Source organism: Variovorax glacialis (genome assembly GCF_051216375.1).
Taxonomy (GTDB): Bacteria; Pseudomonadota; Gammaproteobacteria; order Burkholderiales; family Burkholderiaceae_C; genus Variovorax.
In genome coordinates this window covers 1-113,195 of record NZ_JBPJZT010000006.1, presented here as the reverse complement: position 1 = coordinate 113,195, position 113,195 = coordinate 1, and the positions used below count along the sequence as shown (strand labels likewise).

At 67.6% G+C, this 113,195-nt stretch carries 100 protein-coding genes and 1 pseudogene (1 of these 101 running past the window's edge); 53 read left to right on the top strand and 48 right to left on the bottom strand.

Annotation, left to right across the window (positions count from 1 at the left end; genetic code table 11):
- Both ACSFBL_RS17435 and ACSFBL_RS17430 read left to right on the top strand, forming a co-directional pair.
- A protein-coding gene (locus ACSFBL_RS17435) for a TonB-dependent receptor (protein WP_435517052.1) crosses the window boundary here: on the top strand, positions 1 to 1,995 show its 3' portion. 297 nt of this gene lie to the left of the window's left edge; 1,995 of the gene's 2,292 nt are visible here — the last part of the coding sequence; the start codon falls outside the window, past its left edge; its stop codon occupies positions 1,993 to 1,995.
- 11 nt (positions 1,996 to 2,006) lie between these two features.
- Positions 2,007 to 2,693, top strand: a complete 687-nt coding sequence (locus ACSFBL_RS17430; RefSeq protein WP_435517051.1) for a Fe2+-dependent dioxygenase — start codon at positions 2,007 to 2,009, stop codon at positions 2,691 to 2,693.
- Positions 2,694 to 2,708: 15 nt separating this feature from the next.
- On the opposite strand, the gene ACSFBL_RS17425 is transcribed toward ACSFBL_RS17430, so the two are convergent.
- The 4 genes from ACSFBL_RS17425 to ACSFBL_RS17410 all read right to left on the bottom strand — a co-directional run bounded on the left by ACSFBL_RS17425 (position 2,709) and on the right by ACSFBL_RS17410 (position 6,831).
- A complete protein-coding gene (locus tag ACSFBL_RS17425) occupies positions 2,709 to 3,455 on the bottom strand; it encodes a GNAT family N-acetyltransferase (protein ID WP_435517050.1) in 747 nt (248 codons plus the stop codon).
- A 10-nt stretch (positions 3,456 to 3,465) separates the two neighbouring features.
- Positions 3,466 to 5,022, bottom strand: a complete 1,557-nt coding sequence (locus ACSFBL_RS17420; RefSeq protein WP_435517049.1) for a serine hydrolase domain-containing protein — start codon at positions 5,020 to 5,022, stop codon at positions 3,466 to 3,468.
- A gap of 58 nt (positions 5,023 to 5,080) precedes the next feature.
- Entirely contained in the window at positions 5,081 to 5,350 is a 270-nt protein-coding gene (locus ACSFBL_RS17415; protein WP_435517048.1) for a hypothetical protein, read from the bottom strand.
- Between the two features lie 62 nt (positions 5,351 to 5,412).
- Positions 5,413 to 6,831, bottom strand: coding sequence for an 8-oxoguanine deaminase (locus tag ACSFBL_RS17410; RefSeq protein WP_435517047.1), 1,419 nt, complete (start codon positions 6,829 to 6,831; stop codon positions 5,413 to 5,415).
- Positions 6,832 to 6,986: 155 nt separating this feature from the next.
- On the opposite strand from ACSFBL_RS17410, the gene ACSFBL_RS17405 reads away from it, so the two are divergent.
- On the top strand, positions 6,987 to 7,550 hold the full coding sequence (locus ACSFBL_RS17405; RefSeq protein ID WP_435517046.1) for a hypothetical protein: 564 nt from the start codon (positions 6,987 to 6,989) through the stop codon (positions 7,548 to 7,550).
- 3 nt (positions 7,551 to 7,553) lie between these two features.
- On the opposite strand, the gene ACSFBL_RS17400 is transcribed toward ACSFBL_RS17405, so the two are convergent.
- Positions 7,554 to 8,156, bottom strand: a complete 603-nt coding sequence (locus tag ACSFBL_RS17400) for a hypothetical protein (protein WP_435517045.1) — start codon at positions 8,154 to 8,156, stop codon at positions 7,554 to 7,556.
- 247 nt (positions 8,157 to 8,403) lie between these two features.
- Here ACSFBL_RS17400 and ACSFBL_RS17395 point away from each other — a divergent pair, with 247 nt between their 5' ends.
- Positions 8,404 to 9,657: a CynX/NimT family MFS transporter gene (locus tag ACSFBL_RS17395; protein ID WP_435517044.1), complete on the top strand. Its 1,254-nt coding sequence runs from the start codon at positions 8,404 to 8,406 to the stop codon at positions 9,655 to 9,657.
- Positions 9,658 to 9,669: 12 nt separating this feature from the next.
- On the opposite strand, the gene ACSFBL_RS17390 is transcribed toward ACSFBL_RS17395, so the two are convergent.
- From ACSFBL_RS17390 to ACSFBL_RS17355, 8 genes are all read right to left on the bottom strand, one after another.
- On the bottom strand, positions 9,670 to 10,635 hold the full coding sequence (locus tag ACSFBL_RS17390; protein ID WP_435517043.1) for a tripartite tricarboxylate transporter substrate binding protein: 966 nt from the start codon (positions 10,633 to 10,635) through the stop codon (positions 9,670 to 9,672).
- 28 nt (positions 10,636 to 10,663) lie between these two features.
- Positions 10,664 to 11,401, bottom strand: a complete 738-nt coding sequence (locus ACSFBL_RS17385; RefSeq protein ID WP_435517042.1) for a ribonuclease activity regulator RraA — start codon at positions 11,399 to 11,401, stop codon at positions 10,664 to 10,666.
- A gap of 107 nt (positions 11,402 to 11,508) precedes the next feature.
- Positions 11,509 to 12,504, bottom strand: coding sequence for a Bug family tripartite tricarboxylate transporter substrate binding protein (locus ACSFBL_RS17380; RefSeq protein WP_435517041.1), 996 nt, complete (start codon positions 12,502 to 12,504; stop codon positions 11,509 to 11,511).
- Between the two features lie 35 nt (positions 12,505 to 12,539).
- A complete protein-coding gene (araD, locus tag ACSFBL_RS17375) occupies positions 12,540 to 14,327 on the bottom strand; it encodes an L-arabinonate dehydratase (protein ID WP_435517040.1) in 1,788 nt (595 codons plus the stop codon).
- A gap of 119 nt (positions 14,328 to 14,446) precedes the next feature.
- The gene (locus tag ACSFBL_RS17370; protein ID WP_435517039.1) at positions 14,447 to 15,478 is read right to left on the bottom strand and encodes a LacI family DNA-binding transcriptional regulator; all 1,032 of its coding nucleotides are present in this window, start codon (positions 15,476 to 15,478) and stop codon (positions 14,447 to 14,449) included.
- A gap of 67 nt (positions 15,479 to 15,545) precedes the next feature.
- The gene (locus ACSFBL_RS17365; RefSeq protein WP_435517038.1) at positions 15,546 to 16,013 is read right to left on the bottom strand and encodes a nuclear transport factor 2 family protein; all 468 of its coding nucleotides are present in this window, start codon (positions 16,011 to 16,013) and stop codon (positions 15,546 to 15,548) included.
- Between the two features lie 38 nt (positions 16,014 to 16,051).
- Complete coding sequence (locus ACSFBL_RS17360; protein WP_435517037.1) at positions 16,052 to 16,420, bottom strand: hypothetical protein; 369 nt, start codon at positions 16,418 to 16,420, stop codon at positions 16,052 to 16,054.
- A gap of 32 nt (positions 16,421 to 16,452) precedes the next feature.
- On the bottom strand, positions 16,453 to 17,385 hold the full coding sequence (locus ACSFBL_RS17355; protein ID WP_435517036.1) for a LysR family transcriptional regulator: 933 nt from the start codon (positions 17,383 to 17,385) through the stop codon (positions 16,453 to 16,455).
- A gap of 92 nt (positions 17,386 to 17,477) precedes the next feature.
- Here ACSFBL_RS17355 and ACSFBL_RS17350 point away from each other — a divergent pair, with 92 nt between their 5' ends.
- Genes ACSFBL_RS17350 through ACSFBL_RS17335 form a run of 4 tightly spaced genes read left to right on the top strand, consistent with a single transcriptional unit; the run spans position 17,478 to position 21,431 of the window.
- Positions 17,478 to 18,464, top strand: coding sequence for a Bug family tripartite tricarboxylate transporter substrate binding protein (locus tag ACSFBL_RS17350; protein ID WP_435517035.1), 987 nt, complete (start codon positions 17,478 to 17,480; stop codon positions 18,462 to 18,464).
- Between the two features lie 24 nt (positions 18,465 to 18,488).
- Positions 18,489 to 19,463: a hydroxyacid dehydrogenase gene (locus tag ACSFBL_RS17345; RefSeq protein ID WP_435517034.1), complete on the top strand. Its 975-nt coding sequence runs from the start codon at positions 18,489 to 18,491 to the stop codon at positions 19,461 to 19,463.
- A 31-nt stretch (positions 19,464 to 19,494) separates the two neighbouring features.
- On the top strand, positions 19,495 to 20,193 hold the full coding sequence (locus ACSFBL_RS17340; RefSeq protein WP_435517033.1) for an RraA family protein: 699 nt from the start codon (positions 19,495 to 19,497) through the stop codon (positions 20,191 to 20,193).
- Between the two features lie 8 nt (positions 20,194 to 20,201).
- Entirely contained in the window at positions 20,202 to 21,431 is a 1,230-nt protein-coding gene (locus ACSFBL_RS17335; RefSeq protein WP_435517032.1) for an alpha-hydroxy acid oxidase, read from the top strand.
- Positions 21,432 to 21,491: 60 nt separating this feature from the next.
- Here the strand turns inward: ACSFBL_RS17335 and ACSFBL_RS17330 are convergent, their stop codons facing one another.
- Positions 21,492 to 21,800, bottom strand: coding sequence for a hypothetical protein (locus ACSFBL_RS17330; RefSeq protein ID WP_435517031.1), 309 nt, complete (start codon positions 21,798 to 21,800; stop codon positions 21,492 to 21,494).
- Between the two features lie 498 nt (positions 21,801 to 22,298).
- On the opposite strand from ACSFBL_RS17330, the gene ACSFBL_RS17325 reads away from it, so the two are divergent.
- A complete protein-coding gene (locus tag ACSFBL_RS17325) occupies positions 22,299 to 23,273 on the top strand; it encodes a hypothetical protein (protein WP_435517030.1) in 975 nt (324 codons plus the stop codon).
- A 79-nt stretch (positions 23,274 to 23,352) separates the two neighbouring features.
- Here ACSFBL_RS17325 and ACSFBL_RS17320 read toward each other — a convergent pair whose 3' ends face one another.
- The 5 genes from ACSFBL_RS17320 to ACSFBL_RS17300 form a co-directional block, all read right to left on the bottom strand.
- Entirely contained in the window at positions 23,353 to 24,861 is a 1,509-nt protein-coding gene (locus ACSFBL_RS17320) for an efflux transporter outer membrane subunit (protein ID WP_435517029.1), read from the bottom strand.
- Positions 24,862 to 24,998: 137 nt separating this feature from the next.
- Positions 24,999 to 26,129 (bottom strand): ABC transporter permease, encoded by a 1,131-nt coding sequence (locus tag ACSFBL_RS17315; protein WP_435517028.1) that lies wholly within the window; start codon positions 26,127 to 26,129, stop codon positions 24,999 to 25,001.
- Between the two features lie 3 nt (positions 26,130 to 26,132).
- Positions 26,133 to 27,290 (bottom strand): ABC transporter permease, encoded by a 1,158-nt coding sequence (locus tag ACSFBL_RS17310; protein ID WP_435517027.1) that lies wholly within the window; start codon positions 27,288 to 27,290, stop codon positions 26,133 to 26,135.
- On the bottom strand, positions 27,287 to 29,068 hold the full coding sequence (locus tag ACSFBL_RS17305; RefSeq protein ID WP_435517026.1) for an ATP-binding cassette domain-containing protein: 1,782 nt from the start codon (positions 29,066 to 29,068) through the stop codon (positions 27,287 to 27,289). Before ACSFBL_RS17305 ends, ACSFBL_RS17310 begins: the two co-directional genes overlap by 4 nt.
- Positions 29,068 to 30,093, bottom strand: a complete 1,026-nt coding sequence (locus ACSFBL_RS17300) for an HlyD family secretion protein (protein WP_435517025.1) — start codon at positions 30,091 to 30,093, stop codon at positions 29,068 to 29,070. The genes ACSFBL_RS17305 and ACSFBL_RS17300 overlap by 1 nt, the downstream gene beginning before the upstream one ends.
- 107 nt (positions 30,094 to 30,200) lie before the next feature.
- Between ACSFBL_RS17300 and ACSFBL_RS17295 the strand changes: the two are divergent.
- A pseudogene (locus ACSFBL_RS17295) lies at positions 30,201 to 30,410 on the top strand (TetR/AcrR family transcriptional regulator); the annotation flags it as partial.
- Between the two features lie 412 nt (positions 30,411 to 30,822).
- Here the strand turns inward: ACSFBL_RS17295 and ACSFBL_RS17290 are convergent.
- Positions 30,823 to 31,821 (bottom strand): LysR substrate-binding domain-containing protein, encoded by a 999-nt coding sequence (locus tag ACSFBL_RS17290; protein ID WP_435517024.1) that lies wholly within the window; start codon positions 31,819 to 31,821, stop codon positions 30,823 to 30,825.
- 182 nt (positions 31,822 to 32,003) lie between these two features.
- On the opposite strand from ACSFBL_RS17290, the gene ACSFBL_RS17285 reads away from it, so the two are divergent.
- Genes ACSFBL_RS17285 through treF form a run of 3 tightly spaced genes read left to right on the top strand, consistent with a single transcriptional unit; the run spans position 32,004 to position 36,113 of the window.
- On the top strand, positions 32,004 to 33,203 hold the full coding sequence (locus ACSFBL_RS17285) for an acyl-CoA dehydrogenase (protein ID WP_435517023.1): 1,200 nt from the start codon (positions 32,004 to 32,006) through the stop codon (positions 33,201 to 33,203).
- A gap of 1 nt (position 33,204) precedes the next feature.
- Positions 33,205 to 34,446 carry a CaiB/BaiF CoA transferase family protein gene (locus tag ACSFBL_RS17280; protein WP_435517022.1) on the top strand — a complete coding sequence of 414 codons (1,242 nt, stop codon included), beginning with the start codon at positions 33,205 to 33,207 and terminating at the stop codon, positions 34,444 to 34,446.
- Positions 34,443 to 36,113, top strand: a complete 1,671-nt coding sequence (gene treF, locus ACSFBL_RS17275) for an alpha,alpha-trehalase TreF (protein ID WP_435517021.1) — start codon at positions 34,443 to 34,445, stop codon at positions 36,111 to 36,113. Before ACSFBL_RS17280 ends, treF begins: the two co-directional genes overlap by 4 nt.
- Here the strand turns inward: treF and ACSFBL_RS17270 are convergent.
- Entirely contained in the window at positions 36,031 to 36,297 is a 267-nt protein-coding gene (locus tag ACSFBL_RS17270; protein WP_435517020.1) for a DUF1127 domain-containing protein, read from the bottom strand. The genes treF and ACSFBL_RS17270 overlap by 83 nt on opposite strands.
- An 88-nt stretch (positions 36,298 to 36,385) precedes the next feature.
- On the opposite strand from ACSFBL_RS17270, the gene ACSFBL_RS17265 reads away from it, so the two are divergent.
- On the top strand, positions 36,386 to 37,276 hold the full coding sequence (locus ACSFBL_RS17265) for a LysR family transcriptional regulator (protein ID WP_435517019.1): 891 nt from the start codon (positions 36,386 to 36,388) through the stop codon (positions 37,274 to 37,276).
- Between the two features lie 12 nt (positions 37,277 to 37,288).
- On the opposite strand, the gene ACSFBL_RS17260 is transcribed toward ACSFBL_RS17265, so the two are convergent.
- From ACSFBL_RS17260 to ACSFBL_RS17230, 7 genes are all read right to left on the bottom strand, one after another.
- On the bottom strand, positions 37,289 to 37,753 hold the full coding sequence (locus tag ACSFBL_RS17260; protein ID WP_435517018.1) for a CopD family protein: 465 nt from the start codon (positions 37,751 to 37,753) through the stop codon (positions 37,289 to 37,291).
- A 45-nt stretch (positions 37,754 to 37,798) separates the two neighbouring features.
- Positions 37,799 to 38,779 carry a Bug family tripartite tricarboxylate transporter substrate binding protein gene (locus ACSFBL_RS17255; RefSeq protein ID WP_435517017.1) on the bottom strand — a complete coding sequence of 327 codons (981 nt, stop codon included), beginning with the start codon at positions 38,777 to 38,779 and terminating at the stop codon, positions 37,799 to 37,801.
- Between the two features lie 58 nt (positions 38,780 to 38,837).
- Complete coding sequence (locus tag ACSFBL_RS17250; RefSeq protein WP_435517016.1) at positions 38,838 to 39,194, bottom strand: cupin domain-containing protein; 357 nt, start codon at positions 39,192 to 39,194, stop codon at positions 38,838 to 38,840.
- Positions 39,195 to 39,207: 13 nt separating this feature from the next.
- Complete coding sequence (locus tag ACSFBL_RS17245; RefSeq protein WP_435517015.1) at positions 39,208 to 40,203, bottom strand: quinone oxidoreductase family protein; 996 nt, start codon at positions 40,201 to 40,203, stop codon at positions 39,208 to 39,210.
- Positions 40,200 to 41,087 carry a beta-keto acid cleavage family enzyme gene (locus tag ACSFBL_RS17240; RefSeq protein ID WP_435517014.1) on the bottom strand — a complete coding sequence of 296 codons (888 nt, stop codon included), beginning with the start codon at positions 41,085 to 41,087 and terminating at the stop codon, positions 40,200 to 40,202. The genes ACSFBL_RS17245 and ACSFBL_RS17240 overlap by 4 nt, the downstream gene beginning before the upstream one ends.
- On the bottom strand, positions 41,084 to 41,848 hold the full coding sequence (locus tag ACSFBL_RS17235) for an SDR family NAD(P)-dependent oxidoreductase (protein WP_435517013.1): 765 nt from the start codon (positions 41,846 to 41,848) through the stop codon (positions 41,084 to 41,086). Before ACSFBL_RS17235 ends, ACSFBL_RS17240 begins: the two co-directional genes overlap by 4 nt.
- A 133-nt stretch (positions 41,849 to 41,981) precedes the next feature.
- Complete coding sequence (locus ACSFBL_RS17230) at positions 41,982 to 42,851, bottom strand: dioxygenase family protein (RefSeq protein WP_435517012.1); 870 nt, start codon at positions 42,849 to 42,851, stop codon at positions 41,982 to 41,984.
- A 134-nt stretch (positions 42,852 to 42,985) separates the two neighbouring features.
- Here ACSFBL_RS17230 and ACSFBL_RS17225 point away from each other — a divergent pair, with 134 nt between their 5' ends.
- Positions 42,986 to 44,017 carry a LacI family DNA-binding transcriptional regulator gene (locus tag ACSFBL_RS17225; protein ID WP_435517011.1) on the top strand — a complete coding sequence of 344 codons (1,032 nt, stop codon included), beginning with the start codon at positions 42,986 to 42,988 and terminating at the stop codon, positions 44,015 to 44,017.
- On the opposite strand, the gene ACSFBL_RS17220 is transcribed toward ACSFBL_RS17225, so the two are convergent.
- From ACSFBL_RS17220 to ACSFBL_RS17195, 6 genes are all read right to left on the bottom strand, one after another.
- Entirely contained in the window at positions 44,018 to 44,500 is a 483-nt protein-coding gene (locus tag ACSFBL_RS17220; RefSeq protein WP_435517010.1) for a hypothetical protein, read from the bottom strand.
- 20 nt (positions 44,501 to 44,520) lie between these two features.
- Positions 44,521 to 45,435, bottom strand: a complete 915-nt coding sequence (locus ACSFBL_RS17215) for a glutaminase (RefSeq protein ID WP_435517009.1) — start codon at positions 45,433 to 45,435, stop codon at positions 44,521 to 44,523.
- Positions 45,432 to 46,334, bottom strand: coding sequence for a DMT family transporter (locus tag ACSFBL_RS17210; RefSeq protein WP_435517008.1), 903 nt, complete (start codon positions 46,332 to 46,334; stop codon positions 45,432 to 45,434). The genes ACSFBL_RS17215 and ACSFBL_RS17210 overlap by 4 nt, the downstream gene beginning before the upstream one ends.
- A gap of 36 nt (positions 46,335 to 46,370) precedes the next feature.
- Positions 46,371 to 46,880, bottom strand: coding sequence for a BON domain-containing protein (locus ACSFBL_RS17205; RefSeq protein ID WP_435517007.1), 510 nt, complete (start codon positions 46,878 to 46,880; stop codon positions 46,371 to 46,373).
- An 8-nt stretch (positions 46,881 to 46,888) separates the two neighbouring features.
- Positions 46,889 to 47,332 (bottom strand): flavin reductase family protein, encoded by a 444-nt coding sequence (locus tag ACSFBL_RS17200; RefSeq protein WP_435517374.1) that lies wholly within the window; start codon positions 47,330 to 47,332, stop codon positions 46,889 to 46,891.
- A gap of 253 nt (positions 47,333 to 47,585) precedes the next feature.
- On the bottom strand, positions 47,586 to 48,815 hold the full coding sequence (locus tag ACSFBL_RS17195) for a nucleoside recognition domain-containing protein (protein ID WP_435517373.1): 1,230 nt from the start codon (positions 48,813 to 48,815) through the stop codon (positions 47,586 to 47,588).
- Positions 48,816 to 48,891: 76 nt separating this feature from the next.
- Here ACSFBL_RS17195 and ACSFBL_RS17190 point away from each other — a divergent pair, with 76 nt between their 5' ends.
- Entirely contained in the window at positions 48,892 to 50,439 is a 1,548-nt protein-coding gene (locus ACSFBL_RS17190) for an alkaline phosphatase D family protein (RefSeq protein ID WP_435517006.1), read from the top strand.
- A 78-nt stretch (positions 50,440 to 50,517) separates the two neighbouring features.
- Complete coding sequence (locus ACSFBL_RS17185; protein ID WP_435517005.1) at positions 50,518 to 51,309, top strand: fumarylacetoacetate hydrolase family protein; 792 nt, start codon at positions 50,518 to 50,520, stop codon at positions 51,307 to 51,309.
- Position 51,310: 1 nt separating this feature from the next.
- Here the strand turns inward: ACSFBL_RS17185 and ACSFBL_RS17180 are convergent, their stop codons facing one another.
- The 3 genes from ACSFBL_RS17180 to ACSFBL_RS17170 are packed head-to-tail and all read right to left on the bottom strand — an operon-like array spanning position 51,311 to position 54,318.
- The gene (locus ACSFBL_RS17180; protein ID WP_435517004.1) at positions 51,311 to 52,066 is read right to left on the bottom strand and encodes a fumarylacetoacetate hydrolase family protein; all 756 of its coding nucleotides are present in this window, start codon (positions 52,064 to 52,066) and stop codon (positions 51,311 to 51,313) included.
- The gene (locus tag ACSFBL_RS17175) at positions 52,063 to 53,040 is read right to left on the bottom strand and encodes a Bug family tripartite tricarboxylate transporter substrate binding protein (RefSeq protein ID WP_435517003.1); all 978 of its coding nucleotides are present in this window, start codon (positions 53,038 to 53,040) and stop codon (positions 52,063 to 52,065) included. Before ACSFBL_RS17175 ends, ACSFBL_RS17180 begins: the two co-directional genes overlap by 4 nt.
- 36 nt (positions 53,041 to 53,076) lie before the next feature.
- Positions 53,077 to 54,318 carry a pyridoxal-phosphate-dependent aminotransferase family protein gene (locus ACSFBL_RS17170; RefSeq protein ID WP_435517002.1) on the bottom strand — a complete coding sequence of 414 codons (1,242 nt, stop codon included), beginning with the start codon at positions 54,316 to 54,318 and terminating at the stop codon, positions 53,077 to 53,079.
- A gap of 124 nt (positions 54,319 to 54,442) precedes the next feature.
- Between ACSFBL_RS17170 and ACSFBL_RS17165 the strand changes: the two genes are divergently transcribed.
- Entirely contained in the window at positions 54,443 to 55,138 is a 696-nt protein-coding gene (locus tag ACSFBL_RS17165; RefSeq protein ID WP_435517372.1) for a GntR family transcriptional regulator, read from the top strand.
- Positions 55,139 to 55,148: 10 nt separating this feature from the next.
- Positions 55,149 to 58,193 (top strand): FAD-binding and (Fe-S)-binding domain-containing protein, encoded by a 3,045-nt coding sequence (locus ACSFBL_RS17160; protein WP_435517001.1) that lies wholly within the window; start codon positions 55,149 to 55,151, stop codon positions 58,191 to 58,193.
- A gap of 14 nt (positions 58,194 to 58,207) precedes the next feature.
- On the opposite strand, the gene ACSFBL_RS17155 is transcribed toward ACSFBL_RS17160, so the two are convergent.
- Positions 58,208 to 59,014, bottom strand: coding sequence for a metallophosphoesterase (locus tag ACSFBL_RS17155; RefSeq protein ID WP_435517000.1), 807 nt, complete (start codon positions 59,012 to 59,014; stop codon positions 58,208 to 58,210).
- Between the two features lie 122 nt (positions 59,015 to 59,136).
- Here ACSFBL_RS17155 and ACSFBL_RS17150 point away from each other — a divergent pair, with 122 nt between their 5' ends.
- Positions 59,137 to 59,310 carry a hypothetical protein gene (locus tag ACSFBL_RS17150; RefSeq protein WP_435516999.1) on the top strand — a complete coding sequence of 58 codons (174 nt, stop codon included), beginning with the start codon at positions 59,137 to 59,139 and terminating at the stop codon, positions 59,308 to 59,310.
- A gap of 15 nt (positions 59,311 to 59,325) precedes the next feature.
- On the opposite strand, the gene ACSFBL_RS17145 is transcribed toward ACSFBL_RS17150, so the two are convergent.
- Positions 59,326 to 60,309: a LysR family transcriptional regulator gene (locus tag ACSFBL_RS17145; protein WP_435516998.1), complete on the bottom strand. Its 984-nt coding sequence runs from the start codon at positions 60,307 to 60,309 to the stop codon at positions 59,326 to 59,328.
- Between the two features lie 108 nt (positions 60,310 to 60,417).
- Here ACSFBL_RS17145 and ACSFBL_RS17140 point away from each other — a divergent pair, with 108 nt between their 5' ends.
- A complete protein-coding gene (locus ACSFBL_RS17140) occupies positions 60,418 to 60,966 on the top strand; it encodes a hypothetical protein (protein ID WP_435516997.1) in 549 nt (182 codons plus the stop codon).
- 155 nt (positions 60,967 to 61,121) lie between these two features.
- Here ACSFBL_RS17140 and ACSFBL_RS17135 read toward each other — a convergent pair whose 3' ends face one another.
- The 3 genes from ACSFBL_RS17135 to ACSFBL_RS17125 all read right to left on the bottom strand — a co-directional run bounded on the left by ACSFBL_RS17135 (position 61,122) and on the right by ACSFBL_RS17125 (position 64,628).
- On the bottom strand, positions 61,122 to 62,969 hold the full coding sequence (locus ACSFBL_RS17135; protein WP_435516996.1) for a phosphoenolpyruvate carboxykinase (GTP): 1,848 nt from the start codon (positions 62,967 to 62,969) through the stop codon (positions 61,122 to 61,124).
- 215 nt (positions 62,970 to 63,184) lie between these two features.
- Positions 63,185 to 63,337 carry a hypothetical protein gene (locus ACSFBL_RS17130; protein WP_435516995.1) on the bottom strand — a complete coding sequence of 51 codons (153 nt, stop codon included), beginning with the start codon at positions 63,335 to 63,337 and terminating at the stop codon, positions 63,185 to 63,187.
- 91 nt (positions 63,338 to 63,428) lie between these two features.
- The gene (locus tag ACSFBL_RS17125) at positions 63,429 to 64,628 is read right to left on the bottom strand and encodes a threonine ammonia-lyase (RefSeq protein ID WP_435516994.1); all 1,200 of its coding nucleotides are present in this window, start codon (positions 64,626 to 64,628) and stop codon (positions 63,429 to 63,431) included.
- Between the two features lie 123 nt (positions 64,629 to 64,751).
- On the opposite strand from ACSFBL_RS17125, the gene ACSFBL_RS17120 reads away from it, so the two are divergent.
- Both ACSFBL_RS17120 and ACSFBL_RS17115 read left to right on the top strand, forming a co-directional pair.
- Positions 64,752 to 67,073, top strand: a complete 2,322-nt coding sequence (locus tag ACSFBL_RS17120) for an ATP-binding protein (protein WP_435516993.1) — start codon at positions 64,752 to 64,754, stop codon at positions 67,071 to 67,073.
- 50 nt (positions 67,074 to 67,123) lie between these two features.
- The gene (locus ACSFBL_RS17115; protein WP_435516992.1) at positions 67,124 to 68,674 is read left to right on the top strand and encodes a S41 family peptidase; all 1,551 of its coding nucleotides are present in this window, start codon (positions 67,124 to 67,126) and stop codon (positions 68,672 to 68,674) included.
- A 135-nt stretch (positions 68,675 to 68,809) separates the two neighbouring features.
- Here the strand turns inward: ACSFBL_RS17115 and recQ are convergent, their stop codons facing one another.
- The gene (gene recQ, locus ACSFBL_RS17110; RefSeq protein WP_435517371.1) at positions 68,810 to 70,708 is read right to left on the bottom strand and encodes a DNA helicase RecQ; all 1,899 of its coding nucleotides are present in this window, start codon (positions 70,706 to 70,708) and stop codon (positions 68,810 to 68,812) included.
- A gap of 529 nt (positions 70,709 to 71,237) precedes the next feature.
- Between recQ and ACSFBL_RS17105 the strand changes: the two genes are divergently transcribed.
- The 13 genes from ACSFBL_RS17105 (at position 71,238) to ACSFBL_RS17045 (ending at position 85,447) form a co-directional block, all read left to right on the top strand.
- Positions 71,238 to 72,203, top strand: coding sequence for an ABC transporter substrate-binding protein (locus ACSFBL_RS17105; protein ID WP_435516991.1), 966 nt, complete (start codon positions 71,238 to 71,240; stop codon positions 72,201 to 72,203).
- Between the two features lie 27 nt (positions 72,204 to 72,230).
- On the top strand, positions 72,231 to 73,073 hold the full coding sequence (locus ACSFBL_RS17100) for an ABC transporter permease (protein WP_435516990.1): 843 nt from the start codon (positions 72,231 to 72,233) through the stop codon (positions 73,071 to 73,073).
- Complete coding sequence (locus tag ACSFBL_RS17095; RefSeq protein WP_435516989.1) at positions 73,073 to 73,852, top strand: ABC transporter ATP-binding protein; 780 nt, start codon at positions 73,073 to 73,075, stop codon at positions 73,850 to 73,852. Before ACSFBL_RS17100 ends, ACSFBL_RS17095 begins: the two co-directional genes overlap by 1 nt.
- 124 nt (positions 73,853 to 73,976) lie before the next feature.
- Positions 73,977 to 74,693: a histidine utilization repressor gene (hutC, locus tag ACSFBL_RS17090; protein WP_435517370.1), complete on the top strand. Its 717-nt coding sequence runs from the start codon at positions 73,977 to 73,979 to the stop codon at positions 74,691 to 74,693.
- Positions 74,694 to 74,754: 61 nt separating this feature from the next.
- Positions 74,755 to 76,308: a histidine ammonia-lyase gene (gene hutH / locus ACSFBL_RS17085; protein WP_435516988.1), complete on the top strand. Its 1,554-nt coding sequence runs from the start codon at positions 74,755 to 74,757 to the stop codon at positions 76,306 to 76,308.
- 39 nt (positions 76,309 to 76,347) lie between these two features.
- A complete protein-coding gene (gene hutU, locus ACSFBL_RS17080; protein ID WP_435516987.1) occupies positions 76,348 to 78,066 on the top strand; it encodes a urocanate hydratase in 1,719 nt (572 codons plus the stop codon).
- Between the two features lie 20 nt (positions 78,067 to 78,086).
- On the top strand, positions 78,087 to 78,680 hold the full coding sequence (locus ACSFBL_RS17075; RefSeq protein ID WP_435516986.1) for a HutD/Ves family protein: 594 nt from the start codon (positions 78,087 to 78,089) through the stop codon (positions 78,678 to 78,680).
- A complete protein-coding gene (hutI, locus tag ACSFBL_RS17070) occupies positions 78,677 to 79,921 on the top strand; it encodes an imidazolonepropionase (protein WP_435516985.1) in 1,245 nt (414 codons plus the stop codon). The genes ACSFBL_RS17075 and hutI overlap by 4 nt, the downstream gene beginning before the upstream one ends.
- Positions 79,922 to 79,933: 12 nt before the next feature.
- The gene (locus tag ACSFBL_RS17065; RefSeq protein ID WP_435516984.1) at positions 79,934 to 81,322 is read left to right on the top strand and encodes a formimidoylglutamate deiminase; all 1,389 of its coding nucleotides are present in this window, start codon (positions 79,934 to 79,936) and stop codon (positions 81,320 to 81,322) included.
- A gap of 5 nt (positions 81,323 to 81,327) precedes the next feature.
- On the top strand, positions 81,328 to 82,146 hold the full coding sequence (hutG, locus tag ACSFBL_RS17060) for an N-formylglutamate deformylase (RefSeq protein WP_435516983.1): 819 nt from the start codon (positions 81,328 to 81,330) through the stop codon (positions 82,144 to 82,146).
- 86 nt (positions 82,147 to 82,232) lie between these two features.
- Positions 82,233 to 83,369 (top strand): histidinol-phosphate transaminase, encoded by a 1,137-nt coding sequence (locus ACSFBL_RS17055; protein ID WP_435516982.1) that lies wholly within the window; start codon positions 82,233 to 82,235, stop codon positions 83,367 to 83,369.
- A gap of 59 nt (positions 83,370 to 83,428) precedes the next feature.
- The gene (locus tag ACSFBL_RS17050; RefSeq protein ID WP_435516981.1) at positions 83,429 to 84,475 is read left to right on the top strand and encodes a homocysteine S-methyltransferase family protein; all 1,047 of its coding nucleotides are present in this window, start codon (positions 83,429 to 83,431) and stop codon (positions 84,473 to 84,475) included.
- 171 nt (positions 84,476 to 84,646) lie between these two features.
- Complete coding sequence (locus tag ACSFBL_RS17045) at positions 84,647 to 85,447, top strand: SH3 domain-containing protein (protein ID WP_435516980.1); 801 nt, start codon at positions 84,647 to 84,649, stop codon at positions 85,445 to 85,447.
- A 13-nt stretch (positions 85,448 to 85,460) separates the two neighbouring features.
- On the opposite strand, the gene ACSFBL_RS17040 is transcribed toward ACSFBL_RS17045, so the two are convergent.
- Complete coding sequence (locus tag ACSFBL_RS17040; RefSeq protein WP_435516979.1) at positions 85,461 to 86,348, bottom strand: LysR family transcriptional regulator; 888 nt, start codon at positions 86,346 to 86,348, stop codon at positions 85,461 to 85,463.
- Between the two features lie 99 nt (positions 86,349 to 86,447).
- Between ACSFBL_RS17040 and ACSFBL_RS17035 the strand changes: the two genes are divergently transcribed.
- The 5 genes from ACSFBL_RS17035 (at position 86,448) to ACSFBL_RS17015 (ending at position 93,050) form a co-directional block, all read left to right on the top strand.
- Positions 86,448 to 86,885, top strand: a complete 438-nt coding sequence (locus tag ACSFBL_RS17035; protein ID WP_435516978.1) for a PACE efflux transporter — start codon at positions 86,448 to 86,450, stop codon at positions 86,883 to 86,885.
- Positions 86,886 to 87,136: 251 nt separating this feature from the next.
- The gene (gene metH / locus ACSFBL_RS17030) at positions 87,137 to 89,887 is read left to right on the top strand and encodes a methionine synthase (RefSeq protein ID WP_435516977.1); all 2,751 of its coding nucleotides are present in this window, start codon (positions 87,137 to 87,139) and stop codon (positions 89,885 to 89,887) included.
- A 52-nt stretch (positions 89,888 to 89,939) separates the two neighbouring features.
- On the top strand, positions 89,940 to 91,712 hold the full coding sequence (locus ACSFBL_RS17025) for an ArnT family glycosyltransferase (protein ID WP_435516976.1): 1,773 nt from the start codon (positions 89,940 to 89,942) through the stop codon (positions 91,710 to 91,712).
- Entirely contained in the window at positions 91,696 to 92,658 is a 963-nt protein-coding gene (locus tag ACSFBL_RS17020; protein WP_435516975.1) for a glycosyltransferase family 2 protein, read from the top strand. Before ACSFBL_RS17025 ends, ACSFBL_RS17020 begins: the two co-directional genes overlap by 17 nt.
- A complete protein-coding gene (locus tag ACSFBL_RS17015) occupies positions 92,655 to 93,050 on the top strand; it encodes a GtrA family protein (protein ID WP_435516974.1) in 396 nt (131 codons plus the stop codon). Before ACSFBL_RS17020 ends, ACSFBL_RS17015 begins: the two co-directional genes overlap by 4 nt.
- Before the next feature lie 29 nt (positions 93,051 to 93,079).
- On the opposite strand, the gene ACSFBL_RS17010 is transcribed toward ACSFBL_RS17015, so the two are convergent.
- The 3 genes from ACSFBL_RS17010 to ACSFBL_RS17000 all read right to left on the bottom strand — a co-directional run bounded on the left by ACSFBL_RS17010 (position 93,080) and on the right by ACSFBL_RS17000 (position 95,880).
- Positions 93,080 to 94,279, bottom strand: coding sequence for an amidohydrolase family protein (locus ACSFBL_RS17010; protein WP_435516973.1), 1,200 nt, complete (start codon positions 94,277 to 94,279; stop codon positions 93,080 to 93,082).
- The gene (locus ACSFBL_RS17005) at positions 94,225 to 94,989 is read right to left on the bottom strand and encodes a TetR/AcrR family transcriptional regulator (protein WP_435516972.1); all 765 of its coding nucleotides are present in this window, start codon (positions 94,987 to 94,989) and stop codon (positions 94,225 to 94,227) included. Before ACSFBL_RS17005 ends, ACSFBL_RS17010 begins: the two co-directional genes overlap by 55 nt.
- Positions 94,990 to 95,106: 117 nt before the next feature.
- Positions 95,107 to 95,880: a ferredoxin--NADP reductase gene (locus ACSFBL_RS17000; protein ID WP_286372135.1), complete on the bottom strand. Its 774-nt coding sequence runs from the start codon at positions 95,878 to 95,880 to the stop codon at positions 95,107 to 95,109.
- A 244-nt stretch (positions 95,881 to 96,124) separates the two neighbouring features.
- Between ACSFBL_RS17000 and ACSFBL_RS16995 the strand changes: the two genes are divergently transcribed.
- The 12 genes from ACSFBL_RS16995 (at position 96,125) to ACSFBL_RS16940 (ending at position 111,274) form a co-directional block, all read left to right on the top strand.
- Positions 96,125 to 97,750, top strand: coding sequence for a 6-hydroxynicotinate reductase (locus ACSFBL_RS16995; protein WP_435516971.1), 1,626 nt, complete (start codon positions 96,125 to 96,127; stop codon positions 97,748 to 97,750).
- Positions 97,751 to 97,752: 2 nt separating this feature from the next.
- Entirely contained in the window at positions 97,753 to 98,676 is a 924-nt protein-coding gene (locus ACSFBL_RS16990) for a UPF0280 family protein (RefSeq protein ID WP_435516970.1), read from the top strand.
- A 21-nt stretch (positions 98,677 to 98,697) separates the two neighbouring features.
- Positions 98,698 to 99,339, top strand: a complete 642-nt coding sequence (locus tag ACSFBL_RS16985) for an amino acid synthesis family protein (protein ID WP_435516969.1) — start codon at positions 98,698 to 98,700, stop codon at positions 99,337 to 99,339.
- A 138-nt stretch (positions 99,340 to 99,477) separates the two neighbouring features.
- Positions 99,478 to 100,062, top strand: a complete 585-nt coding sequence (locus ACSFBL_RS16980) for an amino acid synthesis family protein (protein WP_435516968.1) — start codon at positions 99,478 to 99,480, stop codon at positions 100,060 to 100,062.
- A gap of 48 nt (positions 100,063 to 100,110) precedes the next feature.
- The gene (locus ACSFBL_RS16975) at positions 100,111 to 101,319 is read left to right on the top strand and encodes an ABC transporter substrate-binding protein (protein ID WP_435516967.1); all 1,209 of its coding nucleotides are present in this window, start codon (positions 100,111 to 100,113) and stop codon (positions 101,317 to 101,319) included.
- Positions 101,320 to 101,471: 152 nt separating this feature from the next.
- Positions 101,472 to 103,388 carry an ABC transporter permease gene (locus tag ACSFBL_RS16970; RefSeq protein ID WP_435516966.1) on the top strand — a complete coding sequence of 639 codons (1,917 nt, stop codon included), beginning with the start codon at positions 101,472 to 101,474 and terminating at the stop codon, positions 103,386 to 103,388.
- A complete protein-coding gene (locus tag ACSFBL_RS16965) occupies positions 103,385 to 104,188 on the top strand; it encodes an ABC transporter ATP-binding protein (RefSeq protein ID WP_435516965.1) in 804 nt (267 codons plus the stop codon). Before ACSFBL_RS16970 ends, ACSFBL_RS16965 begins: the two co-directional genes overlap by 4 nt.
- Positions 104,185 to 104,919 (top strand): ABC transporter ATP-binding protein, encoded by a 735-nt coding sequence (locus tag ACSFBL_RS16960; RefSeq protein WP_435516964.1) that lies wholly within the window; start codon positions 104,185 to 104,187, stop codon positions 104,917 to 104,919. Before ACSFBL_RS16965 ends, ACSFBL_RS16960 begins: the two co-directional genes overlap by 4 nt.
- A gap of 126 nt (positions 104,920 to 105,045) precedes the next feature.
- Complete coding sequence (pncA, locus tag ACSFBL_RS16955) at positions 105,046 to 105,777, top strand: bifunctional nicotinamidase/pyrazinamidase (protein WP_435516963.1); 732 nt, start codon at positions 105,046 to 105,048, stop codon at positions 105,775 to 105,777.
- A gap of 14 nt (positions 105,778 to 105,791) precedes the next feature.
- Positions 105,792 to 106,271: a (2Fe-2S)-binding protein gene (locus ACSFBL_RS16950; RefSeq protein ID WP_435516962.1), complete on the top strand. Its 480-nt coding sequence runs from the start codon at positions 105,792 to 105,794 to the stop codon at positions 106,269 to 106,271.
- Positions 106,268 to 110,026 (top strand): molybdopterin cofactor-binding domain-containing protein, encoded by a 3,759-nt coding sequence (locus ACSFBL_RS16945; RefSeq protein ID WP_435516961.1) that lies wholly within the window; start codon positions 106,268 to 106,270, stop codon positions 110,024 to 110,026. Before ACSFBL_RS16950 ends, ACSFBL_RS16945 begins: the two co-directional genes overlap by 4 nt.
- Before the next feature lie 63 nt (positions 110,027 to 110,089).
- Positions 110,090 to 111,274 carry a fumarylacetoacetate hydrolase family protein gene (locus tag ACSFBL_RS16940; protein WP_435516960.1) on the top strand — a complete coding sequence of 395 codons (1,185 nt, stop codon included), beginning with the start codon at positions 110,090 to 110,092 and terminating at the stop codon, positions 111,272 to 111,274.
- A 95-nt stretch (positions 111,275 to 111,369) separates the two neighbouring features.
- Here the strand turns inward: ACSFBL_RS16940 and ACSFBL_RS16935 are convergent, their stop codons facing one another.
- Positions 111,370 to 112,596, bottom strand: a complete 1,227-nt coding sequence (locus ACSFBL_RS16935) for an MFS transporter (protein WP_435516959.1) — start codon at positions 112,594 to 112,596, stop codon at positions 111,370 to 111,372.
- Between the last annotated feature and the right edge of the window lie 599 nt (positions 112,597 to 113,195).

Here is a 113,195-nt window from a genome sequence, read left to right as displayed (position 1 = left end):
TCGCAGGGCTCGACCTCCCTGGCGAGTGCACTGCGCAACGTGCCCGGCCTCACCATCGGCGGCGCGGAAGGCGGCCAGATCGGCACCAACATCAACCTGAACGGCTTCTCCGCGCGCACCGACATCTATCTCGACGGCGCTCGCGATCGGGGCCAGTACTACCGCGACGTCTTCGCGCTGGATTCGGTCGAAGTGCTGATGGGGCCGTCCTCGATGCTGTTCGGCCGCGGTTCCACCGGCGGCGTGATCAACCAGGTCAGCAAGCGCGCGACGCTGACACCGGCCAACGAGGCCACCGTCTCCGCCACCACCAACGGCCTGGTGCGGACCACGGTCGACGTCAACCAGCCGCTGTCGGACACCTCGGCCTTCCGCATCTCGGCGATGGCGCAGGAAGGCGACGCCACGACCCGGGACCAGACCCGGCTGAAGGACGCCGGCATCGCGCCCGTGCTGAAGTTCGGCATCGGCACGCCGACGCAAGTGACTTTCTCTGCGCTGCTCCAGCACAACAACGACCAGCCCGACTACGGCTTCGTGCCGCTCAACGGCCGCCCGCCGCCGGTCGATCGCAACAACGCCTACGGCTTCAACGACGACCGCACCATCTCGGACATCGGCGCCTTCGGTGCGCTGGTGCAGCACAAGATCACCCCGACCACGTCGATCCGCAACCAGACGATGTACAACAACGTCAGCACCGATGCCCGCGAGACCTCGCCGCAGAACATCGGGCGGCTGGCGGCCAACGGATCCTTCATCGCGAGTTCGACCGGCACGGCGGCGGTGCCGCTGCCGGTGATCAGCACCCTGCCGCTGCAGAACCTGTGGGTGCGCCAGCAAAGCCACGACCGCGACATCCACGACACCTCGCTGTTCAACCTGACCGAACTCAACACGAAGTTCGAGACCGGCAGCGTCAAGCACACGCTGCTTGCCGGCCTCGAACTGGACCACGACACCTATCGCAACCAGGCCTACTACCGCAACGGCACCTGCAACGGCTTCCCGTTGAACCCGCCGGGCACCACCAGCGGCTATGTGTCGTGCACGCCGCTCCTGTTCCCGATCTCGAGGGACTCGCCGCTGAACGCGCCGAGCCTGCCGGGCAATCTTGCGACGGCCAGCGGCGACACGATCGCCGCCTATGTCAACGACACCATCGAGCTGACCCCGCAGTGGAAACTGGTCGCCGGCGTGCGGCAGGACCATTTCAAGGCCGACATCGAGAACACGATCCCGAGCGCCACCGTGGCGGCGCGCCAGGACCAGACCGTCGACTTCACGAGCGTGCGCGCCGGCGTCCTCTGGCAGCCCACGACCGAGCAGACCTACTACGCGTCCTACAGCACCTCCTTCAATCCGTCGCTCGAGCAACTGACTTCGACGACGGGCTCGACGCTGCCGCTGCCGCCGGAGGAAAACAAGTCGTACGAGGCCGGCGGCAAGTGGGACCTGAACGACGGCAACCTCTCGCTCAGCGCGGCGGTCTTCCAGATCACGCAGACCAATTCGCGCTCGCAGAACGCCGACGGCACCTACAACGCCACCGGCACGATCCGGGTCAATGGCGCGCGCGCGGGCGCGGCCGGGCGCATCAACGACCAATGGCAGGTCTTCGGCGCGTACACCTACCTCGACGCGACCATCGTCGACGGCGTGGCGCCGGGCACGCAGGGCAAGACGCCGGCGAACACGCCGGAGAATTCCGCCAGCCTCTGGGCCGTCTACAGCTTCACGCAAAACTGGCAGGTCGGCGCGGGCGCCACCTACGTCGGGCCGCGCTATGCGAACAACACTGACCTGGTCTCGGTGCCCGGATACACGCGGTTCGATGCGATGGTGGCTTACCATCAGCCCCAGTACGACGTGCGACTGAACCTGTTCAACCTGGCAAACAAGATGTACTGGGACGCGCTCATTCCGTCCGACGGCGGCCGCGCGATACCGGGCTCGGGTTTCACCGCGATGCTGTCTCTCAACTACCGATTCTGATCCGGGCCGCCGTGCTGATCTGCATTCCGAAGATCCTCGATGCCGAAGCACTTGCCGCGGTTCGCGCTCGGCTCGATGCCGCGGGCGACGCCTGGTTGGACGGCCGCGTGACCGCCGGCCACCAGGGAGCGCCGGTCAAGTTCAACCAGCAGATCGACGAGCGTTCCGAGGTCGCGCATGCCTGCCAGGACATCGTGGCCTCGGCGCTCGAACGCCATCCGACCTTCATCAGCGCGGCACTGCCCAATCTCCTCTATCCGCCCATGTTCAACCGCTACGCCGCGGGCATGAGCTTCGGGCTGCACGTGGATGGCGGCGTGCGCATTCATCCGCACACCGGGCGCAAGCTGCGCACGGACCTCTCGGGCACGCTGTTCCTGTCCGACCCGTCGAGCTACGACGGCGGCGAGCTGCAGATGGAGGACACCCACGGCATGCAGACCGTCAAGCTGGAAGCCGGCGACCTCGTCCTGTATCCGGCCACCAGCGTGCATCGCGTGACACCGATCACGCGCGGTACGCGGGTGGCCTGCTTCTTCTGGGTTCAGAGCCTGGTGCGCGATGCCGGCGACCGCGCCCTGCTGTTCGACATGGACAACGCCATCCAGCGCCTCAACCAGAGCGGTGCCGACGAAGCGGCCCGGCGCACGCTGACGGGTGCCTATCACAACCTGCTTCGCAAGTGGAGCGACACCTAGGCGGTGACGCTGGATTCAGGAGGCCGGCACCCGGTAGTGATAGCGGTAGACGTCCTCGAAGCCCAGTTCGGCATACAGGCGTCGTGCAGCTTCGTTCTGCTCGCGCACCTGGAGGTAGGCGGAGGTCGCGCCTGCTTCTCGGCCCCAGTGCATCAGCGCGCGAGTCAGCGCACGGCCGTGACCCTGTCTGCGAAGGGATGGGTCGACGACGATGTCGAACAGGCCCACCGCACCGCGTTCGAGCACGGCCAGTCCGAAGCCGATCGCCTTGCCGTTGTCGTGCAGCGTGGCGAATGCGCCTGGCAACGCAATGGCGCGCACCATGGCATGGTGCAGTTGATCTCGTGGCGGTGCCACGTCGTTCGCAACGGCGATCCCGTCGAGCCATGACGGCGACGGCGTGGTCGAGATGCTGATCGAGGGGTGCATCGACGCAGCGGCCAACGTCGCTCGTGCCACCTGGGTCGGATCGAAGAACACGTAACCCGCATCCGCCAGTTCCCTGTCGGCCTCGGGCGGCGCCAGCGGAGATAGGCGGAACACCGTCGGAAGGCCATGCCGCTTGTAGAACGCCTCGGCCGCCGCGCGAACCCCTGCGAACGATGCGCCCGGCTCCGCGGCATTGACCGAGTTCGCGCGCTTGGTATAGCCGCCGGCCATGCGAAACAACCAGCCGTTGAACAGCACGGTCTGTCGCGCAGGCCACGCATTGAAGCTGCGCTCTTCGAGGGCTCGGACGGTCGTCAGGTCGGGCAGGGTCATCAGCCGAGTTTTACTCGGTGCGCTGCGGGGCTTCGCTGCCGCGCACCTGTGTCTTGAAGCCGCGGTTGTTCTCGAAGGTCACGTTCAACGACGTGCCCTCGAAGCGCAGGTCATACACCGCCACATTCCCTTCGCTCAATGCGCGCGAAATGATCCTCAGGCTTTGCGGATCGGTCCAGGTGCCCTTGACCGCGACGGGCATGCCGCCGACCTGCTCGGTGATGCGGTAGCGGCCGTCGAGCCCGATCGGGCCGGTGACCGGCGTGCGGGGTGCGTCGGCGCGCCCGCGTTCGTAGACGATCTCGTAGCTCGGGTTGGCGGACGTCAGGTCGAGCGTCAGGCGCGACACGCCCAGCAGGTTCCGGTCGAACTGCCAGGTCTTCCTGGAGATCGTCGTTGCAAGCGCCGGCGCAGGCATGACTGCGCTCGGCTTTTCCACCGACGCGTCGGCGATGCGGTCGGCCAGGAGCCGCTGCGCGGCGCTGTCCGCGGGCAAGGGCTCGTTCGAACGGGCCGATGCCGCGATCAGGTCGACCAGGGAAGCGATCGGATAGTGGCGTCGTCCGGTGACCACCGCCACGACATCGATCGCGGGCAGGACGATGACGAGCTGCCGGTTGTAGCCGACCGTCATGTAGGCCTGCTTCTCCGGAATGGTCCACCAGCCCTTGGCGTAGCGGAAGGCCGGCGTGCTGCCGAAGCGCATGTCGACGGATGCGTGGAACACCTGCTCGACCCAGGCGGCCGGCAGCAACTGGCGTCCGTTCCACTGGCCCTTGCGCAGGTAGAGATAGCCGACCTTCGCCATGTCGCGAGGCTGCAGGTAGAGACCCCAGCCGCCGATCTCGATGCCCTGGGGGTCCTTCAGCCAGCGGACGTCGCGGATGCCCAGCGGCTGAAACAGCCGGTCCTGTGCATAAGCGAGGGTGCTGCCGCCGGTCTTCATGGCGAGGATGGCGGACATCAGGTGCGAGTTGCCGCTGTCGTAGTTGAAGCCGGCACCGGGCGCCTGCGCCATCGGGCGATCGAGGACGAAGCCTTGCCAGTCGCGGCTGCGGCTCATCTGGATCATGGTTTCAGGCACCGAGTCGTCCAGCTTCTCCTTCCAGTCGATGCCGGACGTCATGTCGAGGAGATGGCCGAGGGTCATCGCCTTCTTCGAAGCGTCGAGGTTCTCGATGTTGCGCTCGGGGAAGAATTTCAGCACCGGCTCGTCCACGGAAGCAATCAGGCCATCCTGTATAGCCATCCCCGTGAGCGTGCCGATGACGCCCTTGGTGGTCGAGTTCACCGCGTGCCTGAGCCCGGCGCGGAACGGCGCGTAGTAGGCCTCCGCGACCAGTCTTCCGTGGCGCGTGACGAGCAGGCTGTCCATGGCGTTCGCCGCGCCGAAGTCCACCAGCCTTGCAAGAGCTGCCGATTCCATGCCTTGCGCTTCGGGCGTGCTCTCCGCCCAGCCGGCGGTCGGCCAGACCTCGGGTTCGGCCGCCAGCGCATGGCCGAGCAGCAGGATCGCAAACTGGAAGGCGCACGCCAGCCGCAACATCGAACTTGTCCTGGATCGCATGCGCATCGCTCCGCTCCGGGGTTGTTTGCGCAGGATCATAGGGGCGAAGCCCCGCCCCTCAGAGGTCGACGAAGCCCGTGGTGCCGGAGTGGTCCCGCGCCTGCCACTCGGCGAGCCAGCGTTCGACGCGCGTGGCCACCCGGTCGAGGGCGACCTTCCTGTCCCGGTCGAGGTTGGAAAGAAGCATGCGGCAACGGAGCACGCCGCCCTCGCGCAGCTCCGCCACGCCGCCGTGGGTCTGCTCTTCGCCCCGCGTGAGTTGCAGGTCGAAGGTCCACCCTGCCGGCAGGTTGAGCGAAGGTTCGAGGTTGGCGTCGGTGTCGTTCATCAAGCCCACTCCAAGGGCCAAAAAGGACTTGGCAGCATACGCGTTGTATCTGACGGGAATCTTCAATTCACATGAGGATGGCGTGCTCTTTCGTAAAGCGTGCGCGCCAGCTCGCGATGCCGGGCGAGCAGGGGCTCGAGCGCCAGGTCGGTGAAGCGGCCGTCGCGAATCCGCACGCGGCCGTTGATCACGCTCAGGGCCGCGGCGCCCGGCTGGCAGAACACCAGTGCGGCCACCGGATCGTGACCCGCACCGGCATGGCCCACGCCGCGCAGGTCGAAGGCCACGAGGTCGGCCGACATGCCCGGGGCGAGCGCGCCGACGTCGTCGCGCCCGAGCACCCGGGCGCCGCCGAGCGTGGCGATCTCCAGCGCTTCGCGGGCCGTCATCGCCGCCGGCCCGAAGCCCACGCGTTGCAGCAGCATCGCCTGGCGCGCTTCGCCGAGCATGTGGGCGCCGTCGTTCGACGCGCTGCCGTCGACGCCGAGCCCGACCGGCACGCCCGCGCGGCGCATCGCGCCGATCGGGGCGATGCCCGACGCCAAGCGCATGTTCGAGCAGGGGCAGTGCGCCACGCCGGTGCCCGTGCGGCCGAAGAGCGCGATGCCGGCCTCGTCGAGCTTGACGCAGTGGGCGTGCCACACGTCGCGGCCGACCCAACCCAGGTCTTCCGCGTATTCGGCCGGCGTCATGCCGAACTTCTCGCGCGAATACGCGATGTCGTTGTCGTTCTCGGCCAGGTGCGTGTGCAGCGACACGCCACGTTCGCGCGCCAGTTCGGCCGACAGGCGCATCAGGTCGCGGGAGACCGAGAAGGGCGAGCAGGGCGCCAGCACGATGCGACGCATCGCGTGGCGCGACGGGTCGTGCCAGCGGCCGATGAGGCGCTCGCTGTCGCGCAGGATGGCTTCCTCGCTCTCCACCACTTCGTCGGGCGGCAAGCCGCCGAGGCTGCGGCCCACGCTCATGCTGCCGCGCGAGGCGTGGAAGCGCATGCCCATCGCGTCCGCCGCCTCGATCGAATCGTCGAGCCGCGCGCCATTCGGAAAGAGATACAGATGGTCGCTGGTGGTCGTGCAGCCCGACAGCATCAGCTCGGCCATCGCCGTCTGCGTCGACACGCGGATCATCTCGGGCGTGATGCGCGCCCACAGCAGGTAGAGGTTCGTGAGCCAGCCGAAGAGTTCGGCGTCCTGCGCCTCGGGCACGGCGCGGGTGAGGCTCTGGTACATGTGGTGGTGGGTGTTGACCAGGCCCGGCATCACCACGTGGCCGCGCATGTCGATCGAATCGGCCTGCCCGTTGCGGAGCGCGTCGGCGTAGTTCGCGGGCAGCTCGCCGGTCGGGCCCACCCATACGACAGCGGGGCCTTCGGCGACGACCGCGCCGTCGGGTATCTCGCGCCGCGCCGCGTCCATGGTCACGAGCACGTCGGCATGCTGGACGACCAGCGGGCGGTGGGGCGGGGTCGAGGTGGTCATGGGCGGAATTCTGCATCGGGGTCGCGAAAATTTTGCGTCCGCGCCCTGTTCTCCGGCGCTCTCCCTGCCGATAGAACGGAGTGACCACCACCACGCGGGGCGATGCCACCTACCGAATCCTGATGCGCGAAGGGTGCAGGATCGTCTATGGGCAAATGCCGCTGCCCGAATTCCTGAACCTCATGCGACAGGCGCGTGACAGCGAGGTGCTGCATGCCGGCGTGGCGCGGATGCTGGGGGCGACCGCCATCATCGGCGCGCCCGAGGCCCTGGCCCGCATCCGACGACAGGAAACGCCCGCGGCGATCGAACGCTTGCGCTTGCAACTCGGCCGGGCGGCGCTGCGGCTGGATCTGCAGGCGCTGCGCTGGCTTGCGGCCGGCGAGCAGGGGCCGGCCAGTCTCGCGCTGTTCGTCCTGCTGACCGGCGTTCGCCCGCCCCACTGTCACGGGAGGATCCGGGATCTTCCGCGCGATGCGAATGCCTTCCGGCGCTGCCGCCTGCTGATCGAGCAGGTGCCTTCGCTGCGGCGCGCCTTGCCGGTGCTGGCCCAGCGCACCGCCGATCCAGGTGTTGCGGAGTGGGCGGCCATTGCCGAGGCCTGGGGTGATCTTTGCGCGCAGATGGACCACGAGGCGCCGGACTGGCGCAACGGGCCCGTCAAGGCGAAAGGGGTGACGGCGATGCTCGCGTGCTTTCGCGAGCTGGAGTTCGCCTGACCCTCAGCCCCGCAGGCTGCGTGCGCTGCCGCCGCGCGATCGACGCGCCAGGAAGCGGCGCAGCCACGAGTTCGCGCGCGGCCCCTGCCCGAGCAGGGCGACCGCCTCGCGTTCGCGGAAGCCGCTCCATTCGGCCCGGATGGCCTCGTTCAGCGCCGCCAGGTTGGACGCGTTGTATTGCCAGAACGCGGCCACCACGAAATGCCCGGCGCGCTCCCCCTTGGGCTTGGGCGTGATCACGATGTGTTCAGCGCCGATGCTCTGCAGCAGCGCCGACCGCGATCCCGCGAGCCGGATGCCGTCGCCATAGCCCTCGATGTCGCGGTTCAGGATGAAGCTCACCACCGACACGGTGGAGAAATGCGTGGCGATGAAGGCCACCAGTTCCAGCAGCACCACGCGGCCGAGTCGCAGTTTCTGCAAGGCGCGGCTGCTCTCCGCGGTCGCAGGGGTGTAGTACTGGATGCGGACCTCGGTGCCGCCGCGGCTGATGGGCACGGGATCGATCGTGCCGACGAGGGTGTCGCCGTAGTACGCGAAGATGGGTGCGCCCAGCACGCAAGGGCCGAAGTCGGCCCCCGTGAAGCGCAATGCATCGTTGCTCATGTGTCCGTCGGCCCGCCTCGTTCTTGTGGTTCTTTCGCAGGGGCTCGCCTTCCGCAAGGCGCCTGTGCTGCTCTGCCGGGGATTTTCCGCGAAATGGCCGGATTGAATTGGTCGAACAGCGAGGTGTTTCCCCGTGGTGGCCGCGCGGCTTCTCTGCCAGGGCCGGCGCCCGCGAGGGGATCTCGGTACAGTTCCCGGCGGCTCGCGCCTGCGCCCGTATCCGATTTCCAAGAACAAAGACAAGTCCATGCCTTCTCCAGCCCGAGCATCCGGCTCACTCGCGGCTCCCGCACTTTCTCCCGAATTCGCCACAGCTTCGACGCCGACGCGCGCGCGCCAGGTGCTGCTCGGCCTCAGCCTGATCCTGATTGCCTTCAACCTGCGTCCGGTGTTCGGCAGTCTCTCCGTGCTGCTGCCCGAGGTCATGAAGGACACCGGCCTGACGCCATCGGGCGCGAGCCTGCTCACGACACTGCCCTTGCTCTGCCTCGGCCTGTTTGCCGCGCCGGCACCGGCACTGGCCCGGCGCTTCGGCCCTGAACGCACGCTGCTCGGCGCGCTGCTCCTGATCTGTGTGGGCACGCTGCTGCGCGGTACCGGTAGCCTGCCGATGCTTTTCTTTTCCTCGGCCATGGCCGGCGCCGGCATCGCGGTCGCCAACGTGCTGTTGCCCGGCCTGGTCAAGCGCGACTTCAGCAGCCACGCCGCGATGATGACCGGCTTCTACACGCTCGCCGTTTGCGCGGGCGCGTCGAGCTCCGCGGCCTTCACCGTGCCGCTGGAGCATGTCTTCGACGGCTCCTGGACGGCGGCACTGGCCGTCTGGGCCGTACCGGCCGGCCTGGTCCTGCTGTTGTGGGCGCCGCAGGCGCTGGCGGCGCGCCCGCGCCAGGCCCATGCCGGCGCGCACGCCGGCAGCCTGTGGCGCGATCCGCTGGCCTGGCAGGTGACGTGCTTCATGGGGCTGCAATCCGCGCTGGCGTACATCGTGATGGGATGGCTCGCGCCGATGCTGCGCGAGCGCGGCCTGGACAGCGCGACCGCCGGCTACGTGCTGGGCGTTTCGATCCTCGTGCAGCTCGCGACCTGCCTCGTCACGCCTTCCATCGCGGCCCGCTGTCGCAACCAGCGCGGGCTGGCGTTGGGGCTCACGCTCGTCATCCTGCTGTCGATGCTCGCGTTTCTCTTCGCACCGCTGGAGGGCAAGTGGTTCTGGGCGGTGATGCTGGGTTGCGGGCAGGGCGGCTCGTTCGCGCTGGCCCTGAGTCTGATCGTGATGCGCTCGCCCGACGCCAACGTGACCGCGCGACTGTCCGCGATGGCGCAAGGCTGGGGCTATGTGCTGGCTTCCACCGGCCCGCTCGTCGCGGGCTTGCTGCGCGGCTGGACGGGAGGCTTCGAGTCCTCCGCCGCGCTGATGGTGCTGCTCGCGGCCGGCATGGCATGGAGCGGCTGGGGGGCGGGCCGCCGCATGCACGTGCGGCCGGGCGGTGCCCGCTGAGCCGGAGCGCGCCTATTCGGGATGGATGCCGGCGTCCTTCGCGACCTTGGCCCACTTGACCATCTCGGTGCCGATGAAGTCGCCGAACTGCTGCGGCGAGCCACCGCCGGGTTCGATGCCGTTGTCCAGGAGGGTCTTTCGCACATCGGGCAGCGCGAGGATCCGGTTGACCTCGGCGTTGAGCTTCGCGACGGTGCCCTTCGGCGTGCCGGCGGGTGCGAGGATGCCGCCCCAGGTGCTGGTCTCGTAGCCGGCGAGGCCCGCTTCCTGCATTGTGGGCACGTCCGGAAGGACCGACGAGCGCTTCGTCGTCGTCACCGCCAGCGGCTTCAGCCGGTTGGCCTTGACCTGGACGTTCACGGCGGCAACGGTGTCGAACATCAGCGAGGTGCGTCCGCTGATCAGGTCGGGATGCGCCAGGGTGCTGCCCTTGTAGGGGATGTGCGTCATCTCGATCCCGGTCATGCTCTTGAACAGTTCGCCCGAGAAATGCGGCGCGCCGCCGCTGCCGCTCGAGGCAAAGCTTAGCTTGCCCGGGTTGGCCTTGCCGTAGGCGATCAGTTCCTTCAGCGACTGGACCGGCAGCGTCGGCGACACCACCAGCACGAGCGGCACGACGTGCGTCAGCACCACCGGCTCGAAGCCCTTGACGGTGTCGAAAGGCAGCTTCCTCACCATGCTCGGATTGATCGCGTGGCTGCTCGCCACCAGCGCCAGCGTATGGCCGTCGGGCGGGCTCTTCGCGACGAAGTCGGTGCCGATGATGCCGGTGGCTCCGGCGCGGTTGTCGATCATCACCGACTGGCCCCAGGCCTCTGTCAGCTTCTGTCCGATGAGGCGCGCCGTCAGGTCGATGGCGCCGCCCGGCGATGCGGGAACGACGATGGTGATGGGCTTGCTCGGAAAGGTCTGCGCCGCCGCGGGCAGCGCGCACGCGATGGAAAGAAGCGCCGCGGCGGCCAGGGTTCTGCGTTGCATGGATGACTTTCGTGATCGGCGCGCCGGCTCAGCCCGCGTCGCCCTTGCGGGAGGCTTCGTAGGCAGCGCGCGTCTCCGCGTTCGGCGGATAGGTGCCCGCGAGCTTCGCGCCGCCTTCGATGCGCGCGAGGATGAAGGCCTCCATCTTTTCTTGCTCCGTCGCGTCGCGCGCGACTTCCTCGGCGAGGTGCTGCGGAATCACGACCACGCCTTCGTCATCGCCGACCACCACGTCGCCCGGATACACCGCCACGCCGCCGCAGCCGATAGGCACGTTCAGGTCGATCGCGTGGTGGTGGATCAGGTTCAGCGGCGCGCTGCCACCGGCGCAGAACACGGGGAAATCCATCTGCGAGATCGGGCCGCTGTCGCGCACCGGTCCGTCGGACACGAGGCCCGCCGCGCCGCGAACCTTGAGGCGCGTCGTGAGGATCTGCCCGCCCGAGGCCACGCGCGTCTCGCCCCGGCAATCGATGACCAGCACATGGCCCGGCGGCACGCTCTCGATGCCCTTGCGCTGCGGATGGTTCGGGTCATCGAACGCGCTGATCTGGTCGAGGTCCTCGCGCGCCGGGATGTTGCGCATCGTGTAGGCCGGCCCGACGAGATTGCCGCCCGACGGCTTCGTCAGCCGGCCGACGCCCTGCAGGTACACGTTGCGGAACCCGCGCTTGAAGAGTTGGGTGCAGAGCGTGGCGACGCTGACATGGCGCAGTAGCTTGCGCGAAGCATCGGAGAGGGAAGTGGGTAAAGCGGCTTCGGTCATGGTGTGTATGAAGTCAGGAGACGGTGATATCGATACGTTGTTTCTCAGAAACACCACGGAACCGGCTTCGCCGGGCCGAAGGTGTTGTCCCGAGCCTGGGGGTGTGCTCAATCCACCCCGATGTTTTTGTCGCGAATCACGCGCCCGTAGCGTGCCCGGTCGGTGTCGATCAGCGCCTTGAGTTCCGCCGGCCCCGTGCCGCGCGGGACCGCGCCTTGCTCGACCAGCGTCTGCCGTGTCTCGGGCACCGCCAGCACGGTCTTCACGTCGGCGGCCAGCTTGTCGACGAGCGCCTGCGGCGTGCCTGCCGGTGCGAGCAGGCCGATCCACGAGCCCGACTCGGCGTTGGGCACGCCGGCTTCGGCGAGCGTCGGAAGATCGGGCAGCGTCGGGGAACGGGCGCTGCCTGTCACGGCCAGGCCGCGCAGCTTGCCGGCCTTGATGTAGCTCGCGGATTCGAGGATGGACGCAAAAAGCACGTCGACATGCCTGCCCATGAGATCGGTCATCGCCGGCGTGCCGCCTTTGTAGGGCACGTGGGTCATCCGCACACCCGCCGCCGCCGCGAAGATTTCGCCCGTGAGATGCGGCGAGCCGCCGCTGCCGGAGCTGGCGAACATGAGCTTGTCGGGCGAGGCCTTCGCGAGCGCGACGAACTCCTTCACGTTCTTCGCGGGCAGCGTCGGGCTGACCATCATCACGAAAGGCAGTTCCGCCACCAGCGACACCGGCGCGAACGCGCGGTCCGGGTCGTAGGGCATCTTCTTGTAGAGCGAGGGATTGATGGACTGCGTGCCGACGTTGCCGATCAGCAGCGTGTAGCCGTCGGGCTTGGCCTTGGCGACCATCTCGGCGCCGACCAGGCCGGCCGCGCCGCCGCGGTTGTCGACGACCACGCCCTGGCCCCACTTCTGCGCGAGCTTCTGCGCCAGCAGCCGCGCGCCGAGATCGGTGCCGCCGCCCGCCGGGAAGGGCACGACGATGGTGACCGTGCGGTTCGGATACGCATCCGTGGCCGGCGCTGCGGGCGTCTGCGCGTGGACCGCTGCGGCGCATGCCAACAGCAGGGGGAGGGCGCCAAGGCGCCGCAGGGATTGGCTCATGTCTGTCTCGCTCCAGGTTCGGGGGATGCGCGGGGTCAGTGGATCTCGGGCTCGCCCTCTGTGGGGGCGCTGTCTGCGTTCTCGCGGTAGTCCGGCGCGAGGAAATCGAAGTCGCAGCCGGTGTCGGCCTGCTGCACGTGCTTGAGGTACATCACGCCGTAGCCCCGGCTGAACTTGGGGATCGGCTTCCTCCACTCGGCGCGGCGGCGCGCGATCTCCTCGTCGCTCACCGCCATGTCGATGCGGCGCCCGTCGATGTCGAGCGTGACGAGATCGCCGTCGCGCACGAGCGCCAGCGGACCGCCCACATGCGATTCAGGCGTCACGTGCAGCACGCAGGCGCCGTAGCTGGTGCCGCTCATGCGCGCATCGCTGATGCGGACCATGTCACGCACGCCTTCCTTCAGCAGCTTCTGCGGGATCGGGAGCTGGCCCCATTCGGGCATGCCCGGCGCGCCCTGGGGACCGGCACTCTGCAGCACGATGACGCTGTCCTTCGTCACCGGCAAGGCGGGGTCGTCGATGCGGGCGGCGAGGTCGTCGTAGTTTTTGAAGACGACGGCCGGGCCGGTGTGGCGGCGCAGGTGCGACTCCATCGCGGCGGGCTTGATCACCGCGCCGTCCGGCGCGAGGTTGCCGTGCAGCACGGCCAGCCCGCCGCTTTCGAGCAGGGCTTCGGTGCGCGGGCGGATCACGTCGGCGTTGTACGTGCGCGCGTCCTCGATGTTCTCGGCCAGCGTCCGGCCGTTGCAGGTGCGCTGGCTGCCGTCGATCAGGTTGCCCATCTCGCGCAGGAAGGCGCGCAGGCCACCGGCGTAGAAGAAGTCTTCCATCAGGTACTTGCCGCCCGGGCGCAGGTTGGCGATCACCGGCGTGCTGCGGGCGAGCGCATCGAAGCGCGCGAGGTCGAGCGCCACGCCGGCGCGGCGGGCCATTGCGATCAGGTGGACGATGGCGTTGGTCGATCCGCCCAGGCCCAGCACTGCCGTCACCGCGTTGTCGAAGGATGCCGGCGTCAGGAAGTCGAGCGGCTTCAGGTCTTCCCACACCATGTCGACGATGCGGCGGCCGGTGTGCGTGGCCATCATCGCGTGGCGCGAATCCGCCGCGGGGATCGACGATGCGCCCGGCAGCGTGAGGCCCAGCACCTCGGCCGCGCTGGTCATGGTGCTCGCTGTGCCCATGGTCATGCAGGTGCCGGGCGAGCGGGCGATGCCGTCCTCGACGTCCTGCCAGTCCTGCTCGGTGATGTTGCCGGCGCGCAGTTCGGCCCAGTACTTCCAGGTGTCGGAGCCCGAGCCCAGGAACTGGCCCTTGTAGTCGCCGCGCAGCATCGGGCCGGCGGGCACGAAGATCGTCGGCAGGTTCATCGCCAGGGCACCCATCACGAGGCCCGGCGTGGTCTTGTCGCAACCGCCCATCAGCACGCAGCCGTCGGCGGGGTAAGAGCGCAGCAGTTCCTCGGCCTCCATCGCCAGCAGGTTGCGGTAGAGCATCGTCGTCGGCTTCTGGAAGGCCTCGCCCAGGCTCATCGCCGGGATCTCCACCGGAAAGCCGCCCGCCTGCCACACCCCGCGCTTCACCTCTTCCGCCCGCTGGCGGAAGTGCGTGTGGCAGGAGTTCATGTCGCTCCAGGTGTTGAGGATCGCGATCACCGGCTTGCCCAGGTAGTCGTCGCGCGAGAACCCCATCTGCGCCGTGCGCGAGCGGTGGCCGAAGCTGCGCAGGTCCTTCACGCCGTACCAGCGGTGCGAGCGGAGTTCCTCGGGCTTCTTGCGTGCGGCAGCGGGCGAGGGCGATGCGGGGGATTGCGGATCGGTCATGGGCTTGTCTCTTGGCGCGTTCCGGCTGGATGCCGGTTGGAAATGTTAGCGCTGTCATTTCATCATAGGGCCGGTTCCGGCATGCGGTCAACAGGGTATTCGCGCCGGGGTGGCGCGCGTCAGGCGCTCGCGCGTTCGACCAGCGAGAAGCCGATGTCGATGACCTTCGCGTCGACCGGCCGACCTTCGGCCCGGTCCATGATGAAGCGCGCGGCCTGCCGCCCGATGGCGGTGCCGTCGATGCGCACGGTCGAGATCGCCGGGTGTGCATGCCGCGCGAATCCCATGTCGCCGAAGCCCATCACCGCGATGTCCTCCGGGATGCGCAGGCCGCGCGCCTGCGCCTCGGTGATCACGCCATGGGCGAGGGCGTCCGAGCTGCACACGACCACGTCGAGATCCGGGACCTCGGCCAGCACGTCTCCCAACGCAGCGCGCCCGCTGCCCAGCGTGGTCGGGGCCGCGACATTGCAAACCACCGGCTGGCGGCCGCCGAGCGCCTTCCAGGCCTGCTCGAAGCTGGTTCGCCGCAGGGTCGCGCGCTGGTCGTCTCCGGTGATCACCACTGGGCGACGGTAGCCCTTGTCATGGAGAAATTTCGCTATGTCAGCGCCTACTTTCTCATGGGAAAAGCCCACGAGCATGTCGACCGGGGTAGGGGTCAGGTCCCAGGTTTCGACGACCGGAATGCCCGACGCGAGCAGCCGCCTGCGCCCCTCCGCCGATCGCATGATCCCGGTCAGGACGATGCCGTCCGGGCGACGCCCGACGATGGCGTCGATCAGCGCATCCTCCCGCGAGTTGTGATAGCCGGCCTGGCCAAGCATGAGCTGGTAGCCGCCCTCGGCGAGTGCCTCGGTCAGCGCCTGGATCGTTTCGAGGAACACCGTCCCGGCGATGGTCGGCACCAGCGCCGCCACCAGCCGGCTGCGGTTCGATGCCAGTCCGCCGGCCAGGAGGTTTGGGACGTACCCGGTGCGCTCCACGGCAAGCCGCACCTTCTCCCGCGTCTTGGCCGAGACGAGTTCGGGCGTGTTGAGCGCCCGCGACACCGTGATGGGCGACACGCCCGCGAGCTTGGAAACGTCGTCGAGGGTGATGCCGCCGCTGCTGCGGCGTGCGGGGCGGGGCGGCGGATTGGATGCGGTCACGTGTGCGAAATGTCGGCGCTAACATTTCGCCGACATTGCCGCATTATGGGCAATCCCGCGCGCCGGTCTAAAGATCGAGGTCGCTCAGCCCCGGATGGTCGTCCGGCCGACGGCCCAGCGGCCACAGGAACTTGCGCTCGCTCTCCTTGATGGGCAGGTCATTGATGCTCGCGTGCCGACGCACCATCAGCCCCGCCTCGTTGAATTCCCAGTTCTCGTTGCCGTAGCTGCGGAACCAGTGGCCGGAATCGTCATGCCACTCGTACGCAAAGCGGACCGCGATGCGCGGCCCGCCGAAGGTCCAGAGTTCCTTGATCAGCCGGTAGTCAAGTTCACGCGCCCATTTGCGTTCGAGAAACGCCTGCGCCGCAGCCCGGCCAACGCAAAACTCCGCGCGGTTGCGCCAGCGCGTGTCCTCGCTGTAGGCCAGCGCCACGCGTGCCGGGTCGCGTGAATTCCAGCCGTCCTCGGCCAGGCGCACCTTCTGCACGGCGGTCTCGTGGGTGAAAGGGGGAAGCGGCGGGCGGGTTTCCATGGCAAGTCCTTGTTGGGTTGGCAGACGCGGTCGCGCGATCAGCCCGGATCGAACTGCGCGCGGAAGGCGTCGCAGAACTCCGGCGTGCCGCTGATCGACACCGTCACCGTGTGCCGGGGCGTCGCCGGCTCGCCGGCACGCACGCGCACACGATGCGCGTCCTTGTCGAATTCGATCGTCTCCGCGATGGTGACTTCCTGCATCCCCTGCAAGTCGTAGTCCCAGTCCCCTCCATCGCCCACCGGACCCCGGCGCCCGGGAAAAGTGGCGTGCGCCCAGTCCAGCACCTGCACGATCTCCGCATGCACCGCCGCGACCTGCTGCGGACTTGTGGTCGCCATGGCGTCGAACACGCCGACGCCCTCGGTGTCTTCGCTGTAGTCGAAATCCAGGTAGTCCAGTGTCATCGGGTAAAGCTACATCAAATCCGACCTTGGAGTCACGATCCGGGCACGCCGCCGAGCGCCGAGGTGAAGAGCCGCTTGCCGCGCGAGCGCAGCAGCGTCACCAGTCGCTGCGCCGCGGGCGACAGGTAGCCCTCCTTGCGATAAGTCACCCCGAGATGGCGCCGCAGCGTCGTCTCCTTCAACGGCACCTCGCGCAGCGCACTTGCCGCGCCGCTGGCGTTCAGCGTGTGGCGCGACAGAAAGCTCAGCAGGTGCGTGCGCGCGATCAACCGCGGCAGCAGCGGAATCGAGTTCGCATCGATCTGCGACGTCGGGGTCGGCAGGCCGCGCGAGCGGAAGGCCGCGTCGAGCCACTGCCGGCTCACGATGGAGTTGACCGGCAGCACCCAGCGCCAGGCGAGCAGCGACTCCATCGTGATGCGCGGGAGTGCGAACACCGGGTGATCCGGACTGGTCGCGACCACCACCACGTCCTCCACGATCGAGTGCGTCACGAAGGCCTCGTCCTCCTCGGGCATCAGTCCGATGAGCAGATCGATCGCGCCTTCCCGCAAGCGCTCGCGCAGCGCGATGCTCGGCGCGACGGTGATGTCGATGGTGGTCTCGCTCGCTTCGGCCAGCAGCAGGCTGCAGATCTCGGGCAGCACGTGGTCCGCCGCGATCGGCCCGCTGCCGATGCGCACGTGGCCCGCGTTGCCCTTGGCGAAGTCGCCCACCTCGCGCAGCGCCTCTTCCGTCGCGCCGCGCAGCACGCGCGCACGCGCGAGCAGCACCTCGCCGACGGGCGTCAGCCGGATGCCGCGCCCCTGGCGTTCGAACAGCGCGGCGCCGAAGGCCTCCTCCAGCCGCTGCACCGCCTTCGTCAGCGCGGGCTGCGTGCGGCCCAGCCTGTCGGCAGCCTGCCCCACGTGGCCCAGTTCGGCCACGACCTCGAAGTACTTCAGGTCCCGAAGGTGGATGTCCATTCATAGCTCCGAGGAATCGATGGATGAACATTATCGAATGGACGGAATGATTCGATGTTTCCAGAATCCGCCTCACCAACAGGAGACTTTCAATGACCCGTCGATACCGATTGCTCGCAGGCGCCGCCCTCGCCTTGCTGGCCTGCAGCAGCTTCGCCCAATCCCCCGCCTGGCCCACCAAGCCGATCAAGCTGGTCGTGCCTTTCCCGCCCGGCGGCGGCACCGACTTCGTCGCGCGCCTCGTGGCCGAGAAGCTGAGCACCCAGGCGGGCTGGGTCATCGTGATCGACAACAAGCCCGGCGCGGGCGGCAACATCGGGCTCGACGCCGTGGCCAAGGCCGCCCCGGACGGCTACACCCTCGGCCTCGGCCAGACCGCCAACCTCGCGATCAATCCCGCGCTCTACGCGAAGATGCCCTTCGATCCGCTCAAGGACTTCGCGCCGATCGCCTCGGTCGCTTCGCAGCCGGTCGTGCTGCTGGTGAATGCGTCGTCGCCGTACAAGACGCTCGCGGACGTGGTGGCCGCCTCCAAGGCCAAGCCGGAATCGCTGCGCATCGGGCTGGCCGGCAACGGCACCGTGGGTCACCTAGCCGGCGAGATGCTCGAGCGCCGCGCCGGCATCAAGATCCTGAACGTGCCGTACAAGGGGGCCGGCCCGGCGATGACCGACCTGCTCGGCAACCAGGTCGAGCTGAACTTCGCCAATACGCCGGTCGCGATTCCGCAGCTCTCGGGCGGCAAGGTGCGCGCACTGGCCATCAGCTCGGCGCAGCGCCTGAAGACCGTGCCGCAACTGGCCGCGGTGCCGACGGTCGCCGAGTCGGGCTACCCCGGATTCGACGCGATCACCTGGACCGGCCTCGTCGCGCCGGCCGGCACGCCGCCGGCGGTGGTCGAGCGCATCAACACCGAGGTGCAGAAGATCCTCAAGCGGCCGGATGTCATCGAGAAGCTGGCGCTGGAAGGCAGCACCGCCGCAGCCGAAAGTACGCCCAAGCAGTTCGCCGACTACATCCGCAGCGAGCACCAGAAATGGGGCGCGCTCATCCGCGAAGCCAACATCAAGCTCGACTGAGCGCCGACAGAGAGCACCCCCCCAGTGAACCCCACCATCCTGGTCACCGCGCCGAAGCTGGCGAAAGCCGGTGCCGATCTCCTCGCGCAGGCCGGCGCACGCGTCATCTATCTGTCCGACCCCGACAGCGTGGAAGAGGTCGAGCGGATCATGGCGACCGAGCCTGTCGATGCGGTCATCTCGCGCACCGTCCAGCTCTCCGCCCGCGCCATCGCGGCATGCCCGACGCTCAAGGTCATCTCCAAGCATGGCGTCGGCGTCAGCAACATCGATGTCGACGCGGCCACGTCGCGCGGCATTCCGGTGTACGTGACGCCGGGAGCCAATGCGCAGTCGGTGGCCGAGATGACGCTGGGGCTGATGTTCGCCGCCGCACGACGCATCGGATGGATGGACGCCGAGCTGCACGCCGGCCGCTGGTCGCGCGCGCAGGACGGCGTCGAACTGCACGGCAAGACACTGGGGCTGGTCGGCTTCGGGCAGATCGGCCAGCGCGTCGCTACGGTGTGCCTGGCGCTGGGCATGGAGGTTGTCGCCTTCGACCCGGCGCTGGCCCACGGCGAGAGCCCGGTCGACGGCGTGCGCCTGCTGCCGTCGCTGGACGCGATGCTCCCGCTTGTCGACGTGCTCAGCCTGCACGTGCCGCTGAACAAGCACACGCGCAACATGCTGGGCGAGCTGCAGTTCGCAGCCATGCGGCGCGGCGCCATCCTCGTCAACACGGCGCGCGGCGAAGTGATCGACGAGCCGGCACTCGTCGCCGCGCTGAAGAGCGGCCAGTTGCACGCGGCCGGCCTCGACACCATGGCGACCGAGCCGCTGCCCGCCGACAGCCCGCTGGCCGCGCTGCTCAACGTCGTGCTGACGCCGCATGTCGGCGGCTCCACGCCGGCCGCCCTCGCGGGCATGGCCAGCGGCGCCGCGCGCAACGTGCTCGGCTGGCTGCAGGGCACGCCGGCCGACCCTTCCGCCTGCGTCAACCCCCAGGCGCTTTCCTGATCCCTTTGCCTTCCGTCCCCGGAGATTGCACATGAGCACCGAATCCGCCGTCCAGTGGCCTGCCGGCTATCGCATCAACCCACGCGCCGAAGGTCCCGCGGCAGATGTGGTGGCCGCCTTCCATGACATCCCCGTCGCAGCCATCGGCGACGCGATGAGCCGCAACATCGGCACCATCGGCCTGCGCCAGTACCACGCGCGACTCGACACCGTGCTATGCGGCCCGGCCGTCACCGTGCGCGTTCGCCCGGGCGACAACCTGATGATCCACAAGGCGCTGATGATGGTCCGGCCCGGCGACGTGCTGGTCATCGACGGCGGCGGCGACGTCTCGCAGGCGCTGGTCGGCGGGCTGATCCGCACCACCTGCGTCTTCAAGAAGCTCGGCGGTCTCGTCATCGACGGCGCGATCCGTGACCTGTGCGAGTGGGCGGAAGAGGGCATGCCTATCTTCGCGCGCGGCCACACGCATCGCGGCCCGAGCAAGGACGGCCCCGGCGAGATCAACATCCCGGTCTCCTGTGCCGGCCTCGCCGTGATGCCGGGCGACCTGATCGTCGGCGACGCCGACGGCGTCATTGCCATCCCCGCGGCCGAGTGCGCCGACATCCTTGCGCGAAGCCGCGCGCACCTGGTCAAGGAAGCGAAGATCCGCGCCGACAACCAGGCCGGCAAGTCCGACCCGGAGCGCTTCGACGCGACGCTGCGCGCCAAGGGATTGCCGGTGTGAGTGCGGCCGTGACATCGACCTCGCAGGGCCTCGAGAAATTCGCGGCACCGAGTTCGTCCGCTCCAGCCGGCGCGGGCGCGAACAAGCTGCCGCGCAAGCTGCGCCGCATGCTGTCGCTCGACGATTTCGAAGAGGCTGCGCGACGCTTCCTGCCTGCGCCCATCTTTGCGTACGTCTCCGGCGGCTGTGAAACGAATCGCTCGTTGCGCGCCAATCGCAGCGCCTTCGAAGGCTTTTCCTGGGTGCCCCGCGTGCTGACGGACACGTCGGCACGCACGCTCGCGACTTCGCTGCTCGGCAGGCAGTACGCCGCGCCGTTCGGCATCGCGCCCATGGGCATCAGCGCGTTGTCGGCCTACCGCGGCGACCTCGTGCAGGCCAAGGCTGCGGCGGCCGCCAATGTGCCGATGATCCTGAGCGGCACTTCGCTGATCCCGATGGAGGAGGTCGCGCGCGCCAATCCTGCGGCCTGGTTCCAGGCGTACGTGCCAGGCGAGCCGGAACGCATCCTCAAGCTGCTCGACCGCGTCGAGCGCGCAGGTTTCGGCACGCTCGTCGTCACAGTGGACACGCCCGTCTCGGGCAACCGCGAAAACAACGTCCGCGCCGGCTTCTCAACGCCGCTGCGGCCGAGCCTGCGCCTGGCGCTGGACGGCATCACGCACCCGGGATGGCTTTGCAAGACGGCGCTGCGCACGCTGATCGCGCACGGCATGCCGCATTTCGAGAACTCGCAGTCCACACGTGGCGCGCCCATCCTCTCGTCCAGCGTGCTGCGCGACTTCGGCGCCCGCGATCACCTGAACTGGGAGCACTTCGCGCTGATACGCAATCGCTGGAAGGGTCGACTGGTCGTCAAGGGCATCCTCGATCCGCGCGATGCGCTGCAGGCCCGCGACCATGGCGCCGACGGGATCATCCTGTCGAACCATGGCGGTCGTCAGCTGGACGGTGCCGTCTCGCCGATGCAGATGCTGCCCGCGGTCATCGAGGCCCTCGCCAACAACTACCCGGTGATGATCGACAGCGGCTTTCGTCGCGGCAACGACGTGCTTCTGGCGATGGCGTTGGGCGCGAAGTTCGTCTTCGTCGGTCGGCCCTTCAACTACGCAGGGGCCGTCGCCGGACAGGCCGGGGTGGAACATGCCATCGGCATCCTGGCGTCGGAGGTCATGCGCAACATGGCGCTGATCGGCGTGCAAAGCCCTGCGGGTGTTTCGCGCCAGAACCTGTTCTGAGTTGGCGGACTGAGGCTCAAGGCGGGCAAGGGCGCCGCGCGACGCAGCGCCCGGGCGCGATCAGCTTTTTGCGCCTTGGAGCGCTTGCATCGATTCGATGGTGGCCTTTGCGCGTTGCACGCGGCGCTCGAACTCCGCGCCAACCAGTTCCACCAGGCCACGGAGTTCGGCTGTGGTGACGAACTTGTGGTCGGGCGCCGACCGTGCGGAGGCGACGAGGTTGCTGATGCATGCGACGGCGTGATAGGCCTCTCTCGATGCATTGATCTCCGCGACCGCTTTCGCGCTCGGCGTGGCGAGGTTGCCGGCGTCGACGCCGGCGGGGGATCCGTCTGGGTGGCGCGCGGGCGCGCAAGTAGGGTGGACCATCGTTGGCCTCCAAGAGGTGCGGTTTGCAAAAACCGCCGCCACCGAGACCAATCGGAGGCGGCGACTCGAACAGGTTGGTCTACCGGGCACCTCTTGCGAGAACCGGCGAGCCTTGCGGCTCCCCGCCCGAGCCGCCAAAACTGGGCACGGACGACAAAGCCGCAGCCCGCGCTGCGGTAGGTACTGCGGCTTGCGTCGCAGAGGTGCAAACGGGAGACCAATCCCGATCACGCCTTTGTGTGACGTGACGCGGCGGAGTATAGCCACGGGGGTCTACGCAAGCCGCGGCACGTTCGCCGCCGCATCACCCCAGCCGTCGCTCATGACGCTGGCGTTGCATCTTCAAAACGACTCGCACCAAGTCGAGGCGAAATTTCCCAATTTAGTCACGTCTTCGTCTATTTCTGATGCAAGAAATGTATTACTTTTCATTATATTCAGGAGGTTAGTAACCACTATTTGATCCTTGAGATGAGACAACAGTTGCCCCAGCGCACGATGAAATTCCCCCTTGCGTGCTCCCTCGCCGCAACCGCCGCAGCCCTGACCCTCGCCGGATGTGGCGGCGGCGGCGGTGGTGGCGGGTTCCTGCCGGTCGCCCAAAGCGCCGCGCCCGCCCCGGCACCCGCAGCCGCGCCTGCACCCGCCCCCGCTCCCGCCGTCTCCGGCGACAAGGTCCCGGATCCCGCACCGGCCCCGGCCCCGGATCCGGACCCGGTGCCTGCACCTGCCCCCCCTCCGGCGCCTGCGCCGAAGACCTGGAAAGATGCGGACTGCGCCCACAGCGCAACCACTCTGCCGGCCTGCTCGACGAACTTCTCCGACCACACCGGATTGGCAGACGTCACGACCGAAAGCGGCGAGGACGTCATACAGTTGCAGACCGTTGCAGCCCAGCTCTCCAGCACCCGCAGCCCCAACAACGACGTGTTCGGCAACAAGGCCGTCTACGGCCTGGACTTCCTGCATCAGGTCAAGCTGTCGGAGTTCCCGGGCATCAGTTTCTCGATGAAGCTGAACACCGGCGATACGACCTCCATCGTCGATACGTACGTCAACTACGTCATCAGCCTGACCTGCGACGGCACGGCCGGCAGTTGGCTGAACCTGGTGACCGTGGCGAGCAAGATGGCGTCTGCAAGTGCCCCCGATGCCAAGGGCTACGTGACCTACACGGCAGCGCCTGCGGACGTCAAATGGGCGAAGACCGGCACCGCGTCGTTTCCCGCGACCGGCACGGCGCTCTTGAACGGCGTCAATGGCACTGCGGGTGGTGCCCTCGCGCTGGATGCGTTGATCGCCGCCTACCCGAACGCCTGCATCTACAACTTCGCCAATCCGAAGGCCAATGCGTCCAACGGCGGCGTTACGCCGACGCCGGCGGTGATGTTCAACCTGGGTGACTCGGGCACCACGACCGACAAGAAGGCCTGGATCAAGGACATCAAGATCGGCGACAAGGTCGTGTTCTAAGGCGCATCCACGTCTCCATGAAAAAAGCGCCCACCGGGCGCTTTTTTTCATGCCTCGGCGCGGAAGCAGTGCGGAGCGCTCACGACTTCTCTCCAGGCTCGCCCGGCCCACCCAGCGCCTTCGATACAGCGACCAGCCCCAGCGCCAACCGGCTCGTGCTCTCCGTGTACTCCCGCTGCGCCTGAAGCCAGGTCCGCTGCGCATCGAGCTGGGTCAGGAAGTCCGTCAACCCATGGTCATAGCGGACCTGCGCCAGTTGCAGCGACTCGCGGCTGCTGCGCTCCCGCGCGGCGAGTTGCACGTTGCGTTGCCGCTCCGCGGTGTAGACGCTCAGCGCATCGTCGATCTCCTGCCAGGCCTTCAGCACAGTCTGGTGGTAGGTCACGGCGGCTTCCTGCTGCTGCAGTTCGCGCAGGGTCACGGTCGCGCGGCGACGGCCGCCGTCGAAGATGGGCATCTGCAGGCTCGGGCCGATCGACCATTGCCGGGCGCCCCAGTCGCCGAAGTTGCTGCTGGTCACCGAGTCGAAGCCGAAGCCCGCGCCCAGCGTGACACGCGGGTAGAGGTCAGCAACGGCGACGCCGATGTTCGCTGTGGCTGCGTGCAGTTGCGCCTGGGCGAGCTGGATGTCGGGGCGGCGCAGCGCCACTTCCGACGGAAGGCCCAGCGAGAGATCCGGCAGTGCGCTGGCCGGTGTATCGGGCCGGGCGGCCAGTTCCGCGCGCAAGGCGCCGGGCCGCTCGCCGACGAGCAGCGTGATCTGGTTGAGTGCCTGCACCTCTTGCGCAAGCAGTTGCGGCACGCGTGCGCGCAAGTCGGCTGTCTGCGCGTTCTGGCGCGTCACGTCGAGGTCGGTCGTCAGCCCGCCGTCGGCGCGCGCCTTGACGAGCGACAGCGTCTCCTCCGCGGCCTTGACGTCGTCGCGCGCCAGCCGGATCTGTTCCTGCACCGAACGCAGCTCGAAGTAGTGGCGCGCCAGTTCGGCCTGCACGCTGAGCTGCACCTGCGCGAGCAGCGCGCGCGATGCCGTGACGTTGGCATCGGCGGATTCCACAGAGCGCCGCACGCGGCCCCACAGGTCGATCTCCCAGGAAGCATCGAAGCCTGCCTGATAGAGGTTGTGCGGCTCACTCAGGGTCTTGATGAGGTCGTCGCGATTGGCAGGGTTGATGGCACCCACGAGCCGGGTCGGCTCACCGAACTCGCTCTGCCTTTGCCGCAGCACGCTGGCATTGAGTCCGACCTGCGGCCCCTTCTGCGACTCGACGATGCTGAGCTGCGCGCGGCTCTGCGCGAACCGCAACGCGGCGGTCTGCAAGTCCTGGTTGGCCTCGAGCGCGCGCACCTCCAGTGCATCGAGCACCGGATCGCCGAAGGTCGACCAGCCGATCGGCGCCGCCGCAGTCGTTGCAGCGCCGAGTTGGGGATTGACGAGATCGTCCGAGCCGCCGTGCCAGGTAGAAAAGGTGGCCGGTGCCTGCGGCGTTTCCGGCTTGAAGTCCGGTCCGACCGCGCAGCCGCCGAGCGATGCGGCGGCGAGCGCGGTGGCAAGCAACGAAGCGCAAAGGAAAAAGGGCGAAGTCTTCATGATTTCCTTTCAGAGCAAGCTTGGTGCGGGCGCGCGACACCGGGAATCCCGCGGACCGGCTCTGCCCGGCCGCTGGGGATTGCCCCCGGAAGGGGGTGTCCGAGCCACACGAAGTGGGCGAGGCTGGGGGGCGAGCGTCATACCAATCGATGCCGGAAAAGCCATGCCGCAAGTGGCAGCGTGAGCGCCGCGATGATGAAGAGGGGAATGAGGTTGTGCCAGACGGTCATCAGCCCGACCCCTTCGAGGTACACGCGCTGCACCAGGTCGATCGCGAATCGCAGCGGATTGGCCAGCGTCGCGATCTGCAGCACGCGCGGCATGTTGCTCACCGGCGTGGTCAGCCCCGACAGCAACATCATCGGCATGATCAGCACGAAGGTGTAGAGCATGGCCTGCTGCATGTTGGCCGACACCGCCGAGATCGAGAGCCCGATGCCCACGCTCGCGATGGTGAACATCGACAGGCCGATGTAGAGCGTGACGAAGGAGCCCGCCATCGGCACCCTGAACCACAGCAGCGTGATGAGCAGCACGAGCGTGGACTGCACCAGCCCGATCGCCACCGGCGGGAGGGCCTTGCCGATCATGATCTCGGTGGGCGACAGCGGCGTCACGAGCAGCTGGTCGAAGGTGCCCTGCTCGCGTTCCCGCGCCACGGAGAGTGCGGTTAGCAGCAGGGTCTGGATCATGCTGAGCGCGGCGATCATGCCGGGCATGAAGTTCCAGCGCGTCTCCAGGTTCGGGTTGAACCATGCGCGCGATTCGATGGTGACGGCTGCCTGCACGCCGCCATGCCGTTGCCGCCATTCGTCGTTGAAGTTGGTCACGACGGCATTGACGTAGCCCGCTGCAGAGCCGGCGGTGTTGGAGTTGCGCGCGTCGACGATGACCTGGATCGATGCGGTCTCGCCTGCGTTCAGCTGGTTCTCGAACTGCGGCCCGATCTGGATCACGACCAGCGCGTCCTGCGAGTTGACGATCGGCGCAATCTCCTTGGGCGACGTGAGTGTCGCGGCGCGACGGAAGACGCCGGTGCCGTCGAGCTTGGCGACGAGGGCGGTCGATGCGCCGCTGTGGCTCTGGTCGAGCAGCGCGTAGTCGATGTGGCTGAGGTCGTAGGTGGCCGCGTAGCCGAAGAGCAGGCTCTGCATCAGCGCCGGCACGATGAGGATGACGCGGCTGGAAGGGTCCTTGAGGATCGCCAGCATCTCCTTGCGGCAGAGGTTGGCGACGCGCCGCACGAAATCGAGGAATGCGTTGTTCATCGGTCAGTCCAGGCTCTTGCGCGTCACGAAGCGTGCGACGCCGAGGAGCACGATCGCGTACAGCATCAGGATCGCGCAGTTCCTGAAGATGAGTGGCCATACGTTGCCGGCGAGGAACAGCGTCCGTACCAGTTCCATGAAGTAGGTCGCCGGCAGTGCCTGCCCCACGATGCGCACCACGGTCGGCACGTTGCGCAGGTCGAACAGAAAGCCCGACAGCATCAGCGAGGGCAGGAAGCTCGAGATCAGCGCGACCTGGCTCGCGAGGAACTGGTTGCGCGTGACGGAGGAGATGAGGAGGCCTACGCCCACCGCGACCAGCAGGTACAGCATCGCGCTGACAACGATGACCACGAGCGATCCGTACATCGGCACCTCGAAGAGGAAGCGCGCCGCGACGAGGCACAGCATGAGGCCGACCATGCCGATGCCGAAGTACGGAATGATCTTCGCGAGCAGGATCTCCACGGGCCGCACCGGCGTGACGAACAGCGCCTCCAGCGTGCCGCGCTCCCATTCGCGCGCCATCACGAGCGCCGTGAGGAAGGCGCCGACCAGCGTCATGATGAGCACGATCAAGCCCGGCACGAGATACCACGTGCTGGTGTTGGCGCTGTTGAACCACAGCCGCTGTTCGATGGTGACCGACCCGACACCGGGTGCCGTGCTGCCCGCGCCCTGGTCGGCCCGGCGCAGCCCGTTCTGCGCGAGGGCGCCGCTCGCGTAGCGCAGCATGATGTTGGCCTTGTTCGCATCCGCGCCATGCACGATGACCTGGATGCGCGCGTCGCCGGACGCGAGCTGGCGCGAGAAGTCGCCGGGCACGCGCACGATGCCGTCGACCTTGCGCGCGTGCATCAGCGCTTCGGCTTCGCGCATCGAAGTCAGCATGACGGGCGAGATGTAGGGCGTGAGCTGCAGGCCCGAGACCGCCTGCACCGCGGTAGGCGAGGTGTCTTCGAGCACGACGGCCATCGGCGCGTTCTTCACGTCGAGCGAGAGCCCGTAGCCGAAGATCAGGATCAGGATGATCGGCAGCAGGATGCCGATCGCCAGGCTGCTCGGGTCGCGCAGAAGTTGCCGCGTCTCCTTGCGCGTGAGCGCGATCAACCTGGGCCAGAAGCGGCTGTGCGTCGCGCCGGCCTGCGTGGGCGTGTTCATGCGCTGGCTCCGGCCGTGGGCGCGCGGGCGGTGTCGCGCGCCTGCGTGACGATGTCGATGAAGGCATCTTCCATGCTGAGGCGGCTGTCCGGCGCGCTGCCGGCCTGCACGCGCACCTGCTGGGGCGTGCCGATGGCGAGCAGCTTGCCGGCGTCCTGGATCACGATGCGGTCGCAGTACTCCGCCTCTTCCATGAAGTGCGTGGTGATGATCACCGTCACGCCGGCTTCGGCCAGCGCCGTGATGCGGCGCCAGAACTCGCGCCGGGCCAGCGGATCGGTGCCGCTGGTGGGTTCGTCGAGGAAGAGGATCTCCGGCTCGTGCAGCAGGCCGGTCGCCATCGCGAGCCGCTGCTTGAAACCGCCGGGCAACTGGCCGCTGGTCGCGTTCTCCTGGCCGAGCAGGTCGAACTGCTGAAGCACTGTCTGCATGCGGTCGCGAAGATGCTGCCCGCGCAGGCCGTAGGCGCCGCCGAAAAACTGCAGGTTCTCGGTGACGGACAGATTGCCGTAGAGCGCGAACTTCTGCGAGACGTAGCCGATGCGGGCGCGGGCCTGCGCGCGTGCGGTGCGAAGGTTGACGCCGGCGACCTGCAGGAAGCCGCTGCTGGCAGGTAGCAGTCCGCAGAGCATGCGGAAGGTGGTGGTCTTGCCTGCGCCGTTGGGGCCGAGCAGGCCGAAGATCTCGCCGCGCCGCACATCGAAGCTGGTGCTCGCGACGGCAGTGAAGTCTCCGAACCTGCGCACGAGGTCCTTCACCTGGATGACGACCTCCTTGTCGGCGGCGGCGGGCGCGGGAGTTTCGGAAACTGGGTGCGCGGCGGAGGCGGAGGCCTGCTGGGCCCGCAGCAGCACCATGAAGCCGTCTTCGAGGCGCGCCGGCACCGGCTCGACAGGTGCGCCGTCGAGCAGCGCGTCGACCGCCCCGGCGTCCGCATCGGGCCGCCTGATGAAGCGAACCTCGCCACCTTGCGGCACCGCATCGATGATGGTCGCGGGCGTATCGAGCAGGTGCGCCTGCAAGGTGCGCGGCGCGACGCCCTGCGGCGGCGTGGTGACGAAGCAGAGATCCTTCGCGTTGTCGCGGATCTCGGCGGGCGCGCCCTGCGCGATCAACTTGCCGCCATGCAGCACGAAGACCTGCGCGCAGCGCTCGGCCTCGTCCAGGTAGGCGGTGCTGACGATGACGGAGAGATGCTCGTCGTCGACGAGTTGCTGCACGATCTCCCACAGTTCGCGCCGCGACAGCGGATCGACACCGACGGTCGGCTCGTCGAGCAGGAGCAGCGCGGGCGAGCGCACCAGCGTGCAGGCCAGTCCGAGCTTCTGCTTCATGCCGCCGGAGAGCTTGCCGGCAGGGCGCGCGGTGAAGCGGCCGAGGTCGGTCATCTCCATCAGGCGCGCATAGCGTTCGCGCCGCTCGGCCTTGCTCACGCCATGCAGGTCGGCGTAGAGGTCGAGGTTTTCCTGCACGCTCAGGTCCTCGTAGAGGCCGAAGCGCTGCGGCATGTAGCTGATGCGGTCCTGCACGGCCTGCGGATCCCTGGCGACGTCGATGCCGAGCACTTGCAGCGATCCCTCGTCGGCGCGCATCAGGCCGGCGGCCAGGCGCAGCAGCGTGGTCTTGCCGGCGCCGTCGGGGCCGACCAGCGCGGTGAGCTTGCCGGAAGGCACTTCGAGCGATACGTCGTCGAGCGCGCGGACCGGCTCGACCACGCCCTTGACCTGGAAGCGCTTGTGCAGGCCCTGCCCGGACAGTGCTGGCGCGGGGGTGTCCATCAGGGCTTGCTCCCCGCGGGCGTGCCGTTGCCGTCGAGCGCGAGGCGCACCGTCACGGGCATGCCCAGGCGCAACCTGTCTTCCGGATCGTCGGCCAGCACGCGGATCTCGTAGACGAGGCTGCTGCGCAGTTCCTCCGTCTGCACGGTCTTCGGCGTGAACTCGGCGACGGAGGAGATGTAGCCGACCTTGCCCTGCAGCGGCTGGTTGGGATGGCTGTCGGTGCTCAGCGTCGCGCCCATGCCGGGCTTGACGCGGCCGAGGTCGGCTTCCGTCACATAGGCACGCACCCACTTGGGATCGGTGATCGCCAGCGTGAAGACCGGCCGCTGCGGCGATGCCATGTCGCCCGGCTCCATCAGCCGCGCGCGGACCACCGCATCGATGGGCGCCTTGAGTTGCGCCTCCTGCAACTGATGCCTGAGCACGCCGAGCGCCGCGACCGCGACATCGAGTTGCGCCTGGGCCTGCGCGATGTCTTCCTTGCGCGGGCCCGTCACGACGAGCTGTTGGGCCTTGCGCGCGTTTTCGAGCTGCGCGAGTGCGACCTTCTGGCGTGCCTGCGCGGCATCGAGGTCCTGCTGGCTCACGGCACGGCCCACGGTCGTCTGGCGGATGGATTGCAAGCGCTCCAGTTGCTGGCGGGCCAGTTCGGCGTCCGCCGCGGCAGCGGCGACCTGCGCGCGCGACTGGGCGATTTCTTCGGGGCGGCTACCGCTCTTCAGGCGTTGCAGTGCCTGCGTCTGCACGGCGATCTGCGCCTCGGACTGCGCCGCCTGCAGTTGCAGCGTGCGAGTGTCGAGTTCGCCGAGCACCTGGCCGGCCTTGACGTGATCGCCTTCCTGCACGTTGAGCTTGTCGATGCGCTCGCTGCCGTTGAAGGCGAGCGACACCTGTCGCAGATCGACATTGCCATAGAGCACGAGGCTGTGCGGATCGGCGGCGGGCCGGCTGAAGTACCACGCGGCAAAGGCGGCACCCGCGAGGAGAACGATGGCACCCACGATGAACGGCTTCTTGGTCATGGTCTCTCTTGCAACCGGGATGACGGTGCGTTGTCGATGAAGTAGACTGGATCATATCGAATTTGAATTCAAATTCAAACTACCAGGTTGTATCCAGGGTTAACCCAATGCCAGCAACTGACAAGAGGAAATCACCAGGGCCCGCGAAACGCGGGCAGCGTCCGGACGGCGATGCGACGCGCCTGCTCCTGATCGAAACGGCAGGGCAGGTGTTCGCGGAGCGCGGCTTTGCCGAGACCACCAGCAAGGAGATCTGCGAGCGTGCCGGCGTGCCGCTCGCGTCGGTCAACTACCACTTCGGCAGCAAGGACGGTCTTTACGAAGCCGTGCTGATCGCGGCGCATCGGCAACTGATGGGCCTCGAAGACCTGACGGCGATCGCGGCGGGCATCGACGATCCGGCGCTGCGGCTGCGCACGGTTCTGTCGCACCTCGTCAATCTGGCCTTGCGCGCGGCGGGGCCATGGGGTTTCCGGATCGTGCTGCGCGAAATCATGACGCCTTCGGCCGCGATGCCGGTGCTGATCGAGAAGGCGATCCGGCCCAAGTCCCAGTTCATGCGCGAGATGGTCAGCGGGTACATGGGGCTACCGCCCGAACATCCGACCGTCCAGCGCGGATTGGTGTTCGCCTTGCTTCCTTGCCTGGCGATCATGGTGGTGCCAAGGGAAGTGCCCGCGAGGCTGCTGCCGGCCATTGCGAGGGACAGCGACGGCCTGGGGGACGAACTCATGTGCTACGTGATGGCGGGGCTTGACGCGATGGCGCGCGCGCAGCGGCCGGAGGCGAAGGCGGGGAAGCAGACGGAGAAGAAGGCGGAGAAGAAGCCGGCGCGCGCGCCTGCGCGAGAAGCCAGGCGCGAAAAAGCGTGAGGGCCGGGCGCTCGTCGTGCGTCGCGGGCGTCACCAGGAAGTAGCTCCGCTCGCCACGCAACGGCCGATCGCAGGCGATGACGAGTTCGCCCCGCGCGAGCTCTGCCTCGATCAGCATGCCGGGCATCAAGGCCACGCCGAGCCCGTGCGCCGCGGCGATCGCCAGCATCGAGAACAGTTCGTAGCGCGGTCCACTGTGCGCGCGCGATGAATCCACGCGTTGTGCATCGAACCACTGGCGCCAGCCATCGGGGCGCGTGCTCTGTTGCAGCAAGGGCATGCGCGCCACCGCAGCCGGGGACAAGGGCTTGCGGCCCGTGAGCAGGGCGGGGCTGCACACCGGCACCACGTCCTCGTTGAGCAGCACGGTCGACTCCGTGCCCGCCCAGTTGGCTGTCTGCGCCGCGGTGCCGGCATAGATCGCGGCGTCGAAGGGCGTGTCGTTGAAGAGGAAGGGGCGCGTGCGCGTCTCGATGTGCACCGTGATGTCCGGATGCTTCGCCGCGAAATCGGGCAGGCGCGGAATCAGCCAGCGCGTCGCGAAGGTCGGCACCGCGGCAAGCTGCAGCGAGCCGCCCTGGCCCTGCCGCGCCATCGCATCGAGCGTGTCGCGCTCCATGGTGTCGAGCTGCCGCGCGATCTGCCGGGCGTAGTCGGCGCCGGCCGGCGTCAGCGCGACGCCGTGTCGTGTGCGCCGGAACAGCGCCATGCCGAGGAAGCCTTCCAGCGCGGTTATCTGGCGCGACACCGCGCTCTGCGTCAGTGCCAGTTCCTGCGCGGCGCGCGTGTAGCTTTCATGGCGGGCGGCGGCCTCGAAACAGATCAGGGCCTGCGTGGAAGGGATCTTTCGGCGCATGGTATGCGGAGCCTACATAGTTGCGGCGCGAAGTTCATCTATGGAACGACACCGCCGCATTGTGCTTTGAAGTGAGAAATACGCATAACTGGGTGTCGAATCGTCGTTTGCGCTCGTCACCCCGCCCGCTTACGATCACGGCCAACCTCAGCACTTCAGCACTTCCACCCCGGAGACACCACATGGCCAAGCACGCCGCATTTCATTGGGACGATCCTCTTCTCCTCGACCAGCAGCTCAACGACGACGAGCGCATGGTGCGCGACGCGGCCAACGCCTACTGCCAGGAGCGCCTGGCCCCGCGCGTGATCGAGGGCTTCCGCAACGGCGAAACCGATCCGGCCATCTTCCGCGAAATGGGCGCCCTCGGCCTGCTCGGCCCGACCATCCCCGAGCAGTACGGCGGCCCCGGCCTCAACTACGTCTGCTATGGCCTGATCGCCCGCGAAGTCGAGCGCGTGGATTCGGGCTACCGCTCGATGGCCAGCGTGCAGAGCTCGCTCGTGATGGTGCCGATCTACGAATTCGGCAGCGAAGCACAGAAGCAGAAGTACCTGCCCAAGCTCGCCACCGGCGAATGGATCGGCTGTTTCGGCCTCACCGAGCCCGACCACGGCTCCGACCCGGGGAGCATGGTCACGCGCGCCAAGAAGGTGCCCGGCGGCTACTCGCTCACCGGCGCGAAGATGTGGATCAGCAACAGCCCGATCGCCGACGTGTTCGTCGTGTGGGCCAAGGAAGTCAGCGAGAGCGGCGCCGTCGGCCCGATCCGCGGCTTCGTGCTCGAGAAGGGTGCCAAGGGCCTGAGCGCGCCAGCGATCCACGGCAAGGTCGGCCTGCGTGCGTCGATCACCGGCGAGATCGTGATGGACAACGTGTTCTGCCCCGAAGAGAACGCCTTCCCCGAAGTGCAGGGCCTCAAGGGCCCGTTCACCTGCCTCAACAGCGCCCGCTACGGCATCTCCTGGGGGGCGCTCGGCGCCGCCGAGGACTGCTGGCACCGCGCTCGCCAGTACACGCTGGACCGCAAGCAGTTCGGCCGCCCGCTCGCGGCCAACCAGCTCATCCAGAAGAAGCTGGCCGACATGCAGACCGAGATCACGCTGGGCCTGCAGGGTTGCCTGCGCCTCGGCCGCATGAAGGACGAGGGAACGGCATCGGTCGAAGTGACGTCGCTGCTCAAACGCAACTCCTGCGGCAAGGCGCTGGACATCGCCCGCCTGGCCCGCGACATGATGGGTGGCAACGGCATCAGCGACGAGTTCGGCGTGGCGCGCCACCTGGTCAACCTGGAAGTCGTGAACACCTACGAGGGCACCCACGACATTCACGCGTTGATCCTGGGTCGCGCCCAGACAGGCATCGCGGCGTTTGCCAACTGACATGAGTTCGCCGAAGGAAGGCGCCCTCGCGGGCCTCAAGGTCCTCGACCTCTCGCGCGTGCTCGCGGGCCCGTGGTGCACGCAGATCCTCGCGGACCTGGGGGCGGACGTCGTGAAGATCGAGCGTCCCGGCGTCGGCGACGACACCCGCACCTGGGGGCCGCCTTTCCTGAAGGATGCGGAAGGCAGGGACACCAACCAGGCGACCTACTTCACCGCCTGCAACCGCAATAAGCGCTCGGTCACCATCGACATGGCGACCCCTGACGGGCAGGCCTTGCTCAAGCAGATGGCGGCACAGAGCGACATCCTGGTCGAGAACTTCAAGACCGGCGGGCTCCGGCAGTACGGGCTGGACTACGAGAGCCTCCGCGCGCTGAACCCGCGCCTCGTCTACTGCAGCGTGACGGGCTTCGGCCATGACGGCCCGCATGCGTCGCGCGCTGGCTACGACCTGATGATCCAGGCGACGAGCGGCATGATGAGCATTACTGGCCGTCCCGATGACGCGCCGGGCGGCGGTCCGCTGCGCGTAGGCGTGGCGCTCACCGACCTGTTCACCGGCGTCTATGCGAGCACGGCGATCCTCGCCGCGCTCGAAGTCCGGCATCGCACGGGCGAGGGCCAGCACATCGACATGGCGCTGCTCGACGTCGGCATGGCGATCCTCGCGAACCAGGCCAGTGCCTTCCTCAATACCGGCGTGGCGCCGCAGCGCCAGGGCAACAGCCATCCGAGCCTCGCGCCCTACCAGGACTTCCGCACGAAGGACGGCGCGATGCTGCTGGCCATCGGCAACAACGGCCAGTTCGCACGTTTCTGCGAAGCCGCCGGCCATGCGGATTGGGCGAGCGACCCGCGCTTTGCCACCAACACCTTGCGCGTGAAGCACCGCGAAGTGCTCATCCCGCAGATGGAGGCCGTGACGCGCACCCGCACGACCGCCGAATGGATCGCGCTGCTCGAAGACAAGGCCGTGCCCTGCGGCCCGATCAACGACATCGCGCAGGCTTTCGACGACGACCAGGTGAAGGCGCGCGGCCTTGCCGTGAGCCTGCCGCGCGATGCAGGCGACGGCATCGCGCAGATCGTCGGGGTCGCGAGTCCCCTGCGCCTGAAGGACAACCCGCCGGTGCTGCGGCACGCGCCGCCCGCACTGGGGCAGCACACCGACGAGGTGCTGTCCGAACTGGGCATCGACGAGCAACGCCGCGCCGCGTTGCGCGAGGCAGGCGTGGTGTGAGCCACCCGGGCACGGCCGGCACGCAGCGCTCCACGCGCGCCGCCGCCGCGCCTGCGCCCGATACGCTGACGCCGGCCGACCGCTACGAAGAGCTCTTCATCGCGGTCCAGTCCAACCACGTCTTCGCCGACAGCAAGAGCTTCGTCGACTGCGCGCCGCGCTTCGATCCGGCCGACATCCTCGCGGCCTACCGCGCTCAATCGCCGCAGCCCGGCTTCGATCTCGCGGCCTTCGTGCATGCGCATTTCGATGTGATTGACCAGGCGCCTTCCGACTATGTGTCGGTGCCCGGACAGCCCATCGCTGCGCACATCGACGATCTGTGGGAAGTGCTCACGCGTTATCCGCAGGACCATCCGCAGCAGTCGTCGCTGCTTCAACTGCCCCATCCGTACATCGTGCCTGGCGGGCGCTTTCGCGAGCTCTACTACTGGGACTCGTACTTCACCCTTCTGGGCCTGCGCGGCGGAGACCACGCGCAACTCATGCGCGACATGCTGGAGAACTTCGCCTACCTCATCGACACCTACGGGCACGTGCCGAACGGGACGCGCATCTACTACCTGAGCCGCTCGCAGCCCCCGGTGTTCGCGCTGATGGTCGAACTGGCGCAGCAGCAAGGTGTCGCGAATGCCGTGGACTTCCTGCCGCAGTTGCGCAAGGAGCATGCGTTCTGGATGAAGGGCAGCGATGGCCTTGCAGAAGGCCAGGCCGCCCGTCGCGTCGTACGCCTGCCGGGCGGCGCGCTGCTCAATCGCTACTGGGACGAACGCGACACGCCACGCGAGGAGTCGTGGATCGAAGACGTGACGACGGCGCAGTCGTGTGAGCGCGAGCCCGGGGAGCTTTACCGCGATATCCGTGCGGCCTGCGAGTCGGGCTGGGACTTCAGCACCCGCTGGCTGCGATCGCCGCCCCCGCACAGCGGGAAGCGAAGGCAGGTCCACGTGCGTGCGGGCACGGCGCCGTCGCTGTCGAGCATCTGCACCACGGACATCCTGCCCGTGGATCTCAACGCCTTCCTGCACAAGCTGGAATCGACGATTGCCGCGCTCGCGGAAAAGGCCGGCGATGCCACCGCCGCGCGGGAGTTCGCGCAGCGCGCCGACGATCGCAAGGCCGCCATCGCCGACTGCTTCTGGGATCCGAGGCACAACGCCTACTTCGACTACGACTGGCGCCGGGGCGAGCTCCGCGATTGCCTGACCGCCGCCTGCGTCACGCCGCTCTTCGTCGGTGCGGCCGACCACGCGCACGCTCAGGCCTTGGCGGAGACCGTGTCGCGTCGCTTGCTGGCGCACGGCGGCCTGTCGACCACCGAATGCGGAAGCGACCAGCAATGGGACCAGCCCAACGGCTGGGCGGCGCTGCAATGGATGGCGGTTCGCGGACTGGCCGACTACGGTCACGAGTCCCTGGCGGCCACGATTGCGAAGCGCTGGCTTGCGACGGTGGCGGCCGTCTACGAACGCGAGGGCAAGCTCGTCGAGAAGTACGCGCTGCGGCACATGGCGCACGAGGGTACCGAAGGCGGCAGCGGCGGCGAATATCCGCTGCAGGACGGGTTCGGCTGGACCAACGGCGTCACGGCCGCGCTCCTTGCCCAGCAGCCGCGGCACACCGCGCATGACTGCGTGGCGCACTCTGCGGCGCCCCAGCACCGCTGAACACATCGCGGCGAGTCGGCACGCACGGCTGCAGCAATGCCGGTATCTCGCTGCGGCCCACACCCAGGTCGCTCAGTTCGCGCTCGTTCATGGCGCGCAGGAGGCGTTGGTCCTGGTGGACGCGGCGCGCATTGCGAAGGCTCTCCAGGATGGCGGCGAAGAGTGCGGGCTTGGGCGAATGCATGATTGGCTCCTTGGACAGGACGCCATGGTGCAAGTTCGCATGCTATTGTGGAAGTTGAGATTTCTGTGGCCATCGATCAGCCTTCCTGATGAGACAACTCAACCTCGACCAACTCCGCACGCTGGTGTCCATCGCCGACCTCGGCACCTTCTCGGCAGCGGCCCAGGCGCTGCACCTGGCGCAGCCGACCGTCAGCCTTCACATCAGCGAACTGGAATCACGGCTCGGCGCCAGGCTGGTCGTGCGCGGCAGCCGGCGCGTGACGCCGACGGCGGCAGGCACTGCGCTGGTGGAGCGGGCGAGGCGCCTGCTGCGCGATGCGGACGATGCTGTCGATGCCGTGCGGCGACAGGCGGAAGGACGTGTCGGTCGCGTGCGGCTGGGCACCTCCACCGGCGTGGTGGTCGAGTTGCTGCCGCAGGTGCTGGAGGCGCTGGAGCGCGAGCATCCCGGCATCGAGGTCGAGATCAACATCCTCGGCTCGTCAGAGGCCGTGTCGCGCCTCGCGGCAGGCACGCTGGACATCGGCCTGGTGGCGATCCCTCAGCCGCCGACACGCAGCCTGGTGATCACGCGCTGGCGCAGCCAGCCGATGATGGCCTTCGTGCCGAAGAAGTGGCCGGCGCCGAAGCGCGTCACGCCGGGATGGTTGGCCGAGCGGCCCCTGATCCTCCCCGACGCGACCGCGCACATGTACCGGATCACGATGGAATGGTTCGCGGCGGCCGGCGAGTCGCCCCGGCCGCGCATCGAACTCAACTTCGACGCGGCGATGCTCGCCCTGGTGGCGGCCGGCTATGGCGCGGCGGTGCTGCCGGTGCATCAGCCGGTGGGCTCGGATTTCAACGAGCGGCTGCAAGTCCTGTCGCTCAGCCCGAAGCTCACCCGGCACGTAGGCATGGCGCACCGGCCGCGTCCGTCACTGGACGGCGCCACCGAAAGCGTGCTGCAGGTCCTGGAGCGATTCAGCCAGCGTTAGGACCGGCCGGTTTCAGAGGGCTCGTCCGACGACCGCGAAGGCGAACACCAGAACGCCCAGCGCCAGGTTCACCGCGACCAGCTTGCGGATGAGGTTGAGACTGGCCGCCGCGACAGGCCATTCGCGCGCAGCGACAGCGCGCTGCAGCCGCGGATAGGGCGCAAAGCGGATGTGCAGGAACAGCGCCATCATGACCACGCCGACGGCGAGCATCGCGTGCACGCTCCAGTGAACGCGAGCGAAGCCACCCGACATCCACACCATCAGCAGTCCGCTCGCCAGCAACACGACGATGGCGATCGAGACGCCGACGAAGAAGCGCGAGAGCGTCGCCGCCAGGAAGGGCAAGCGCATCGGCGGTTCGAGCATCGCCACGGCGGCCGGTCGAACGGCGAAGTGCATCAGCGCCATGCCGCCGACCCAGAAGGCGGCGGCGAGCAGGTGCAGGAAGAGCAGGGTGGCGATGGAAAGGGACATGCCCGAGCGTAGACCAGAACGCGAGGACGCGCGCCGTCGCGCAACTCAGTCGACCTTGATCCCCGCCGCCTTCACCACCTGTTGCGCCTTGGCGGTCTCGTCCGCGAGGAACTTGTCGAACTGCGCCGGCGGCATGGTGAAGGGCTCCGCGCCGAGCTTGTCGAGGCGGTCCTTGAGGTCCGGCGCGGCCATGATCTTCGCCACCTCGGCCTGCAGGCGGTCGACGACGGGCTTCGGCGTCTTGGCGGGCGCGAAGAGTCCGACCCAGAAGAGGTACTCGGAACCGGGCACGCCGGCCTCGACCGTGGTCGGCACCTGCGGCAGCACCGTCGAGCGCTTGTCCGTGCCCACCGCCAGGGCCTTGAGACGGCCGTCCTTGATGAGCGGCAGCGCGGACACCATGGGCGCGAAGAACCAGTCGATGCGTCCGCCCATCACCTCCGTCATCGCTTCCGGCGTCCCCTTGAAAGGCACGTGCTGCGCCTGCAGGCCGGCGGCGAGGCGGAATACCTCCGCGTTCATGTGCGTGGCCGAACCGTTTCCTGCCGAGCCATAGTTGAACGCGCCGGGCTTGGCCTTGACCTGTGCGACGAGATCTTTCTCGTCGACGAAGCGGTTGGGCGGCGTGACGAGCACGTTGGGCAGGCTCGCGAGCGGCGTGACGCCCGCGAAGTCCTTCAGCGTGTCGTAGGAGAGGTTCGGATAAATCGACGGGTTGACCAGATGCCCTGCGGAATGGATGAGCAGCGTGTAGCCGTCCGCAGGCGCCTTGGCCACTTGGGCCGCGCCCAGTGTGCCGCCGGCCCCGGGCTTGTTGTCGATGATGACGCTGGTCCCCAGCGCGGGCCCGAGCTTCTCGGCCATCAGGCGCGCCACGATGTCGGTGCCGCTGCCGGCCGAGAAGGGCACCACGAGGCGGATCGTCTGTCCGCGCGGCCATTCGCCCTGCGCGTGGGCGGTCGCGAATGCGCAGAGCGCCAGGGAGGCGGTGAGAAGCTGGCGTCGGCCGGGGAGGAATGTCTTCATGGGCTGTCTCCGTTGGAATCGTTGGGGAATGAAGTACGACGTGGTAAGGCGGCGTGGCTCAGGGCGGCGGCGCGTTCGCCATCACCAGCGCCACCAGCACGGGGCGGTTGGTGCGGTTGACGAGCTGCCGCTTTTCGCCGGGCGCGAAGCGGCAGCTGTCGTAGGGGCCAAGTTCCTGCTCGTCCTGCCGGCCGTCGAGCTCCGCGACCACGGTGAGCCGGCCTTCGAGCACGAGGTAGAGCTTCTCCATCGGCGAGCCGTCGAGGGTGGTGTGGCCGCCGGGCAGGATCTGGCTCATGCCCATCCACATCTGCGTCGAAGGGCCGGCGTCCTTGCCTTGCAGGCGCAGGCAGCGCATGTCGAAGTGGTTGGGCGCCTCGTAGGCCGGCGCGGCGTCGAAACGGGTGACGTGCATGGCGGGAATCTCCTCAGGGGCGCAGCACGACGCGGTCGGTGCTGCCGGACAGCACGAGCCGGTACGCGTCGAGCGCCTCATCCAGCGCGAAGGCGCGTGCCACCGGGAAGGGCTTCAGCGTGCCGCGCTCGAAGCCTTCGCGCATCGCGTCGAGCTGCGAGGTCGATGCGATGCAGTCCATCGCGAGCGAGTCGATGCCGACATAGGTGTGCATGCCGCGGTAGAACGCGAAGATGTCGAAGGGCACCGCGCGGTCCTGGGTCGAGATCAGGATCTGCGTCGCGCCCTTGGCCATCGACTTGTTCGCGGCCTCGAAGTAGGCGCTGCCGACCGTGTTGTAGGCGATGTCGACGCCGCGTCCGTTCGTCAGTTCGCGCACGCGGGCGGCGATGTCGGGCTGCGTGGCGTCGACCACGTCGACGGGCGAGTTCGCGAAGCCCTCGAAAGGGCCGGCGTTGCGCTGCACGGCGATGACCCGGGCGCCGCCCTGGGTCGCGAGCTGCACCGCCGCCTGCCCGACCTTGCCGTTGGCGCCGAGCACCAGCACGGTCTGGCCCGCCTGCGGCATGCCGCTGCGGCGAAAGCCTTCGTAGGCCGTCACGAAGGGCACGCCGACGGCGCCGGCTTCGTCCATCGAAATGCTGCGCGGCCGGTCGCGCAGGGCCGCCACTGGAAGCACGAGGTAGCGCGCATGCGAGCCGTCGCGCGTGATGCCGACATCGCCGCCCGATCCATAGACCTCGCGCCCGACCCACTCGCTGGGGCCATCGACTACGACACCCGCGAAATCGCGGCCCGGCGTGCGCGGAAACACCGCTTGCGGCATCAGGCCGAGCGCTGCCTTCACATCACTCGGGTTCACGGCGGCGGCACCGACTCTCACGACGGCAAAGCCGGGCTTCGCGACGGGCTGGGGTTGGGGCGCTGCTTCGAGCCGGAGCGCATCGAGGTTCGCCGCCTTCTGGCTCACGCGGAGTGCTCGCGCGCTGTCATTGATCACGGCGCTCATTTCGCGACCTCCCGCAGGCCCAGCATCGCGCGGGCCTCGCGCGCATTCGCGACTTCGCCGCCCAGGCTCTCGATGATGTCGCGCGCCTTCGCCACGAGCTGCGCATTGCTCTGCGCGAGCACGCCCTTCTCCAGGTAGATGTTGTCCTCCATCCCGATACGCACATGGCCGCCGAGCAGCCAGGCCTGCGCCACGATCGGGAATTCCATGCGGCCGATGCCGAAGGCGCTCCAGAAGGCGCCGCGCGGCAGCATGTCGCGGGCGTACAGCACCGTCTGCGGCGTGGGCATGAAGCCGTACTTCACACCCAGCACCAGCGTCCACATCGCCGGCCCTTCGAGCGTGCCGTCGGCGATGAGGTCGAGCGCCATGTGGATGTCGCCGGAGTCGAAGATCTCCAGCTCGGGCTTCACGCCGGCGTCGCGAATCACCTTCGCCATGCGGCGCACGTTCTTCGGCGTGTTGATGACGACGTCGGGCCCCGAGTTCATCGTGTTCAGGTCGAGTGAGCAGACATCCGGCTTGATCAGCGCGATGTGCTCGACGCGCTTCTCCGGCGGCAGCAGCGTACTGCCCGGCGCGGCGACCTTGGGATCGTCCTCGCTCGGAATGAACCGGCCGCCCGGGCCGGTCGTGAGGTTGATGATGAGTTCGCGGTTGGCGCGGCGGATGCGGTCCACCACGTCGCGGTACAGCTCAACCTGCATCGAGGGGCGCCCCGTCTCGGGGTCGCGCACGTGGATGTGGACCTGCCCGGCGCCGGCTTCCGCAGCCGCGAGGCATTCGTCGGCGATCTGCGTGGGGGTGATGGGCAGGTGCGGTGTCTGCTCCGGCTTCACGAGGTTGCCGGTCACTGCACAGGTGATGAGGGTCTTGGCGTTCACAGGTGCCTCCCGCCATCGACGACGATGCGCGTGCCGGTGACGAAGCGCAACGTGGTGGCGAGCGCTTCGACTGTGGCCGCGACATCCTCGGGCTGGCCGATGCGGCCGAGCGGCGTCGTGTTCGCCATCTTGGCCTTGAAATCCTCGCCGCGCCCCGGCACGAACGCGGATTCGACTGCGCCCGGTGATACCGACACCACGCGCACCGCAGGCGCCAGCGCCTTGGCGAGCGCATCGCCCACGACGTCGAGCCCTGCCTTTGCGGCGACGTAGGCGAGATTGCTGCCCACGCCAGTGAATCCGGCGATCGAGGAGATGTTGACGATCAACCCATCGCCGCTCGCCTTGAGGAGCGGCGCGAACGCACGGATGGTGGCGAACACGCCGCGGAAGTTGGCGCGCAGCAACTCGTCGATGAGTTCGTCCGTCAGCGCGTCGAGGTCGGCCGCAGGCACCGGCCGCGTGTGGCCCGCGCTGTTGACGAGGATGTCGCAGCGGCCATGCGCGGCTTTCACGTCCGAAGCGGCGCGCTGCAGGCTGGGTGTGTCGACGATGTCGGCGCGAATCGCGGAATGGCGCTGGCCCGCATCGCTGGGCAGCGCGGCGGCGCGGGCGTCGGCATCCTCGCCCTTACGATGCAGCAACACGCACGTCGCGCCGAGCGCAGCGAGGCGCCGAGCTATCGCGTACCCGATCGCGCCGAGGCCGCCGGTGATGACGGCGACCTTGCCGTCCAGTCGGGAAGTCGGATCAAAGCTCATAGATTTCCAGAAGTGAGTTCGTCGTCGAAGGAGGATGTTCGGAGGCTGCAGCGGAACCGGCTCCGCCGGTCCGCCCGCAGCGCCCCCTGCAAGGGGGTAGGCGGCCACACGAAGTGGGCAAGCCTGGGGGTGTTCAAGGTATCGGCGGGCGAGGAAACTTCATCTCGCCCGGTTCGAGCACGAAGTCGTGCTGGAGGGTGGCACGCTGGCCGCCTCGTTCAAGTTCGTAGCGTCCGATCAGCTTCCGCGTCACGCCGAACACCGGATCGCTTTCGAGGTTCTCGTCATCGTCCGCGAACACCTGCGTGATGAGCACCTTGTGGCCCGGCTTGCTGACCATGAAGTGCAGGTGCGCAGGCCGGTTCGGATGCCGAAGCTGCGCCCGCAGCAGGTCACCGCAGGGCCCGTCGGTCGGCACCGGATACCCGGCCGGACGCACGCTGCGGAAGTGAAAGCGCCCTTCCGCATCGGTCTTGAAACGGCCGCGCAGGTTCATGTCTTCCTGCGCGGCGTCCTGGTTCTCGTAGAGGCCGACAGGCGAGGCCTGCCACACGTCCACGGTGGCATCGGCCACGGCCTTGCCGTCGGCGGTGCGGACGGTGCCCGACACCTCCAGCGGCACGCCGCCCGGCGTCTCGGAGCGCGCGATGTCCTCGCCCGATTCGCAGAAGGGCGCGTTCGCGCGCCAGAAGGGCCCAAGCAGCGCGGCAGGCGATTCGCCCTGCGGATCCTGGTTGTTGAGCAGCGCGACCAGCGTCGAGACGCCGAGCAGGTCGGCGGCGAGCACGACCTCGTTCTTGGTCTCGCCGCTGGCCTGCCCGATCCCGACGAGGAAGCCGAGCGCGTGCTCGAATTCCTCCTCGGTCAGCTTCACTTCCTGCACGAAGGCATGGAGATGGCGGGTCAGCGAGGCGATCACGGTCCGCAGGCGCGGATCGGGGGTGCGCTCCATCGCATGGAGCGTCATCTGCAGTACGGAATCGGGGGTGGTGACGATGTTCATGGGGGCTTGGCGGGTTATGCAAACGTTTGCAAATTAAACTCCAGTTCGGCCGGAACATAAAATTCGGGTATCCCCTTGTCCATTGTGGAAACCGGGTTGAAACACGAACTTCGGCCGTTCAATCGTTTGCACTCATGAACCCTCCGGCAACTTCCACCGTCACGATCCGCGACGTCGCGCAGGCCGCGGGCGTGCATGTGTCGACGGTGTCGCGTGCACTCAATCCCGCCAAGCGAGGGCTCATCAGCGCCGAGGTGCTGCGCGTGGTCGAGGAGGCGGCGCTGAAGCTCGGCTACCGGCCCAACCGTGCGGCGTCGGCATTGCGCACGGGCCGGACGCACACCATCGGCGTGCTCGTGCCGGACATCACCAACCCGGTCTTCCCGCCAATCCTGCAGGGCATCGAGGCGAGCGCCGCGGCGCGCGGCTACTTCGTCTTCGTGACCAACGTGGTGGATCATGCGCTCGCCCGCCCGATCGTCGAGCGCATGCTGGCGCAGCGTGTCGACGGCCTCGTGATGGCGACGGCGACCCGCGACGATCCGCTCGTCGACTACATCGCCAAGGCCGGCATGCATGCCGTGCTCGTGAACCGTGCCGACGAGACGGGCCGCCTGCCCGCCGTGGTGAGCGACGACCGCCTCGCGATGAAGCTCGCGGTCGACCATCTCGTGTCGACCGGCCATCGCCGCATCGGCCACCTGGCCGGTCCGCAGAACATCCCGACCGGCGTCGGCCGTCGCCAAGGGGTGGAACAGGCCCTGCGCGACCGCGGGCTCGAGATGGCGTGCGTCGTCGAATGCGAAAGCTACAGCCGCGAAGCGGGCCGCGCGGCCATGAAGCAGATGCTCGCCGCGCCTTCGCTGCCCGACGCCGTGGTGTGCTGCAACGACCTCGTGGCGCTGGGCGCATACGACGCGCTGCGCGAGCAGGGCATCCGCGTGCCGAGGGACATCTCCATCACCGGCCACAACGACATGCCGCTCGTCGACATGGTGAATCCGCCGCTCACCACGATCCGCCTGCCGCACCGCGAGCTGGGCTGGCGTGCGGCGGAAATGCTCTTCGATGAAATCGAGGGCAAGGCACTGTCGGCCTCGACCGTGGTGCTGCGGCCCGAACTCATCGTGCGCGAATCGACGCGCGACCTCGCGGGCGGCGCCTGATCAGCGCGGCTTCTCGAAGCCGCTTTCGATCCATGCCTCCGCGCTCGCGGCGCTGAGCCTGAAGTCCGGCCGCACGCGCGCCTCGCCGAGGGCATCGCCGGACTCGTCGTGGGCGCGGAGCATCGCGTGCGGGTTGTCCTCGTCGGGCACGATCTGCAGCGACACGCGAATGCGTTCCGAGCCGGCGCCGACACTCACGCTCTTGTTGAGCTGCGCGTGCAGCTGTTGCTCGTGCCGGCGCAGGACTTCGGAAGCGGTCTTCACCAGCGTGTGGAACGCGGGGGCGTCCAGCGGCTTGGGATTCTTCTTGTCGCGACCCATGGTCCAGGGCCCGACCAATGCGGGCTCGGGATCGCCGTGGCGCGTCATCGACACGGCCCAGCCGTCGTCGTCCTCGTTCTTGATGACCCGTGCGGTCCAGAGCTCGTCGCTCCAGAGGGTGGCTTCCTGTATCGGGGTGGCAGTGTCTGCGGTGTCTGTCATGGTGGGCGCGTTCGCGCGGTTCAGAAGATGGAAAGGCCGGTGCGGGCGACGAACAGTTCTAGGGCCTTCATGCCGAGCAGGGAATTGCCCGTCGCGTCGAGGGCCGGCGACCAGACGCACAGGGTGAGCTGGTCCGGCACCACCGCGACGATGCCGCCGCCCACGCCGCTCTTGCAGGGCAGGCCGATCGAGAAAGCCACGTCGCCGGCGGCGTCGTAGGTGCCGCAGGTCAGCATCAGCGCGTTGATGCGGTGCGTGTGGCGCTCGGTCGTGATCTCTGGCTCGCCGTCGAAGGGATGGGCACCGTCGCGGCACAGGAAGGTCGCCGCCCGCGCCAGCTGCACGCAGTTCATGCGAATCGCGCACTGGTGGAAGTACATGTCGAGGACTTCGCCGACCGCGTTGTCGATCTTGCCGAAGCTCTTCATGAAGTTGGCCAGCGCCACGTTGCGGAAACCGGTGGCGGCTTCGGACGCGGCGACTTCGTCGTCGAAGCCGATCGGCTCACCGCACAGACTGCTCATGAACGCGAGGAGGTCGGGCTTGGCATGTCCCCGGCTCACGAGCCGGTCGGCCACCGCGATCGCTCCGGCATTGATGAAGGGGTTGCGCGGCTTGCCCTGTTCGTGCTCCAACTGCACCAGCGAGTTGAAAGGATTGCCCGAAGGCTCGCGGCCGATGCGTTCCCACAGCGCATCGCCCATGCACCGCATCGCGAGCGTGAGCGTGAAGAGCTTGGAGACGCTCTGGATCGAGAAGGGCGTTGCCGCATCGCCCGCGGAGGCTTCCACCCCATCGCGGGTACGCAGCGCGATGCCGAACTGCTCGACCGGCACGCGCGCCAGCGCCGGGATGTAGCAGGCCACCGCGCCGCCTGCGCCCAGCAGCGGGCGCATTTCGGCATTGATCTCGTCGAGGACGGGTTGAAAGTTCATGACCTCAGGGCGGGCCGCCGGTTCACCAGCACGATCCCGAGCGCCACACCGGTGAGTGCCAGGACGAGCTGCAGCGTCAGCGATTCGGACAGTAGCACCACGCCGAACACCAGCGCAAACAGCGGCGTCAGAAAGGTGAACGACGAAATGCGCGTGGCCGGGTAGTGCCGCAGCAGCCACATCCAGGCCAGGTAGCTCGCGAAGGCGCCGATGGCGGTCTGGAGCGCGATCGAGAACCACGCGTAGGCCGAGTACGAAAAGCCCCAGCGCTCGCCGAGCAGCAGCGACAGCACGGGCGACACCGCCGCCGTGACCGCGATCTGATAGAAAAGCGTCTTCTCGGCGCTGGCGGTCGCGAGCCTGGTGGTCCGGATCGCCATCGTCGTGAGTCCCCACAGCACGCCCGCGGCGAGCGCGAGCGCATCGCCGTGCAACTGGCTCGACGTGCTGTGCCCGAAGCTTTCGCTGAAAGCCAGCACCACGCCCGCGAAGGCGATCGCAAGCCCGACCCACTGCATGCCGTGCAGCCGCTCCGCCGGCACGATGCGCGGCAGCAGCAAGGCCACCACGAAGGGTGCGGTGTAGAGAAACACCGTGAGCCGCGAGGCCGAGGTGTTCTGAAGGCCGATGTAGATGCAGACGAACTCGCCGGCGAACAGCGCGCCGGCCAGCAATCCGCCCGGCAGCGTGCCGTCGCGCTCGAACAGCGGCACGCCCCGCCATCGGCACCACAGCCACAGCAGCACGACCGCGCCGGCCATGCGGATCGATGCCTGCCACAGCGGCGGCACTTCGGTGACGGTGGTCTTGATGAGGATCTGCTGCAGCCCCCAGAACGCGCAGCAGGCGATCAGGAGGGTGGTGGCGCGGCTGTCGAGATGTTCCTTGCGATCGATCATTCTTCGTCTTGTTCTTGGATAGGGTGCCGGAAAGCCTCAGGGCGATGCCAGCGGATACGGCGGCTTGCCGCGCGTGCCGATCATGAGGTCGGGCACCACGGTCTCGACGTCGGGCACGGCCTTGGCGGCGCTTTCGAGCCGCCGTGCGAGTTCAGGTGTCGGCACGCAGCCCTGCAGGTAGATCCAGCGCCGCTGCACCGTCACCCACACGCTGCCGCGCTTCAGTCCCGGTACGCCTTCGAGCGCCTTGCGCACTTCGGGCGCAATCGCCTTGTCGTAGCGGTAGGCGTTGCTGTCCTTGCAGCGGCCCGCGAGCCAGCAACTCGTGCCACGTTCGAGTCGGCCGTGCATCTGCGAGCGAACTTCGGCGGGCGTATAGAACGGGCCCAGGGGCACGGGACAGGCTTTCAGGCCCGACGACACCTGGAAGAAGGGATCCTCGAAGAAGTTCGTCCGAGCTTCGCCTTCGGCGGCATGGACAGCCGAAGCGCCGGTCGCGCCGGCGAGCACCAGCATCGCCAGCGACGGCATTCGACGAGAACGCACCGCGCCCGTCAAAGCGGATGCTCGGTATAGAAGCGTCCGCCGTGAAAGAGCAGTGGCGAGGCCCCGGCGCTGTGCGAGCACCGCTCCACCTCGCCGACGAAGATCACGTGATCGCCTTCGTCGTAACGGCTGCGGTTGAAGCACTCGAAGCTCGCGGCCGAGCCCACCAGCACCGGCGCGCCGCCGACGCCCTCGGTGTAGGCCACATCGGCCCAGCGATCGACGTCCTTGGTCGCAAAGCGTTCGGCCAGGTTCTTCTGGCTGGCGGCGAGGATGTTGATCGCATAGTGCGACCCGGTGCTGAGCGCCGCCATCGACGCAGCGCTGCGCGCGAGGCTCCACAGCACCAGCGGCGGATCGAGCGAGACCGAGTTGAACGAATTCGCCGTGAGCCCGACCAGCGCGCCGCCGGCAGAGCGGGCCGTGACGATCGTCACGCCGGTCGCGAACATGCCGAGGGCTGCGCGGAACTCGTCAGTCGAGAAGGAAGGCGGTTGCGCCTGGGCGGGTGCGGTCACGGGGGGAAAACAGGGCGAGTGAGGGCCTATTCTGTCCGATCCCGCCTAGACACGTCCTCGTACATCGGTGACGCACCGCAGCTAAAGCCAGGAATGCCGTGGAACCGGCTCCGCCGGGCCGCCGGTATTGCCCCCGGTAGGGGGTAGGCGGCCACACGAAGTGGGCAAGCCTGGGGGCGAGCCTGACCTACCCGAAGAACCAGTAGCCGACGGCAATAGCCGCGAGGACGCCGGCCAATTCGGCCAGCAGCGCGCAGCCCACGGCATGTCGCGCGCGCTGGATGCCGACGGCGCCGAAGTACACGGCCAGCACATAGAACGTGGTCTCCGTGCTTCCCTGGATGACGGCGGCGACCAGCGCCGGAAAGCTGTCGACACCGTGGGTCTTCATCGTCTCGATCAGCATCGCGCGGGCCGCGCTGCCCGAGAAAGGCTTGACCAGCGCCGTCGGCAAGGCGTCGACGAAGCGCGTGTCCCAGCCGGTCTGCGCCACCAGCCAGCGGATGCCTTCGAGCGCAAGATCGAGCGCGCCCGAAGCACGCAGCACGCCCACGGCGCAGAGCATGGCGACGAGGTAGGGCAAGAGGTTCTTCGCGACATCGAAGCCTTCCTTCGCGCCCTCGATGAAGCATTCGTAGACCTTGACGCGCCGAATCGCACCGACCAGCAGGAAGACGACGATCAGGCCGAACAGCGTGAGATTGCCCAGCAGCGATGACAGCGATGCAAGCGCTGCCGCAGACATCGTCGCGAGCAGTGCCATGAAGCCGCCGAGCAGCAGCGCGGCGGGAAGGAGATAGGCCAGCACGACGGGATCCCAGAGCTTCAGCCGCTGCATGAAAGCCACCGACAGCAGGCCCACCAGGGTCGACGCGCTGGTCGCCAGCAGGATCGGCAGGAACACCATCGTCGGGTCCGCGGCACCCAGTTGCGCGCGGTACATGAAGATCGTGACGGGCAGCAGCGTCAGCGACGACGCATTGAGCACCAGGAACAGGATCTGCGCATTGCTGGCCGTCGTCGCGCTCGGATTCAGCGTCTGCAGCTCGCGCATCGCCTTCAGGCCGATCGGCGTCGCTGCGTTGTCCAGGCCCAGCGCGTTGGCCGCGAAGTTGAGCGTGATGAGGCCGAGCGCCGGATGACCTGCGGGCACTTCGGGCATCAGCCGGCGAAACAGCGGGCCGAGCAGGCGCGCGAGCCTATCGACGATGCCGGCCGCCTCGGCGATGCGCAGGAAGCCGAGCCAGAGCGTGAGGGTGCCGAACAGTAGGACCATCACCTCGACGGAGAGCTTCGCCATCGCGAACAGGCTCTCGACCACGGCCGCGAACACGGTGGCATCGCCGCCGATGAGCCAGCGCCCGAGCGCAGCCACCGCTGCCGTCAAAAAGAAGCCAAGCCACAGACCGTTGAGCACGCGAATCCCTTGCTGCGAATGCGCGCCGATCATAGGGTGCGTCGCGCGTGCGAGATGGCAGGCTACATTCGCCGCCATGAATTTCACTCGAAGGGAACTGAACCGCGCCGCGCTGTGGCTGGCACTGGGCAACTGGGCCGCACCGTCGAGCGCTCGCGCGCAGCCGGCGCCGCGATGGGCGACGAATCCGTTCACGCTCGGCGTCGCGAGCGGCCAGCCGAGGCCGGACAGCGTGATGCTCTGGACGCGCCTTGCACCGCCCGACGAGGAAGAAGCGGCGCGCGTTGCGAACACCGCCTGCACCGTGCGCTACGAGATCTTCTCGGATGCGGCATTGCGCCGAACCGCCGCCCGTGGCGAAGTGGTGACCGATGCATCACGCGCCTTCAGCGTGCATGTCCACGCGCAGGGTCTGCAGCCGCAGCGCGATTACTGGTATCGCTTCACCTGCGGCAACGTGGTGAGCCCTGTCGGTCGCACTCGCACCGCACCGGCGCCCGATGCGGATGTGCGGCGCCTGCAGTTCGCGCTCGCCTCCTGCCAGCACTACGAACAGGGCTTTTTCAAGTCGCACGCGGAGGTCGCCGGCCGCGACTTGGACTTCGTGCTCTTCGTCGGGGACTACATCTACGAAGGCAGCGGCGCCACCTACGAGATCCGAAAGCACGGCACGCGGACGCCGCACACGCTCAACGCCTACCGCGAGCGTCATGCGCTCTACAAAAGCGACGCCGACCTGCAGGCCGCGCATGCGGCGCATCCGTGGATCCTGACCTGGGACGATCACGAGGTCGTCAACGACTATGCCGGCGACCGCGAACCCGCGCGCGACGATCCCGAGCGCTTCCTGCGTCGCCGCGCGGCCGCCTACCAGGCCTACTTCGAGCACATGCCGCTTCGGGTGCCGCCGCAGGGCAGCGTCATGCGCATCCACGACCGGTACGGCTGGGGGCGCCTGGCCGAACTCTGGACGCTCGATTGCCGTCAGTACCGGAGCCATCACGCCTGTCCCGATCCCGAACGGGACGTCGGTCGGTCGCTCGTCGGCTGCGCCGAACTGGCGGATCGAAGCCGGACGATGCTCGGCACCGAACAGGAGCGCTGGCTGGCGCAAGGTCTCGCCGCTTCCCGAGGCCGATGGAATCTGCTTGGCCAGTCGTCGCAGATCAGTGCCTCCGGATTCGAGACGCCCGAGGGCCGCAAGGTCTGGACCGATGGGTGGGACGGCTATCCCGAAGCGCGCCGGCGCCTGATCGAAGGCGCCCACCAGGCCAAAGTGAACAATCTGGTGGCGCTTGGCGGCGACGTGCACCGGCATGTCGCCGCGGACCTCCGTGTCGTACCCAATGACGCCGCATCACCCATCGTGGCGAGCGAATTCGTCGGCGGCTCCGTGACTTCGAAAGGCGCCAGCATGGCCGCCATGGCGCGCATGCGACGGGACAACCCCGACGTGGCGCATGCGCGGGGTGACCAGCGCGGCCACGCGTTCATCGACGTCACGCCGCAGGAATTGACGTGCGAATTCCGCACGACCGCCCATCCCGTGCTGGCCGATGCTTCGTTCTACACACAGGCCCGCTTCGCGGTCGAGGCGGGACGCGCGGGCATTCAGTCGGCGTGAGGCATCTGCGGCCCGCGTCTGCGGCCCATGCGCAGTCCAGAATCTGAGCTTTCCGAACAAACACAAGGAGACAAGATCATGTCCAGTTCACGTCGCAGCCTGTTGGCGACATCCGCCGCCATGGCCAGCGGAGCCATCGTCGGTTGCGCGCTGCCGGCCGGCGCCGCGCGCTCGCCGAGCACGCCCTTCGAAGTGTCTTCGTCGACGATCCCGATCGTCGGCAGCGATCAGGTCTTCCCGGTGCGTCGCATCTATTGCATCGGCCGCAACTACGCCGCGCATGCGCGCGAGATGGGTTCGGACCCGACGCGCGAGCCACCCTTCTTCTTCCAGAAGCCCGCGGACGCGATCCAGGTCGTGATGCCCGGGACGGTGCCCGACCATCGCTATCCCAGCCTGACGAAGAACTACCACTACGAGGCCGAACTGGTCGTGGCGCTCTCCAAGGGCGGCACCAACATCCCGATCGAGAACGCGCTCTCGCATGTGTACGGCTATTCGCTCGGCCTGGACATGACGCGCAGGGACCTGCAACGCGAGATGGGCGACCAGAAGAAGCCGTGGGAGATCGGCAAGAGCTTTGACAGCTCGGCGCCGATCGGGCCGATCCATCCGGTCGCCAAGGTGGGGCATTTCACCGATGGTGCGATCTGGCTCAAGGTCAACGGCCAGACCAGGCAGGACGCGACGCTCAAGCACATGATCTGGTCGGTCGCGGAGCAGATCAGCCGGCTGTCGCAGGCCTTCGAATTGATGCCGGGCGACATCATCTATTCGGGCACGCCCGAGAACGTCGGACCGGTGGTGCGCGGCGATGTGATCGAGATGCACATCGACGGGCTGCCGAACCTGTCGGTCCGGATCGTCTGAGTCAGAGACGGGCTTCGGCCCGTCCGATGCCGGGGAATTCGACGACCACTTTGTCGCCTTTGCCGATCGGCAGCACGCCCACCCAGGAGCCGGTGGTGACCACGGTGCCGGCCGGCACGGTTGCGCCGTTCCGCGTCACGTGGCGCAGCCAGGTCGGCAGCAGCCAGGCGGGGTCGCCGAGCGGATGCGTGCCGGTCCGCAGGTCAGGCGCCCGGTCGCCGATGCGTGTTTCGCAGCGTTGCGTTGTCCAGTCGCGTGCCGCGTAGGGCACCCATTCGCCGAGCACCAGTGCGCCGTGCGATTGCTGATCGGCGAGGCGAAGGAGCGCGGTGGCGCTCGCAGGGTCCTTCCAGCGTGAATCGACGATCTCGATCGAGACCGTCATGGCATCGATCAACGCCGTGGCGTCCACCGGTGTGAGCGACGCGGCGCGCTGCGGCGTCACGGCTTCGCCGAGTCGCAGCGCGATCTCGGACTCGATGCCCGGCGCGTTGAGATGGATGTCACTGAAATCGGCAGGGCTGGTGCGCACGCCGGGCGGCGGCAGCGGCGCGTGCGTCAGCACGGCTTCACGCGAAGGCCCGCCGGACTTCCAATGGCCGGGCGCTTGCGTTCCGAACCAGCCCATCGCATTCGCCACGCTGTCTTGTACGCGGTAGGCCTGCACGGCGTCGCCCACGCTGTTCGTCCATGCCGCCGCATCCAATGCGCGGCCTTCGCGCCACGCCGATGCCAGTGTTGCCGCCAAATCCGTCATGCGTCGACCTTCACCTTGCCGTCCTTGACGACGCGCGCCCATTTTTCGATCTCGCTCGAGATGAACTTCGCGAACTTGTCGCGCGAACCGCCGCCGTCCTCGGCACCGTAGGTGTCGAGCCGTTCCTGCACATCGGGCATCGCGAGCACCGTGTTGACGTCGCGATTGATCTTGTCGGCAATGCCGGCCGGCAGCTTGCCCGGGCCGGCGAGACCGTACCAGGTGGTTGCTTCGAACCCGTCGAAGCCCTGCTCCTGCATGGTCGGAATGCCCGGGTGGCCCTTCGCGCGCTTGAGCCGCGTCTGCGCCACGCCGATCACCTTGCCGCTCTTCACGTGCGGCGTGGCGGCGGTCATTGTCTCGAAGCTGTACTGGATCTGGCTGCCCATCAGGTCGGCCAGCAGCGGGCCGCTGCCCTTGTAGGGCACGTGCATCGCGTCGACCTTGGCCTGGAGCTTGAACATCTCCAGCGCCAGGTGCTGTGCGGACCCTGATCCGGCAGAGCCGAAGCTGACCTTGCCCGGTTCCGCGGCGCACAGTGCAACGATGTCCTTCACGGTCGTGGCCTTCTGCGTGGGGCTCGCGATGAGCAGGTTGGGTGTCACGCCGACCAGCACGATCGGCACGAAGTCGCGCTCGACGTTGTAGCGGAGCTTGGGCTGGAGGCTGGGCGCCAGCGCGTGGCTGTTGATGTGCGCCATCAGCAGGGTGCTGCCGTCGGCGGGCTGCGTCGCGACGTACTCGGCCGCCAGCACACCGGCTACGCCGCCCTTGTTCTCGACGATCACCGTCTGGTTCCACATCACCGACAGTTTCTGCGCGACCACGCGGGCCAGCGCGTCGGTCCCGCCGCCGGGCGGAAAGCCGACCACGATGCGCACGGGGCCGGAGGGCCAGTCCTGCGCAAACACGCTGGGCACCCCGAGGGTGGCAGCCGCGGCACTCGCGGCCTGGATGAAGGATCGACGTTGCATGGATGTCTCCGTTCTGTTTGGAATGCGTCGCTGCGCTCAGGCGGCCTTCTGCAGCGCCGCCGGCGCGGCATGGCCGGCGAAGTAATCCATCGTGGCCTGCACGCCGCTGCCGGCGAGCTTCACGCCGGAAAGCTTCAAGCCCATCTCGACGCCGGCGACCATCGCGACGAGGGTCAGGTCGTTGCTGTCCCCGAGGTGGCCCATGCGGAACATCCGGCCCTTGAGCTTGCCCAGTCCCGTGCCGAGCGAAAGATCGAAGCGCTGGTGGATCAGACGTCGCACCGCGTCAGCGTCGACGCCCTCGGGCGTGATCACGCCGGTCAGCACCGGCGAGTAGACGGCCGGGTCGGCGCACTGGATCGGCAGGCCCCATGCGTTCACCGCTGCGCGCACGCCGGCGGCCCAGCGCTGGTGGCGCGCGAAGACGTTGTCCAGGCCTTCGCCGAGGATCATGTCCAGCGATTCCGAGAGGCCGTAGAGCAGGTTGGTGTTGGGTGTGTAGGGCCAGTAGCCGTCCTTGTTCATCTCGACGATCTCGTCCCAGGCCCAGAAGGAGCGTGGCAGCTTCGCGCTCTTCATCGCTTCGAGCGCGCGCGGCGAGATGGCGTTGAAGCTGATGCCCGGCGGCAGCATCAGGCCTTTCTGCGAGCCGCTGATGGTGACGTCCACGCCCCATTCGTCATGGCGGAAGTCGGCGCTCGCGAGCCCCGAGATGCTGTCGACCATCAGCAGCGCCGGGTGGCCCGCCGCATCGATGCCGCGGCGCACCGAAGCGATGTCGGAGGTGACACCGGTGGAGGTCTCGTTGTGCACCACGCACACGGCCTTGATCTTTCGCTCAGTGTCCTTGCGCAGGCGCGCCTCGATCAGGTCCGCCTGCACCCCGCGGCGCCAGCCGGGCGCGTTCGGCAGATGCGCGTCCGTGCCGCCATAGGCGAGGAACTCGGTCGAGACGCCCAGCCGCGTCGCCATCTTCTGCCACAGCGAGGCGAAGTGGCCGGTCTCGAACATCAGCACGTGGTCGCCCGGGCTCAGCGTGTTCGACAGCGCGGCCTCCCAGGCGCCCGTGCCGGAGGCCGGATAGATGATGACGGGGTGCTGTGTCTTGAAGATCTGCCGGATGCCTGTGAGCACCTGTCGTCCGAGCACGCCAAACTCGGGGCCGCGATGGTCGATGGTCGGCAGGCTCATCGCGCGCAGGATGCGATCGGGCACCGGGCTCGGACCTGGGATCTGCAGGAAGTGCCTGCCGGTGGGATGGGAGTCGAGTTGAAGCATGGAGCCGTCCTTTCGCGGCAAGTTTTGCATTCAAAACACAAAAGCGCATGCTGGTTATCCATTACGTCCAGGCATTGAGGTGGTCGAAATTTGCATTCAAAATGCAAGTGAAGGAAATGGACCCATGGCGGAAGTGATCGAAATTTCGCGTCTCGCGCTGCACGACCAGGTGGCGTCGCGGCTGCGCACGATGCTCATCGAAGGCCAGATCGCGCCCGGCGCCAAGCTCAACGAGCGCGAACTGTGCGAGCAGTTGCGCGTTTCTCGCACGCCGCTGCGCGAGGCCATCAAGCTGCTGGCGGCGGAGGGGCTGGTCGACCTGTTGCCCAATCGCGGCGCGGTGGCCGTCAAGCTGACCGAGGCCGACGTGGTCAACACCTTCGAGCTGCTGTCGATGCTGGAGGCCATGTCCGGCGAGCTGGCGGCGCAGCGCATCACCGACGGGGAACTGGCCGAGCTGCGTGCGCTGCACTACGAAATGATGGCGTGCTTCGCGCGTCGCGAGCTCTCCGGCTACTACCGAATCAATGCGCGCATCCACGAGGCGATCAACGATGCAGCCAAGAACCCGGTGCTGACGAACACCTACCGCTCCGTCAACGCCCGCGTGCAATCGCTGCGCTTTCGCACCAACCAGAACGAAAGCAAGTGGGCCGATGCGGTCGCCGAACACGAACGAATGATCGCGGCCCTTGGCGCGCGCGACCCCGCCGCGATGCGCCAGGTGCTGATCGAGCACCTGAACCGCAAGCGCGACACCGTGCTGGAGCTCCTGCGCGCCGGCGAAATCTATCCACGGTCCCACGCGGCCAAGACCTGAGACCCTTCCCATGCGCATCGAGCCCGCGAGCCATCTCCAGCCAGCCGGTACCGTCCTCCCCCCCAACGAAACCTGCGAGGCGCTGGCGAGGCGGCTGGCGGCGGAGACGCAGGGCGAGGTGCTTTTCGACGATGCGTCGCGCGGCCGTTATGCGACCGATGCGTCGATCTACCAGATCATGCCGGTCGGCGTGCTGGTGCCGAAGACCGAGCGCGACATCGCGATCGCCATCGATGTGGCGCGCGACCTGAAGGTGCCGGTGCTGGCGCGCGGCGGCGGCACCAGCCAGTGCGGCCAGACGACGGGCGCGGCCCTGGTGATCGACAACAGCAAGCACTTCCGGCGCGTGCTGGACCTCGACCTCGATCGCCGCACCGTCTCGGTGGAGCCGGGCATCGTGCTCGACCACCTGAATGCGCAACTCAAGCCCCACGGGCTCTGGTATCCCGTCGACGTGTCAACCAGCGCGCAGGCCACGCTGGGCGGGATGGCGGGCAACAACTCGTGCGGGTCGCGCTCCATCGCGTACGGCAACATGGTGCACAACGTCGCCGGCGCGAGCGCCTGGTTGTCCGACGGCGAACTGGTCGATTTCGGGCCGGTGTCGAACCTGGGCGCGCGGGCGAGCGAGATTGCGCTGCACGTGCGGCAGCTCGTGCTGCAACATCGCAGTCAGATCCAGGCGAACTGGCCCAAGGTCCTGCGTCGCGTCGCGGGCTACAACCTCGACATCTTCGACAACCAGAGCGAGAAGCCCTACACCGAGGACGGCAGCGTCAATCTGGCGCACCTGCTGGTCGGCGCCGAAGGCACGCTGGCCTACACGCGAAGCCTGACGCTCAAGCTCGCCGAACTGCCGCGCTCGAAGGTTCTGGGCATCGTCAACTTCCCGACCTTCCATGCGGCGATGGATTCGGCGCAGCACATCGTGAAGCTCGGGCCCACGGCGGTCGAACTGGTCGACCGCACGATGATCGAGCTGAGCCTCGCCAACCCCGCCTTCCGTCCCACCGTCGAGACCGCGCTGATCGGCCGGCCTGCGGCCATCCTGCTGGTCGAGTTCTCGGGCGGCGACAAGGGCGCGCTGCTGCCGAAGCTGAAGGAGCTGGTGGACCTGATGGGCGAGCTCGGCCTGCCGGGCAGCGTGGTCGAGATGCGCGACGACGCACCACAGAAGAACCTCTGGGAAGTGCGCAAGGCGGGCCTCAACATCATGATGAGCCTCAAGGGCGACGGCAAGCCGGTGAGCTTCATCGAGGATTGCGCGGTGCCGCTCGAGCATCTGGCCGAGTACACCGACGGGTTGACCGAAGTGTTCGCGAAGTACGGCAGCCGTGGCACCTGGTATGCCCACGCCTCGGTGGGCACGCTGCACGTGCGGCCCATCCTCGACATGCGCACCGACGGCGCAGCCAAGATGCGCGCAATTGCCGAAGAGGCGAGTGCTCTCGTGCGCAAGTACAAGGGCGCCTTCAGCGGCGAGCACGGCGACGGCCTGTGCCGCGGCGAATGGATCGAATGGCAGTTCGGCCCGGCCATCAACGAAGCCTTTCGCTCGATCAAGCAGAAGCTCGATCCGATCAACCTCTTCAACCCCGGCAAGATCATCGATCCGCCGAAGATGGACGACGGCGCGCTGTTCCGCTTTGCGCCGGCCACGGCGCCGAAGCCGTACAAGCGCATTCCGCTCACGCCGGTCCTCGACTGGTCCGCATGGAATGTGCAGGCCGACCCGGTGACGGAAGTGACCACGGCCCCGGGCACCGGCGGCGACGTCACCGGCGGCTTCGCCAAGGCCGTCGAGATGTGCAACAACAACGGCCACTGCCGCAAATTCGACGCCGGCACCATGTGCCCGAGCTACCGCGTGACGCGTGACGAGCAGCACCTGACGCGCGGCCGCGCCAACACGCTGCGCCTCGCGATCTCGGGGCAGCTCGGGCCCGACGCCTTCACCAGCGAAGCCATGCACGACACCATGGACCTGTGCGTCGGCTGCAAGGGCTGCAAGCGCGATTGCCCGACGGGCGTCGACATGGCGAAGATGAAGATCGAGTTCCTCGCTCACTACAAGAAGAAGCACGGGCACACGCTGAAGGACAAGCTGATCGCATGGCTGCCGGACTACGCCCATGCGGCGAGCCGCGTGCCGTGGCTGCTGAACCTGCGCAACACGGTGCCCGGCGCGCGCTGGCTGGGAGAAAAGGTGCTGGGGCTCTCCGCCCGACGTTCGCTGCCCGCATGGCGCAGCGACACCTTCTGGCGTGCGAACGACGGATCGATGTTCGCGAGCCGTGAACAGGCCATCGCAGCCGCTCGGGGCGGGCAGAAAGCCGCGGTGCTCTTCGTCGATACCTTCAATGGCAACTTCGAAAGCGAGAACGCCTTGGCCGCCGCGCGCGTGCTCAAGGCCGCGGGTTATGTGCTGCACACGGTGGAAAAAAACGGCGGCCATCACTGCTGCGGCCGTACGTACCTGGCCAGCGGCATGGTGGACGAGGCAAAGGCCAAGGCGGGTGCGCTGATCGATGCGCTGCTGCCGCTGGCCGATGCGGGCATCGCGATCGTCGGCCTCGAACCGTCGTGCCTGCTCACGCTGCGCGACGAAACGCTGGTCATGGGGCTGGGGCCCAAGGCGCAGACGGTCGCCGGTCAGGCGCTGCTCTTCGAGGAGTTCATTGCGCGCGAAATAAAGACCGGGCGCTTCCAGTTGGCGCTCAAGCCGGTCGACAAGCCGATCCTGCTGCACGGCCACTGCCACCAGAAGGCCTTCGGCGCCGTGAGCCCGATCCTGGACGTGCTCAAGCTGATTCCGGGCGCCAAGCCGGAACTGATCGAGAGTTCCTGCTGCGGCATGGCGGGCAGCTTCGGCTACGAGGCCGCCCACTACGCGGTGTCGATGCAGATGGCCGAAGCCAGCCTGCTGCCGGCCGTGCGCAAGAGCCCCGACGCGATCGTGGTGGCCGACGGCACGAGCTGCCGTCACCAGATCGCCGACGGCGCGCAGCGCGAAGCCGTCCATGTCGCGCGGCTGCTGGACGCGCAACTCGCCTGAGGCGTCAGCGGGCGCTACGACACCTCGATCAGCAGGTCGGGCCGGAAGTTTTCCTGCTCGCCCTTGCCGACGTAGCCCAGCGGATTCGCGATGACGCGACAGCCGTCCTTCACGTAGTCGAACTGGCAATGGAGGTGCCCGTGCAGCCAGAAGTCCGCCTGGGGCAGGAGTTCGTCCAGGGAATTGCAGAAGCCTGCCGTGCCGGGGCTCAGCCCGTAGCGTGGATCGGCGCTCGCGAGCGTCGGGGCGAAATGGGTGATCGCCACGGTGGTGCCGTCGAAGCTTTCGTCTAGCGCATTGCGCAGCCAAGCCTGGCACGTCAGTGAGTGCTCTCTCAGGGCTTCCGCGAGAAAGATTTCGCCCGCTCGCACGGTGGCGGCCTTCTGCAAGTAGAAGTTGGCCGCGCGCATCGCTTTGCCCCGCTTCTTGAGCGCTTCGGACAGGCTGTCGGTCCGGTCGACCAGCGCGTCGAAGTCGGCCCAGAGCGTGGTGCCGATAAAGCGCACGCCGTCGATGACGCGTGTCTCGCGTTCCAGCCAGCCGATGTCCAGCGCGTCACAGGTTTCTCGAAGCCGGGTGTGGATCTCGTCGAAATCCGCGTTGTCGTACTCGTGGTTGCCCGGGACATACAGCACCGGGGTCGGCCAGCCGCGCCGCGGTGAAAAGCGGGCGAGGCCGAAATCGGGCTCGGTGAGGCTGGAGCCGGCCTGGTAGGAACCGATGTCGCCGGCCAGCACCAGCAGGTTGGCGCCCGGGGCCGGGGCGATCTGCAGGTGAGGATGCACTTCGATGTGGAGGTCCGAAAGCAGCTGGAGCTTCATGAATGCAGTCTAGGTGATGAGGTTATGCATAGCGCGCATGACGTTCGACTTGGAATATTGGGGAAAACCCTTAATCTAGGTTCATCTTCAATACAGGCGCGTGCCCAAGGCCGCGCACCATCATGCTTAGCTTGATCGCCCAAGTGGCCCGTTTTCTTCGCCCCGCTCGTGATTCCCAACCGTCCAGCCACGCCGCCGTGCTGATGGAAAGCGCGGATCGCCGTGCGGGCCTGGATGCCCATCACGCCCAGGAACTGCGCGTCGCCGCGAGCGCGTGGCTGAGCGTCGTTCGCTGAGTTTTCCTTCGTCTTTCACAAACCTGGCGTCGCGAATTCTTCCGGCGCCCGCGTGAAGGCTGCGGCAGCCGATCGCATCAGCGACTGCCGCAGCCATTCATGCGCATGGCCGTGCTGGGCGCGTCGGTGCCAGACCGCATCCACGTGCACCATCGGCTGGGCGAAGGGCAACTCGCGCAGGACCAGTTGTTGGTCGATGCCCGTCACCCGGACGAAATGCCGAGGCAGCACGGTGAGCAGATCGGAATTCGCCACCACCCGGCCGGCCGTGAAGAACTGGTTCACCGTCACCACGATTCGCCGTTCGCGCCCCATCGCGCCGAGTGTCTGGTCGATGAATCCGTAGGGGCGGCCCGAGAAACTCACCAGCAGGTGCCGCGCCGCGCAGTAGTTGTCGAGCGTCAACGGCTCGGCCGCCAGGGGATGGTCCCGGCGCATCACGCAGACGTACTCCCCGACATACAGCCTCTGGGTTTCGAAAGCCAGGCCGACGCCTGACTGCCCCCGGGCTGCGAGGCTCGCGACCACCGCCGGAAAGTAGCCGATCGCCATGTCGACTTCCTCGTTCTCCAGCATGCGCCGAGGATCCCGCGTGGTCAGTGGCAGCACGCGCAAGGAGACCGCACGGGCTTCCCGTTCAATGATTTCGACCAATCCGGGCATGAGTTCGGCCGCGGTGGCATCCGCCATCGCGAGCAGGAAGTTCGTGTCCGAGGTGCCCGCATCGAACTCGCCCGGCGCCAGCGTGTGTTGCAACTGCCTCAGCGCATCCCGGACGATGGGCCACAGGGCCAGCGCGCGCGGCGTCGGCTCGACACCGGCACCCGCGCGGTGCACCAACTCGTCACCCAGGACTTCGCGCAGGCGCCGCAGCGCATTGCTGACGGCGGGCTGCGTGATGGAGAGATTCCGCGCGGCTCGCGTCAGGTTGCGCTCCGCCATCACCTCGTCGAAGACGCGAAGGAGGTTGAGATCGAGTGTGCGAAAGTTGACGTCCATTAGTTCTGTGAATGATAAACATCAATAAGATAAATTGGCAAAACACTAGGGTATCCCCTAATATCCCTCCATCGGCTCCGGCCCTTCGTTCTTTAGGAGGAACGCATCATGACCAGTTTCGTACACGTTGACACCCCCGAAACCCACCCCGGCGTCGTTCGCGCCGAGGCAGTGATCGAGCGCATCCGCGGTGCGCGCCGCGGCTTCGACGGCGCACGTGGCCTGGCCGCCTTGTTGCTGGGCGCGATCGTCGCTTCGCTGCTCGTCGTCGCCGACAGGCTGATGGCCACCTCCGAAGAGGGCGGCCTGCTGGTGGCCTGGGTCGTGCTCTGGGGCGTGGCATTCGTCGCCATCGCGCTCTTCGCCGGCACGGCACGCAGCCTCGCCACCCGCGCCATCGCCTCGGCCCGTGAATCCGCTCGCCGCCGCGCAGCCGCCCGCGCCGACGAGCAATTCATGGCCTACGCCAGGCATGACCCGCGCATCCTGCGCGACCTGCAGGCCATCGCCACCCGCCAGGAAGCAGCCGCTGAAGCCGAGACGTCGGTCGACATCAAGACGCAAGCCCTGGAACGCATCGCCAAGCGCTCCCCCAGCGTCCGCGCCCCGACCCTCCACGAAGCCATGCGCCGCGTGAACCTGGGCCAGTACTACTGATCCACCCAGCCGCCCCCGCGGCCCAAAGCAAAAAGCCCCGCATGCGGGGCTTTTTTGTTGGCGAACACCGCGGATCCGGCTTCGCCGGTCCGCCGGTGTTGCCCCCGGCAGGGGGAAGGCGAAGCGACAAGAAGTACGCGCAGCCTGGGGGCGAGCTAAGCAACCAATCGCTGCTCGATCGCCGCCTTCGTGGCCGGCAGTTCCTTCGGCAGATGGTGCGCCAGTTGCTGGAACAACTCCGCGTGCAGTTTCAGTTCCGCCAGCCAGGCTGCCTTGTCGATGCTGGTGACTGTCTTGAACTGCTCGGCGCTGAAGTCCAGCCCCGTCCAGTTCAGGTCTTCGTAGCGGGGGCTGACGCCGAACACGTGCTCGCTGCCTTCGGCCTTCTGCTCGATGCGGTCGATCATCCACTTCAGGACGCGCATGTTCTCGCCATAGCCGGGCCAGACGAACTTGCCGTCCTCGCCCTTGCGGAACCAGTTGGTCGTGTAGATCTTCGGCAGCCGTGCGCCGGAGGCCTCGAGCTTCTTGCCCAGGTCCAGCCAGTGCTGGAAGTAGTCGCTCATGTTGTAGCCGGCGAAAGGCAGCATCGCGAACGGGTCGCGACGCACCACGCCCTGCTGTCCGGCGGCGGCAGCGGTCGTCTCCGAGCCCATCGTGGCGGCCATGTAGACGCCTTCGACCCAATTGCGGGCCTCCGTCACCAGCGGCACCGTGGTCGAGCGGCGGCCGCCGAAGATGAAGGCGTCGATCGCCACACCCTTCGGATCGTCCCAGGCGTCGTCCAGCGCCGGGTTGTTGATGGCGGCGACGGTGAAGCGCGCATTCGGATGGGCCGCTTTGGCGCCCGTTTCCTTGCCGATGGCCGGCGTCCAGTCCTTGCCCTGCCAGTCGATCGCGTGCGCGGGAGCCTCGCTCATGCCTTCCCACCAGACGTCGCCGTCATCGGTGAGCGCCACGTTCGTGAAGATCACGTCGCGGTCGAGGCTGGCCATGCAGTTCGGATTGGTCTGCATGTTGGTGCCGGGGGCAACGCCGAAGTAGCCGGCTTCGGGGTTGATGGCGTGCAGCTTGCCGTCGGCGCCCGGCTTGATCCAGGCGATGTCGTCGCCGATGGTCGTGACCTTCCAGCCGTCGAAGCCGGCCGGCGGGATCAGCATCGCGAAGTTGGTCTTGCCGCAAGCGCTCGGGAAGGCGGCCGCCACGTGGTACTTCTTGCCCTCGGGGTTGGTCACGCCGAGGATCAGCATGTGCTCTGCGAGCCAGCCTTCGTCGCGGCCCATGTTCGATGCGATGCGCAGCGCGAAGCACTTCTTGCCGAGCAATGCGTTGCCGCCGTAGCCCGAGCCATAGCTCCAGATTTCGCGCGTCTCCGGGTAGTGGACGATGTACTTCGTCTTGTTGCAGGGCCAGGCCACGTCCTCCTGGCCGGCTTCGAGCGGCGCGCCCACGGTGTGCACGCAAGGCACGAAGTCGCCGTCATCGCCCAGCACGTCGTACACGGCCTTGCCCATGCGGGTCATGATCTTCATGTTGACCGCCACATAAGGGCTGTCGGACAACTCGATGCCGATGTGCGCGATCGGCGAACCGAGCGGGCCCATGCTGAACGGCACGACATACATCGTGCGGCCCTTCATGCAGCCGTCGAAGAGCGGTTGCAGCGTGGCACGCATTTCCGCCGGTGCCATCCAGTTGTTGGTGGGGCCGGCGTCTTCCTTGTTGGCGGAACAGATGAAAGTGCGATCCTCCACGCGTGCGACGTCGCTCGGATCGGAGGTTGCGAGGAAGGAGTTGGGCCGCTTGGCCGGGTTGAGCTTCTTGAAGGTGCCGGCGTCGACCATCAGCTGGCAGAGGCGGTCGTACTCCTCGGTCGTGCCGTCGCACCAGTGGATGCGCTCGGGCTTGCACAGCGCGGCCATGTCGGCCACCCAGGCGATCAGCTTCGCGTTCTTGACGTAGGAGGGTGCCTGCATGGCAAGACCCTTCAGCGGTGCGTTCATCGTCTATCTCCTAAGTTGAAAATCGTCTTTTCGAACGGGACTCGATGCCTGCGTTTGGCGAGATCCGTTGGAAAAAACGCTTCTGTCTCGGGAGAGCCGCCTGGAGGGCAGCCGGCACGGACCGGAAATCAGTGGCCGGCTGCGGTGCCGGCCGGCTGGCCTGGGACGCTTCGAGCGACAGCGGGGGCACGCAGTGCCCGACGCCGGGCCCGGGATCAGGCCACGTAGATGGCGATCGATGCGAGAAGAAGCATCAGTACCCCGCCCGCCACGGGCAGCACCAGGGGCATCAGGTGGACGATCGATTCGACCGCGTCTTTTTCGACCGCGGCGGCGTGGCCGGGCTCGATGGGGGTAGGGTTGGACATTGGTTTTCCTTGCGTTCTCAAGACTGCAGGCATTTTACCGACCGGTCCCAAAGCCCGGTGTAGGGGGTTGCCCAGACCTCCAAGCCCCGCTTCAGCGCTGTTCGACGGCCTCGAAACCCGAAGCGCGCAGGGCTTCCAGCACGGCCGCAAGGTGCTCTCGGCCCCGGGTCTGCAACACCAGCTCGATATCGACGTTCTGGGCCGCCAGCATCGTGAACGCCCGCTGGTGGTGCACTTCATCGATGTTGGCGCCAGCTTCGGCGACCGTGGCCGTGATGTGAGCCAGCGAGCCCGGGACGTCGCGGGCACTGACCCGCACCCGCGCCAGCCGCCCGGCCCGGACCATGCCGCGCTCGATGATGGCTGCCAGCAGCAGCGGATCGATATTCCCACCCGACAGCACCAGCCCGACCCGCTTGCCCCGGAAGCGCTCCGGATGGCGGATCAGCGCCGCCAGACCGGCAGCGCCCGCGCCTTCCACCAGCGTCTTCTCGATTTCCAGCAGCATCAGGACCGCCTGCTCGATGTCGCCTTCGTCGACCAGCAGCAGGTCGTCGACATGGCCGGCAATGATCTCGCGCGTCAGGATGCCCGGCGTGCCCACCGCGATCCCTTCGGCGATCGTGCTGGCGCCCTGCGGATGGTGCGTGCCCTGCACGGCGTTCACCATGGCCGGAAAGCGCGTGGTCTGGACGCCGACGATCTCGATGCCCGGCCGGCGGGCACGCGCGGCAATGGCCATCCCGCTGATGAGCCCCCCGCCGCCGACCGACACCACCAGCGCGTCGAGTTCGGGCTCCGCTTCCAGCATTTCGAGCGCCACCGTTCCCTGTCCGGCGATGATCGCTTCGTCGTCATAGGGGTGGACGAAAGCCAGGCCTTCGCGTTCCGCCAGCGTCAAGGCATGGGCGCGTGCGGCATCGAGCGTGTCGCCGTGCAGCACGACTTCGGCGCCGAAACCGCGGGTCCGCTCGATCTTCACGCCGGGCGTGAAGCGGGGCATGACGATCAGCGCGCGCAGCCCGAGCCGCTGCGCGTGGTAGGCCACGCCCTGGGCGTGATTGCCCGCGGACATGGCGATCACGCCACGCGTGCCGCTTTCCGAGAGATCGACCAGCTTGTTACAGGCGCCGCGCTCCTTGAACGACGCCGTGAACTGCAGGTTCTCGAACTTGAGGAAAACCTGTGCCCCGACGATCTCGGACAGCGTGCGTGATTCGACGCAGGGGGTATCGAGTATCTGGCCCTGCAGGCGACTCGCGGCGCGTTCAATGTCTTGGATTCCAACCATCCCCTGAATTGTGGCTCCTGAAGTGCACATTCGGCGCTGTTACCCGTCGCGAGGCTTCCCCAAGCCAAAAGTCTGCGTTATGGTCGCGCTCAGATTCTGTTTCACCTCAATGGGGGTTCCCCGATGGTCAAGCGTTCCGGCGTCGATGTAGTGGCTGCGGCTTCCCGCGGCCACGCATTGCCATCGCCCGGACTCAAGGAAGCACCGGTGCTCGAGCTCATGTGCTCGCATTTCGTGCTTACGTTGGCGGCCAAGCAGGGGCCGCGCTTCAATGTGCGCCGCGACCTGAACGGCCTGCTGTCGCTCACCGGCCGCCATCTCGTCTGGCCCTTGCCTGTATTGCAACGGTTGCGAGAGTTTCTCGGGCGACGATGTGCCGGCAACGAAATATGGAAAGGCGTCGAGGACTTCGATGGCCGCACGCTGCTCGAACGCCACGGCGTCTGGCGCGGGCCCTATGAGGAAGGCACGCTGTTCTTCTACCTCGACGAGTACGCCAAGGACCAGCCCAAGGACCTGCTGTCGGTGCTCTCGGTCACGCGCGACTGGCTCACGCATGCCTTGCGCAAGCAGTCCACGCTGGTCGAGAAGAACATCGACGCGCTCGCCGGCCTGCTGCAACTCAACAGGGCCGAACGCGCGCTCCTGCTCTACGGAACGCTCGCACGCTATCAGCGTGACCTGCGCTCGCTGCTGGTCGAGTTCAAGGTCAACAACGCGCCCGAGGCCTATGCCGCCATCGCGGAAGTGGCCGGCGTCAATGCCAGCGAGGTGGGCGAGGCGCTGCGCGCGGGCTCGCGCCTGGAACGCATCGGCCTGGTCGAGAACCTGATCTCGGAGCACAACATCACCGACCTCGCCGATCTCATGAAGGTCAGCGAGAAACTCCCGCCGGTGCTGATGCGCGAATACCGCGACCGCAACGAGCTCATGGCGGTGTTCACGCGGCCATCGGCCAAGAGCGCGCTGACGGTGCACGATTTCTCCTTCGTCGAGGACGATGCGCAGATGCTCGTCACGCTGCTGCGTGCGGCCGTGGCGCGCCGGGAGCCGGGCGTCAACGTGCTGCTCTATGGTCCGCCGGGCACCGGCAAGACCGAACTCGCCAAGGTCGTCGCGCAGGCCGCGGGCCTCGAACTCTTCGAAGTCGAATACGCCGATCGCGACGGCAATTCGCTCTCGGGCCGCGACCGCTACCGCTCGCTGCAGATCGCGCAGGTGTTTCTCAAGGGCAGCGAGCAGGCCGCACTGCTTTTCGACGAAGTGGAAGACGTCTTCCCGCCGATCAGTACCGAGGCGGCGCAGATCATGGCGCGCGCCGAGCAGGTCCCGTCACCGACCAGCGGCAGCGTGAGCGGCAAGGCGTGGGTCAACCAGATCCTCGAATCGAACGCCGTGCCGACGCTGTGGGTCACCAACCGCATCGAGCAGATCGACCCGGCGTTCCGCCGACGTTTCGCCTACCACCTCGAACTCAAGTCGCCCCCGCCGGGCGCTCGCGAGCAGCTGGTGCGCAAGACGCTCGAAGGGGTTTCGGTGTCGGAGGCCTTCACCGCCAAGCTGGCCGGGCGCAAGGGCCTGACGCCGGCGCAGATCCGCACGGCGGTGCGCTTCGCGGAACTGGCGATGACCGAAGGCAGTTCGGTCGAAGTCCTGATCGAACGCCAACTCAAGAATGCCGACCTGGCACTGGGCACGCTCGACACGCTGGGCGCACGCCGCAGCGTCACCACCTACGACCTCGACATGCTGAACGTCGAGACCCGCTTCGAGATACCGCGCATCGTCGAGGCGCTCAAGGCGCGCGGCCACGGCACGCTCTGCTTCTACGGCGCGCCGGGCACCGGCAAGACGGCACTCGCCGAGCACATGGCCAAGGCGATCGGCCGGCCGCTGATCGTCAAGCAGGCGAGCGACCTGATGAGCAAGTACGTCGGTGAAACCGAGCAGAACATGGCCGCGATGTTCAAGGAAGCGGAGGCCGAGAAGGCGATCCTCCTGCTCGACGAGGCCGACAGCTTCCTGCAGGACCGGCGCGGCGCGCAGCGCACTTATGAAGTGACCGAGGTCAACGAGATGCTGCAGGGCATGGAACGTTTCGACGGCATCTTCGTGTGCACCACCAACCTGCTCGACCGCATCGACCAGGCGGCATTGCGCCGCTTCACCTTCAAGATCAAGTTCATGCCGCTGACCGGCGATCAGCGCGAACGCATGTTCGTCACCGAAGCGCTCGAGGGCGACACGCTGCGCCTCACGAGCGAGATCAGGCATCGGCTGGCCAGGCTTCCGCAGCTCTGCCCCGGCGATTTCGCGGCGGTGAAGCGCCAGACGGATATCCTTGCGGTTTCGTTCTCGGCCGGCGAGTTCCTGGACCAGCTGGAAGCCGAGCATCGGATCAAGCCCGAGGTGCGCGAATCGCGCGGCATCGGCTTCGTCCAATAGCAAACACGCATGCAGCGCCGGACGCCGGCGCGCGCAAGGGAAAGTGATCGATGAGGGGTTTCCGGACCATGGGCCCGGCGCGTTGCGCCGCGGCCGCTGCCACGCTGGCTGTTGTTGCAATGCTCGCCGCGTGCGGTGGCGGAGGGGGTGGAGGCGGCGTCGCCTTGCCCGTGGCCGCGGCCCCCTCGGCACCCAGCGATGCGTCGATCGTGCCGTCGTCCAGTGTGGCGGGCCAATGCGCCGCGCCGCGCATGGGCGTCGATCCGGACACGGGCGCCGCCTTTCCGGACCGGGCCGGCTCGGTCGCCACCGAGAAGAGCTGGATCCGGGCATGGATCGATGAAACCTACCTGTGGTTCGATGAAGTGCCGAGCGTCAACGCCGCGGACTTCGCGACGCCCGTCGCCTATTTCTCGGCACTGAAGACGCCCAATACCACGGCAAGCGGCCGCGCCAAGGACCGCTTTCATTTCACCTCTGATACCGCTGCGTACCGCGCCCTGTCGCAAAGCGGCATCGAAGTCGGCTACGGCTTCGAGCCCGCCATCCTCAGCGCCGCGCCCCCACGCGACATTCGCGTGGCCTTCACCGAGCCCGGTTCGCCGGCGTCCCAGGCCGCGATGGGGCGCGGAGAACAGGTCACTGCGATCGACGGCATCGACGTCGCCAACGGTTCGAATGTCGCCGGGCTCAATGCGGGCCTCACCCCCACGCGCGAAGGCGAGGTGCACAGCTTCATGCTGCGGGCGCCGGACGGCGGCGAGCGCAGCGTCACCTTGACGGCGGCACGGATCACGCGCACGCCGGTCCAGAACGTGAAGACGGTCTCGACCTCCAGCGGGCCCGTCGGCTACCTGCTCTTCAACGACCACATGGCCACTGCCGAATCGCAGCTGATCGCGGCCGTGAATCAGCTCCAGGGCGCCGGCATCGTCGACCTGGTGATCGACATGCGCTACAACGGCGGCGGCCTGCTCGACGTCGCGAGCGAACTGGCCTTCATGATTGCCTCGCCCGCCGCAACGACGGGCACTGTGTTCGAGCGTCTCCAGTTCAACAGGAAGAACCCGTTCGGCTTCACACCGGCGCAGTCAACCGTACCCTTCTATGCGACCACCCGCGGCTTTTCGACCACAGCGGGCCAGGCGCTGCCGCAACTCGGCTTGTCGCGCGTCACCGTGCTCGCCGGGCCCGACATGTGCTCCGCCAGCGAATCGGTCGTCAACAGCCTGCGAGGCGTGGGCGTGACGGTGAACCTGATCGGCGGCGCCACCTGCGGAAAGCCTTACGGCTTCTTCCCCCAGGACAACTGCGGCACCACTTACTTCGCGATCCAGTTCCAGGGCGTCAACCAACAGGGCTTCGGCGACTATGGCGACGGCTTCACGCCCACCTGCGCCGTGGCCGACGACTTCGGCCACGCGCTGGGCGACCCCGCCGAGGCGCGCCTCGCCGCTGCGCTCGGCTTCCGCGCCACCGGCGCCTGCCCGGCGGCATCGTCCAACAAGCTCGATGTCGCCCGCAGCAAGGCAGAGACGGGCGGCACCCCCTACCTCATCCGATCACCGATACGAGAAACCCGCCTCGTAACGCGCCCCTGACGCGGACCGCAGCCGAGACCTCACCAGGAATACCGCGGACCCGGCTCCGCCGGGCCGCCGGTATTGCCCCCGGCAGGGGGTGGGCGGCTACACGAAGTGAGCAAGCCTGGGGGCGAGCAATAGGATCTGGGCGAGTCAGAAGCTTGAGCAGACCCGCAACACATCCTCTCCATAGGCCTCGAGCTTCTTGCTTCCGATCCCGCTGATGCCTTGCAGGTCTTCCAGCGTGGCCGGCGCGCGTTCCGCGATGGCGGCGAGCGTCGCGTCGTGGAAGATCACATAGGCCGGCAGGTTGTGCTCGCGCGCGACTTCACCACGCCACGCCTTGAGCGCGGCAAAGCGCGCCTGGCCCGACGCATCGAGCGAGGCGGCCGCCGGTGAAGGCGCACCGCGCGCCGTCTTCTCCCGACGCGGCTTGCGCTCGGCCGGCGACGAGACCGATTCGCGCAGCATCACCTGCACCTCGCCCTTCAGCACCCCGCGCGAGCCTTCGGTCAACTGCAGCGTATTGAAGGCCTGCGCGTCGACCGACAACGCACCCGTCGCAATGAGCTGCCGCAGCACGCCACGCAACTGCGGCTCGCTGAACTCGCCGCCGATGCCGAAGGTGCTCACCCTTTCATGTCCGAACTGCTTGACCTTCTCGGTCTCCTTGCCCCGCAGGATGTCCATGATGTGACCGGCGCCGAAACTGATGCCGCTTTGCTGCTGCACGCGGTAGATGGTCGAGAGCAGCTTGCGCGCCGCATCGGTGCCGTCCCACACCTGGGGCGGGTTCAGGCAGTTGTCGCAGTTGCCGCAGGGCGTGCTCTTCTCGCCGAAGTAGCCGAGCAGCCGGACGCGCCGGCAGTCGCTGGCTTCCGCGAGGGAGAGCAGCGCGTCCAGCTTGCCGCGCATCACCTGCTTGAATTCCTCGCCGGCCGGGCTCTCGTCGATCATGCGGCGCTGGTTCACCACGTCCTGCAGGCCGTAGGCCATCCAGGCATCGGCGGGCGCACCGTCGCGACCGGCGCGGCCGGTTTCCTGGTAGTAGCCCTCAATGTTCTTCGGCATGTCGAGATGCCCGACGAAGCGCACGTCGGGCTTGTCGATGCCCATGCCGAAGGCGATGGTCGCCACCATCACGATGCCTTCCTCGCGCAGGAAGCGATCCTGGTGCTTCTGGCGCAGCCCGGCATCCAGCCCCGCGTGATAGGGCAGGGCGTTGATGCCCGCGTCGCTGAGCGTCTGCGCCACGTCTTCCACCCGCTTGCGCGACTGGCAGTAGACGACGCCCGCATCGCCTTCGTGCTCGCGTTCGATGAAGCGCAGCAGCTGCGTGGTGGCTTCCTTCTTCTCGACGATGGTGTAGCGGATGTTCGGCCGGTCGAAGCTGGAGACGAACTGGCGCGCTTCTTCAAGTTGCAGCCGCTCGACGATGTCGGCACGCGTCAGCGCGTCGGCGGTCGCGGTGAGCGCGATGCGCGGCACGCCGGCAAAGCGCTCGTGGAGCACGGTCAGCGCGCGGTACTCCGGGCGGAAATCGTGGCCCCACTGGCTCACGCAATGCGCTTCGTCGATCGCGAACAGCGAGAGCTTGCCGCGCTCGTTGAGCGAATCGAGTTGCGACAGGAAGCGCGGCGTCGTCACGCGCTCAGGTGCTGCGTAGAGCAGCGTGATCTCGCCGCGCAGCATGCGGCGCTCGACATCCTGCGTCTGCTCCCAGTCGAGCGTGGAGTTGAGGAAGGCCGCATTCACGCCGGCTTCGTGCAGTGCGCCGACCTGGTCGTGCATCAGCGCGATCAGCGGCGACACCACCACCGTCACGCCGTGGCCGGCACGCTGGCGCGCGATGGCGGGGATCTGGTAACACAGCGACTTGCCGCCGCCGGTCGGCATCAGCACCAGCGCATCGCCGCCGGCGGTGACGTGGTCGACGATCGGCGCCTGGGGGCCGCGGAACGCCGCGTAGCCGAAGACCTCCTGGAGGATCTGCTGCGGCTCGGGCGAGGATGACGAGAGTGGCAAGGCGGACAAGATGCTATTGGTTTTGATAGCTGCTCGCGCCCGCGGTGCGGGTGAACTGAAGCCCGGGTGGACTCCGAACAGCACGCGTCCTCCCGGACCGCGCACCTTGATTGTCTCAGCCTTGCGGATCAGCCCAGGACGATGCGCGCAATGATGTTGCGCTGGGATCTCCGAGGAGCCCTCGTAGATGCGCAGGATCCGCGCATCGCGTACGTAGCGCTCCAGCGGCAGGTCGCGCCTTTCGCCGAGGTCCGTGGAGGCCAGTGTCTCGAGGCAGGCCGACGCGCTCACCAGCCAACTGGCCTGCCTGGCATGCGGCTTGCCAACTTGCCAGTTGTTCGCTGCCGCCAAGCCCTGTCTAGACAGCTTTTGGTGCATGAAACCGCTTTCGCGCACTGAGCAAGTGCAGGGCGGGGCTTGATCCGAACTGCAATTTCGGGTTAACCTGTATATACAGGTGCATCGCAGCGGATGAAACTCGGCCACCTGCTGGAATCTGCCCCCTTTGTCGGGCCCGGCGAGCCGAACTTTTTTGAAACGCAACAGGAGAACCTTGATGGTCATGACGGTCGGAAAAATCGCCTCGCTGGTGGCGGCAGGTGCGTGCATCGCAGGCATGGCGGCGAGCGCCAGTGCCCAGGAAACCAAGATCACCCTCGGCATGTCCGGCTGGACCGGCTTCGCGCCGCTCACGCTGGCCGACAAGGCCGGCATCTTCAAGAAGAACGGACTCGACGTCGAACTGCGCATGATCCCGCAGAAGGACCGCCATCTCGCGCTGGCCTCCGGCGCCATCCAGTGCGCGGCCACCACCGTCGAGACGCACGTCGCCTGGAACGCCAACGGCGTGCCGATCGTGCAGATCTTCCAGATGGACAAGTCCTACGGCGCCGACGGCCTGGCCGTGCGCAACGACGTCAAGACCTTCGCCGACCTCAAGGGCAAGGCCATCGGCGTCAGCGCACCGGGCACCGCGCCTTACTTCGGTCTGGCCTGGATGCTCAACAAGAACGGCCTGACCATGAAGGACGTCAAGCTGGTCTCGCTCGAGCCGCAGCCTGCCGCCCAGGCCTTCGTCTCCGGCCAGAACGACGCCGCGATGACCTACGAGCCCTATCTCTCGACCGTGCGCGCCAACCCTGCCGCCGGCAAGATCCTCGCCACCACGCTCGACTACCCGATGGTCATGGACACGGTCGGTTGCGCGCCCACCTGGCTCAAGACCAACGCCAAGGCCGCGCAGGCGCTGGCCAACTCGTACTTCGAAGCGGTCGAGATGATCAAGACCGATCCGGCCAAGTCCAACGAGATCATGGGCGCCGCGGTCAAGCAGACGGGCGAGCAGTTCGCCAAGTCCTCGGCCTACCTGCGCTGGTCGGACAAGGCGGCCAACCAGAAATTCTTCGCGAGCGACATCACGCCGTTCATGAAGGACGCACAGGCCATCCTGCTGGAGTCGGGCGTGATCCGCAAGGCGCCTGACGACCTGGCCGCCACCTTCGACACCAGCTACATCAAGTAAGAGACCGCCATGGACGCGACGCCTGTCATGAACTCTCCCAAGCCGTTGGCATCTGCCGGGCCGGTCGCGTCGGCGGCGGCGCGCCGGCACCGCGCACTGGCCCCGCTCGAACCCGTCAGCGCGCGTGCGCGCTGGATGCTCGGGCTGGGCTTCTTCGTGCTCTTCGTGGTGGTCTGGTCCTTCTTCACGCTCGGCGGCTTCGTGTCGCCGACCTTCCTGGCCAGCCCGGTCACGATGCTGAAGGAGGGCGTGCTCCTCTTCACCCAGTACGACTTCACCCACGACATCGCCATGACGGTATGGCGCGTGTTCGGCGGCTTCGTGCTGGCGACCCTGATCGCGGTGCCGCTCGGCATCGCGATGGGCACGTGGAAGAGCGTCGAAGCCTTCTTCGAGCCCTTCGTCTCCTTCTGCCGCTACCTGCCGGCCTCGGCCTTCATCCCGCTGCTGATCCTGTGGGCCGGCATCGGCGAGGCGCAGAAGCTGCTCGTGATCTTCATCGGCTCGGTGTTCCAGGTCACGCTGATGGTGGCCGTCACCGTCGGCAGCGCACGCCGCGACCTGGTCGAGGCCGCCTACACGTTGGGCGCCAAGAGCCGTGGCATCGTCCTGCGGGTGCTGATCCCTGGCGCTGCGCCGGGCATCGCCGAAACGCTGCGCCTCGTGCTGGGCTGGGCCTGGACCTACGTCATCGTCGCGGAACTGATCGGCTCGTCCTCCGGCATCGGTCACATGATCACCGACAGCCAGGCGCTGCTGAACACCGGGCAGATCATCTTCGGGATCATCGTCATCGGCGTGATCGGACTGATCTCCGACTTCGCCTTCAAGGCTCTCAATCGCCGCCTCTTCGCGTGGAGCACCATCTGATGAACCAACTTTCAGTCCGGGGCGTGTCCCGCATCTTCACCGGCACGCGCGGCCAGAAGACGCAGGCGCTGCTGCCCATCGACTTCGAGGTGCGCGAGAACGACTTCGTCACCATCCTCGGCCCCTCGGGCTGCGGCAAGTCCACGCTGCTGCGCATCGTCGCCGGCCTCGACTATCCGACCGAAGGTCGCGTGCTGCTCGACGGCCAGACCATCGAAGGCCCGGGCGCCGATCGTGGCGTGGTGTTCCAGAGCTACACGCTGTTCCCCTGGCTCACCATCGCGCAGAACATCCGCTTCGGCCTGCGCGAGCGCGGCATGAGCGAGGCCGAGCAGAAGGAGCGCAGCGACTTCTTCATCGCCAAGGTCGGGCTGCGCGGCTTCGAGAACCACTTCCCCAAGCAGCTCTCCGGCGGCATGCAGCAGCGCACCGCGATCGCGCGCGCGCTGGCCAACGACCCCAAGATGCTGTTGCTCGACGAGCCATTCGGCGCGCTCGACAACCAGACCCGCGTGCTGATGCAGGAACTGCTGCTTGGCATCTGGGAGTCGGCGCGCAAGACGGTGCTCTTCGTCACGCACGACATCGACGAGGCGATCTTCATGGCGAACCGCGTCGCCGTCTTCAGCGCGCGACCCGGCCGCATCAAGACCGAGATCGCGGTCGACTTCCCGCACCCGCGCCACTACACGATCAAGACCTCGCCGGAGTTCATGGAGATCAAGGCGCGCCTCACCGAAGAGATCCGCGCGGAATCGATGGCTGCTGCAGAGCACTGATCCGCATCGCACGAAAGACCGCATGACCGCAGCCAGCCTTCGCAAAGTCACCGACGCGCGCCAGCCCGCGAAGAAATCCGCGGGCGCGGAATCGCGCGAGGCGGCCAATTCGGCGTTGCCCGCGATGGCGCTGTACGAGCAGGTCAAGGCTTTCATCACGCACAAGATCCAGGATGGCTCGTGGGCGGCAGGCCACCGCCTCCCTTCGGAGAGCGAACTGGTCGCGCAGTTCGGCGTCGCGCGCATGACGGTCAATCGCGCACTGCGCGAGCTGGTGGAGCAAGGCCGCATCGTGCGGGTCGCAGGCGTCGGCAGCTTCGTGGCCGAGGACAAGCCGCAATCCACGCTGCTGCAGATCGCCAACATCGCGAGCGAAATCCGCGACCGCGGGCATGACTACCGCTGCGAGTTCCTGGTGGCCGAACGCATCGCCGCATCACCCGACGTCGCGGTGTGGCTCGACCTGCGCCCCGGCGAGTCGGTGTTCCATACGGTGTGCCTGCACCTGGAGAACGACATCCCGGTGCAGCTCGAAGACCGCTACGTCAATCCCCGCGTGGTGCCGAATTTCCTCGACCAGGATTTCTCGACCGTCCCGCCGAGCGAATACCTGGTGCGCAACGTGCCCTTCGACCAGATCGAGCACGTGGTCGACGCCGTGCTTCCGACGCCCGAGCAGGCTGAGCGCCTCGACATGCCGGTGACCGACCCCTGCCTGCTGCTCACGCGGCGCACCTGGACGCGCACCACGCCGGTGACGATGGTGCGATGCCTGCATCCCGCGTCGCGCTATCGGCTCGGCAGCCGCTTCCGCGCCGACGGCAACCCTTCCTTCGGCTGAACGAGGCTGACACCCCCCTTCGGCCCCATGCCGCAACCACTTGTATAGACAGGTAGCCCTCATGAATCACACCCCATCCTCCGACGCCGCAACCCTCGTGCTCACGCCCGGCCAAGTCGACCTGGCCGCGCTGCGTCGCGTGCATGCCGGCGGCGTGCAACTCGCGCTCGATCCGGCGGCACGCGCGGGCCTGCTGGCCGCGCAAGCCACGGTTCGCAAGATCGTGGAGTCGGGCGATGTGGTCTACGGCATCAACACCGGCTTCGGCAAGCTCGCGCAGACCATCATCCCGACCGAACGCCTGGCCGAGTTGCAGCGCAACCTCGTGCTGTCGCACAGCGCCGGCACCGGCGAGCCGCTGGCGGCCGGCGTGGTGCGGCTGGTGCTCGCGACCAAGGCGGTGAGCCTGGCGCGCGGCCACTCCGGCGTGCGGCCCGAGATCGTCGATGCGCTGCTCGGACTGTCCAATGCCGGGCTGTTGCCTCGCATTCCGTCGAAGGGCTCGGTCGGCGCGTCGGGCGACCTGGCGCCGCTCGCGCACCTGGCCTGCGTGCTGATCGGCGAGGGCGAAGTCACGACGCCGCAAGGCGAGGTGATTGGCGGTGCCGAGGCCCTGCGCCTCATCGGCATGACGCCCTTCGTGCTGGGCCCCAAGGAGGGGCTCGCATTGCTCAACGGCACGCAGGTATCGACCGCGCTCGCGCTGGCCGGCCTCTTCGGCGCCGAAGACGTGTTCGCGGCCGCCCTGCTGGCGGGCGCGTTGTCGCTCGAAGCCATCCAGGGTTCGATCAAGCCTTTCGACGAACGCATCCACGCGGCGCGCGGGCAGCCGGGACAGATGGCCGTCGCCGCTGCGGTGTGCGAGCTGCTCGACGGCAGCGAGATCGTGCCGTCGCACGCCGACTGCGGGCGCGTGCAGGACCCGTATTCCATCCGCTGCGTGCCGCAGGTGATGGGCGCCTGCCTCGACAACCTCTTCCATGCCGCGCGCGTGCTGCGCACCGAAGCCAACGCCGCATCGGACAACCCGCTGGTCTTCGACAACGGCGACGTGATCTCCGGCGGCAACTTCCACGCCGAGCCCGTGGCCTTCGCGGCCGACATCATCGCCCTGTCGATCAGCGAGATCGGCGCGATCTCGGAACGCCGCATGGCCTTGCTGCTCGACAGCGGGCTGTCGGGCCTGCCGCCCTTCCTGGTGCGCGACGGCGGCGTTAACTCCGGCTTCATGATCGCGCAGGTCACGGCCGCGGCGCTGGCCTCGGAGAACAAGTCGCTCGCGCATCCTGCGAGCGTGGACAGCCTGCCGACTTCCGCCAACCAGGAAGATCACGTGTCGATGGCGACCTTTGCGGGTCGCCGCCTCGCCGACATGGTCGAGAACACCGCCGTCGTCGTCGGCATCGAGGCGATGGCCGCCGCACAGGGCATCGAGCTCAAGCGCGGCCCGAAGAGCTCGCCGCTGGTCGAGGCCGAATACGCCGCCATCCGCGAGCGTGTTCCCTTCATCGACCAGGACATCTTCTTCGCGCCATGCATCGAAGCCATGCGCAAGTGGGCGCGACAAGACAACTGGCCTGAGGCCGTGCAATCCATCCTCCCCAGCCACGCCTGAATCAACGATCAAGTTCCGTCATCGAAAGGACATCCCGTCATGAACGCACCCGACAAATTCCTCGCCGCCAAGGCAGACCCCCGCCATGACGCGAGCCGCGTGATCCGTTCGCCGCGCGGCAGCACGCTGACCTGCAAGAGCTGGCTCACCGAGGCCCCGTTCCGCATGCTTCAGAACAACCTCGACCCCGAAGTGGCCGAGCGCCCGCAGGACCTCGTGGTCTACGGCGGCATCGGCCGCGCGGCGCGCGACTGGGCCTGCTTCGACCAGATCCTGGCGTCGCTGAAGGAACTCAACGACGACGAGACGCTGCTCATCCAGTCGGGCAAGCCGGTCGGCGTGTTCAAGACGCACGAGAACGCACCGCGCGTGCTGCTCGCCAACTCGAACCTCGTGCCGAAATGGGCCACCTGGGAGCACTTCAGCGAGCTCGACCGCAAGGGCCTGATGATGTACGGCCAGATGACCGCCGGCAGCTGGATCTACATCGGCAGCCAGGGCATCGTGCAAGGCACCTTCGAGACCTTCGTCGAAGCCGGACGCCAGCACTACAACGACGACCTCTCGGGCAAGTGGATCCTGACCGCCGGCCTCGGCGGCATGGGCGGCGCGCAGCCCCTGGCTGCCACGCTCGCGGGCGCGGTGTCGCTCAACATCGAATGCCAGCAGGCCAGCATCGACTTCCGCCTGCGCACGCGCTACCTCGACAAGCAGGCCAAGGACATCGACGACGCGATCGCGCTGATCAAGCAGCACACGGCGGCCAAGGAAGCGGTGTCGATCGGCCTGCTGGGCAACGCGGCCGAGATCCTGCCGGAACTGGTGAAGCGCGCCCGCGCCGGCGGCATCAAGCCCGACCTCGTGACCGACCAGACCTCCGCGCACGACCTCGCCAGCGGCTACCTGCCGATCGGCTGGACGTTGGCGCAATGGGAGGCCGCCAAGGCCGACGCAACGCAGCACCCCACGCTGCGCAAGGCGGCCGCCAAGTCCTGCGCGGTGCACGTGCAGGCCATGCTCGACTTCCAGGCGATGGGCATTCCGACCGTCGACTACGGCAACAACATCCGCCAGGTCGCCTTCGACGAAGGCGTGAAGAACGCCTTCGACTTCCCGGGCTTCGTGCCGGCCTACATCCGCCCGCTGTTCTGCGAAGGCAAGGGTCCGTTCCGCTGGGTGGCGCTCTCGGGCGACCCGGAAGACATCTACAAGACCGACGCGAAGATCAAGGAGCTGTTCCCCGAGAACAAGCACACGCACCGGTGGCTCGACATGGCGCGCGAGCGCATCGCCTTCCAGGGCCTGCCTGCGCGCATCTGCTGGCTCGGCCTGGGCGAGCGCCACAAGGCCGGCCTTGCGTTCAACGAGATGGTGAAGAACGGCGAACTGAAGGGCCCGATTGTGATCGGCCGCGACCACCTGGACACCGGTTCGGTCGCCAGCCCCAACCGCGAGACCGAGTCGATGAAGGACGGCTCCGATGCCGTCTCCGACTGGCCGCTGCTCAACGCACTGCTCAACACCGCCGGCGGCGCGACCTGGGTCAGCCTGCACCACGGTGGCGGCGTCGGCATGGGCTACTCGCAGCACTCGGGCGTGGTGATCGTCTGCGACGGCACCGACGCTGCCGCCAAGCGCGTCGAGCGCGTGCTGTGGAACGACCCGGCCACCGGCGTGATGCGCCATGCCGATGCCGGCTACGACATCGCCATCGAGACCGCGAAGAAGCAGGGCCTGAACCTGCCGATGATCAAGTAGGCAACGCCAGGCGACACAGGGTGACGGTGCATCGCTTCGACATAGCCTCGCTGACCGCGGCTCCGTGGAAGAACGGCGGCGGCGTGACGCGCGAGATCGTCTGCTCGCCTGCCGGTGCCGGCATGGACGGCTTCGACTGGCGCGTGAGCATCGCGACCATCGACAAGGCCGGGCCGTTCTCGGCGTTCGCGGGCGTGGATCGCGTGATCATGCTGCTGGACGGCGCGGGCGTTCGTCTTCGCTCGGCGGATGGGCGCATCGACCATCGGCTGGAGGTGCCGCATGCGCCGTTCACCTTCAGTGGCGACGTGGCGCTGGACTGCGAATTGCTCGGCGGCACGTCGACGGATTTCAACGTGATGTCGCGCCGAGGTCGGTTGCGTGCGGATGTCCGGGTGTTGCGGGAGAACGGCGACATCGCGCCGGCGGATCGCGGGCTCGTGCTTTGCCTGCGCGGCAACTGGCAGTTGAGTGGCATCGATTGCGAGCCGGGATCCGGCTTCTGGTGGGATGGCGAACCGAAGGCGTGGCGCGCCGCTTCAGGCGATGCCGACGCCGCACTCGTCGCGGTGCGGCTCGAATCGACGACAACATTGAGCGACGGAACACCATGAACCATTCCGAACTTCCTTCAGCCGACGGCGTGTGGGAGCACCTGCGAATCGCTCCGGGCGCGCTCGCCGATGGGCAGGTAGTCGACGCAGAGGCGGCGATCGTCGTTGCCGGCGGAAAGATCGCGTGGATCGGCGCGAGCGCCGCCTTGCCCGGCGATTTCGCCGCGCTGCCGCGCTTCGATGGTCGTGATGCGCTCGTCACGCCGGGCCTCGTCGATTGCCACACACATCTGGTCTACGGCGGACAGCGTGCGAACGAATTCGCGATGCGTCTCGCCGGCGCCACCTACGAAGAGGTCGCGAAAGCAGGTGGCGGCATCGTTGCCTCCGTGCGCGCCACGCGGGAAGCGGACGAAGACATGCTCTTTGCTCAAGCCGCTCAGCGGCTCGAACAATTGCTCGCCGACGGCGTGTGCGCCATCGAGATCAAGTCGGGCTACGGCCTCGCGCTCGAACACGAGCGCAAGCAACTGCGCGTGGCGCGTAGTCTGGGCGAGACGTACGGCGTCACCGTGCGCACGACATTCCTCGGCGCGCATGCACTGCCGCCGGAATATGCAGGCCGCAGCGGCGACTACATCGACCTTGTCTGCAAGGAGATGCTGCCTGCGCTGGCCGCGGAGGGCTTGGTGGATGCAGTGGACGTATTCTGCGAACGCATCGCCTTCTCGCTCGCCGAGACCGAGCAGGTGTTCCAGGCCGCCAAGGCGCTCGGCCTGCCGGTCAAGCTGCATGCCGAGCAGCTCTCCGACATGGGCGGCGCCGCGCTGGCCGCCCGCTACGGTGCACTGTCCTGCGATCACATCGAGCATCTTCCCGCCGAAGGCATCGCGGCGATGCGCGAGGCCGGCACGGTGGCCGTGCTGCTGCCCGGCGCCTACTACACGCTGCGCGACACGCACCTGCCGCCGATCGAGGCGCTGCGCGCCGCGGGCGTGCCGATGGCCGTGTCCACCGACCACAACCCCGGCACCTCGCCCGCACTGAGCCTGCTGCTGATGGTCAACATGGCCTGCACGCTGTTCCGTCTGACGGCGCCCGAGGCGCTCGCCGGCGTGACCCGCCATGCCGCGCGCGCGCTGGGCCTGCAGGGCACGCACGGCGCGCTGGCCGTCGGTCGACCCGCCAACTTCGTGCTGTGGCAGCTTCGCGAAAGCGCCGAACTGGCGTACTGGTTCGGCCAGCAGCCCGCGCGCACGATCGTCCGGCAAGGACGCATCGCCTCCGGACCCCAACGCTGAGCCGCGAAAGACATGCCATCGACTTCTCTCTTCGCCTCCGATGCCCTGCTGCCCGGTGGCTGGGCGCGCAACGTGCTGCTCGAATGGAACGCAGACGGTCGACTGTCTACGGTCACGCCTGACAGCGCGCCCGCCGGCGACACGCCGCGTGCATCGGGACCGGTGCTGCCGGGCATGCCGAACCTCCATTCGCACGCGTTCCAGCGCGCCTTCGGCGGCCTGACCGAATTCCGCGGCGCGGCGCAGGACAGCTTCTGGAGCTGGCGCACGCTGATGTACCGCTTCGCCGCGAAGATCTCGCCGGAGCAGGTCGAAGCGATCGCCACCTGGCTCTACATCGAGATGCTCGAAGCCGGCTACACCACCGTGTGCGAGTTCCACTACCTGCATCACGACGCCGACGGCAAGCCGTATGCGGACGACGCCACGCTCGCACTGGCGCTGATGCGCGCCGCGCAGCGTGCGGGCATCGGACTCACCCTGCTGCCGGTGCTCTACCAGACCAGCGGTTTCGGTGCGCTGCCGCCGAGCGAAGGCCAGCGGCGCTTCATCCGTTCGACCGAGTCGATGCTGCGCCTTCTGGAACGCCTGCACCCGCTGTGCAAGGAACAAGGCGCCCGGCTCGGGCTCGCGCCGCATTCGCTGCGCGCCGTACCTCCCGACGGCCTTCGCGATGCGCTCGCGGGGCTGGACGCGATCGACGCGACCGCGCCGATCCACATCCACATTGCCGAGCAGACCGGCGAAGTCGATGCCTGCGTGGCATGGAGCGGGCAGCGGCCGGTGGCATGGCTGCTCGACCATGCGCCTGTCGATGCACGCTGGTGCCTCGTGCACGCGACGCACATGGATCCGGAGGAGTACCGCCGCGCGGGCGCAACCGGCGCGGTCGCCGGCCTGTGCCCGACGACCGAGGCCAACCTCGGCGACGGCATTTTCGATTTCAACGCGTGGCGCGAAGCGGGCGGCCGATGGGGCATCGGCTCCGACAGCCACGCCTGTGTCAATGCCGCCGAGGAACTGCTGATGCTGGAGTACGGGCAGCGCCTGGCCACGCGGCAGCGCAACGTGGGCGCCAACGCGGCGCATCGCGAAGTCGCGACCGCGCTCACGCTGTCGGCGGTGGAAGGCGGCGCGCAGGCCGCAGGCCGGCCCGTCGGCGGACTCGCCGCAGGCCAGCAGGCCGACTTCGTCGTGCTGAATGCAGCGCACGTCGCACTGCAGGGCCTCGCGGCGCCCGAGATGCTGTCATCGCACGTGTTCGCCAGCCACCGCACGTCCGCCATCGATGCCGTGTGGGTTGCTGGGCGGTCGCGGGTCAGTGCCGCCCGCCATATTTCGCACAACGAAGCCGCCGCCGCGTTCGTGGCCGCGCGCAGCCAACTTCTTGCCAAGGATTGAGCCCCATGCCCTTCACCACCACCGAACCCCCGTTTCGCTTCCGCCGCGGCACGCGACCGCTGCTGATCTCGATGCCTCACGTCGGCACGCATGTGCCGCCGCAGCTCGCGGCGCGGCTCAGCGAGGAAGCGCGCCATGTGCCCGACACGGATTGGCACCTGGAGCGCCTCTACGACTTCGCCGATGAACTGGGTGCGTCGGTATTGGTCGCGACCCACTCGCGCTACGTGGTCGATCTCAACCGTCCGCCCGACGGCGCGAGCCTCTATCCGGGGCAGAGCGTCACCGGCCTGTGCCCGGTCGACACCTTCGACGACACGCCCCTCTATCCCGCAGGCGATGTGCCGGACGACGCGGAGATCGCCGCCCGCCGTGAGGCGATCTGGCATCCCTACCACCGGCAGCTTGCCGATGAGCTGGCGCGCATCAAGGCGCAGCACGGCATTGCCGCACTGTGGGACGCGCATTCGATCCGCTCGGTGCTGCCGCGCTTCTTCGAGGGCAAGCTGCCCGACCTGAACCTGGGCACGGCGCAGGGTGCGAGCTGCGATCCGGCGCTTGCGCAGGCGCTGCTCGGTGTGGCCAAGGAAGCGAGCGGATTCACCAGCGTGCTCAACGGTCGCTTCACCGGCGGCTACATCACGCGGCACCACGGCCAGCCCGCACAGGGCGTGCACGCGGTGCAGCTCGAGATGACGCAGTGCAGCTACATGCAGGAGGCGCTGCCCTTCGACTACCTGCCCGAGGTGGCTGCGCACGTGCAGCCGCATGTGAAACGCATGCTCGCCTCGGTGCTCGACTTCGTCGAAGCGCGCCGCGGCTGATCGCCGGTCGAACTGCCACCCATGCACGCCGATCCGGCGCGCCGGAATCTCTCATCAACTGCCGAATCCCCGGAAGGTTTCCATTCATGAACGCTGACGCCATTCGCGACCTCGTGCGCCCCGAAGTGCCCGCGCTTCCTGCCTACAACGCAGGCCTGTCGTCCGAGGCCGTGCGCTCGCGCTACGGCGTCGACCGGATCGCGCGCCTCGCGAGCAACGAGAACCCCTTCGGCGCGAGTCCCGCAGTCGCGCGTGCGCTGACGGGCCTGGCGCTGCGCGTGGGCACCTACCCGGATGCAAACTGCACGGCGCTGCGGGCCGCCATTGCCGAACGCATCGGCGCAAGCGCGGCGCAGATCGTGATCGGCAATGGTTCCGAATCGATCCTCCAGATGCTGTGCCAGGCCTTTCTCTCGCCTGGCGACCGCGTGCTCACGCAGCGGCCCGCCTTCGGCCTGCACGAGATCTATCCGCGGATGATGGGCGCCCAGGTCGAACTGCTGGCGCTGACGCCCGCGCTCGAATTCGACCTCGATGCCTGGTGCGAGGCATTGGGGCGCGGGCCGAAGATCGCGATGCTCGCCAATCCTTCCAATCCCGTGGGCTGCATGTTCGATGCGCAGGCGTTCACCCGGATCGTCGAAGCCACGCCGCGCGGCACGCTCCTGGTGATCGACGAGGCCTACTACGAGTACGCGCAGCGTGAACGCGGCTTTCCTGATGCGCTGGCCGTGTTGCGTGCACAGCAGCGGCCCTGGATCGTGCTGCGCACCTTCTCGAAGGCCTGGGGCCTGGCGGGCCTGCGGGTCGGCTATGGGATCGCGTCGGACGCTTCGCTGATCCAGTGGCTCGACCGTGTGCGCACGCCCTTCAACGTCAACGAGGCCGCGCAGGCGGCTGCGCTCGCCGCGTGGGGCGACGATGTCTTCATGACGCAGACCGTCGCGGAGACCGTGAAGCTGCGCGAAGCGCTTGTCGCGCAACTGCGCGCGATGGCGGTGCCGGGCATGCGCATCGCACCGTCGGCGGCCAACTTCCTGTTCATCGACCTGGGGCGGCCGAACGGGCCGGTCAATGAAGCGCTGCTGGCGCGCGGGATCATCGTCAAGCCGTGGAAGGAGCCGGGCTTCGAGCGCTTCATCCGCGTGTCGATCGGCACGGCGGACGACAACGCGCGCTTCCTTCGTGCGCTGGCCGAGATCGTCGGCGGACCGCAGGCCTGAGGGCGCCCACAAGACCCGCCCGCGCGGCGGGGCGGGAGGCGCTTTCTACAATCGGGCGCATGAAGCCCATCGCCTACACCCGCGCGCAGCAGTTGCCCGCCATCCTCGCCCAACGCATCGCCATCCTCGATGGGGCGATGGGCACGATGATCCAGCGCTTCAAGCTCACCGAGGCGCAGTACCGCGGCGAGCGCTTCAAGGACTTCCCGCGCGACGTCAAGGGCAACAACGAACTGCTCTCGCTGACCCGGCCCGACGTGATCCGCGACATCCACGAGGGCTACCTGGCCGCGGGCGCCGACCTGATCGAGACGAACACCTTCGGCGCGACGCGCATCGCGCAGGAGGACTACAAGATGGCCGATCTCGCGCGCGAGATGAACCTGGAGTCCGCCAAGCTGGCGCGCGCGGCCTGCGACAAGTTCAGCACGCCGGACAAGCCGCGCTTCGTCGCCGGCGCTCTCGGCCCGACGCCCAAGACCGCCAGCATCAGCCCCGACGTGAACGACCCCGGCGCGCGCAACGTGAGCTTCGAGGAACTGCGCGCGTCCTACTACGAGCAGGTCGAGGCGCTGGTCGAAGGCGGCGCCGACGTGATCCTGGTCGAGACGATCTTCGACACGCTGAACGCCAAGGCGGCCCTGTTCGCGGTCGACGAGTACTTCGATGCCAGCGGCGAGCGCCTGCCGCTCATCATCAGCGGCACCGTCACGGACGCTTCGGGACGCATCCTCAGCGGGCAGACCGTCACGGCGTTCTGGCACAGCGTGCGGCACGCGCAGCCGCTGGCCATCGGCCTCAACTGCGCGCTCGGCGCTGCGCTGATGCGGCCCTACATCCAGGAACTGGCGCGCGTGGCGGACGACACCTTCATCAGTTGCTACCCCAACGCCGGCCTGCCCAATCCGATGAGCGAGACCGGCTTCGACGAAACGCCTGACGTGACCTCGCGCCTGCTGCATGAGTTCGCGGCCGAGGGATTGGTCAACATCGTCGGCGGTTGCTGCGGCACCACGCCCGAGCACATTGCCGCGATCGGGCAGGCGGTTGCGCCGATCGCGAGCCGCAGCCTGCATCGCGCTGCCTTCTACAGCGAAGCGGCCTGAGCGACACGCATTCGTCGCTGTCCCGGCGCATGTGAAGCCGGGATGAAGAAGCTCTCCAAACGTTGGGCCGGTCCACGTGCCGGCGTGATTTGCCGTTGTCCGGGGTAGGCCGTGGCCGATTGACAACGGCTCGCCAGCCCACCTACCCTGACCAGCAAAAAGGAAAACCACATGCACACACCGACCCGGCGATGGATCGGCATCGGCACCATCGCACTGGCGCTTCCCTTGGCCGCCACGGCCCAGCAGGCTTTCACGCGGGGGGCCGTCAACCTGCGTGCCGGTCCCGGCGACAACTACCCGCTGGTGGCCACGCTGGCGCCCGGGCAATCGCTTCAGGTGATGGGCTGCACGAGCGGCTATGGCTGGTGCGACGTGGTGCTGCCCGACGGTCTTCGCGGCTGGTCCTATGCGGCGAGCCTCGACTACGCCTATCAGGACCAGCGTGTGCCGCTGGCCACCTATGGTGCGGTAATCGGCGTGCCGCTCGTGACGTTTGCGATCGGCAGCTACTGGGGCAGCTACTACCGCGATCGCCCCTGGTACAACCAGCCGCGCTGGTGGGGCGGACGGCCGCCGCCGCCCCCGGGTCCGGGCTGGCGCCCGCCGCCCCCGCCCGTGCCGGGTTGGCGTCCCAATCCGTGGCCCGGCTATTCGCCGCACCCTCCAGGGTTCAGGCCGCCTCCGGCGCCGGGCTTCGGCCCGCCGCCGTCACCCGGCTTCCGTCCGCCGCCGCCGCCCGGGGTTCGTCCGCCGCATAGTGGCGGGGCCCGGCCGCCCGGCTCGCCGCCTGGCATGCGTCCGCCCGGGCAGGGTGGGGGTGGAGGAGGCGGTGGTCATGGCGGAGGTCACGGCGGCGGTGGCCACGGTGGTGGACAGGGCGGAGGACATGGTGGCGGACAGGGCGGGGGACATGGCGGGGGACATGGCGGAGGCCAAGGTGGTGGCCAAGGCGGCGGCCGCGGCCAGTAGCCGCTGAGGCGCCTCAATCCTTCTTGCGGGCGATCAGCGCCACGAAGCGCTGGGCGCCCAGGCCGAGCGGCCGTTCGCGCGACCACACTACGTCGACCCACAGGTCGAGCCCGTTCGACAGGTTCTCGAACGGGATCTCGACCAGCGCACCCGCCGCCACGTGCGGCCGCGCGAAGTTGCGCGGCAGCCAGCCCCAGCCGAGTCCCGCCGTGATCAGGCTCAGCGCCGCGAGTGCGTTGTCGGTGCGCCAGACGTGCCGTGCGTAGACGAAGCGCTGGTCGCTGCTCGCGAGATCGCGCCCCGCGACGACGATCTGCCGCGTGGTCGTCAGGTGTTCCTCGCGCAGGCGGCCGCCGGCGGCGGCGAGCACCGGATGGTCCGGCGCCATCACGGCGACCATGGTGTCGCTGGCCACTTCCTGGAAGCCCTCGCGGCCGTCGAGGCTGGGGCGCTCGAACACCAGGGCAAGCTGTGCGCGTCCGCTGTGCAGCAGGGCCAGCGCGTCGGCCTGCGGGGCGGCGAGCACTTCCACCTCCAGCGACGGATATTCCCGCGCGAGCGCGGCCAGCGGACCGCTCCATGGGGCTGCGAGAAGTTCGGGTGCGATGGCCAGGGTGAGCCGGTTTTCGAGCCCCTGCGTGAGGGCAAGCGCCTGCACCTGGAGCTGCTTGAGCTGCGCCGCGAGCAATCGCGCCTGCGGTTCAAGCGACCGGGCGGCGGCCGTCGGCTGCGGCTCCCGGCCACTGCGATCGAAGAGCTGAAGGTCGAGTTCTGCCTCGAGGTTCGCGATCGCCATGCTCACGGCGGAGGGGACCCGGCCCAACGACCGCGCGGCGGCCGAGAACGACCCGTGGTCGATCACCGCAAGAAACACCTCGACGTTATCGCTGGAGAAGCTCATCGGTCCAATCTGTCAGATTAATTGATAGAAGATGACTTTATATATCAGGAGTACACACATAAAGTCCACCTTGTCACCAACCACTACGGGATCGAATTCATGCAAGGGCTCAAGCGCCGCGTCGTCTACATCACGCTCTACGAAGGCATCGCCATCATCGCGGCGAGCGCGGGACTGGCGCTGATGTCGGGCCAGGGCCTGGGCCATTCGGGCGTGCTGGCCGTCATCGCCTCGGTCATCGCGGTGCTCTGGAACCTGAGCTTCAACGCCCTGTTCGAGCGCTGGGAATCCCGGCAGGCGGTGCGCGGCCGCAGCGTCAAGCGCCGGATCGCCCACGCCATCGGCTTCGAAGGCGGCCTCGTCGCCTTCCTCGTGCCGGTCTTCGCCTGGTGGCTGGACGTGAGCCTGTGGGACGCCCTGGTCATGGACCTGGGCCTGGTCGTGTTCTTCCTGATCTACACCTTCGTCTTCAACTGGGCCTTCGACCTGCTCTTCGGCCTGCCCGCATCGGCCACAGGCGCAGCCCAGCCGGCGTAAAATCCGCGGCTCCCAAGGAGCGTTGCAGCGTCGCCGTCCCCACCCGGGACCGCCGCGTCAGGCTTGGGTCATCTCCATGCTCCGCACACAACTCGCGTCCCAGCCCAGAGATACCGCAGAACCGGCTTCGCCAGGCTGCAGGCATCGCCCCTAGCAGGGGGTAGGTGAAAGCGACACGCAGTGCGCGAAGCCTGGGGGTGAGCATTGTGGCAACGACGCTCGCCTGATTCGAACGTCCTGCAGGTGAGCCCATGTCCTCCGATTCCTCTCCCGTCCTCGTCCCCCCGATGAAGCTGTCCGGCCTCGAGCCGGTGCAGATCGGCGAGGGCGCGCTGTTCGTCAACATCGGCGAGCGCACCAACGTCACCGGCTCCAAGGCCTTCGCGCGGATGATCCTCAACGGCCAGTTCGAGGAAGCCCTCGCCGTGGCGCGCCAGCAGGTCGAGAACGGCGCGCAGGTGATCGACATCAACATGGACGAGGCCATGCTCGACAGCAAGGCCGCGATGGTGCGCTTCCTGAACCTGATCGCCAGCGAGCCCGACATCGCACGCGTGCCGATCATGGTCGACAGCTCCAAGTGGGAAGTGATCGAGGCCGGCCTGCGCTGCATCCAGGGCAAGGGCATCGTGAACTCGATCAGCATGAAGGAGGGCGAGGACCAGTTCCGCCACCAGGCCCGCCTCCTGCGCCGCTACGGTGCGGCCGCGGTCGTCATGGCCTTCGACGAGAAGGGCCAGGCCGACACCTACGAACGCAAGATCGAGATCTGCGAGCGCGCCTACCGCATCCTCGTCGACGAGATCGACTTCCCGCCCGAGGACATCATCTTCGACCCGAACATCTTCGCGATCGCCACCGGCATCGAGGAGCACAACAACTACGCGGTCGACTTCATCAACGCCACGCGCTGGATCAAGGAAAACCTGCCGGGCGCGAAGGTGTCGGGCGGTGTCTCGAACGTGAGCTTCAGCTTCCGCGGCAACGACCCGGTGCGCGAAGCGATCCACACCGTGTTCCTGTACCACGCGATCAAGGCGGGCATGGACATGGGCATCGTCAACGCCGGCATGGTCGGCGTCTACGACGACCTCGAGCCCGAACTGCGCGAGCGCGTGGAGGACGTGGTGCTCAACCGCCGTCCCGATGCCGGCGAGCGCCTGGTCGAAGTGGCGGAGACCGCGAAGAGCGGCGCCAAGGACGAGAGCAAGAAGCTCGAATGGCGCGGCACGCCGGAACAGCCGGTGTCGGTGCAGCAGCGCTTGTCGCACGCGATGGTGCACGGCATCACCGACTTCATCGTCGAGGACACCGAGGAGGCCTACCAGGCCATCCTCGCAAAGGGCGGCCGCCCGCTGCACGTGATCGAAGGCCCCCTGATGGACGGCATGAACATCGTGGGCGACCTGTTCGGCCAGGGCAAGATGTTCCTGCCGCAGGTGGTGAAGTCGGCGCGCGTGATGAAGTCGGCCGTGGCCCACCTCATCCCCTACATCGAGGAAGAAAAGCGCCAGGACGAGGCCGCGGGCCGCGATGTGCGGACCAAGGGCAAGATCGTCATCGCCACCGTCAAGGGCGACGTGCATGACATCGGCAAGAACATCGTCACCGTCGTGCTCCAGTGCAACAACTTCGAAGTGGTGAACATGGGCGTGATGGTCCCGTGCCACGAGATTCTGGCGCGCGCCAAGGTTGAGGGTGCCGACATCGTCGGGCTCTCCGGCCTTATCACGCCGAGCCTGGAAGAGATGCAGTACGTCGCGGGCGAGATGCAGAAGGACGATCACTTCCGCGTCAGGAAGATCCCGTTGCTGATCGGCGGCGCCACCACCAGCCGCGTGCACACGGCGGTCAAGATCGCGCCGCACTATGAAGGTCCGGTGGTGTACGTGCCCGATGCCTCGCGCAGCGTGAGCGTGGCGCAGTCGCTGCTGTCGGAGCAGGCGACGAACTACATCAACGAGATCAACGCCGACTACGACAAGGTGCGCCACCAGCACGCGAACAAGAAGCAGGTGCCGCTGTGGCCGCTGGCGAAGGCGCGTGCCAACAAGCCGCCGGTCGACTGGTCGGGCTATATGCCGCCGGTGCCGAAGTTCATCGGCCGCCGGGTGTTCCGCAACTTCGACCTGACGGAGCTCGCGAAGTACATCGACTGGGGCCCGTTCTTCCAGACCTGGGACCTGGCGGGACCGTTCCCGGCGATCCTGAAGGACGAGATCGTGGGCACCGAGGCCGTGCGCGTGTATGCCGACGGCCAGCGCATGCTCAAGCGGCTGATCGAAGGCCGCTGGCTCTCGGCGAGCGGCGTGATCGGCTTCTGGCCCGCGAACACCGTGAACGACGACGACATCGTGCTCTACGCGGACGAGTCGCGCACCCAGGCTGCGCTCACCTGGTACGGCATGCGCCAGCAGACCGAGAAGCAGATGATCGAGGGCGTGATGCGGCCGAGCCGCTGCCTCGCCGACTTCGTCGCGCCGCGCGAGAGCGGGCTGAAGGACTACGTAGGCATGTTTGCCGTCACCGCGGGCCTCGGCGTCGAGAAGAAGGAGAAGTACTTCATCGACGACCTCGACGACTACTCCGCCATCATGCTCAAGGCGCTGGCCGACCGGCTGGCGGAGGCCTTCGCCGAGGCGCTGCACCATCGTGTACGGACCGACCTCTGGGGCTATGCGGCCGACGAGTCGCTGAACAACGAGGACATGATCGGCGAGAAGTACCGCGGCATCCGCCCCGCGCCCGGTTACCCGGCTTGCCCGGACCACAGCGTGAAGCGTCCGATGTTCGACCTCCTGAACTGTGCGGACATCGGCATGACCCTGACCGAAAGCCTCGCTATGATGCCGGCCGCCAGTGTCAGCGGCTTCTATCTGAGCCATCCCGATTCGACGTACTTCAACGTCGGCAAGATCGGGCACGACCAGCTGCAGGATCAGGCCGCGCGGCGCCACGAGAGCGAAGCGGATCTCGAGCGGCTGCTGGCACCGAATCTTTGACACGGCCGGCCGGTGCAGGCAGGGCCGGCGCGGGAGAGTTCCTATTCAGAAGTTGATATTTGCGGCCGCGCACTATGCGGCGTTGGTGGTGTTCGTTGCCGCGTGCTGGGGTATCGGACGGATGCTGCTCGTGCGCGTCGGCGTGCCGATGCGCCGCGATGCCTGGCTCGAGACCGCGATGGCCATCGCGACCGGCATCGGGCTCGTCATCTGCGTCTTCCAGGCTTCCGCGATCGCAGGCGCGTTCAATGCGATCGTGGTCTGGGGCGTGGTCGGCATCGGCATCGCCGCAGCGCTGGCGCAGGCGCCGGCCTGGCTGCGGGAGGTGCGTGCGCGCGAGCTGCCCGCGGCGCTGTCCTGGCTCGAGAAGCTGGGCATGGTCGTGCTGGCGGTGCTCGCCGTGCCGACGCTCGTTGCGCCCCTGGGTCTGCCCGTTGCATTCGACGAGTTGATGTATCACCTGCCGTATGCGCGCGAGGTGGCCGCCTCCGGCTCGCTGGGCATCTACGAATGGCTGCGCTATCCCTGGTTTCCGTACAACTACAACCTGCTCTATGCCGCGGCGCTGATGGTCGGCGACGACGTGCTGCCGCACTTCGCCAACGCGCTCGCCGGCTGGCTGTCGGTCTGGATCGTCTACCGACTGGGCGTGGTGCATGTGAACCGCGTGGTCGCCTGCGTCGGTGCCGCGATCTGGCTCGGGCTGGGCGACTACTCCGGCGCGCTGATCGACACCAGCGTCGCGCTGTTCGTGCTCGCCGCCTGCGTGGCCCTGTGGTGGTGGCGCGAAGCACCTCGGAACGGCGCGCGCTGGCTGGCGCTCGCCGCCTTTTTCCTGGGCGTCGCCGTTGGGTCGAAGTACCAGGCGCTGACCGTCACGCCGCTGGTGGCCGTCTTCGTGCTCCTGCATGAGCGTCGTCCGCGCGTGCTGGCCGTGGCGCTGGTCTGCTTCCTGATCCCCTGCGTGTACTGGTATGCACGCAACGCCGTCATGACCGGCGATCCGTTCAATCCCATCGGCGCCCGCGTGTTCGGCTTCACCAACTGGAACATGCAGGACTACCGCATGCAGTTCCAGGACGTGCACGAGCATTCGAACCCGCCGAACCTGCTGATCTGGGCCGTGCTGGCCGTGCCTTTCAGCGCCTACTGGAAGCGCTCCCCTGCGCTGCGCGCCGCCCTGGTGTTCAGCATCTATTCGCTGTTCGTGTGGAGCCTGACTTCGCGCTATCCGCGCTACCTGACCGCGTCCCTTCCGATCCTGGCGCTGACCGCCGCGGTGGGCTGGCAGACGATCTTCGGCGCCATCGCCCTCCGGTTGCGCAGGGCGATGCCGGCACGCGATCTCGGCGGCGGGCTCGACCGGACCGGGCGCTGGCTCGGCGTGGCGCTGCTGGTGGTGCTGCTGACCTTCTCCGTCCACCAGACGCGAAGGAAGCTGGCGATGATCGCCGTCACACCCGAGGCGCGCGCGGCGGTGCTGCGCAGGCACGTGCCCGGCTACGCGGTGATGGACTACCTTCGCCAGCACGCGACCGGCCGCGTCTACCAGATCGCGCTGATCGAGGCGACCTACTACGGGCCCAATCCGGTCTGGGGCGACGCGCTCGGGCCATGGCGATACTCTGACTTCATCGTCCTGCCGCCGAACGAGTTCGCGCGCAAACTTGCCGGACTGGGATTCGGGGCGATCGCCATCGACGCTGCCAATGCGCCGCTGCTCGAAGCGCAACCCGGCTTCCTTGACCATTTCGCCCTGATGTATGAAAAAGACGGCGCCAAGGCCTATCGCAACCTCCAATACAAGAATGACCGGAAGCCCTGACCCACGCGCATTGCGCGTAGCCGCCGTAATTCCGTGCTTCAACGAGGCACTCTCGATTACGCAGGTGGTGGATGAATTCCGCGCGGTGCTGCCCGAGGCGGAGATCCACATCTTCGACAACAACTCGACCGACGGCACCGCCGAGGTCGCCAGGGCGTGCGGCGCGACGGTCACGCACGTGGCGCTGCGCGGCAAGGGCAACGTGGCGCGCCGCATGTTCGCGGACGTCGAGGCCGATGTCTACGTGATGGTCGACGGCGACGCCACCTACGACGTGCGCGACATCCGCCAGCACATCGGCATGCTGGTCGAGGGCAATCTCGACATGGTGGTGGGCTCGCGGGTCGACGACGGTGCGGACGTGCAGACGTACCGGCGCGGCCACCGCTTCGGCAACCGGCTGCTCACCGGCGCGGTCGCCAGCCTTTTCGGCGGGCGGCTGACCGACATGCTCTCGGGCTACCGGGTGTTCTCCAGGCGCTATGCCAAGTCCTTCCCGGCGGTCTCGGAAGGCTTCGAGATCGAGACCGAGCTGACTGTCCACGCCCTCGAACTGCGCATGCCCTTCGCCGAGGCGCCGGTGCTCTACCGCTCCCGACCCGAGGGCTCGGAGAGCAAGCTGTCGACCTACCGCGACGGCTGGCGCATCCTGAAGACCATCTGCAAGCTCTTCGTCAGCGAGCGGCCCTTGCTCTTCTTCAGCGCCGTCGCCGGCGTGCTCGCGCTGGCGTCGGTGATCCTCGCCGAGCCGCTGCTGACCACCTACCTGCGCACGGGGCTCGTCCCTCGTCTGCCGACGGCCGTGTTCGTGACGGGCACGATGCTGGTGGCGATGCTGGCCTTCGTCTGCGGCGTGGTACTGCACACGGTGACGATCGGCCGGCAGGAAGCCAAGCGCCTGCGCTACCTGGCGATTCCGGGCGTGCGGCATCGCGGCTCGCCATGAGGGCGGGGCGGGAGTTCCTGTCTTTCGCCATCGTCGGCACGGTCGGCGTGGTGGTCGACATGGGCGTGCTGTACCTGGTGGCGCCACTGCTGGGTTGGTACGGGGCGCGCGTGGTGTCCTTCATCGCCGCCGCGACGACGACGTGGGCGCTGAACCGGCGCTACACCTTCACCGCGCGGGAGTCGGGCTCGTCGCTGCGGCGTGAATACGCGCACTACCTTCTGACCATGCTGGGCGGGGCGCTGGTCAACTACGCGGTCTATGTGCTGACGCTGCACTGGGTGGGCGGCGTCTTGGCGCCTGCGCTGGGTGTGGCGCTTGGGAGCTGCGCCGGGCTCGCGGTGAACTTCATGTCGGCACGGCATCTGGTGTTCAAGTCCGCGCGGAAGTGACTCCCTCTCCCTCTGGGAGAGGGAGGCGATCAGTGCGCGCCGGAGACCACTACCGGGATTTCCGTGGCCGGCGGCGTGTTGCGGCTCCGCCCGCAACGCACGATGCCGTCGATCATCACCATCCCCACGCCCGGAATGTCGCCGAGCTGCACGCTTTCGAGCAGGCCGGCCGCGGGCGAATGCTGCGCACGGTCCATGAACACGAAATCCGCCGCGCGACCGACCTCGATCAGCCCGCAGTTGAGCTTGCGGATGCGCGCCGTGTTGCCGGTCGCGAAGCAGAACACCAGCTCGGCAGGGATGTTCGCGATCGACGACAGCATCGCCACCATGCGCAAAATGCCCAGCGGCTGCACGCCCGAACCGGCCGGCCCGTCGGTGCCCAGGATCACGCGATGCGGGCACTTGAGATCGAGTGCCGCCTTCGCCGCCGCGATGGCGACGCGCTCGTTGCCGTTGTGCACGATCTCGATCGCGCGGGACGACTTTTCGCACAGCTCGCACACATGCGCCTCGGGCAAGGAGGTGTGGCCGCCGTTGATGTGGCCGATGATGTCGGCATCGGCTTCGAGCACCACGTCCTTGTCGATCAGGCCCGAGCCCGGGATCGAGGGCCCGCCCGTGTGGATGGTGCTCTGGATGCCGTACTTGCGCGCCCACGCCACCATCTCCTTGGCCTCGTAGCCGGCCTTGACCGAGCCCAGCCCGACCTCGCCGAGCAGGCCCACGCCCGCCTCGGCCAGTTCCTTGAAGTCGCTCTCGACCATGCCCTTCTCGATGACCGGCGCGCCGGCCAGCACCTTGACGCCGCCGGGTCGGAAGTTGTCGAAGGCACGCTGGGCCGTGATGGCCAGCGCCTTCAGGCCGACGATGTCCTTGGGACGGCCGGGCAGGTGCACCTCGCCTGCGGAAATCATCGTGGTCACGCCGCCGTTCATCGTCGAGTCGATCCAGCCGATCTGCCCCTGGCGGGGGGTCCAGTCGCCGAAGACGGGGTGAACGTGGCTGTCGATCAGGCCGGGCGCGACGCAGGTTTTCCTGCAGTCGATCACGGTCTGCGCGCCTTCGAGGTCGCAGTCCTTCTCCTTGCCGATGGCAACGATCAGCCCGTCGTTCACGACGAGGGTGTCGGCATCGAGGATCGGATTGTCGATATCGCCCGAGAGCAGCAGGCCTATGTTCCGGATGACGACCTTGCCCGACTTGGCGCCGGTTGCGACTTCTGCCATTTCTTGTCCTCTGCGTGGGGTGGAATGATTGGCTCGTCGGAAGCCCCCGCATCGACCGTGCGCAGCACCGTCTCGATCACGAAGTCTTCCCAGTGCGCGACGGCTTCCGCGGTCTCCAGCGGCTCGCCGAGGAAAGCGGTCAACGTGTGGCGGTTCGACGTGTAGAAATAGCCGGTCGACGCGATCAGCAGATAAAGGTCGCGCGCTGCCACGTCGCCGCGGAACAGCCCCTGCGCAACCCCGCTCGCAACGATCTCCTGGATGATCGAGATCGCGCGTGACGAATACTCCCGCGCCCGAAGCGACTTCGCGATGTGCCGCCCCTTGTGCAGGTTCTCGGTGTTCAGCAGCGTGACGAACTCGGGGTTCCGGCGGTAGTAGCCGAGCACGAAGCGGATCACCGCCGTGAGCGATTCGACCGGCCGCGTGGCGTCGAGATCGAGTGCGGCCTCCGCATCGTCCATGCGCCGGTAGATGCCTTCGAGCACTGCGATGAAGAGCCCTTCCTTGCTGCCGAAGTAGTAGTAGATCATCCGGTCGTACGACTTCGCGGCCTTCGAGATCTTCTCGACGCTGCCGCCGTCGTAGCCGTACTTCGCGAACACCTTGGTCGCCGCGCGCAGGATGCTCTCGCGCGTGGCCTGCGCCGCCGCTTCACGCACGCCGGTGCGGCGCGTCGCGGCCCTGGGTGCGGTCTTGCGCTCGGCCATCGGGTCAGCGCACGCGGAGGAGGAGGCGGCCGCCGCCGGGCCGCCCCAAGGCGAGCCGCGCCGCCCCCTCGGGGAGTGGAGTTACACGAGCGCAGCGAGTGAAAAGCCGGGGGGCTGTCATTTCTCTGCGAAGGCGCGCTCGACGACGAAGTCGCCGGGCGTGGAAGTGTTGCCTTCCTTGAACCCACGCGCCTCGAGAATGTGCTTCAGGTCGACCAGCAGGCCCGGGCTGCCGCAGAGCATCACGCGGTCCTCGGCGGCATTGAGCGGCGGAAGGCCGAGGTCGTCGGTGAGCTTGTTGCTCTCGATCAGCTCGGTGATGCGGCCCATGTTGCGGAACTCTTCCCGCGTCACCGTCGGGTAGTAGAGCAGCTGCTTCTCGATCATCTCGCCCAGGATCTCGTGCTTGGGCAGGTGATCGGTCACGAGGTCGTGATAGGCCAGTTCGTCGATCTGGCGCACGCCGTGCACCAGGATGACCTGCTCGAACTTCTCGTAGGTGTCGGGGTCGCGGATGATGCTCATGAACGGCGCCAGGCCCGTGCCGGTGCCGAACAGGTAGAGCCGCTTGCCCGGGAGCGTGTAGTCGATCAGCAGCGTGCCCGTGGGCTTGCGGCCCACGATGATCGTGTCGCCGACCTGGATGTGCTGGAGCTTCGAGGTCAGGGGGCCTTCTTCCACCTTGATGCTCAGGAACTCCAGGTGCTCCTCGTAGTTGGGGCTGACGATGCTGTAGGCACGCAGGAGCGGCTTGTTGTTGACCTTCAGCCCGATCATCGTGAAGTGGCCGTTCGAGAAACGCAGGGCCGGATCGCGCGTGGTGGTGAAGGTGAACAGGCGGTCGGTCCAGTGGTGGACGCTCAACACACGTTCTTCGCTGAATGCACTCATAAGGGTCAGGAATGGTTATGAACGAAAAAGGGAACCCCCGATTGTCGGCGACTCGGATGTGCCCGCGAAAACACCATTGCAAGCATCGGGCCTGTTTGCTACATTGATCTTCAATGTAGTGATTGCCACATGAAAGTGTAGGGAATGCTACACAAACGTCACTTCCAGCACAAGCGCCAGTGCAAGAGGGTCTTCGGCACAGATGTTGCACGACCCATTGCCTGATTCCCACGAGACGCCCGCGATGACCGAACACACGAAGACAGACGGATTGCCCGGCATGGACATGCCGGTATTGCCCGAGGCCACGGGGCGCGCGCCCTTGCGCAACGAGAAGATGAGCACCGGCAAGGTGGAATGCAATGCATGCCCCGTGCTGTGCCAGATCTCCGACGGGCGGACGGGCGCCTGCGACCGCTACGCCAACCGTGACGGCGTGCTGGTGCGCGTCGATCCGGTGGTGCTGCTGCGTCGCGAACTGGCGAGCGAATCTCCCGCGCTCGTGCCCTTCGCGCGGGTGAACGCCGAGTTGGACGAATCGGAACGCACCGCCGAACCGGTGATCGACCCCGACTGGAACGGCGATCTCCTTCGTGCCGACGAGGTCTTCGTGACCGGCGTGGGCTCGTCCACCACCTACCCCGATTACAAGCCCGCGCCCTTCATCGTGGCCTCGAAGGCGCAGGGCGTGGACATGGTGACGGTCGTGACCGAAGGCATCTTCAGCTACTGCAGCTTCAAGGTGAAGATCGACACCGATCGTTTCCTCGGCTCGGAGCAGGCCAACGTCCGCTACCGGGGCGAAGTGGTGGGCCATGTCACCACCGCGGAGTACGGCTCGCAGATGCTTTCCCTCGGCGGCGTGCACCACCTCACCGGCGGCAGCAAGAAAGAGGGCCGCATGACGGCCGAGCTGATGCAGCTGCTGGGCAACAAGAAGCCGGTCGAATGCGTGATCGACGGCGGCGCGAGCATGGTGATCCAGGCGGGCAAGGCACCCATCGTCAACGGTGTGGAAGAACAGCGCATGCGCGTGGGCTGCGGCTCCGCGGCCGTCGGCATCTTCGCGCGCCAGTTGTTCGGCCATGCCGACGAAGTGGTGGTGGTCGACGACCACATCACCGGCGTGCTCACCGAACACCAGGCTGGGCGCTGCCTCGACATGCCGGCCTCGGGCATCCAGATGCGCGGGCGCAAGTCGACGCCGGGGCGCTACTTCCAGGTCGCGAACCCGGGCAATGGCTGGGGCGGCACGGACATCGACGATCCCCTCTCCATCATCGAAGGCTGGGAGGAAGGCGTGGCACGGCCGGGCTTGCGGCTCCTGATGACCTCGACCACCGGCGAGCATGCGCAGTGGTACGTGCTCGACGAGCAGTTGCAGCCGGTCGAGCAGGAGATGCCGGCCGACGTACGCCGCATCGTGGAGCGCATCGGCGAGAACTGCGAGCCCTCGCTGTGCACGGTGCTGTTCCTCGGCGGTGCGGGCGGCAGCCTGCGCGCCGGCGTCACGGAAAACCCGGTGCTGCTCACGCGCGCGATCAAGCGTGCGCTGGTCAACGTGACCTGCGGCGGCGCACCGGCCTACGTGTGGCCCGGCGGCGGCATCACCGTGATGGCCGACGTGCTGCGCATGCCGGACAACAGCTTCGGCACGGTGCCCACGCCGGCGATCGTCGCGCCGATCGAGTTCAGCATGCGGCGCGAGGACTACGCCGCGCTCGGCGGGCACATGGAGCATGTGTTCTCGCTCGAACAGGCGCTCGCCCGGGGAGCCTGGCAGGACGACGGCGCACCGCTGGCGCGCCAATGGCTGCGCATGGACGCGGCCAATCCCTGGCCCTTGGGCCAGCCGCCGATGCTCGGCTAGACATGACCGCCCAACGCACAGCCCTCGACGGCGGCCGCTGGCACCTGAACCACGGCCCCATCGACATCGTCGCGGAGGCGCACGGCGATGCCGTGGAAGTGGCGGTGGCGCACGAGCACGTGTGGCGGCGCTTTCGCACCTTGCTCGACGAACTCGTGTCGGAGCTGCCGCTGCTGCGTCAACCCGTCGGCAGCGATTGCACCCTGCGCGGCCCGATCGCCCGGCGCATGTGGAACGCGTGCGTGCCGTTTCGCTCGGGCTTCATCACGCCGATGGCGGCGGTCGCCGGCGCCGTGGCACAGGAACTCATCGCCTGCTACGACCGTCCAGGCATCGAACGCGCCTGGGTCAACAACGGCGGCGACATCGCGCTGCACCTCGCGCATGGCCATTCGGCAAGCGTCGGTCTCTTTGCGGACCTTGCCCGCTTCGATCCGCGCGACCAGGGGGCGCTCACGACAGACGGGCAGTTCGAGATCACCGCCGAAATGCCCGTGCGAGGCATCGCGACCAGCGGGTGGCGCGGCCGCAGCTTCTCGCTCGGCATCGCCGACAGCGTGACCGTGCTCGCCGCCACGGCAGCCGAGGCCGATGCCGCGGCCACCGTCATCGCCAACGCAGTCGACGTCGACGACCCAGGCATCCACCGTCAGCCCGCCAACGCGTGCAAGGACGACAGCGATCTCGGCGACATCCCCGTCACGACGGACGTCGAGGAACTCGCGCCCGCACAGGTGCGTCGCGCACTCGATGCGGGCGTTGCCCGCGCCGAGATGCTTCGGCGCGATGGACTCATCGGGTCGGCCGTGCTCGTTTGCCAGGGTCAATGGCGGGTCGTGCAGCCATTAAGCTCGCAGACCCCGGCGACCTTGCAGCAAATTGCGGGCGACGGCGTTGCGAGTGCAGTTGGTTCAGTATTTGCTTAACGAAAAGCAGGACTTCTTTTCATGATCGATATACGCCGTGTCTTCACCCAGGTCGAGCACATCCACCACGAGTTCGGACCGCGCGCCGCAACACCGCTGGTGCGTGGCGCCATCGGCGCGGTGCTGACCAATCCCTTCGCGGGCCGCTACGAGCCCGACATCCTGCCGATGATGAAGCTGCTCGATCCGGTCGGCGTCGACATGGCGCACCGCTTGCGCGCCGCGATGGATGTGCCTGTCGAGCGCATCGCCACCTACGGCAAGGGCGCCATCGTGGGGGCTGCCGGCGAGCTGGAGCACGGTGCGCTCTGGCACGTGCCTGGGGGCTACGCGATGCGCGAACTGCTTGGTTGGAAGGGCGATCGCGATGCCTACCGGCAAGGCAAAGGCGAAGAGAAGACGGGCCAGCCCGGCAATGCCTTGTCGATCGTGCCGTCGACGAAGAAAGTCGGGCCGCCCGGCGCGACGCTCGATGTGCCGCTTACCAACATCAATGCGAGCTATGTGCGCGGCCAGTTCGACGCCATCGAGGTGCGAGTGCCCGGCGCGCCGGCGGCGGACGAAATCGTCTTCATCCTGGCCATGAGTACCGGCTACCGCGTGCATGATCGCGTCGGCGGCCTGCGCGCAGAAGACATCACCAAATGGGATGGGTTGAGATGACCCCCCAGTCTTCGCGCACCTCGTGTCGCTTCGCCAACCCCCCTGCACGGGGGCAACACCAGCGGCCCGGCAAAGCCGGTTCCGCAGTGTTTCCGGAATGATGTACGGGACTCGCCATTGCATTGAACAGGACAAGACATGAAAGCAAGCATTCGCAAACTCGTCATCCAGGTCGACGAAACCCGCAAGGAAATGGGCAAGGCCATCGAGCCGCCGACCCGCCGCGCCGTCGCCATCGCCGTCATCGAGAACCCCTATGCAGGCCGCTACAGCGAGTCGCTCGACGACCTGATCGCGATCGGTGAAGAGCTCGGCGCGCTACTGGGGCAGAAAGCCGTTGCAGCGCTCGGCATCGAGCCGGGCCAAGCGCAGAGCTACGGCAAAGCAGCCATCGTCGGCGAAGCCGGCGAACTCGAACATGCCGCCGCCATCCTCCACCCCAAGCTCGGTGCGCCGTTGCGCGTGGCGGTCGAGAAGGGCGCGGCGCTCGTGCCTTCCGCCAAGAAGCGCGGCACGCTCGGCACTGCCATCGACGTGCCGTTGGGGCACAAGGACGCCGCATTCGTACGCAGTCATTTCGACGCTGTCGAAGCACGCGTGTCGGATGCACCCCGCGCCAACGAAATCGTCGTTGCCGTGGCCGTCACCGACAGCGGCCGTCCGCTGCCGCGCATCGGCGGCCTTCAGGTTTCAGAAATCAAGGGCGAAGACGGCCTCCGCTGAGCCACTCGTCGCATCATCCGTTTTGTGTTTGAACCCAAGGAGCTCTCGATGAACCCACTGCGTCTTGCCTTCAGCGCGGCCGCTGTTGCCACGCTCGCCACTGCCCTCGTCCCCGCGCACGCGCAGGGCGTGATCAAGATCGGCGAGATCAACAGCTACAAGGCGCAACCCGCCTTCCTCGAGCCCTACAAGAAGGGCATGGAACTCGCGGTCGACGAGATCAACGCCGCCGGCGGCGTCAACGGCAAGAAGATCGAACTGATCAGCCGCGACGACAACGCCAACCCGGGCGACGCCGTGCGCGTGGCCGAGGAACTGATCTCGCGCGAGAAGGTCGACATGCTGGCGGGCACCTTCCTGTCCAACACCGGCCTCGCGGTCACCGACTTCGCGAAGCAGAAGAAGTTTTTCTTCCTCGCCGGCGAGCCGTTGACCGACAAGATCACCTGGCAGGGCGGCAACCAGTACACCTTCCGCCTGCGCCCCGGCACCTACATGCAGGCCGCGATGCTGGTGCCCGAAGCGGCGAAGCTCAAGAAGAAGCGCTGGGCGATCGTCTATCCCAACTACGAGTATGGCCAGTCGGCGGTCGCCGCGTTCAAGCAGCTGCTGAAGGCGGCCCAGCCCGACGTGGAGTTCGTCGCCGAGCAGGCCGTGCCGCTCGGCAAGGTCGATGCAGGCAGCGTGGTGCAGGCGCTTGCGGATGCCAAGCCCGACGCGATCTTCAACGTCTTGTTCGCCGCGGACCTCTCGAAGTTCGTGCGCGAAGGCAACACGCGCGGCCTGTTCAAGGACCGCGAGGTCGTGAGCGTGCTGACCGGCGAGCCCGAGTACATGGACCCGCTGAAGGACGAGGCGCCCAACGGCTGGATCGTGACCGGCTACCCGTGGTACGGCATCACCACGCCCGCGCACAAGGCCTTCGAACAGGCCTACCAGGCCAAGTACAAGGACTATCCGCGCCTCGGCTCGGTGGTCGGCTACAGCATGATCAAGTCGGCCGCCGCGGGCATCGCCAAGGCCAAGAGCACCGACCCCGACAAGCTGGCCGCCGCCTTCAAAGGCCTGCAGGTCGAAACGCCCTTCGGCAAGATCACCTACCGACCCGAGGACAACCAGTCGACCATGGGCGCCTTCGTGGGCCGCACCAAGAACGACGGCGGCAAGGGTGTGATGGTCGACTACGTGTACCTCGACGGGGCGGACGCGAAGTACCAGCCGTCGGCGGCGGAGATCAAGAAGTCCCGAACTGACTGAGCCCACCCCCAGCCTCGCCCACTTCGTGTGGCTCTGCACCCCCTTCGAGGGGGCAATCCTGGCGGACCGGCGGAGCCGGATCCGCGGGATCTCTGGGCTGGGCGCGCGCGGCTTGCTGTTGCTGTGTGACTTCGAGTGACTAGGAATATCGAATGAGCTTTTCGGGATTCATCGTTCAACTGCTCAACGGGCTGGCAAGCGCGTCGTCGCTGTTCCTCGTGGCGGCGGGGCTGTCGCTGATCTTCGGCGTCACGCGGATCGTGAATTTCGCGCATGGCTCGTTCTTCATGGTGGGGATCTACATCGCCTACACCCTGGTCGATCGACTGGGCACCGGGGTGGGCTTCTGGCCGGCGCTGGTGCTGGCGGCGCTGGCGGTCGGCGTGCTCGGCGCGCTGATCGAGGTCGTGCTGCTGCGGCGCATCTACAAGGCGCCCGAACTCTTCCAACTGCTCGCGACCTTCGCGCTGGTGCTGGTCATCAAGGATGCGGTGCTGTGGCTGTGGGGGCCCGACGAACTGCTCGGGCCGCGCGCGCCGGGGTTGTCGGGCTCGGTCACGATCCTGGGACGGCAGTTTCCTTCCTACGATCTCTTCCTGATCGTGGTCGGGCCGGTGGTGCTCGGACTGGTCTGGATGCTGCTCACGCGCACACGCTTCGGCACGCTGGTGCGCGCCGCGACGCAGGACCGCGAGATGGTAAGCGCGCTCGGCGTCAACCAGGCGTGGCTCTTCACCGCGGTGTTCGCGCTTGGCGCCCTGCTTGCGGGGCTGGGCGGCGCATTGCAGTTGCCGCGCGAGCCCGCGACGCTGGAGATGGACCTCAACACCATCGGCGCGGCCTTCGTGGTCGTGGTGGTGGGGGGCATGGGTTCCATCCCTGGCGCCTACGCCGCGGCGCTGCTCATCGCGGAGATCAAGGCGATCTGCATCTGGCTCGGCGTGGTCGACATCTTCGGCATCAGCGTCTCCTTCTCCAAGCTCACGCTGGTGGTCGACTTCCTGGTGATGGCCGTCGTGCTGGTGTGGCGGCCGTGGGGCCTGTTCGGCCGGCCGCAGGCACCAAGCCGCTATGTGGGCATGCAGGAAGAGCCGCTGCGTCGCCCGAGCAAGGCCTACCTGATCGCCGCGGCCGTGTTCGGCCTCGTGCTCGCGGCCATGCCCTTCATCACGGCAGGTTCGCCCTATACGACGGTGCTCATGATCGACCTGATGATCGCCGCGCTCTTCGCGACCAGCCTTCACTTCATCATGGGCCCTGCGGGCATGCACTCCTTCGGCCATGCTGCCTACTTCGGCCTGGGCGCCTATGGCGCGGCGCTGCTGGTGCGCGCGAGCGGGATGCCGATGGAGCTTGCGCTGATCGTGGCGCCGCTCGTCGCCGCGGCCGGCGCCTTCGTCTACGGATGGTTCGCGGTACGGCTGTCCGGCGTGTACCTCGCGATGCTCACGCTCGCGTTCGCCCAGATCACCTGGGCCATCACCTACCAGTGGGACAGCTTCACCGGCGGCAGCAACGGCCTCACGGGCGTCTGGCCTTCCGCATGGCTGTCCGACAAGCGGGCTTACTACTGGCTCACGCTCGTGCTGGTGGCCTTCGGCGTGCTGTGGCTGCGCCGCGTGCTGTTCTCGCCTTTCGGCTATGCGTTGCGTGCGGGCCGTGATTCGGCATTGCGCGCGGACGCCATCGGCATCGACGTCAAGCGCATGCAGTGGGCCGCCTTCGTGATCGCGGGTACCGCGGCGGGTTTGGCCGGTGCGCTCTACGCGTTCTCGAAGGGAAGCATCTCGCCGGAATCGCTCAGTGTCGGCAAGTCGGTCGACGGGCTGGTGATGGTGCTGCTCGGCGGCATCCAGACGCTGGCCGGCCCGGTGGTCGGCGCCGTCACCTTCACCTGGCTCCACGACACCGTGGCGCGCAACACCGACTACTGGAGAGCCATGCTGGGCGGGATCATCCTGTTGCTCGTGCTGCTGTTCCCGCAAGGCATCGCGGGCTTTGCCAAGCAGCTCTTCGATCGCCGGCATGGCGCCGAAGCCGGTACGGATCTGCAGGAGGCCAAGGCATGAGCCTCCTCAAGGTCCACGAACTCGGCAAGTCCTTCGGCGGCGTGAAAGCCGTCGACGGCATCACTTTCGATCTCGCAGCCGGCGAACTTCTGGCGCTGATCGGCCCCAACGGCGCAGGCAAGTCCACCACCTTCAACATGGTGAACGGCCAGCTGAAGGCCGACCGCGGCTCGATCCTGCTCGACGGCCAGGAACTCGTCGGCCGCAAGCCGCGCGAGATCTGGCGCATGGGCGTCGGCCGCACCTTCCAGATTGCCGAGACCTTCGCGTCGCTCACGGTGGTCGAGAACGTGCAGATGGCCTTGCTCTCGCACGACCACAAATTGTTCTCGACCTGGCGGCGCGCGGCGGACCACAAGCGCGACGAGGCCCTGGCGCTGCTCGACCAGGTCGGCATGAAGGCGCAGGCGGACCGCCCCTGCAGCGTGCTGGCCTACGGCGACGTGAAGCGCGTCGAGCTCGCCATCGCCATGGCCAACAGCCCCAAGCTGCTGCTGATGGACGAGCCCACCGCCGGCATGGCGCCCAAGGAACGCAACTCGCTCATGGCATTGACCAAGCAGCTCGTCATCGACCGCGGCATGGCGGTGCTCTTTACCGAGCACAGCATGGATGTCGTGTTCGCCTATGCCGACCGCATGATCGTGCTCGCGCGCGGGCGCTTGATCGCGCAAGGCAAACCGCTGGAGATCCGTGACCATCCCAAGGTGCAGGAGGTCTACTTCGGCAGCGGCAAGACCTTCGAGAAGATCGCGGAGAAAGCGGCCGCAGTGAATGCCGCGGTGGGAGAGCACGCATGAGTTCGCATGAAGTGTTGCTCGAAGCCAAGGCCTTGTGCGCCTGGTACGGCGCGGCGCAGATCCTCTACGACGTCGACCTCGACGTGCGTCGCGGCGAGGTCGTCGCGCTCATGGGCCGCAACGGTGCGGGCAAGTCGACCACGCTCAAGGCGCTGATCGGCATGCTGGGCAAGCGTCGCGGTGCGGTGCGATTCCTGGGGCACGACATCTCGAAGAGCGAACCGCATCACGCCGCCCGCATGGGCCTGGGCTTTGTGCCCGAGGACCGCCGCGTGTTCACCGACCTCAGCGTCATGGAGAACCTCGAAGTCGGCAAGCAGGCCGCGCGCCGCTGGAGCGACGGCACCGACGCGCCGCTGTGGACGCCCGAGCGCCTGTTCAAGCTGTTCCCCAATCTCGGCGAGATGCCGAACCGGCCGGGCGGTCGGATGAGCGGCGGCGAGCAGCAGATGCTCACGGTGGCGCGCACGCTGATGGGCAACCCCTATCTTGTGCTGCTCGACGAGCCCTCGGAGGGTGTCGCGCCGGTGATCGTCGAGCAGATGGCCAACATGATCCTGGAGCTGAAGGCACAAGGCGTGAGCATCCTGCTGTCGGAGCAGAACATGCATTTCGCGGAGCTCGTCTCGGACCGGGCCTACGTGCTGGAGAAGGGGCAGATCCGCTACCACGCGTCGATGGCTGAACTGGCCTCCAACGACGAAGTTCGTCGGGCCTATCTCAGCGTATGAGCTCGCCCCCCGGCTTGCCCACTTCGTGTGGCCGCCTACCCCCTACCGGGGGCGACACCGCCGGACCGGCGGAGCCGGTTTAGGGGTGTCTCTTGGATAGCGATTTTTTAACCTGAGGAGTTGGACATGCAGAACTCGCAACGTAGATCTCTCTTGAAGGCGACCGCGGCACTTGGGCTCGTCGGTGGGCTGGGCGTTTCGGCGCCGCTGTTCGCGGCGGCGAGGATCAAGCCGGCTGCGAATTCGGCGCTGATCGTTGTCGATGTGCAGAACTGCTTCATCGATGGCGGCACGCTGCCGGTGAAGGGTGGCGCGGAGGTGGTGCCCGTCATCAACAAGCTCGCGGGCGCGTTCCAGAACATCGTCGTCACGCAGGACTGGCACACGGCGGGCCACGCCTCGTTCGCGAGCACGCATGCAGGCAAGAAGCCCTTCGAGAGCACCAAGCTCAGCTACGGCACTCAGGTGCTGTGGCCGGACCACTGCGTGCAAGGCACCGATGACGCCGCGCTCAACAAGGACCTGAAGCTGCCGACCGCGCAGATCATCATCCGCAAGGGCTTCCACAAGGACATGGACAGCTACTCGGCGTTCGAGGAAGCCGACCACAAGACCGCGACGGGTCTGGCCGGCTACCTGAAGGCGCGCGGCATCAAGACCGTGTTCGTCACCGGACTCGCCACCGACTTCTGCGTCGCATGGACCGCGATGGACGCACGCAAGGCCGGCTTCGATGTCTATGTGATCGAGGATGCGACGAGGGCGATCGATCTCAATGGTTCGCTCGCCGCCGCGTGGAAGCAGATGGCGGCCAAGGGCGTGAAGCGCATCCAGTCTTCGGACATCGACGTCGCCTGAGCCTGTCGAGCGGAATGCCCGGGTTCGAACTGAAAGTCAACGGACGCAGCGTCGAACTCGCGGCGTCGCACGAGGCGACGCTCCTGAATGTATTGCGCAACGACCTGGGCCTGAACGGGCCCAAGTACGGTTGCGGGCTCGGGCAGTGCGGCGCCTGCACGGTGTGGGTCGACGGCGTGGCCGCGCGTGCCTGCGTGATTCCGGCGCGCGGCGTCGCGGGGCGCGCGATCACGACGCTCGAAGGCCTGGGCTCGCGCGAGCGCTGGCATCCCGTCCAGCAGGGCTTCGAGGAGGCGCAGGCCGCGCAATGCGGCTATTGCCTCAACGGGATGGTGATGCAGGCTGCGGCCTTGCTGGCGCGCGATCCAAGCCCGACCGAGACACGCATCCGCAGTGAACTGTCCGGCAACCTCTGCCGTTGCGGCACGCATGTCGAGATCGTGGCCGCCGTCCAGCGCGCCGCGATGCTGATGGCAAAAGGCGACGACACGTGACGCGTCGCGCCGACCAGCCCCGCACGCGCAGCGAATTCCTCCAGGCCGATGGCGTGCTCGTCATCGTGCGCGAGACGCCGCCCGCGCCACCCCCGGCCAAGGGCCAGCCCGCGCTGGTGGCCGGCAATCCCGCCGAAGGGCCGGAGGTGCTGCTGGCGGTCTGGGACGACGGCAGCGTCACCGCGCTGAACGGCCACGTCGACCTCGGCACGGGCATCCAGACCGCGCTGTCGCAGATCGTCGCGGAAGAGCTGGACGTGCCGATGGCGCAGGTCCGCATGATGCTGGGCGACACGGCGCGCGCGCCCAACCAGGGCGCGACGATCGCGAGCGCATCGATCCAGATCCACGCCGGTCCCTTGCGGCATGCGGCAGCGCAGGCGAGGGCGTGGCTGCTCGCGCAGGCGGCGGAGCACTTCGGCGTGCAGGTCGGACTTCTGGAAGTGCGCGATGGGCGCATCCATGCGGGCGACGATCCGACCTTCAGCATCGGCTTCGGCGAACTGGTGGCGGGCGCGCGCTCGGTGCTGCAGCTCGACACGGTCTCGCGGGTGAAGAGTCCGTCGGACTACCGTGTCGTCGGCACGTCCATGCCGCGCGTCGACATCCCGGCCAAGCTGGCGGGCGAAATGGTCTTCGTCCACGACATGCGTGTGCCCGGCATGCTGCATGGCCGCGTGGTGCGTCCGCCCTATGCGGGCGCGGACCACGGCGACTACATTGGCAACACGCTGGAATCGGTCGACGAATCTTCCATCGCGCACATTCCCGGCATTCGCGCCGTGGTGGTGATCCGCGATTTCGTCGGCATCGTGGCGGAGCGTGAAGAGCATGCCGAACAGGCGCTGCGCGAGCTTCGCGTGACGTGGAAGGCCTGGCCCGGATTGCCGTCGCTCGACGATCTGGAAGGCGCACTGCGCGCGAATCCCGCGACCCAGCGCGTGCTGGTCGATGAAGGCGATGTGGACGGCGCGCTCGCGGCGGCCGCGAAGCCGATGCCGCGCACCTACGTCTGGCCCTACCAGATGCACGCGTCGATCGGGCCGTCCTGCGCCCTGGCGCACTGGGAGCCCGGCGAAGGCGATGGCTTCAGGCTCCGCGTCTGGGCCGGGTCGCAAAACCCGCACGTGCTGCGTGCCGATCTCGCGAAGCTGATGGGCATCGAGGATCTGGCGGTCGATGTCGTGCGGATGGAAGCGGCCGGCTGCTACGGCCGCAATGGCGCGGACGATGTCGCCGCCGATGCGGCGCTGCTCGCGCGGGCCGTCGGCGCGCCGGTCCGCGTGCAGCTCACGCGCGATCAGGAGCACGCGTGGGAGCCCAAGGGCGCCACACAGCTCATGCAGATCCAGGGCGGGCTCGATGCGGACGGCAATGTCGCCGCCTACGACTTCGAGACCTCCTACCCGTCGAATGGCGCACCGACGCTCGCGCTGCTGCTCACGCGCACCATCGAGCCGGTGGCGCAGGCCTTCGAGATGGGCGATCGCACGGCGCGGCCTCCCTATGCCTACGGCAACCTGCGCGTCAAGGTCAACGACATGGCGCCGATCGTGCGCGCCTCGTGGCTGCGGGGCGTGTCGGCCTTGCCGAGTTCATTCGCGCACGAATCCTACGTCGATGAACTCGCCACCGCTGCCGGCGTCGATCCGGTCGCCTTCAGGCTGCGTCATCTGCACGATCCGCGCGCCGCGGACCTCGTGCGCGAGACCGCGCAGAAGGCCGGCTGGCGCATGCGTACCGGTCCGCAGGAGAACGCTGACGGCGGCCTCGGACCCGGCGGCGACATCCTGTTCGGCCAGGGCTTCGCCTATGCACGCTACGTGCACAGCAAGTGGCCGGGCTTCGGCGCCGCGTGGTCGGCGTGGGTGGCGGACGTCGAGGTCAATCGAAAGACGGGCGAGGTTCATGTGCGCCGCGTCGTCGTTGGACACGATGCCGGGCTGATGGTGAACCCGGCCGGGGTGGAGCACCAGATCCACGGCAACGTGATCCAGACCACCAGCCGTGCGCTCAAGGAGCGCGTGCAGTTCGCACCGCAGTCGGCGCCGGACGTGGCGTCGCTGCCGGGCGTCAGGCCTTCGGGCGTGGTCGCGAGCCGCGAGTGGGGCAGCTATCCGATCATCAACTTCCGCGAAGTGCCGGTGATCGAGGTGATGCACATGCAGCGCCCGGGGGAGCCGCCGCTGGGTGCGGGGGAATCGTCGTCGGTGCCGGGCACGGCGGCGATCGCGAATGCGATCTTCGATGCGACGGGGGTGCGCTTTCGGGCGCCGCCGTTCACGCCGGAAGTGGTGCGCGCTGCGCTGAATCCTCTCCCTCCCCCGCTGGGGGAGGGTTGGGGTGGGGGCGCGCGGGCGATCGATGGAGGCGCTGTCGTGCCCCCATCCCAGCCTTCCCCCAGAGGGGAACGGAGCGAACTGCCCGCGTCGGCGCCTTGGCCGCGACGCAAGGGGTTCTGGGTCGGTGCGGGCGCGCTGGTCGTCGGGGCCCTTGGCGTCATCGCAGGACTACTGGGCTGGCGCTCCGCGATCGCGCCCGTTTCGCTGAGCACGCCGGTCTACAGCGAAGCCACCATCGAGCGCGGCCGCACGCTGGCCGCACTCGGCGATTGCGCCGTATGCCACACAGCGCCAGGCGGGGCGATCAACACCGGCGGCCGCGCGATGGAAACGCCTTTCGGCACGATCTACACGACCAATCTCACGCCCGATCCCGACACAGGCTTGGGCCGCTGGTCCTTCAGCGCCTTCCAGCGCGCCATGCGGGAGGGCGTCTCGCGCGACGGCCATCACCTCTACCCTGCGTTCCCCTACACCGCCTTCGCGAAGACCACCGACGATGACCTGCAGGCGCTCTATGCCTACTTCATGTCGCTGCCACCCGTCGGCGCCGAAACGCCGAAGTCGCAGTTGAAGTTTCCCTTCGGCCTCCGACCGCTCATGGCAGGCTGGAACGCGCTCTTCCACGACCCGTCGCCCGTCCAGTCCGTCACCACACAGAGCGCCGAATGGAACCGCGGTGCCTACCTGGTCAACGGCCTCGGCCATTGCGGTGCCTGCCACACGCCCCGCAATGCGTTCGGCGCGGAGCAGGGCGGCAAGGCCTACCTGTCGGGGGCGATGGTCGATGGCTGGGAGGCGCCGGCGCTGACTGCGCTTTCGACCTCGGCAGTGCCCTGGAATGCGGAGGCGCTCTACGGCTATTTGCGCAACGGCCATGCGCGCGAACACGGCGTAGCGGGCGGCCCGATGGCGGAGGTAGTGCGGGAACTCGCCACCGTGCCAGACGCCGACATCCGCGCCATAACAACGTACCTAGCCTCCTTCCAGCCGGCCGTGGACAAGGAGGCCGCAACCGCACAGGCGCAACGCGCCATCACCCTTGCGGCCAGCAACGAAGGCCGACTGCTCGGCCCCGCGCAGCGCATGTTCGACAGCGCCTGCGCGGCCTGCCATCACGACGGCAACGGACCGACGCTGCTCGGCGTCAACACGCCGCTGGCGCTCAACAGCAACCTGACGAGCGCGCGGCCCGACAACCTGCTGCGCACGATCCTCGACGGCGTACGCGAGCCCGCTTCGCGCGACCTCGGCTTCATGCCCGCCTTCCGCGATGCCCTCGACGACGCGCAGATCGCCAAGCTCGCGGGCTACATGCGCGCGCGCTTCGCACCGCAGGAGCCGCCGTGGACCGACCTGCCGCAAAGCGTCGCCCGCGTGCGGGCCGCGAGCCGGGTCGCGACGGCGCGCTGACAGTCCCGTACGATTCGGGGCAATGGCCGAATCAACGGCCTGTTCATCTCTGGAGACCCTCGCATGACCTCGATGCTTTCACCCGCCCAGTCCCTGCCTCGCGACGCCGATCGCGCCACCCTGGTCGGCCGTCTCTGGCTGCCGGACGTCGGTCCGGTGCTCGTCGCGGTGCACGAGGGCGGACTGCACGACCTTTCGCGCGTCGCCGCGACCGCAAGCCAGTTGTTCGAGCTCGACGATCCCGTGGGCGCGGTGCGGCAGGCCCTGCGCGACGACCGGACGTCGCGCGTCGCCTCGCTCGAAGCGGCGCTTGCCAACAGCGACGAAACCCGCCGCGACACGCAGCACCCGTGGTTGCTCGCACCCTGCGACCTGCAGGCCGTGAAGGCCAGCGGCGTGACCTTCATCGCGAGCCTGCTCGAACGCGTGATTGAGGAGCAGTCGCGCGGCGATGCTTCCAAGGCCGAATCCATCCGCGCCGCGCTCAGTGGCGTTCTAGGCGACAACCTCGCCGGCATCGTGCCCGGGTCGGCGCAGGCCGCGAAGGTGAAGGACGTGCTGATCTCGCAGGGCGCGTGGTCGCAATACCTGGAAGTCGGCATCGGGCCGGACGCCGAGATCTTCACGAAGGCGCCGGTGTTGGCGGCGGTCGGTACCGGCGCCGACGTCGGCATTCACTCGGGCTCGGTCTGGAACAACCCGGAGCCGGAGGTCGTGCTTGCGGTGAACAGCCGCGGCCAGACGGTCGGCGCCGCGCTCGGCAACGACGTCAACCTGCGCGACTTCGAAGGCCGCAGCGCGCTGCTGCTCGGCAAGGCCAAGGACAACAACGCCTCCTGCGCGATCGGGCCCTTCATCCGGCTCTTCGACGAGCACTTCGGCATCGACGATGTGCGCCGCATCACGGTGGGGCTGCGCGTGGTCGGGCCGGAAGGGTTCACGCTCGAAGGATCGAGCTCGCTGTCGAAGATCAGCCGCGACCCGCTCGACCTCGTCTCGCAGGCGATCGGGCCGCACCATGCCTACCCGGATGGCCTGATGCTGTTCCTCGGCACGATGTTCGCGCCCACGCAGGACCGGCACGGACCGGGGCAGGGGTTCACGCACGTGGTGGGCGACCGGGTCACCATCTCGGCGCCCGAACTCGGCGCGCTGGACAACCGCGTCGTGCATGCGGACCAGGCGCCGCGGTGGACTTTCGGGATCGGTGCACTGATGCGCAATCTCGCAGGCCGCGGAATACTCTGAACTCCCCCAGGCTCGCGCACTTCGTGTCGCTCTCCACCCCCTCTCCGGGGGCGAACCCGGTGGCCCGGCGGAGCCGGTTCCACGGGTTCTTTGGATCAGGTTCTTTGGGATTTCCAGCGTTGGGCGCCTAGGAGGGCTAGCACCGCGACGAGGCTCGCCGCGAGGAGGATCCACAGGCCGGTGGTGTAGCCAGTGACCGGCGTCCATAGGAGGCCCAGCAGCAAGGGGGCGATGGCGCGTGCGATCGCGCTTGGGAGGCCGAGGGCGCCATTGAGGGTGGCGACGTTGTCGCGGTCAACGTACAGCGCGATGGCCGTGCCCTTGACGATGGTCAGCATTCCGTTGCCCATGCCGTAGAGCAGCACGAAGCACAGCGCGGCCGCGGGATGGCCAGCGCCGGCCAGCAGCATGGCGAGGCCGAGGGGGATCAGGCAGGGGATGAGCCGGTTGGCTAAATGCAGGTCGAAGTGGTGCTCGAAGAAGTAGAGCAGGGCGCGGCCGAACACCTGCACGATGCCGATGCTTGCCGGCACCGCGATGGCCCAGGTCTCGGGTAGCCCTGCACCGCGCAGCAGGCTGACCATGTGGGGCGGGAGGGCGGCCGTCACGGCCATGAGGAGGACGGTGAAGACGCCGATGAGCAGGAAGGGCGCGCTGCGCAGGTGGTGCGCGACGGATGCCCGGTGAGCAGGCGGCTCGCCCGAACCTGAACTGGCGCGTCGCATCGGCGCGCCGCGAAGGACGCGGAAGTGGAGCGGGGCGCACACGCAAAGATGAATGGCTGCGAGCACCCACAGCGTGTGCCGCCAGCCGAGTGCCGAGATGAGCCACGCATCGAGCGGAATGAAGACCGTGCTCGCGAGCCCGCCGAGGAAGGTGAGCGTGATGATCGCGCGGCGGAAGTCATTCGGAAATCGACGCGTGACGATCGCGAACACCGGGTTGTAGAGGGTCGCCGACAATGCGGCCCCGAGCAGCACCCACACGGCGTAGAAGCCCGCCGCGCTTTGCACGACGCTGTGGAGCAGCAGGCCTGCCGCGATCAGCAGGGAGCCGCCTGTCATCACGGCCCGCTCGTGGCCGCGATCGATCCAGCGGCCGACCGGCCACGCCATCACGCCCTCGGCCAGCAGCGCGAGGCTGAACGCGAGCGACGACTGCGCACGGTCCAGGCCGAGGTCTCGCTCGACAGGCTCCATCAGCAGGGCGAAGGTATAGAAGACGCTGCCCCAGGTGATGAGCTGGCCGACGGAGAGCCAGCCGACGAGGCGGCGGTCGTAGGGCGTGGCAGGTGATGGCGGCAACGGTGCGGAAGAGCCCATGACAGGCGACTTTACCGGCGTGGAAGCGGTCTGACTTTTAGCTAGGCCGGCACGAAAAACGATGCTTGGAGGCAACGCTCCCCACGCCTGGTATTCGCCCAACGGACCTCGACGTGACGTAGACAACACGCAGGACCAAGGTCTCCGCTTTCAGTCCTTCCGCATTCAAAAAGGGAACCTGCCATGACCCATCTCCGCGACCCCGGTCGCCGAAGCCTTGTCGAGACACCACGTGACCTCGTCGAAACAACACGAACGAAGTAAACGCCCTTTGTTGGCAAGACACTTCCGCGATCGATAAGAAATTGCGGCGTTCGAGCGCAAACCCATCCTTGGAAAAAAGCATGTCGCCGATGACCTGATCCGCTATGCTCCGCCGCGAACCTCGGGGCCCTCGGCCATGGGAGGTTCTCGCCACTGTCACTGGCGATCGATAAGCAACTTTTTTTTAGGGACGTAAGAAGAATGGCCCATACGCTGACCATCAGCAGCGCCGCCGTTCCTGTCTTTCTCGGCGCACCCGCGCTCGAGCCCGTTCGCCTCTCAGGTTGCGAAGGCCTCAACAGCCTCTTCGAGTATGAACTGCTCCTGCAGACCCC

Bases quoted from the DNA above. Each gene is read 5' to 3' on its own strand.
- ACSFBL_RS17160 (WP_435517001.1), top strand. From the start codon at position 55,149: ATGCGCATCGAGCCCGCGAGCCATCTCCAGCCAGCCGGTACCGTCCTC.
- ACSFBL_RS16970 (WP_435516966.1), top strand. From the start codon at position 101,472: ATGAGCTTTTCGGGATTCATCGTTCAACTGCTCAACGGGCTGGCAAGC.
- ACSFBL_RS17015 (WP_435516974.1), top strand. From the start codon at position 92,655: ATGAGGGCGGGGCGGGAGTTCCTGTCTTTCGCCATCGTCGGCACGGTC.
- ACSFBL_RS17425 (WP_435517050.1), bottom strand. From the start codon at position 3,455: ATGACCCTGCCCGACCTGACGACCGTCCGAGCCCTCGAAGAGCGCAGC.
- ACSFBL_RS17165 (WP_435517372.1), top strand. From the start codon at position 54,443: ATGGCGGAAGTGATCGAAATTTCGCGTCTCGCGCTGCACGACCAGGTG.
- ACSFBL_RS17380 (WP_435517041.1), bottom strand. From the start codon at position 12,504: ATGAGCCAATCCCTGCGGCGCCTTGGCGCCCTCCCCCTGCTGTTGGCA.
- ACSFBL_RS17125 (WP_435516994.1), bottom strand. From the start codon at position 64,628: ATGGTTGGAATCCAAGACATTGAACGCGCCGCGAGTCGCCTGCAGGGC.
- ACSFBL_RS17065 (WP_435516984.1), top strand. From the start codon at position 79,934: ATGCCATCGACTTCTCTCTTCGCCTCCGATGCCCTGCTGCCCGGTGGC.
- ACSFBL_RS17315 (WP_435517028.1), bottom strand. From the start codon at position 26,129: ATGAACAACGCATTCCTCGATTTCGTGCGGCGCGTCGCCAACCTCTGC.
- ACSFBL_RS16935 (WP_435516959.1), bottom strand. From the start codon at position 112,596: ATGGGCTCTTCCGCACCGTTGCCGCCATCACCTGCCACGCCCTACGAC.
- ACSFBL_RS17360 (WP_435517037.1), bottom strand. From the start codon at position 16,420: ATGACACTGGACTACCTGGATTTCGACTACAGCGAAGACACCGAGGGC.
- ACSFBL_RS17055 (WP_435516982.1), top strand. From the start codon at position 82,233: ATGAACGCTGACGCCATTCGCGACCTCGTGCGCCCCGAAGTGCCCGCG.
- hutU (WP_435516987.1), top strand. From the start codon at position 76,348: ATGAACGCACCCGACAAATTCCTCGCCGCCAAGGCAGACCCCCGCCAT.
- ACSFBL_RS17325 (WP_435517030.1), top strand. From the start codon at position 22,299: ATGAAATTCCCCCTTGCGTGCTCCCTCGCCGCAACCGCCGCAGCCCTG.
- ACSFBL_RS17235 (WP_435517013.1), bottom strand. From the start codon at position 41,848: ATGAGCTTTGATCCGACTTCCCGACTGGACGGCAAGGTCGCCGTCATC.
- ACSFBL_RS17170 (WP_435517002.1), bottom strand. From the start codon at position 54,318: ATGCTTCAACTCGACTCCCATCCCACCGGCAGGCACTTCCTGCAGATC.
- ACSFBL_RS17420 (WP_435517049.1), bottom strand. From the start codon at position 5,022: ATGCGATCCAGGACAAGTTCGATGTTGCGGCTGGCGTGCGCCTTCCAG.
- ACSFBL_RS17155 (WP_435517000.1), bottom strand. From the start codon at position 59,014: ATGAAGCTCCAGCTGCTTTCGGACCTCCACATCGAAGTGCATCCTCAC.
- ACSFBL_RS16960 (WP_435516964.1), top strand. From the start codon at position 104,185: ATGAGTTCGCATGAAGTGTTGCTCGAAGCCAAGGCCTTGTGCGCCTGG.
- ACSFBL_RS17400 (WP_435517045.1), bottom strand. From the start codon at position 8,156: ATGAGCAACGATGCATTGCGCTTCACGGGGGCCGACTTCGGCCCTTGC.
- ACSFBL_RS17105 (WP_435516991.1), top strand. From the start codon at position 71,238: ATGGTCATGACGGTCGGAAAAATCGCCTCGCTGGTGGCGGCAGGTGCG.
- ACSFBL_RS17135 (WP_435516996.1), bottom strand. From the start codon at position 62,969: ATGAACGCACCGCTGAAGGGTCTTGCCATGCAGGCACCCTCCTACGTC.
- ACSFBL_RS17115 (WP_435516992.1), top strand. From the start codon at position 67,124: ATGAGGGGTTTCCGGACCATGGGCCCGGCGCGTTGCGCCGCGGCCGCT.
- ACSFBL_RS17390 (WP_435517043.1), bottom strand. From the start codon at position 10,635: ATGCAACGCAGAACCCTGGCCGCCGCGGCGCTTCTTTCCATCGCGTGC.
- ACSFBL_RS17265 (WP_435517019.1), top strand. From the start codon at position 36,386: ATGAGACAACTCAACCTCGACCAACTCCGCACGCTGGTGTCCATCGCC.
- ACSFBL_RS17185 (WP_435517005.1), top strand. From the start codon at position 50,518: ATGTCCAGTTCACGTCGCAGCCTGTTGGCGACATCCGCCGCCATGGCC.
- ACSFBL_RS17130 (WP_435516995.1), bottom strand. From the start codon at position 63,337: ATGTCCAACCCTACCCCCATCGAGCCCGGCCACGCCGCCGCGGTCGAA.
- ACSFBL_RS17250 (WP_435517016.1), bottom strand. From the start codon at position 39,194: ATGCACGTCACCCGTTTCGACGCCGCGCCGGCCTACGAGGCGCCCAAC.
- ACSFBL_RS17220 (WP_435517010.1), bottom strand. From the start codon at position 44,500: ATGACAGACACCGCAGACACTGCCACCCCGATACAGGAAGCCACCCTC.
- ACSFBL_RS17040 (WP_435516979.1), bottom strand. From the start codon at position 86,348: ATGAGCTTCTCCAGCGATAACGTCGAGGTGTTTCTTGCGGTGATCGAC.
- ACSFBL_RS17310 (WP_435517027.1), bottom strand. From the start codon at position 27,290: ATGAACACGCCCACGCAGGCCGGCGCGACGCACAGCCGCTTCTGGCCC.
- ACSFBL_RS17285 (WP_435517023.1), top strand. From the start codon at position 32,004: ATGGCCAAGCACGCCGCATTTCATTGGGACGATCCTCTTCTCCTCGAC.
- ACSFBL_RS17280 (WP_435517022.1), top strand. From the start codon at position 33,205: ATGAGTTCGCCGAAGGAAGGCGCCCTCGCGGGCCTCAAGGTCCTCGAC.
- ACSFBL_RS17330 (WP_435517031.1), bottom strand. From the start codon at position 21,800: ATGGTCCACCCTACTTGCGCGCCCGCGCGCCACCCAGACGGATCCCCC.
- ACSFBL_RS17245 (WP_435517015.1), bottom strand. From the start codon at position 40,203: ATGAGCGCCGTGATCAATGACAGCGCGCGAGCACTCCGCGTGAGCCAG.
- ACSFBL_RS17150 (WP_435516999.1), top strand. From the start codon at position 59,137: ATGCTTAGCTTGATCGCCCAAGTGGCCCGTTTTCTTCGCCCCGCTCGT.
- ACSFBL_RS17290 (WP_435517024.1), bottom strand. From the start codon at position 31,821: ATGCGCCGAAAGATCCCTTCCACGCAGGCCCTGATCTGTTTCGAGGCC.
- ACSFBL_RS17255 (WP_435517017.1), bottom strand. From the start codon at position 38,779: ATGAAGACATTCCTCCCCGGCCGACGCCAGCTTCTCACCGCCTCCCTG.
- ACSFBL_RS16980 (WP_435516968.1), top strand. From the start codon at position 99,478: ATGAAAGCAAGCATTCGCAAACTCGTCATCCAGGTCGACGAAACCCGC.
- ACSFBL_RS17410 (WP_435517047.1), bottom strand. From the start codon at position 6,831: ATGACCACCTCGACCCCGCCCCACCGCCCGCTGGTCGTCCAGCATGCC.
- ACSFBL_RS17050 (WP_435516981.1), top strand. From the start codon at position 83,429: ATGAAGCCCATCGCCTACACCCGCGCGCAGCAGTTGCCCGCCATCCTC.
- ACSFBL_RS17000 (WP_286372135.1), bottom strand. From the start codon at position 95,880: ATGAGTGCATTCAGCGAAGAACGTGTGTTGAGCGTCCACCACTGGACC.
- ACSFBL_RS17005 (WP_435516972.1), bottom strand. From the start codon at position 94,989: ATGGCCGAGCGCAAGACCGCACCCAGGGCCGCGACGCGCCGCACCGGC.
- ACSFBL_RS17180 (WP_435517004.1), bottom strand. From the start codon at position 52,066: ATGACGGATTTGGCGGCAACACTGGCATCGGCGTGGCGCGAAGGCCGC.
- metH (WP_435516977.1), top strand. From the start codon at position 87,137: ATGTCCTCCGATTCCTCTCCCGTCCTCGTCCCCCCGATGAAGCTGTCC.
- ACSFBL_RS16975 (WP_435516967.1), top strand. From the start codon at position 100,111: ATGAACCCACTGCGTCTTGCCTTCAGCGCGGCCGCTGTTGCCACGCTC.
- ACSFBL_RS17145 (WP_435516998.1), bottom strand. From the start codon at position 60,309: ATGGACGTCAACTTTCGCACACTCGATCTCAACCTCCTTCGCGTCTTC.
- hutC (WP_435517370.1), top strand. From the start codon at position 73,977: ATGGCGCTGTACGAGCAGGTCAAGGCTTTCATCACGCACAAGATCCAG.
- ACSFBL_RS16950 (WP_435516962.1), top strand. From the start codon at position 105,792: ATGCCCGGGTTCGAACTGAAAGTCAACGGACGCAGCGTCGAACTCGCG.
- araD (WP_435517040.1), bottom strand. From the start codon at position 14,327: ATGACCGATCCGCAATCCCCCGCATCGCCCTCGCCCGCTGCCGCACGC.
- ACSFBL_RS17300 (WP_435517025.1), bottom strand. From the start codon at position 30,093: ATGACCAAGAAGCCGTTCATCGTGGGTGCCATCGTTCTCCTCGCGGGT.
- ACSFBL_RS17140 (WP_435516997.1), top strand. From the start codon at position 60,418: ATGACCAGTTTCGTACACGTTGACACCCCCGAAACCCACCCCGGCGTC.
- ACSFBL_RS17175 (WP_435517003.1), bottom strand. From the start codon at position 53,040: ATGCAACGTCGATCCTTCATCCAGGCCGCGAGTGCCGCGGCTGCCACC.
- ACSFBL_RS17260 (WP_435517018.1), bottom strand. From the start codon at position 37,753: ATGTCCCTTTCCATCGCCACCCTGCTCTTCCTGCACCTGCTCGCCGCC.
- ACSFBL_RS17270 (WP_435517020.1), bottom strand. From the start codon at position 36,297: ATGCATTCGCCCAAGCCCGCACTCTTCGCCGCCATCCTGGAGAGCCTT.
- ACSFBL_RS17045 (WP_435516980.1), top strand. From the start codon at position 84,647: ATGCACACACCGACCCGGCGATGGATCGGCATCGGCACCATCGCACTG.
- ACSFBL_RS16940 (WP_435516960.1), top strand. From the start codon at position 110,090: ATGACCTCGATGCTTTCACCCGCCCAGTCCCTGCCTCGCGACGCCGAT.
- ACSFBL_RS17120 (WP_435516993.1), top strand. From the start codon at position 64,752: ATGGTCAAGCGTTCCGGCGTCGATGTAGTGGCTGCGGCTTCCCGCGGC.
- ACSFBL_RS17210 (WP_435517008.1), bottom strand. From the start codon at position 46,334: ATGATCGATCGCAAGGAACATCTCGACAGCCGCGCCACCACCCTCCTG.
- hutG (WP_435516983.1), top strand. From the start codon at position 81,328: ATGCCCTTCACCACCACCGAACCCCCGTTTCGCTTCCGCCGCGGCACG.
- ACSFBL_RS17305 (WP_435517026.1), bottom strand. From the start codon at position 29,068: ATGGACACCCCCGCGCCAGCACTGTCCGGGCAGGGCCTGCACAAGCGC.
- ACSFBL_RS17405 (WP_435517046.1), top strand. From the start codon at position 6,987: ATGCCGCTGCCCGAATTCCTGAACCTCATGCGACAGGCGCGTGACAGC.
- ACSFBL_RS16995 (WP_435516971.1), top strand. From the start codon at position 96,125: ATGACCGAACACACGAAGACAGACGGATTGCCCGGCATGGACATGCCG.
- ACSFBL_RS17020 (WP_435516975.1), top strand. From the start codon at position 91,696: ATGACCGGAAGCCCTGACCCACGCGCATTGCGCGTAGCCGCCGTAATT.
- ACSFBL_RS16985 (WP_435516969.1), top strand. From the start codon at position 98,698: ATGATCGATATACGCCGTGTCTTCACCCAGGTCGAGCACATCCACCAC.
- ACSFBL_RS17355 (WP_435517036.1), bottom strand. From the start codon at position 17,385: ATGGACATCCACCTTCGGGACCTGAAGTACTTCGAGGTCGTGGCCGAA.
- ACSFBL_RS17200 (WP_435517374.1), bottom strand. From the start codon at position 47,332: ATGTTCGCGACCGGCGTGACGATCGTCACGGCCCGCTCTGCCGGCGGC.
- ACSFBL_RS17100 (WP_435516990.1), top strand. From the start codon at position 72,231: ATGAACTCTCCCAAGCCGTTGGCATCTGCCGGGCCGGTCGCGTCGGCG.
- hutI (WP_435516985.1), top strand. From the start codon at position 78,677: ATGAACCATTCCGAACTTCCTTCAGCCGACGGCGTGTGGGAGCACCTG.
- ACSFBL_RS16990 (WP_435516970.1), top strand. From the start codon at position 97,753: ATGACCGCCCAACGCACAGCCCTCGACGGCGGCCGCTGGCACCTGAAC.
- ACSFBL_RS17095 (WP_435516989.1), top strand. From the start codon at position 73,073: ATGAACCAACTTTCAGTCCGGGGCGTGTCCCGCATCTTCACCGGCACG.
- ACSFBL_RS17230 (WP_435517012.1), bottom strand. From the start codon at position 42,851: ATGAACATCGTCACCACCCCCGATTCCGTACTGCAGATGACGCTCCAT.
- ACSFBL_RS17365 (WP_435517038.1), bottom strand. From the start codon at position 16,013: ATGGAAACCCGCCCGCCGCTTCCCCCTTTCACCCACGAGACCGCCGTG.
- ACSFBL_RS16965 (WP_435516965.1), top strand. From the start codon at position 103,385: ATGAGCCTCCTCAAGGTCCACGAACTCGGCAAGTCCTTCGGCGGCGTG.
- ACSFBL_RS17340 (WP_435517033.1), top strand. From the start codon at position 19,495: ATGAGCACCGAATCCGCCGTCCAGTGGCCTGCCGGCTATCGCATCAAC.
- ACSFBL_RS17320 (WP_435517029.1), bottom strand. From the start codon at position 24,861: ATGAAGACTTCGCCCTTTTTCCTTTGCGCTTCGTTGCTTGCCACCGCG.
- ACSFBL_RS17415 (WP_435517048.1), bottom strand. From the start codon at position 5,350: ATGAACGACACCGACGCCAACCTCGAACCTTCGCTCAACCTGCCGGCA.
- ACSFBL_RS17225 (WP_435517011.1), top strand. From the start codon at position 42,986: ATGAACCCTCCGGCAACTTCCACCGTCACGATCCGCGACGTCGCGCAG.
- ACSFBL_RS17385 (WP_435517042.1), bottom strand. From the start codon at position 11,401: ATGACCGAAGCCGCTTTACCCACTTCCCTCTCCGATGCTTCGCGCAAG.
- ACSFBL_RS17395 (WP_435517044.1), top strand. From the start codon at position 8,404: ATGCCTTCTCCAGCCCGAGCATCCGGCTCACTCGCGGCTCCCGCACTT.
- ACSFBL_RS17190 (WP_435517006.1), top strand. From the start codon at position 48,892: ATGAATTTCACTCGAAGGGAACTGAACCGCGCCGCGCTGTGGCTGGCA.
- ACSFBL_RS17350 (WP_435517035.1), top strand. From the start codon at position 17,478: ATGACCCGTCGATACCGATTGCTCGCAGGCGCCGCCCTCGCCTTGCTG.
- ACSFBL_RS17035 (WP_435516978.1), top strand. From the start codon at position 86,448: ATGCAAGGGCTCAAGCGCCGCGTCGTCTACATCACGCTCTACGAAGGC.
- hutH (WP_435516988.1), top strand. From the start codon at position 74,755: ATGAATCACACCCCATCCTCCGACGCCGCAACCCTCGTGCTCACGCCC.
- ACSFBL_RS17010 (WP_435516973.1), bottom strand. From the start codon at position 94,279: ATGGCAGAAGTCGCAACCGGCGCCAAGTCGGGCAAGGTCGTCATCCGG.
- ACSFBL_RS17215 (WP_435517009.1), bottom strand. From the start codon at position 45,435: ATGAACTTTCAACCCGTCCTCGACGAGATCAATGCCGAAATGCGCCCG.
- pncA (WP_435516963.1), top strand. From the start codon at position 105,046: ATGCAGAACTCGCAACGTAGATCTCTCTTGAAGGCGACCGCGGCACTT.